At 63.4% G+C, this 111277-nt stretch carries 106 protein-coding genes and 2 pseudogenes; 58 read left to right on the top strand and 50 right to left on the bottom strand.

Annotated features, from left to right (window positions below; all coding sequences use genetic code 11):
- Window positions 1-96: 96 nt before the first annotated feature.
- The 6 genes from recC (at window position 97) to yfiB (ending at window position 11728) form a co-directional block, all read left to right on the top strand.
- Entirely contained in the window at window positions 97-3579 is a 3483-nt protein-coding gene (gene recC, locus AC5PZ0_RS03655; protein WP_493854386.1) for an exodeoxyribonuclease V subunit gamma, read from the top strand.
- Window positions 3576-7253 (top strand): exodeoxyribonuclease V subunit beta, encoded by a 3678-nt coding sequence (gene recB, locus AC5PZ0_RS03660; protein ID WP_493854387.1) that lies wholly within the window; start codon window positions 3576-3578, stop codon window positions 7251-7253. The genes recC and recB overlap by 4 nt, the downstream gene beginning before the upstream one ends.
- On the top strand, window positions 7250-9325 hold the full coding sequence (recD, locus tag AC5PZ0_RS03665) for an exodeoxyribonuclease V subunit alpha (RefSeq protein WP_493854388.1): 2076 nt from the start codon (window positions 7250-7252) through the stop codon (window positions 9323-9325). The genes recB and recD overlap by 4 nt, the downstream gene beginning before the upstream one ends.
- A 78-nt stretch (window positions 9326-9403) precedes the next feature.
- Complete coding sequence (yfiR, locus tag AC5PZ0_RS03670; RefSeq protein WP_027595461.1) at window positions 9404-9970, top strand: regulatory sequestration protein YfiR; 567 nt, start codon at window positions 9404-9406, stop codon at window positions 9968-9970.
- Complete coding sequence (gene dgcN / locus AC5PZ0_RS03675; RefSeq protein ID WP_099430459.1) at window positions 9967-11235, top strand: diguanylate cyclase DgcN/YfiN; 1269 nt, start codon at window positions 9967-9969, stop codon at window positions 11233-11235. Before yfiR ends, dgcN begins: the two co-directional genes overlap by 4 nt.
- Before the next feature lie 4 nt (window positions 11236-11239).
- Window positions 11240-11728 (top strand): outer membrane lipoprotein YfiB, encoded by a 489-nt coding sequence (gene yfiB / locus AC5PZ0_RS03680; RefSeq protein ID WP_027595459.1) that lies wholly within the window; start codon window positions 11240-11242, stop codon window positions 11726-11728.
- Window positions 11729-12157: 429 nt separating this feature from the next.
- Here yfiB and AC5PZ0_RS03685 read toward each other — a convergent pair whose 3' ends face one another.
- Window positions 12158-13108 carry a LysR family transcriptional regulator gene (locus tag AC5PZ0_RS03685; RefSeq protein ID WP_274888373.1) on the bottom strand — a complete coding sequence of 317 codons (951 nt, stop codon included), beginning with the start codon at window positions 13106-13108 and terminating at the stop codon, window positions 12158-12160.
- 132 nt (window positions 13109-13240) lie between these two features.
- Here AC5PZ0_RS03685 and AC5PZ0_RS03690 point away from each other — a divergent pair, with 132 nt between their 5' ends.
- A complete protein-coding gene (locus AC5PZ0_RS03690) occupies window positions 13241-14767 on the top strand; it encodes a CoA-acylating methylmalonate-semialdehyde dehydrogenase (protein WP_493854389.1) in 1527 nt (508 codons plus the stop codon).
- A 10-nt stretch (window positions 14768-14777) separates the two neighbouring features.
- On the top strand, window positions 14778-15665 hold the full coding sequence (gene mmsB, locus AC5PZ0_RS03695; protein ID WP_027595454.1) for a 3-hydroxyisobutyrate dehydrogenase: 888 nt from the start codon (window positions 14778-14780) through the stop codon (window positions 15663-15665).
- A 232-nt stretch (window positions 15666-15897) separates the two neighbouring features.
- On the opposite strand, the gene AC5PZ0_RS03700 is transcribed toward mmsB, so the two are convergent.
- The gene (locus AC5PZ0_RS03700) at window positions 15898-16242 is read right to left on the bottom strand and encodes a cupin domain-containing protein (protein WP_003251579.1); all 345 of its coding nucleotides are present in this window, start codon (window positions 16240-16242) and stop codon (window positions 15898-15900) included.
- 275 nt (window positions 16243-16517) lie between these two features.
- Between AC5PZ0_RS03700 and AC5PZ0_RS03705 the strand changes: the two genes are divergently transcribed.
- Window positions 16518-16745, top strand: coding sequence for a type II toxin-antitoxin system HicA family toxin (locus tag AC5PZ0_RS03705; RefSeq protein ID WP_493854390.1), 228 nt, complete (start codon window positions 16518-16520; stop codon window positions 16743-16745).
- Window positions 16742-17149, top strand: a complete 408-nt coding sequence (locus tag AC5PZ0_RS03710) for a type II toxin-antitoxin system HicB family antitoxin (protein ID WP_493854391.1) — start codon at window positions 16742-16744, stop codon at window positions 17147-17149. Before AC5PZ0_RS03705 ends, AC5PZ0_RS03710 begins: the two co-directional genes overlap by 4 nt.
- Window positions 17150-17183: 34 nt before the next feature.
- On the opposite strand, the gene AC5PZ0_RS03715 is transcribed toward AC5PZ0_RS03710, so the two are convergent.
- From AC5PZ0_RS03715 to AC5PZ0_RS03745, 7 genes are all read right to left on the bottom strand, one after another.
- Window positions 17184-18116, bottom strand: a complete 933-nt coding sequence (locus AC5PZ0_RS03715) for a phosphatidate cytidylyltransferase (protein ID WP_027595453.1) — start codon at window positions 18114-18116, stop codon at window positions 17184-17186.
- A 1-nt stretch (window position 18117) separates the two neighbouring features.
- Complete coding sequence (locus AC5PZ0_RS03720; protein ID WP_027595452.1) at window positions 18118-18741, bottom strand: lysophospholipid acyltransferase family protein; 624 nt, start codon at window positions 18739-18741, stop codon at window positions 18118-18120.
- 10 nt (window positions 18742-18751) lie between these two features.
- Window positions 18752-19183, bottom strand: a complete 432-nt coding sequence (locus tag AC5PZ0_RS03725) for a hypothetical protein (protein ID WP_454242934.1) — start codon at window positions 19181-19183, stop codon at window positions 18752-18754.
- On the bottom strand, window positions 19180-20502 hold the full coding sequence (locus tag AC5PZ0_RS03730) for a phosphatase PAP2/dual specificity phosphatase family protein (protein WP_493854392.1): 1323 nt from the start codon (window positions 20500-20502) through the stop codon (window positions 19180-19182). Before AC5PZ0_RS03730 ends, AC5PZ0_RS03725 begins: the two co-directional genes overlap by 4 nt.
- Window positions 20499-22256, bottom strand: a complete 1758-nt coding sequence (locus AC5PZ0_RS03735; RefSeq protein ID WP_085273923.1) for a bifunctional alpha/beta hydrolase/class I SAM-dependent methyltransferase — start codon at window positions 22254-22256, stop codon at window positions 20499-20501. The genes AC5PZ0_RS03730 and AC5PZ0_RS03735 overlap by 4 nt, the downstream gene beginning before the upstream one ends.
- A 30-nt stretch (window positions 22257-22286) precedes the next feature.
- Window positions 22287-22892 carry a CDP-alcohol phosphatidyltransferase family protein gene (locus AC5PZ0_RS03740; protein ID WP_027595449.1) on the bottom strand — a complete coding sequence of 202 codons (606 nt, stop codon included), beginning with the start codon at window positions 22890-22892 and terminating at the stop codon, window positions 22287-22289.
- A 78-nt stretch (window positions 22893-22970) separates the two neighbouring features.
- Window positions 22971-23882, bottom strand: a complete 912-nt coding sequence (locus AC5PZ0_RS03745; protein ID WP_493854393.1) for a LysR substrate-binding domain-containing protein — start codon at window positions 23880-23882, stop codon at window positions 22971-22973.
- A 77-nt stretch (window positions 23883-23959) separates the two neighbouring features.
- Between AC5PZ0_RS03745 and AC5PZ0_RS03750 the strand changes: the two genes are divergently transcribed.
- On the top strand, window positions 23960-24724 hold the full coding sequence (locus AC5PZ0_RS03750; RefSeq protein ID WP_099430446.1) for a sulfite exporter TauE/SafE family protein: 765 nt from the start codon (window positions 23960-23962) through the stop codon (window positions 24722-24724).
- Here AC5PZ0_RS03750 and AC5PZ0_RS03755 read toward each other — a convergent pair.
- On the bottom strand, window positions 24714-25028 hold the full coding sequence (locus AC5PZ0_RS03755) for a putative quinol monooxygenase (protein WP_493854394.1): 315 nt from the start codon (window positions 25026-25028) through the stop codon (window positions 24714-24716). The two genes, AC5PZ0_RS03750 and AC5PZ0_RS03755, sit on opposite strands and share 11 nt — an antisense overlap.
- 195 nt (window positions 25029-25223) lie before the next feature.
- On the opposite strand from AC5PZ0_RS03755, the gene mdaB reads away from it, so the two are divergent.
- From mdaB to ggt, 3 genes are all read left to right on the top strand, one after another.
- Entirely contained in the window at window positions 25224-25814 is a 591-nt protein-coding gene (gene mdaB / locus AC5PZ0_RS03760) for an NADPH:quinone oxidoreductase MdaB (RefSeq protein WP_099430444.1), read from the top strand.
- A gap of 185 nt (window positions 25815-25999) precedes the next feature.
- The gene (locus tag AC5PZ0_RS03765; protein ID WP_027595444.1) at window positions 26000-26896 is read left to right on the top strand and encodes a LysR family transcriptional regulator; all 897 of its coding nucleotides are present in this window, start codon (window positions 26000-26002) and stop codon (window positions 26894-26896) included.
- 117 nt (window positions 26897-27013) lie between these two features.
- Entirely contained in the window at window positions 27014-28681 is a 1668-nt protein-coding gene (gene ggt, locus AC5PZ0_RS03770; RefSeq protein WP_099430443.1) for a gamma-glutamyltransferase, read from the top strand.
- A gap of 147 nt (window positions 28682-28828) precedes the next feature.
- Here ggt and AC5PZ0_RS03775 read toward each other — a convergent pair whose 3' ends face one another.
- From AC5PZ0_RS03775 to ypfJ, 3 genes and pseudogenes are all read right to left on the bottom strand, one after another.
- Window positions 28829-29866, bottom strand: coding sequence for a methyl-accepting chemotaxis protein (locus tag AC5PZ0_RS03775; RefSeq protein ID WP_454244220.1), 1038 nt, complete (start codon window positions 29864-29866; stop codon window positions 28829-28831).
- 84 nt (window positions 29867-29950) lie between these two features.
- Window positions 29951-30748: pseudogene (locus AC5PZ0_RS03780) on the bottom strand (methyl-accepting chemotaxis protein); the annotation flags it as partial.
- Between the two features lie 182 nt (window positions 30749-30930).
- A complete protein-coding gene (gene ypfJ, locus AC5PZ0_RS03785; protein ID WP_099430441.1) occupies window positions 30931-31821 on the bottom strand; it encodes a KPN_02809 family neutral zinc metallopeptidase in 891 nt (296 codons plus the stop codon).
- 199 nt (window positions 31822-32020) lie between these two features.
- On the opposite strand from ypfJ, the gene pcaH reads away from it, so the two are divergent.
- Both pcaH and pcaG read left to right on the top strand, forming a co-directional pair.
- The gene (gene pcaH, locus AC5PZ0_RS03790) at window positions 32021-32740 is read left to right on the top strand and encodes a protocatechuate 3,4-dioxygenase subunit beta (protein ID WP_027595440.1); all 720 of its coding nucleotides are present in this window, start codon (window positions 32021-32023) and stop codon (window positions 32738-32740) included.
- 10 nt (window positions 32741-32750) lie between these two features.
- Entirely contained in the window at window positions 32751-33356 is a 606-nt protein-coding gene (gene pcaG, locus AC5PZ0_RS03795; RefSeq protein WP_099430440.1) for a protocatechuate 3,4-dioxygenase subunit alpha, read from the top strand.
- A gap of 38 nt (window positions 33357-33394) precedes the next feature.
- Here pcaG and trmA read toward each other — a convergent pair whose 3' ends face one another.
- The 3 genes from trmA to AC5PZ0_RS03810 all read right to left on the bottom strand — a co-directional run bounded on the left by trmA (window position 33395) and on the right by AC5PZ0_RS03810 (window position 37313).
- Window positions 33395-34480: a tRNA (uridine(54)-C5)-methyltransferase TrmA gene (trmA, locus tag AC5PZ0_RS03800; protein ID WP_274888358.1), complete on the bottom strand. Its 1086-nt coding sequence runs from the start codon at window positions 34478-34480 to the stop codon at window positions 33395-33397.
- The gene (locus AC5PZ0_RS03805) at window positions 34477-35772 is read right to left on the bottom strand and encodes an NCS2 family permease (protein WP_265970198.1); all 1296 of its coding nucleotides are present in this window, start codon (window positions 35770-35772) and stop codon (window positions 34477-34479) included. The genes trmA and AC5PZ0_RS03805 overlap by 4 nt, the downstream gene beginning before the upstream one ends.
- Before the next feature lie 320 nt (window positions 35773-36092).
- Window positions 36093-37313 (bottom strand): MFS transporter, encoded by a 1221-nt coding sequence (locus AC5PZ0_RS03810; protein ID WP_027595436.1) that lies wholly within the window; start codon window positions 37311-37313, stop codon window positions 36093-36095.
- A gap of 354 nt (window positions 37314-37667) precedes the next feature.
- Here AC5PZ0_RS03810 and AC5PZ0_RS03815 point away from each other — a divergent pair, with 354 nt between their 5' ends.
- From AC5PZ0_RS03815 to AC5PZ0_RS03825, 3 genes are read left to right on the top strand one after another with little or no spacing between them, the layout of a single operon-like run.
- Complete coding sequence (locus AC5PZ0_RS03815; protein ID WP_027595435.1) at window positions 37668-39104, top strand: cytochrome ubiquinol oxidase subunit I; 1437 nt, start codon at window positions 37668-37670, stop codon at window positions 39102-39104.
- A 3-nt stretch (window positions 39105-39107) separates the two neighbouring features.
- Complete coding sequence (cydB, locus tag AC5PZ0_RS03820) at window positions 39108-40115, top strand: cytochrome d ubiquinol oxidase subunit II (RefSeq protein WP_027595434.1); 1008 nt, start codon at window positions 39108-39110, stop codon at window positions 40113-40115.
- A 9-nt stretch (window positions 40116-40124) separates the two neighbouring features.
- Window positions 40125-40280: a DUF2474 domain-containing protein gene (locus AC5PZ0_RS03825; RefSeq protein ID WP_081717522.1), complete on the top strand. Its 156-nt coding sequence runs from the start codon at window positions 40125-40127 to the stop codon at window positions 40278-40280.
- Between the two features lie 155 nt (window positions 40281-40435).
- Here the strand turns inward: AC5PZ0_RS03825 and AC5PZ0_RS03830 are convergent, their stop codons facing one another.
- Both AC5PZ0_RS03830 and AC5PZ0_RS03835 read right to left on the bottom strand, forming a co-directional pair.
- Complete coding sequence (locus AC5PZ0_RS03830; protein ID WP_454242938.1) at window positions 40436-41560, bottom strand: methyltransferase; 1125 nt, start codon at window positions 41558-41560, stop codon at window positions 40436-40438.
- Window positions 41561-41656: 96 nt separating this feature from the next.
- Window positions 41657-42364, bottom strand: a complete 708-nt coding sequence (locus AC5PZ0_RS03835) for an autoinducer binding domain-containing protein (RefSeq protein WP_493854395.1) — start codon at window positions 42362-42364, stop codon at window positions 41657-41659.
- 213 nt (window positions 42365-42577) lie between these two features.
- On the opposite strand from AC5PZ0_RS03835, the gene AC5PZ0_RS03840 reads away from it, so the two are divergent.
- Window positions 42578-43354: a ferredoxin--NADP reductase gene (locus tag AC5PZ0_RS03840; protein ID WP_027595229.1), complete on the top strand. Its 777-nt coding sequence runs from the start codon at window positions 42578-42580 to the stop codon at window positions 43352-43354.
- Window positions 43355-43386: 32 nt separating this feature from the next.
- Here the strand turns inward: AC5PZ0_RS03840 and mscL are convergent, their stop codons facing one another.
- Window positions 43387-43806, bottom strand: a complete 420-nt coding sequence (mscL, locus tag AC5PZ0_RS03845; RefSeq protein WP_027595230.1) for a large-conductance mechanosensitive channel protein MscL — start codon at window positions 43804-43806, stop codon at window positions 43387-43389.
- Window positions 43807-43982: 176 nt separating this feature from the next.
- Here mscL and radA point away from each other — a divergent pair, with 176 nt between their 5' ends.
- Window positions 43983-45353: a DNA repair protein RadA gene (gene radA / locus AC5PZ0_RS03850; RefSeq protein WP_027595231.1), complete on the top strand. Its 1371-nt coding sequence runs from the start codon at window positions 43983-43985 to the stop codon at window positions 45351-45353.
- A gap of 229 nt (window positions 45354-45582) precedes the next feature.
- On the opposite strand, the gene AC5PZ0_RS03855 is transcribed toward radA, so the two are convergent.
- Both AC5PZ0_RS03855 and AC5PZ0_RS03860 read right to left on the bottom strand, forming a co-directional pair.
- A complete protein-coding gene (locus tag AC5PZ0_RS03855) occupies window positions 45583-47100 on the bottom strand; it encodes a nucleobase:cation symporter-2 family protein (protein ID WP_099430435.1) in 1518 nt (505 codons plus the stop codon).
- Window positions 47101-47365: 265 nt separating this feature from the next.
- Complete coding sequence (locus AC5PZ0_RS03860) at window positions 47366-47728, bottom strand: PilZ domain-containing protein (protein ID WP_493854396.1); 363 nt, start codon at window positions 47726-47728, stop codon at window positions 47366-47368.
- 164 nt (window positions 47729-47892) lie between these two features.
- Between AC5PZ0_RS03860 and AC5PZ0_RS03865 the strand changes: the two genes are divergently transcribed.
- The 3 genes from AC5PZ0_RS03865 (at window position 47893) to yjiA (ending at window position 51230) form a co-directional block, all read left to right on the top strand.
- On the top strand, window positions 47893-49959 hold the full coding sequence (locus AC5PZ0_RS03865) for a carbon starvation CstA family protein (RefSeq protein WP_012274172.1): 2067 nt from the start codon (window positions 47893-47895) through the stop codon (window positions 49957-49959).
- 17 nt (window positions 49960-49976) lie between these two features.
- The gene (locus tag AC5PZ0_RS03870) at window positions 49977-50174 is read left to right on the top strand and encodes a YbdD/YjiX family protein (protein ID WP_027595234.1); all 198 of its coding nucleotides are present in this window, start codon (window positions 49977-49979) and stop codon (window positions 50172-50174) included.
- A gap of 78 nt (window positions 50175-50252) precedes the next feature.
- Window positions 50253-51230 carry a GTPase gene (yjiA, locus tag AC5PZ0_RS03875; RefSeq protein WP_493854397.1) on the top strand — a complete coding sequence of 326 codons (978 nt, stop codon included), beginning with the start codon at window positions 50253-50255 and terminating at the stop codon, window positions 51228-51230.
- Here the strand turns inward: yjiA and AC5PZ0_RS03880 are convergent.
- Window positions 51190-52677, bottom strand: coding sequence for a methylenetetrahydrofolate reductase C-terminal domain-containing protein (locus AC5PZ0_RS03880; protein WP_493854398.1), 1488 nt, complete (start codon window positions 52675-52677; stop codon window positions 51190-51192). The genes yjiA and AC5PZ0_RS03880 overlap by 41 nt on opposite strands.
- Before the next feature lie 520 nt (window positions 52678-53197).
- On the opposite strand from AC5PZ0_RS03880, the pseudogene AC5PZ0_RS03885 reads away from it, so the two are divergent.
- Window positions 53198-54250 (top strand): annotated as a pseudogene (locus AC5PZ0_RS03885) (5-methyltetrahydropteroyltriglutamate--homocysteine S-methyltransferase); the annotation flags it as partial.
- 71 nt (window positions 54251-54321) lie between these two features.
- The gene (locus AC5PZ0_RS03890; protein ID WP_027595237.1) at window positions 54322-55041 is read left to right on the top strand and encodes an SDR family NAD(P)-dependent oxidoreductase; all 720 of its coding nucleotides are present in this window, start codon (window positions 54322-54324) and stop codon (window positions 55039-55041) included.
- Between the two features lie 175 nt (window positions 55042-55216).
- Here AC5PZ0_RS03890 and AC5PZ0_RS03895 read toward each other — a convergent pair whose 3' ends face one another.
- Window positions 55217-56395 (bottom strand): acetyl-CoA C-acetyltransferase, encoded by a 1179-nt coding sequence (locus AC5PZ0_RS03895; RefSeq protein ID WP_493854399.1) that lies wholly within the window; start codon window positions 56393-56395, stop codon window positions 55217-55219.
- A 210-nt stretch (window positions 56396-56605) separates the two neighbouring features.
- Here AC5PZ0_RS03895 and AC5PZ0_RS03900 point away from each other — a divergent pair, with 210 nt between their 5' ends.
- Both AC5PZ0_RS03900 and AC5PZ0_RS03905 read left to right on the top strand, forming a co-directional pair.
- Window positions 56606-56872 (top strand): PepSY domain-containing protein, encoded by a 267-nt coding sequence (locus AC5PZ0_RS03900; RefSeq protein ID WP_099430430.1) that lies wholly within the window; start codon window positions 56606-56608, stop codon window positions 56870-56872.
- Window positions 56869-57408, top strand: a complete 540-nt coding sequence (locus AC5PZ0_RS03905) for a cytochrome b/b6 domain-containing protein (protein WP_493854400.1) — start codon at window positions 56869-56871, stop codon at window positions 57406-57408. The genes AC5PZ0_RS03900 and AC5PZ0_RS03905 overlap by 4 nt, the downstream gene beginning before the upstream one ends.
- A gap of 22 nt (window positions 57409-57430) precedes the next feature.
- Here the strand turns inward: AC5PZ0_RS03905 and AC5PZ0_RS03910 are convergent, their stop codons facing one another.
- Genes AC5PZ0_RS03910 through AC5PZ0_RS03925 form a run of 4 tightly spaced genes read right to left on the bottom strand, consistent with a single transcriptional unit; the run spans window position 57431 to window position 61580 of the window.
- A complete protein-coding gene (locus AC5PZ0_RS03910) occupies window positions 57431-58540 on the bottom strand; it encodes an agmatine deiminase family protein (protein WP_493854401.1) in 1110 nt (369 codons plus the stop codon).
- Window positions 58541-58558: 18 nt separating this feature from the next.
- Window positions 58559-59644 carry an extracellular solute-binding protein gene (locus AC5PZ0_RS03915; protein ID WP_493854402.1) on the bottom strand — a complete coding sequence of 362 codons (1086 nt, stop codon included), beginning with the start codon at window positions 59642-59644 and terminating at the stop codon, window positions 58559-58561.
- A gap of 2 nt (window positions 59645-59646) precedes the next feature.
- Entirely contained in the window at window positions 59647-60543 is an 897-nt protein-coding gene (gene aguB / locus AC5PZ0_RS03920) for an N-carbamoylputrescine amidase (protein WP_493854403.1), read from the bottom strand.
- A complete protein-coding gene (locus tag AC5PZ0_RS03925) occupies window positions 60540-61580 on the bottom strand; it encodes an agmatine deiminase family protein (RefSeq protein ID WP_099430427.1) in 1041 nt (346 codons plus the stop codon). The genes aguB and AC5PZ0_RS03925 overlap by 4 nt, the downstream gene beginning before the upstream one ends.
- Before the next feature lie 135 nt (window positions 61581-61715).
- On the opposite strand from AC5PZ0_RS03925, the gene AC5PZ0_RS03930 reads away from it, so the two are divergent.
- From AC5PZ0_RS03930 to AC5PZ0_RS03940, 3 genes are all read left to right on the top strand, one after another.
- Window positions 61716-62579, top strand: coding sequence for a LysR family transcriptional regulator (locus tag AC5PZ0_RS03930; protein WP_099430426.1), 864 nt, complete (start codon window positions 61716-61718; stop codon window positions 62577-62579).
- 119 nt (window positions 62580-62698) lie between these two features.
- Window positions 62699-63910, top strand: a complete 1212-nt coding sequence (gene fabV, locus AC5PZ0_RS03935) for an enoyl-ACP reductase FabV (RefSeq protein WP_493854404.1) — start codon at window positions 62699-62701, stop codon at window positions 63908-63910.
- Window positions 63911-64090: 180 nt separating this feature from the next.
- Complete coding sequence (locus tag AC5PZ0_RS03940) at window positions 64091-64999, top strand: alpha/beta hydrolase family protein (protein ID WP_493854405.1); 909 nt, start codon at window positions 64091-64093, stop codon at window positions 64997-64999.
- Window positions 65000-65095: 96 nt separating this feature from the next.
- On the opposite strand, the gene AC5PZ0_RS03945 is transcribed toward AC5PZ0_RS03940, so the two are convergent.
- From AC5PZ0_RS03945 to AC5PZ0_RS03960, 4 genes are read right to left on the bottom strand one after another with little or no spacing between them, the layout of a single operon-like run.
- Window positions 65096-65437, bottom strand: a complete 342-nt coding sequence (locus tag AC5PZ0_RS03945; RefSeq protein WP_493854406.1) for a HopJ type III effector protein — start codon at window positions 65435-65437, stop codon at window positions 65096-65098.
- Complete coding sequence (locus AC5PZ0_RS03950) at window positions 65430-65726, bottom strand: DUF1244 domain-containing protein (RefSeq protein WP_493854407.1); 297 nt, start codon at window positions 65724-65726, stop codon at window positions 65430-65432. Before AC5PZ0_RS03950 ends, AC5PZ0_RS03945 begins: the two co-directional genes overlap by 8 nt.
- A 9-nt stretch (window positions 65727-65735) precedes the next feature.
- Complete coding sequence (gene folM / locus AC5PZ0_RS03955) at window positions 65736-66482, bottom strand: dihydromonapterin reductase (protein WP_099430423.1); 747 nt, start codon at window positions 66480-66482, stop codon at window positions 65736-65738.
- A 32-nt stretch (window positions 66483-66514) separates the two neighbouring features.
- A complete protein-coding gene (locus AC5PZ0_RS03960) occupies window positions 66515-67075 on the bottom strand; it encodes a putative antibiotic biosynthesis monooxygenase (protein ID WP_027595251.1) in 561 nt (186 codons plus the stop codon).
- A gap of 218 nt (window positions 67076-67293) precedes the next feature.
- Between AC5PZ0_RS03960 and AC5PZ0_RS03965 the strand changes: the two genes are divergently transcribed.
- Window positions 67294-68244, top strand: coding sequence for a MerR family transcriptional regulator (locus tag AC5PZ0_RS03965; RefSeq protein WP_493854408.1), 951 nt, complete (start codon window positions 67294-67296; stop codon window positions 68242-68244).
- Here the strand turns inward: AC5PZ0_RS03965 and AC5PZ0_RS03970 are convergent.
- Window positions 68229-68846, bottom strand: a complete 618-nt coding sequence (locus tag AC5PZ0_RS03970; protein ID WP_027595253.1) for a hypothetical protein — start codon at window positions 68844-68846, stop codon at window positions 68229-68231. The genes AC5PZ0_RS03965 and AC5PZ0_RS03970 overlap by 16 nt on opposite strands.
- Window positions 68847-68905: 59 nt before the next feature.
- Window positions 68906-69334: a PAS domain S-box protein gene (locus AC5PZ0_RS03975; protein WP_027595254.1), complete on the bottom strand. Its 429-nt coding sequence runs from the start codon at window positions 69332-69334 to the stop codon at window positions 68906-68908.
- A 115-nt stretch (window positions 69335-69449) separates the two neighbouring features.
- On the opposite strand from AC5PZ0_RS03975, the gene AC5PZ0_RS03980 reads away from it, so the two are divergent.
- Window positions 69450-69905 (top strand): flavodoxin, encoded by a 456-nt coding sequence (locus AC5PZ0_RS03980; protein ID WP_099430420.1) that lies wholly within the window; start codon window positions 69450-69452, stop codon window positions 69903-69905.
- Window positions 69906-69941: 36 nt separating this feature from the next.
- On the opposite strand, the gene AC5PZ0_RS03985 is transcribed toward AC5PZ0_RS03980, so the two are convergent.
- Window positions 69942-70829, bottom strand: coding sequence for a LysR family transcriptional regulator (locus tag AC5PZ0_RS03985; protein ID WP_493854409.1), 888 nt, complete (start codon window positions 70827-70829; stop codon window positions 69942-69944).
- Window positions 70830-70927: 98 nt separating this feature from the next.
- On the opposite strand from AC5PZ0_RS03985, the gene AC5PZ0_RS03990 reads away from it, so the two are divergent.
- From AC5PZ0_RS03990 to AC5PZ0_RS04000, 3 genes are all read left to right on the top strand, one after another.
- Window positions 70928-71314: a CidA/LrgA family protein gene (locus AC5PZ0_RS03990; RefSeq protein ID WP_186702479.1), complete on the top strand. Its 387-nt coding sequence runs from the start codon at window positions 70928-70930 to the stop codon at window positions 71312-71314.
- On the top strand, window positions 71304-71990 hold the full coding sequence (locus tag AC5PZ0_RS03995; protein ID WP_027595258.1) for an LrgB family protein: 687 nt from the start codon (window positions 71304-71306) through the stop codon (window positions 71988-71990). The genes AC5PZ0_RS03990 and AC5PZ0_RS03995 overlap by 11 nt, the downstream gene beginning before the upstream one ends.
- A gap of 176 nt (window positions 71991-72166) precedes the next feature.
- The gene (locus AC5PZ0_RS04000; protein ID WP_265970186.1) at window positions 72167-73063 is read left to right on the top strand and encodes an alpha/beta fold hydrolase; all 897 of its coding nucleotides are present in this window, start codon (window positions 72167-72169) and stop codon (window positions 73061-73063) included.
- Window positions 73064-73506: 443 nt separating this feature from the next.
- Here AC5PZ0_RS04000 and AC5PZ0_RS04005 read toward each other — a convergent pair whose 3' ends face one another.
- Window positions 73507-74289, bottom strand: coding sequence for an IclR family transcriptional regulator (locus AC5PZ0_RS04005; protein ID WP_027595260.1), 783 nt, complete (start codon window positions 74287-74289; stop codon window positions 73507-73509).
- Between the two features lie 164 nt (window positions 74290-74453).
- Between AC5PZ0_RS04005 and hmgA the strand changes: the two genes are divergently transcribed.
- From hmgA to maiA, 3 genes are read left to right on the top strand one after another with little or no spacing between them, the layout of a single operon-like run.
- Entirely contained in the window at window positions 74454-75755 is a 1302-nt protein-coding gene (hmgA, locus tag AC5PZ0_RS04010; protein WP_493854410.1) for a homogentisate 1,2-dioxygenase, read from the top strand.
- 3 nt (window positions 75756-75758) lie between these two features.
- A complete protein-coding gene (fahA, locus tag AC5PZ0_RS04015) occupies window positions 75759-77051 on the top strand; it encodes a fumarylacetoacetase (RefSeq protein WP_493854411.1) in 1293 nt (430 codons plus the stop codon).
- Window positions 77052-77063: 12 nt separating this feature from the next.
- A complete protein-coding gene (gene maiA, locus AC5PZ0_RS04020) occupies window positions 77064-77696 on the top strand; it encodes a maleylacetoacetate isomerase (RefSeq protein WP_493854412.1) in 633 nt (210 codons plus the stop codon).
- On the opposite strand, the gene AC5PZ0_RS04025 is transcribed toward maiA, so the two are convergent.
- Window positions 77690-78496: a SirB1 family protein gene (locus AC5PZ0_RS04025; RefSeq protein ID WP_493854413.1), complete on the bottom strand. Its 807-nt coding sequence runs from the start codon at window positions 78494-78496 to the stop codon at window positions 77690-77692. The two genes, maiA and AC5PZ0_RS04025, sit on opposite strands and share 7 nt — an antisense overlap.
- A gap of 124 nt (window positions 78497-78620) precedes the next feature.
- On the opposite strand from AC5PZ0_RS04025, the gene AC5PZ0_RS04030 reads away from it, so the two are divergent.
- A complete protein-coding gene (locus AC5PZ0_RS04030; RefSeq protein WP_027595265.1) occupies window positions 78621-79640 on the top strand; it encodes a Glu/Leu/Phe/Val dehydrogenase family protein in 1020 nt (339 codons plus the stop codon).
- A gap of 104 nt (window positions 79641-79744) precedes the next feature.
- On the opposite strand, the gene AC5PZ0_RS04035 is transcribed toward AC5PZ0_RS04030, so the two are convergent.
- Window positions 79745-80005, bottom strand: a complete 261-nt coding sequence (locus tag AC5PZ0_RS04035) for a YebG family protein (protein WP_027595266.1) — start codon at window positions 80003-80005, stop codon at window positions 79745-79747.
- Between the two features lie 232 nt (window positions 80006-80237).
- Between AC5PZ0_RS04035 and AC5PZ0_RS04040 the strand changes: the two genes are divergently transcribed.
- On the top strand, window positions 80238-80708 hold the full coding sequence (locus tag AC5PZ0_RS04040) for a phosphate-starvation-inducible protein PsiE (protein WP_027595267.1): 471 nt from the start codon (window positions 80238-80240) through the stop codon (window positions 80706-80708).
- Between the two features lie 3 nt (window positions 80709-80711).
- Here AC5PZ0_RS04040 and AC5PZ0_RS04045 read toward each other — a convergent pair whose 3' ends face one another.
- The 5 genes from AC5PZ0_RS04045 to AC5PZ0_RS04065 form a co-directional block, all read right to left on the bottom strand.
- Entirely contained in the window at window positions 80712-81002 is a 291-nt protein-coding gene (locus AC5PZ0_RS04045) for a DUF3509 domain-containing protein (protein WP_027595268.1), read from the bottom strand.
- A 122-nt stretch (window positions 81003-81124) separates the two neighbouring features.
- Window positions 81125-81472: an HPF/RaiA family ribosome-associated protein gene (locus tag AC5PZ0_RS04050; RefSeq protein WP_027595269.1), complete on the bottom strand. Its 348-nt coding sequence runs from the start codon at window positions 81470-81472 to the stop codon at window positions 81125-81127.
- Between the two features lie 180 nt (window positions 81473-81652).
- Window positions 81653-83977, bottom strand: a complete 2325-nt coding sequence (gene fecA / locus AC5PZ0_RS04055; protein WP_493854414.1) for a TonB-dependent Fe(3+) dicitrate receptor FecA — start codon at window positions 83975-83977, stop codon at window positions 81653-81655.
- A gap of 290 nt (window positions 83978-84267) precedes the next feature.
- On the bottom strand, window positions 84268-85194 hold the full coding sequence (locus tag AC5PZ0_RS04060) for a FecR domain-containing protein (protein ID WP_493854415.1): 927 nt from the start codon (window positions 85192-85194) through the stop codon (window positions 84268-84270).
- On the bottom strand, window positions 85191-85685 hold the full coding sequence (locus AC5PZ0_RS04065) for a sigma-70 family RNA polymerase sigma factor (protein ID WP_085273953.1): 495 nt from the start codon (window positions 85683-85685) through the stop codon (window positions 85191-85193). Before AC5PZ0_RS04065 ends, AC5PZ0_RS04060 begins: the two co-directional genes overlap by 4 nt.
- Window positions 85686-85881: 196 nt before the next feature.
- Between AC5PZ0_RS04065 and AC5PZ0_RS04070 the strand changes: the two genes are divergently transcribed.
- The 6 genes from AC5PZ0_RS04070 (at window position 85882) to AC5PZ0_RS04095 (ending at window position 92306) form a co-directional block, all read left to right on the top strand.
- Complete coding sequence (locus tag AC5PZ0_RS04070; RefSeq protein ID WP_027595273.1) at window positions 85882-86187, top strand: DUF3649 domain-containing protein; 306 nt, start codon at window positions 85882-85884, stop codon at window positions 86185-86187.
- Window positions 86184-87767 (top strand): PepSY-associated TM helix domain-containing protein, encoded by a 1584-nt coding sequence (locus tag AC5PZ0_RS04075; protein ID WP_099430409.1) that lies wholly within the window; start codon window positions 86184-86186, stop codon window positions 87765-87767. Before AC5PZ0_RS04070 ends, AC5PZ0_RS04075 begins: the two co-directional genes overlap by 4 nt.
- On the top strand, window positions 87761-88087 hold the full coding sequence (locus tag AC5PZ0_RS04080) for a DUF3325 domain-containing protein (protein ID WP_265968530.1): 327 nt from the start codon (window positions 87761-87763) through the stop codon (window positions 88085-88087). Before AC5PZ0_RS04075 ends, AC5PZ0_RS04080 begins: the two co-directional genes overlap by 7 nt.
- 22 nt (window positions 88088-88109) lie before the next feature.
- Window positions 88110-88667 carry an RNA polymerase sigma factor gene (locus AC5PZ0_RS04085; protein ID WP_085273957.1) on the top strand — a complete coding sequence of 186 codons (558 nt, stop codon included), beginning with the start codon at window positions 88110-88112 and terminating at the stop codon, window positions 88665-88667.
- Window positions 88664-89647: a FecR family protein gene (locus tag AC5PZ0_RS04090; protein ID WP_493854416.1), complete on the top strand. Its 984-nt coding sequence runs from the start codon at window positions 88664-88666 to the stop codon at window positions 89645-89647. Before AC5PZ0_RS04085 ends, AC5PZ0_RS04090 begins: the two co-directional genes overlap by 4 nt.
- A 268-nt stretch (window positions 89648-89915) precedes the next feature.
- Entirely contained in the window at window positions 89916-92306 is a 2391-nt protein-coding gene (locus tag AC5PZ0_RS04095; protein WP_493854417.1) for a TonB-dependent siderophore receptor, read from the top strand.
- On the opposite strand, the gene AC5PZ0_RS04100 is transcribed toward AC5PZ0_RS04095, so the two are convergent.
- The gene (locus tag AC5PZ0_RS04100) at window positions 92303-93178 is read right to left on the bottom strand and encodes a helix-turn-helix domain-containing protein (RefSeq protein ID WP_493854418.1); all 876 of its coding nucleotides are present in this window, start codon (window positions 93176-93178) and stop codon (window positions 92303-92305) included. The two genes, AC5PZ0_RS04095 and AC5PZ0_RS04100, sit on opposite strands and share 4 nt — an antisense overlap.
- 257 nt (window positions 93179-93435) lie before the next feature.
- On the opposite strand from AC5PZ0_RS04100, the gene AC5PZ0_RS04105 reads away from it, so the two are divergent.
- On the top strand, window positions 93436-94341 hold the full coding sequence (locus AC5PZ0_RS04105; RefSeq protein WP_493854419.1) for a DMT family transporter: 906 nt from the start codon (window positions 93436-93438) through the stop codon (window positions 94339-94341).
- A gap of 41 nt (window positions 94342-94382) precedes the next feature.
- Here AC5PZ0_RS04105 and AC5PZ0_RS04110 read toward each other — a convergent pair whose 3' ends face one another.
- The 3 genes from AC5PZ0_RS04110 to AC5PZ0_RS04120 form a co-directional block, all read right to left on the bottom strand.
- Window positions 94383-95087, bottom strand: coding sequence for a hypothetical protein (locus tag AC5PZ0_RS04110; protein ID WP_493854420.1), 705 nt, complete (start codon window positions 95085-95087; stop codon window positions 94383-94385).
- A gap of 222 nt (window positions 95088-95309) precedes the next feature.
- Window positions 95310-96284, bottom strand: coding sequence for a 2-hydroxyacid dehydrogenase (locus AC5PZ0_RS04115; protein ID WP_493854421.1), 975 nt, complete (start codon window positions 96282-96284; stop codon window positions 95310-95312).
- Window positions 96285-96486: 202 nt separating this feature from the next.
- Window positions 96487-97434: a LysR family transcriptional regulator gene (locus tag AC5PZ0_RS04120; RefSeq protein WP_027595283.1), complete on the bottom strand. Its 948-nt coding sequence runs from the start codon at window positions 97432-97434 to the stop codon at window positions 96487-96489.
- A 191-nt stretch (window positions 97435-97625) separates the two neighbouring features.
- On the opposite strand from AC5PZ0_RS04120, the gene AC5PZ0_RS04125 reads away from it, so the two are divergent.
- Genes AC5PZ0_RS04125 through AC5PZ0_RS04140 form a run of 4 tightly spaced genes read left to right on the top strand, consistent with a single transcriptional unit; the run spans window position 97626 to window position 102405 of the window.
- Window positions 97626-99155 carry an efflux transporter outer membrane subunit gene (locus AC5PZ0_RS04125; RefSeq protein ID WP_493854422.1) on the top strand — a complete coding sequence of 510 codons (1530 nt, stop codon included), beginning with the start codon at window positions 97626-97628 and terminating at the stop codon, window positions 99153-99155.
- The gene (locus tag AC5PZ0_RS04130; RefSeq protein WP_027595285.1) at window positions 99152-101329 is read left to right on the top strand and encodes an FUSC family protein; all 2178 of its coding nucleotides are present in this window, start codon (window positions 99152-99154) and stop codon (window positions 101327-101329) included. The genes AC5PZ0_RS04125 and AC5PZ0_RS04130 overlap by 4 nt, the downstream gene beginning before the upstream one ends.
- Window positions 101330-101333: 4 nt before the next feature.
- Window positions 101334-101534: a DUF1656 domain-containing protein gene (locus AC5PZ0_RS04135; RefSeq protein WP_027595286.1), complete on the top strand. Its 201-nt coding sequence runs from the start codon at window positions 101334-101336 to the stop codon at window positions 101532-101534.
- Window positions 101535-101544: 10 nt separating this feature from the next.
- Window positions 101545-102405, top strand: a complete 861-nt coding sequence (locus tag AC5PZ0_RS04140; protein WP_493854423.1) for an efflux RND transporter periplasmic adaptor subunit — start codon at window positions 101545-101547, stop codon at window positions 102403-102405.
- A 9-nt stretch (window positions 102406-102414) separates the two neighbouring features.
- On the opposite strand, the gene AC5PZ0_RS04145 is transcribed toward AC5PZ0_RS04140, so the two are convergent.
- A complete protein-coding gene (locus AC5PZ0_RS04145) occupies window positions 102415-103143 on the bottom strand; it encodes an RHS repeat-associated core domain-containing protein (protein WP_493854424.1) in 729 nt (242 codons plus the stop codon).
- 104 nt (window positions 103144-103247) lie between these two features.
- Window positions 103248-103703: a universal stress protein gene (locus AC5PZ0_RS04150; protein ID WP_493854425.1), complete on the bottom strand. Its 456-nt coding sequence runs from the start codon at window positions 103701-103703 to the stop codon at window positions 103248-103250.
- A gap of 273 nt (window positions 103704-103976) precedes the next feature.
- On the opposite strand from AC5PZ0_RS04150, the gene AC5PZ0_RS04155 reads away from it, so the two are divergent.
- The 4 genes from AC5PZ0_RS04155 (at window position 103977) to AC5PZ0_RS04170 (ending at window position 109075) form a co-directional block, all read left to right on the top strand.
- Window positions 103977-104882: a LysR family transcriptional regulator gene (locus AC5PZ0_RS04155; protein ID WP_099430398.1), complete on the top strand. Its 906-nt coding sequence runs from the start codon at window positions 103977-103979 to the stop codon at window positions 104880-104882.
- A 114-nt stretch (window positions 104883-104996) separates the two neighbouring features.
- Window positions 104997-106538 (top strand): MFS transporter, encoded by a 1542-nt coding sequence (locus AC5PZ0_RS04160; protein ID WP_238209595.1) that lies wholly within the window; start codon window positions 104997-104999, stop codon window positions 106536-106538.
- Window positions 106539-106565: 27 nt separating this feature from the next.
- Window positions 106566-107627 (top strand): HlyD family secretion protein, encoded by a 1062-nt coding sequence (locus AC5PZ0_RS04165; protein WP_099430396.1) that lies wholly within the window; start codon window positions 106566-106568, stop codon window positions 107625-107627.
- Window positions 107624-109075: an efflux transporter outer membrane subunit gene (locus tag AC5PZ0_RS04170; RefSeq protein ID WP_493854426.1), complete on the top strand. Its 1452-nt coding sequence runs from the start codon at window positions 107624-107626 to the stop codon at window positions 109073-109075. Before AC5PZ0_RS04165 ends, AC5PZ0_RS04170 begins: the two co-directional genes overlap by 4 nt.
- Window positions 109076-109206: 131 nt before the next feature.
- On the opposite strand, the gene AC5PZ0_RS04175 is transcribed toward AC5PZ0_RS04170, so the two are convergent.
- Together AC5PZ0_RS04175 and AC5PZ0_RS04180 are read right to left on the bottom strand one after the other, a co-directional pair.
- The gene (locus AC5PZ0_RS04175) at window positions 109207-110031 is read right to left on the bottom strand and encodes an SDR family oxidoreductase (protein WP_099430394.1); all 825 of its coding nucleotides are present in this window, start codon (window positions 110029-110031) and stop codon (window positions 109207-109209) included.
- A gap of 152 nt (window positions 110032-110183) precedes the next feature.
- A complete protein-coding gene (locus tag AC5PZ0_RS04180) occupies window positions 110184-110648 on the bottom strand; it encodes a multidrug transporter (RefSeq protein ID WP_099430393.1) in 465 nt (154 codons plus the stop codon).
- Between the two features lie 177 nt (window positions 110649-110825).
- Between AC5PZ0_RS04180 and AC5PZ0_RS04185 the strand changes: the two genes are divergently transcribed.
- Window positions 110826-110984 carry a hypothetical protein gene (locus tag AC5PZ0_RS04185; RefSeq protein WP_493854427.1) on the top strand — a complete coding sequence of 53 codons (159 nt, stop codon included), beginning with the start codon at window positions 110826-110828 and terminating at the stop codon, window positions 110982-110984.
- On the top strand, window positions 110978-111244 hold the full coding sequence (locus AC5PZ0_RS04190) for a hypothetical protein (protein WP_493854428.1): 267 nt from the start codon (window positions 110978-110980) through the stop codon (window positions 111242-111244). Before AC5PZ0_RS04185 ends, AC5PZ0_RS04190 begins: the two co-directional genes overlap by 7 nt.
- Window positions 111245-111277: the final 33 nt, after the last annotated feature.

Genomic DNA, 111277 nt, shown 5'->3' on the forward strand with positions numbered 1-111277 from the left:
GGGCTGGAAAAGATTTGTCGCCATGCCCGCCATAACCCCGGGCATGCCCCGTGATATGGTTCCGCATCAGAACCCACCGCTTCCAGGGAATGCTCAATGGTCAACACCACCGCCCTCCATCCCGGCTTCATGATCGTACATGGCAACCGCCTCGACGATTTGCGCAGCTTGGTGGTGAGCTGGATGCGCCGTTACCCGTTAGCGCCACTGGAAAATGAAATCGCCCTGGTGCAGAGCAACGGCATCGCCCAGTGGCTAAAACTGGCGCTGGCTGAAGACCCTGAAGAAGGTGACCTAGGCGGCTGTGGTATTGCCGCCGCGATCGATGTGCAACTGCCCGGTAGCTTCATGTGGCAGCTTTACCGACGAGTGCTGGGCCGCGATGAGATCCCCGAAGTTTCCCTGCTCGACAAGGCGCCGTTGACCTGGCGCCTCATGCGCCTGCTTCCAGCGTTGATCGAGCGCCCGCATTTCGAGCCCCTGCGCCGTTTTCTCACCGACGATAGCGACCTGCGCAAGCGTTACCAGCTTGCCGAGCGCCTGGCCGACCTGTTCGACCAGTACCAAGTTTACCGAGCCGACTGGCTCAAGGACTGGGCTGCTGGCGAGCACATCCTCAATACCGCCCGTGGCGAGCGTAAACCCTTGCCCCCTGGCAATCGCTGGCAGGCCGAATTGTGGCGGGCGCTGCTGGATGATGTCGGCGAGCAGGGCATGGCGCAAAGCCGTGCAGGTGTGCATCAACGGTTCATCGAGCGTATCAACAGCCTGGAGCAGGCACCTGTCGGCCTGCCATCGCGCGTGATCGTGTTCGGTATCTCCTCCCTGCCAGCGCAAGCATTGGAGGCTTTGGCGGGGCTTGCCCGGTTCAGCCAGGTACTGCTTTGCGTCCACAACCCGTGTCGCCATCACTGGGCTGATATCGTCGCCGACAAAGACCTGCTGCGGCATCAGTACAAACGCCAACAACGCAAGCAAGGCATGCCGCTTCTGCTGGATGACCAATCGCTACACCAGCATGCTCATCCGCTGCTGGCCGCCTGGGGCAAGCAGGGCCGTGATTACATCAACCTGCTCGACAGCTATGACGACCCCGGCAGCTACCGCGGCGTATTCAGCGAAGGGCGCATCGACCTGTTCAGCGAAGCTTCGCCGACCATGCTGCTCAACCAACTGCAAGATGACATCCTCGAACTGCGTCCACTTGCCGAAACCCGCGAACGCTGGCCGCAAGTCGACCTCGCGCAGGACCGTTCGATGCGCTTCCATGTCGCGCACAGCCCGCAACGCGAGGTGGAAATTCTCCACGACCAGTTACTGGCCCGCTTCAGCGCCGACCCTACGCTGCGCCCGCGCGATGTGATCGTAATGCTCCCGGCAATCGACACTTATGCACCCCATATCCGCGCCGTGTTTGGCCAATTGCAGCGCAACGACCCGCGCTACATCCCGTTCACCCTCACCGACCAAGGCCAGCGCGGTCGAGAGCCCTTGCTGATTGCCCTGGAGCACCTGCTCAAGCTGCCAGACAGCCGCTTTGCGGTCAGTGAAGTGCTCGACCTGCTGGACGTGCCGGCAGTACGGGCCCGTTTCGGTATCCGTGAAAGCGATTTGCCCACGCTTCATCGCTGGATCGAAGGTGCCGGTATCCGCTGGGGCCTGAACGCCGAGCAACGGGCCAGCCTCGGCTTGCCTGAAGGCCTGGAACAGAACAGCTGGCGTTTCGGCCTGCGGCGCATGTTGTTGGGTTATGCCGTAGGTGTGGGTGAGGGGTGTGATGGCATTGAACCCTATGACGAAATCGGTGGCCTCGATGCGGCACTGATCGGCCCCTTGGTAGCCCTGCTGGACGCCCTTGAGGTGGCCTGCCAGGCACTGGCACAGCCGGCGACCGTCACCGAGTGGGGCGAGCGCTTGAATGCCTTGCTGCAGGTGTTTTTCCTGGCTGAGGGTGAGCACGACGAGTTTCTGCTGATGCAGTTGCAGGACCTGCGCGACGCCTGGCTGGAAGTGTGCGAAACCGTCGGCCTGCAAGACGCGCTACCGCTGACGGTGGTCCGCGAAGCGTGGTTGTCGGGGCTTGACCAAGGCAAGCTGTCCCAGCGCTTCTTGGCGGGGTCGGTGAACTTCTGCACCCTCATGCCCATGCGCGCCATCCCGTTCCGCGTGGTCTGCCTGCTGGGCATGAACGATGGTGACTACCCCCGCGCCCAGCAGCCGCTGGACTTCGACCTGATGGCCAGCGACTACCGCCCAGGTGATCGCTCGCGCCGTGAAGATGACCGTTACCTGTTGCTCGAAGCGCTGCTGTCGGCACGGGATCAGCTTTATGTCAGTTGGGTCGGGCGCAGCATCCGCGACAACAGCGAGCGCCCGGCCTCGGTGCTGATCGGCCAGTTGCGTGATCATGTGGCTGCCGGCTGGCGGTTGGCCGGTGCAGAGGACGGGCCAGTCCAAGGGCCGGATGAGCGCTTGCTGCACGCCTTGACCCAGGAGCACCCGCTGCAACCGTTCAGCCCGCGCTACTTCCAGAAGGGCAGTCCGTTGTTCAGCTTCGCCCATGAATGGCAGCTGCTGCATCGGCAAGGGCAGGACGCCACGCAGGTCGAGCCGGCTTTGCCTCCTTATGTCGACGACGAAGCACTGAGCCTGACGCAGCTGAACGATTTTCTTCGCCACCCGGTGCGGCACTTCTTCAGCCAGCGCCTGAAGGTGTTCTTCGAGGCCCTGGAGGCGCCGACCCCGGATGAAGAGCCGTTCGTCCTCGATACGCTGCAACGCTACAGTGCCAGTGAAACCCTATTGAATGCCGCGCTGGCCGACCCGGCGAATGCCGAGCAGGCCTTGCAGGTGCAGGCACGCCGCCTGCAAGCGTGTGGCGTGTTGCCGCTTGCCGGTTTTGGCGCACTGTTGCAGGCCGATCTGATTCAGCCGCTGCCTGACCTGCTGCAACGCCATCGTCAGTTGTTGCAGCGTTGGCCACACCTGGTCGAAGGCGCATTGCCTGTGCATTACGCACAGGGCACGCACCGGCTGGAAGGCTGGCTAGGCCGGGTGTACCAGGCTGATGATCAAAGCCTGCTAAGCATCACCACCGTCCCGAACACCATCAGTGCCGGGCGCAACAACTATAAATGGCACCGGTTGATCGCACCCTGGGTCATGCACCTGGCTGCCTGCGCTGCAGGTTATCCGCTGAACAGTGCGCTGGTGGCCAGTGACCTGACCTTGCTCCTGGCACCTTTACCGCAAGACCAGGCGGCGCAATTGCTCGGCGACCTGTTGGTTGCCCGCCAGGCCGCCATGAATGCGCCGCTGCCTGTGGCGGCCAAAACGGCCTTCGCCTGGCTGGCCCAAGACGATGCCGACAAAGCGCTGGCCGCGGCTGCTCGCGCCTATGAAGGCGACGAGCGCAACAGTTTTGGCGAGCGCAGCGAGAGCATCGCCCTGGCGCGGCAGTTCCGTGACTTCGCCGCGCTCACCGCCGACGAAACCTTTGAAGGTTGGTGCGAATCCCTGTACCGCCCCTTGTTCAACGCACCCTGGCAGGCCCTGGGCAACCCGGAGAGTGGCGCATGACCCAGGACCGTCCCCTGGCACTGAGTTTCCCCTTGCACGGCAGCCAGCTGATTGAAGCAAGTGCGGGTACCGGCAAGACGTTTACCATTTCGGCGCTGTACCTGCGGCTTATCCTCGGGCACGGAGGCGAACAGGCCTTCGGCCGTGAACTGCTGCCCCCGCAGATTCTGGTGGTGACCTTCACCGACGCCGCCACCAAAGAGCTGCGCGAACGTATCCGCGCCCGCTTGGCCGAGGCGGCGCGGTTCTTCCGTGGCGAGCTTGACGCTGCCGACCCACTGCTGCACCAGTTGCGCGACGATTACCCGCAAGAGGCTTGGCCACGTTGTGCCAGCCGCCTGGAAATCGCCGTGCAATGGATGGACGAGGCCGCGGTGTCGACCATCCACGGTTGGTGCCAGCGCATGCTCCGCGAGCACGCGTTCGACAGCGGCAGCCTGTTCACCCAGACACTCGAGACCGATCACAGCGATTTGCTGGGCCAGGTCATGCGCGATTACTGGCGCCGGTTCTGCTATGGCATGCAAGGTGAGGCCCTGGCTTGGGTGCGTGGGCATTGGGGCAGCCCCGACGCGCTGTTGCCGCGGATTCGCCCGCTGTTCGGCCGGGTACGGGCACAGCAGGACGAGCAAGCGCCCGAAGCGTTGATTCAAACCGCGCTTGGGCAACGCACCGAGCAGTTGGTTGCGCTCAAGGCGCCCTGGGCACAATGGGCCGATGAGCTGCGGCAGATCTGCCGCGATGCCGTGGCCGCCAAGCAGGCCGACGGGCGCAAGATGCAGGCACGCTATTTCGAACCTTGGTTCGACAAGCTGTGCGCCTGGGCCGGCGACGAGCAGGCCGTCGAGCTCGATCTTGGCACCGGCTTCACCCGCCTGACGCCAGCGGGCATGGCCGAGGCCTGGAAGTCTGGGGAGCCACCCGATCACCCCGGGCTGCACGCCATGCAAACGCTGCAGCAACAGTTGCAGGCCCTCGCCAGCCCGGATGCGCAGTTGCTTGAACACGCTGCTGGCTGGGTGTCGGCGCGCTTCGAAGTGGAAAAGCGCCGGCGCGCCGAGATGGGCTTCGACGACATGCTGCTGCGGCTGCAACATGCCTTGGCCAGTGAGGCCGGCGAGCGCCTGGCCGGGTTGATTCGTGAGCAGTTCCCGGTAGCGCTGATCGACGAATTTCAGGACACCGACCCGGTCCAGTACGGGATTTTCGAGCGGATCTACCAGATCAGCGAGAACCGCCCTGAAACCGGGCTGTTCATGATTGGCGACCCCAAGCAGGCGATCTACGCCTTCCGCGGTGCCGACATCTATACCTACCTCGCCGCCCGGCGCGCCACCACCGGGCGTCTGCACAGCCTGGACACCAACTACCGTTCGAGCCAGGCCATGGTCGCGGCGGTCAACCAGGTGTTTCTCCAGGCCGAGGCCCGAAGCCAGGGGCGAGGGGCGTTTCTGTTCCGTGAAGCGCAAGACAACCCGTTGCCCTTCATCGAGGTCCGCGCCAAAGGCCGTAGCGAGCACCTGCTGGTGGACGGCCAGCCAAGCGCAGCCCTGCAATGCTGGCACCTGCAGAGCGAAGAGCCGGTATCGAGCAGCCTTTACCGCCAGCACCTGGCTGCCAGCTGCGCCAGCCATATCGTCGCCTTGCTCAACGGTGGGCAGCAGGGTACGGCGGGTTTCCGCAACGGCGAAGGTGAACTGCGCCCCTGCCTGCCTTCGGATATCGCCATTCTCGTGCGCGACGGCCACGAGGCACAGATGATCCGTGCCGAACTGGCCGCGCGTGAGGTGCGCAGCGTGTACCTGTCCGACAAGGACTCGGTGTTCGCCGCCCAAGAGGCGCATGACCTGCTGGCCTGGCTCAAGGCCTGCGCCGAGCCGGATTCGGAGCGCCTGCTCAAGGCCGCGCTGGCCAGCCTTACGCTCGACCTGTCACTGGCGGCGCTGGACAAGCTGAACCAGGACGAACGGGTGTGGGAAGACTGGGTCATGCGTTTTCGGCGCTATCGCGATACCTGGCAGCGCCAAGGCGTGCTGCCGATGCTGCGCCACCTGCTGCACGACTTCCAGTTGCCGCGCACGCTCATCGCCCGCAGTGACGGCGAGCGTGTGCTAACCAACCTGCTGCACCTGGCCGAGCTGCTGCAACAGGCGGCGGGCGAGCTTGATGGCGAGCAAGCGTTGATCCGTCACCTGGCCGAACACCTGGCCAGCTCCGGTCAGGCCGGTGAAGAACAGATCCTGCGGCTGGAGAGCGATGAGCAACTGGTCAAAGTGGTGACCATCCACAAGTCCAAGGGCCTCGAATACCCCTTGGTCTACTTGCCGTTCATCTGCACCAGCAAGCCCGTGGACGGTACCCGCCTGCCCTTGGCCTGGCATGACAGCCAAGGCAACGCGCACCTGACGTTAACCCCTGACCAGGAACAGATCGCCCGCGCCGACGACGAGCGCCTGGCCGAAGACCTGCGTCTGCTCTACGTGGCCCTGACCCGCGCCCAGCATGCGTGCTGGCTTGGCGTCGCCGACCTCAAGCGCGGCAACCAGAAGAGCTCGCTACTGCACCGCTCAGCCCTCGGTTACCTGCTTGGCGGTGGCCTTGCGTTGACCGGGTCCGGGCAATTGGCGGACTGGCTGCAGGCGTTGGCATCAAGCTGCCCGTACATTGAGTGCCCGCCGCTGCCGCTGGCCGACGAGCAGCTGTACCGCACGCCACATGCCGAACGTGAGCTGCTGCCTGCGCGCAAGCCCCGGCGAGCGGCCGCCGAGCACTGGTGGATTGCGTCCTATAGTGCCTTGCGCGTCGGTGACCAGACCCTCGGTGCCGACAGCTCACAGGCCCAGCAACTTCTGGATGACGAAGTCCTCGATGCGCAACTGCTGCGCGAGGTGCCGGCTGAAGGGGGGGATATCCACCGCTTTCCACGCGGGCCAAACCCCGGCACCTTCCTGCATGGCCTGCTGGAATGGGCCGGCCGAGAAGGCTTCGCCGAAGTCAGCGGCAACCCCGAGCTGATCGAGCGCACGGTCGGCCAGCGCTGCAATCGCCGTGACTGGACCGGCTGGATCCCGACGCTGACGCCGTGGTTGCGCCAGTTGCTGAACGAACCGCTGCCTGTCCTGGCCCACGACGTAAGCCTCACCCTGGCGCACCTGCGTCACTACCAGATCGAAATGGAATTCTGGTTCGCCAGCCATCAGGTCGACGCCGAACAGCTCGATCAACTGGTGGCGCGTTATACGCACCCAGGCCAGGCGCGGCCGGCGGCACAGCCGACGCTGCTCAACGGCATGTTCAAGGGCTTCATCGACCTGGCCTTCGAGCTGGACGGGCGCTATTACGTGGCCGATTACAAATCCAACTGGCTGGGCCCGGACATCCAGTCCTACGACAGCCAGGCCATGGAAAAGGCCATCCTCGAGCATCGTTACGACTTGCAGTACGTGCTCTACCTGCTGGCCCTGCACCGCCAACTGCGCGCCCGCCTGCCTGACTACGATTACGACCGCCATGTCGGCGGCGCCCTGTTCATCTTCCTGCGCGGCGCCAACAGCAGCGGTCATGGCGTGTACTTCGTCAAGCCGCCGCGGGCACTGATCGAAGCCCTCGATGCGCTGTTCCGTGGCGAGCATGCACCCGCACAGCAGGACCTGTTTGCCGGAGCCGCACCATGAGCCGAACCCTCACCGACCTGCTGCCCACGCCGCTGCACGCCGAACACCTGCTGGCCCTGGCGCCGCAGCGTGTCAGCGCTGACCTGCTGCAACTGCTGGACCGTTGGGTCGAGCGTGGCTGGCTGCGAGCCCTCGACCGCGCGTTCGTGTCGTTTCTCGAAGAGCGCGCCCCGGGCAGCGACCCCTTGCTGTTGCTGGCCGCTGCCCTGGCGAGCCATCAGCTGGGGCACGGCCATGTCTGCCTGGACTTGCAGCAAACCCTGGCCGAACCGGACTTTGCACTGTCGCTGCCGCCAGAAGGCGACGCCTTGATCGGCCCCTTGCTGCTGCCTTCGCAACTGCTTGCAGACCTGGACCTTCAGGCCTGGCGCCAGCGCATCGCTGCCAGCCCACTGGTGGCCGCCGGCGACACCCCAGGCCAGCAGGCACGGCCGCTGGTGCTCAGTGGCGAGCGCCTGTACCTGCGCCGCTATTGGAACTACGAACGGCGCATCGACCAGAACTTGCGCCAGCGCCTGAGCCAAGATGAAGCCGCACCGGCTGACTTGCCGGCGCGCCTGGCACAGCTATTCGACGCGGGTGCCCTGGCCGGTCAGGTTGATTGGCAAAAGCTGGCGTGCGCCCTGGCGACCCGCGCCGGTTTCAGCATCATCACCGGCGGCCCTGGCACCGGCAAGACCACCACGGTGGTGCGCCTGCTGGCCTTGCTGCAGGCCCCGGCGGTGGAGCAGGGCAGGCCTCTGCGTATTCGCCTGGCCGCGCCGACCGGCAAGGCCGCTGCGCGCTTGACCGAATCCATTGGCCAGCAGGTCGAGCGCCTGCAAGTCAGCGCAGCCGTGCGCGGGCAGATCCCCACCGAGGTCAGCACCGTGCACCGGCTGCTGGGCAGCCGCCCCGGGTCGCGGCATTTCCGTCATCACGCGGGCAACCCGTTGCCATTGGACGTGCTGGTGGTCGACGAAGCCTCGATGATCGACCTGGAGATGATGGCCAACCTCCTCGATGCCCTGCCACCCCGCGCACGGCTGATCCTGCTGGGTGACAAAGACCAGTTGGCCTCGGTCGAGGCGGGGGCGGTATTGGGCGACCTGTGCCGGGATGCCGAAGACGGCTGTTACTCACCCGCGACCCAGGCGTGGCTGGAGCAGATTGGTGGCCAGTCGCTGGAAGGCAGTGGTCTCAAAGCCGGTGATGCGCAGCGCAATCCGCTGGCCCAGCAGGTAGTGATGCTGCGTTTCTCCCGGCGCTTCGGCGAAGGCAGCGGGATTGGGCAGTTGGCGCGGCTGGTCAACCGTCAGGAATCCCATGCGGCGCGCAATCTGCTCGCGATGCCACCGCCGGATGTCAACGGCCTGGCGCTGAAGAACGAACACGATCGGGCCTTCGACCGTCTGCTGCTCGACGGCCTCAACCGCGGCGCAGAAGGGCCTCAAGGCTATCGCAGCTACCTGCGGACCTTGGGGCGCTATCGGCCGGCTCCGGCCACCGCGTTCGATGACCCGCTCTGGGAACAATGGGCAAGCAAGGTGCTGCACAGTTTCGAGGACTTCCAGCTGCTGTGCGCGGTACGCAGGGGCGCATGGGGTGTCGAAGGCCTTAACGAACGGGTGGCGCGGGTGCTGCACAACGCCGGGCTGATCGACGCTCAGCAGCCTTGGTACGAGGGCCGGCCGGTGCTGGTGACCCGCAACGACTATGGCCTGGGCCTGATGAACGGCGACATCGGCATTGCCTTGCGCCTGCCCGACGAGCGGGGCGAGCCCTTGTTGCGGGTCGCCTTCCCGCGTAACGACGGCAACGGTGGGGTACGTTTCGTCTTGCCAAGCCGGCTCAACGAAGTGGAAACCGTGTTCGCCATGACGGTGCACAAGTCCCAGGGCTCGGAGTTCAGCCATACCGCCCTGGTGCTGCCGGACGCCCTTAACCCGGTGCTGACCAAGGAGCTTGTGTACACCGGCATCACCCGCGCCAAGCATTGCTTCAGCCTGATCGAACCACGGCAGGGCATCTTCGAGGAGGCGGTGTCGCGCAAGGTGCGGCGCATTTCCGGCCTGATGCTCGAACAGGTCTGACACTGGCCGCCAGGTACGATTGGCGGCCATGTGCTATCGTTGCGCCAACATCTGAAAGGACTTCGAGAGATTTCCCACATGACCGTGGCCGGAAGGCGAGTGACACGCTGTACGCTTTCGCTGTTGCTGGCGGTCCTGTTACTACTGGCAGGCCCTGCCTGGGCGGAAACCTCAGCAACCGCTGTGCAGGCACAGCAACGTGCCAAGGCTGTCACCCAGGTGGTGTTGGGGATCTTCAGTTACGCCCGCTGGCCCGTCGAGCCTACGCCCCTGCGCCTGTGCCTGATCGGCCCCACCGAATACGCAGACGATTTGATCAAGGGCCATGTGCAAGAGTCCGGGCGGCCGCTGCAGGTGCGTCGGCTGCTGGCTGACGATGCGCAGGTTGCCCAGGCCTGTGATGCCATCTACATCGGTAAACTCGATCAGGGCCAGCGCGACCGCTTGTTCCAGCGTGTCAGCGGCCACCCGGTGCTGAGCATCAGTGAGGCCGACGACCCGTGTACGGTCGGCAGCCTGTTCTGCCTGCGGGTCAGCGATCAGCAGGTGGCCTTTGAAGTGAACCTCGATTCCGTGGCCCGTTCCGGCGTACGCATCCACCCCAGTGTGCTGCAATTGTCGCGGCGCCGAGGTGTGCAGCCATGAAAACGACCAACAGGCGTATTCGCCCGACCCTGCGTTCGGTGCTCGGCCGTGGGCACCTCAGTGTCGCTCTGCTCGCCGTGGGCCTGGTCGGTATTTCGCTGACCGTGCTGGGCGTGCTTGCCCTGCAGGTCTATGCCAACCACAACCTGCACCTTATCGCCCGCTCGATCACCTACACCGTCGAAGCCGCCGTGGTATTCGACGACAGCGTTGCGGCCAGTGAGGCACTGGCACTGATTGCCAGTACCGAAGAGGTGGCCGACGCCAAGGTCTTCGACAATGAAGGCGAGCAACTGGCCCACTGGCAACGCAACGACAGCGGCATGCTCGCGCACCTGGAAACCCAGGTCGCCACCGCGCTGCTGGACGAGCCGGTCAACCTGCCGATCATTCACCAGCAGCAAAAGGTCGGGCATATCGAACTGATTGGCCAAGGCCGCAGCCTGTTGTTGTTCCTGCTCGGTGGGTTGGGCGGGATCCTGTTGTGCATGGTACTCAGCGCCGTCATCGCCCTGTACTTGTCGCAGCGCCTGCTCGGCGACATCGTTCGCCCATTGCGTGCGCTGGCCAGCGTTGCCCATGCTGCCCGCCGTGAACGTCGTTTCGACCGCCGCGTGCCAGAAGCCCCGATTGCCGAGCTTAACGAGCTGAGTAACGACTTCAACGCCTTGCTCGATGAACTGGAGGTGTGGCACAGCCACCTGCAGAGCGAAAACCAGACCCTCGCTCACCAGGCCAGCCACGACAGCCTGACCGGCCTGCCCAACCGCGCCTTTTTCGAAGGCCGCCTTAGCCGCAGCCTGCGCAACGCTGCGCGGCAGCAAGATCATCTGGCGCTGCTGTTCCTCGACAGTGACCACTTCAAGCAGATCAACGACAGCCTCGGCCATGCCGTGGGCGATGAAGTGCTGATCAGCGTGGCCGACCGCATCCGCGCCCAACTGCGTGAGCATGACTTGGTGGCGCGCCTGGGCGGCGACGAGTTCGCGGTGTTGCTGACGCCGCTGCAGTCGCGCTCAGACGCCGAACTCATCGCCGAGAAAATCGTCGCCAGCATGAAACTGCCGGTACAGCTGGACAGTGGCAGCAGCATTGCCACCTCGCTGAGTGTCGGCATCGCCTTTTACCCCGAGGATGGCACTGACCCTGCCAGCCTTCTCGACGCCGCCGATGCGGCAATGTACCAGGCCAAGCGTAAGCACCGTGGCCATTGGCAAGTGGCGCAGACGGAACGGTCCGCCACCGAAATCAAGAACAGGAGTTGAACCCGTGATTCATCGTTTGCGTTTTCCCCTTTGGGCGTTGCTGCTCGCCATGCTGGCACTTACCGGTTGCCAGACCACACCCAAGGGGCTAACTGCTGAGCAAATCGCTGTGCTCAAGCGTGAAGGTTTTGCCCCGACTGATGAAGGTTGGGCGTTTGACCTGTCCGGCAAGGTACTGTTTGGCAGTGACCTGGACAGCCTCAATGGCCAGAGCCAGGCGATCGTCGAGCGAATTGGCAAAGCGTTGCTGGGCGTAGGTCTCCAACGCGTGCGGGTGGATGGCCACGCGGATGCGTCGGGCAGGGCCACCTATAACCAGCAATTGTCCGAGCGCCGCGCACAGAGCGTGGCCAGAACGCTGATCGGCGTCGGCATGCCCGCGCAGAACATCCAGACCCGCGGCCTGGGCAGCACCCAGCCGGTGGCGGACAACCGCAGCAGCGCCGGGCGCACCGAAAATCGACGCGTATCGATCATCGTGGCGTCCTACTGAACAGACCCACCCTGTACGGGGCTGTGGCTGAGGGCGGCGTCATCCCTGAGCAAACCGAATTTCGCGGGTCTCGCCCATCGACAACGGCGCATTCGCCACTGTCGACTGGGTAAAGAGAGAAATGTCGCAAACCATGGGGCCTTGATGTGGGCCCCGGTGGCGATTGTTCCAAGTTGTGTATCGGCTGTAGTTACAACCCCCCCTGTTAGGTTTTGTACGAAAAGTATGGTCATCCGTCGTTGTGGGAGCGGGCTTGCCCCGCGATCTGCCGCAACGCGGCAGCAAAGCTGAATTCGCGGCGTCTTTGCACTATTTGATATCGGGTAGAGGAGCGCTTCGCACTCCATCGCGGGGCAAGCCCGCTCCCACAAGAACTTTCGTAAAGAGCCTAATACTGGTTAGGATGGGGCTCCCTTACTCCTTGTCGATCTACCCCTGAGCAAACTGCATTTCGCGGGTCTCGCCCATCAACAACGGCGCATTCGCCTCGGTCACCTCGCGAATGTAATCCCACAACAGGGTTATCCGCTTCAGCTTCCTCAAGTCCTCCCGGCAATACATCCAGAACTGCCGCGTCACCTCGATCTCCGCCGGTAACACCGTTACCAGCCGCGGGTCCTGCGCCGCCAGAAAACACGGCAAGATTGCCAGCCCACGCCCCTGCAATGCTGCGGTGTACTGGGCAATCACGCTGGTACTGCGCAAATGCGCGTTGGCATTGGGAATCAGGTTGGCCAGGTACAACAGCTCCGAACTGAACGCCAGGTCATCCACATAACTAATGAACGGGTGCTTCGCCAAGTCCCCGACCTGCCGAATCGGCGCGTGGTTATCCAGGTATGTCTGGGTGGCGTACAGCCGCAGCCGGTAGTCGCACAGCTTGCAGCACACATAGGGGCCGTGTTCAGGGCGTTCCAGGGCGATGACGATATCCGCCTCGCGCTTGGACAGGCTGATGAAGTGCGGCAACGGCAAGATGTCCACCGAAATGGCCGGATACGCATCGACGAAGTGGCTGAGTTGCGGCGTGACGAAGAAGCTGCCAAAACCTTCGGTGCAGCCCATGCGCACATGCCCCGACAACGCCACGCCCGACCCCGAAACCTGCTCGCACGCCATGTGCAAAGTGCTTTCGATCGACTCGGCATAACCCAGCAGGCGCTGACCTTCGGCGGTCAGGACGAAGCCGTTGGTCCGGGATTTTTCGAACAACAACGTGCCCAGTGCACCCTCCAGCGAGGTGATGCGCCGTGACACCGTGGTGTAGTCGACGCTCAGGCGCTTGGCGGCGCTACTGGCTTTGCGGGTGCGGGCCACTTCGAGGAAGAACTTCAGGTCGTCCCAGTTGAGCGCGCTCAGGGATGTGAGGTCTTTTTGCATGATGATCCGGTTTTTTTGTGCGTTCTTGTTGGATGTTTGCACATCTATACTCGAAAAAAGCCCCAGGACGCCACCTCGCGTTTGCACGGCGCTGGCGATCTCGACCCGACAATAATTCCAAGGAGAACCCAGATGAACGCACCTCAATCCCCCGACCAGACCAAGGTCGCGCAGGTCAAGCTGCTGATCGATGGTCAATGGGTCGAATCCAAGACCACCGAATGGCGCGACATCGTCAACCCGGCCACCCAAGAGGTGTTGGCGCGGGTGCCGTTCGCCACCGTCGAGGAAGTCGACGCTGCCGTGGCCGCTGCCCATCGCGCCTTCAAGACTTGGCGTGACACCCCCATCGGCGCGCGCATGCGCATCATGCTCAAGCTGCAGGCGCTGATCCGCGAACACACCAAACGTATCGCCCAAACCCTCAGCGCCGAGCAGGGCAAAACCCTCGCCGATGCCGAAGGCGACATCTTCCGCGGCCTGGAAGTGGTCGAGCACGCCGCTTCGATCGGCACCCTGCAGATGGGCGAGTTCGCCGAGAACGTTGCCGGCGGCGTCGACACCTACACCCTGCGCCAGCCAATCGGCGTGTGCGCGGGCATCACCCCGTTCAACTTCCCGGCCATGATCCCGCTGTGGATGTTCCCCATGGCCATCGTCTGCGGCAACACTTTCGTGCTCAAACCTTCCGAGCAGGACCCGCTGTCGACCGTGATGCTGGTGGAGCTGGCGCTGGAAGCCGGCGTGCCGGCCGGTGTGCTCAACGTGGTGCATGGCGGCAAGCAGGTAGTGGATGCGATCTGCACCCATCAAGACATCAAGGCGATCTCGTTCGTCGGCTCTACCGAAGTCGGCACCCACGTCTACAACCTGGGCAGCCAGCACGGCAAGCGCGTGCAGTCGATGATGGGCGCGAAGAACCACGCCGTGGTGCTGCCTGACGCTAACCGCACCCAAACCGTCAACGCCTTGGTCGGCGCGGCCTTTGGCGCCGCCGGCCAGCGCTGCATGGCAACCTCCGTGGCGGTGCTGGTGGGCAAGGCCCGCGAGTGGCTGCCGGACATCAAAGAGGCCGCGAGCAAGCTCAAGGTCAATGCCGGCTCTGAGCCGGGCACCGATGTCGGGCCGGTGGTGTCCAAGCGGGCCAAGGAGCGGGTACTGGGCTTGATCGAAAGCGGCATCAAGGAAGGCGCCAAGCTCGAGCTCGATGGCCGTGGCGTCACGGTGCCGGGCTATGAGCAAGGCAACTTCGTTGGCCCCACCCTGTTCTCTGGGGTGAAAACCCACATGCAGGTCTACACCCAGGAAATCTTCGGCCCGGTGCTGGTGACCTTGGAAGTCGACACCCTCGATGAAGCCATCGCCCTGGTGAACAACAACCCGTTCGGCAACGGCACCGGCCTGTTCACCCAGAGCGGCGCGGCTGCACGCAAGTTCCAGAGCGAGATCGACATCGGCCAGGTCGGCATCAACATCCCGATCCCGGTACCGGTACCGTTCTTCAGCTTCACCGGCTCGCGCGGCTCCAAGCTGGGTGATCTCGGCCCTTACGGCAAGCAAGTGGTGCAGTTCTACACTCAGACCAAGACCGTCACCGCCCGCTGGTTCGATGACGACAGCGTCAATGACGGTGTGAACACCACCATCAGCCTGCGCTAAGGAGTTCGCCATGCGTATCGCATTCATCGGCCTGGGTAACATGGGCGCGCCCATGGCCCGCAACCTGATCAAGGCCGGGCATCAGCTGAACCTGTTTGACCTGAACAAGACCGTGCTGGCCGAGCTCGCCGAACTGGGCGGGCAGGTCAGCCCGTCACCCAAGGAAGCGGCGGCCAACAGTGAGCTGGTGATCACCATGCTGCCGGCCGCAGCCCATGTGCGCAGCGTCTACCTGAACGATGATGGCGTGCTGGCGGGCATACGCCCCGGCACGCCGACCGTGGACTGCAGCACCATCGACCCGCAGACCGCCCGCGAGGTGTCCAAGGCCGCAGCGGCCAAGGGCGTCGACATGGGCGATGCGCCGGTGTCCGGAGGTACGGGCGGCGCGGCGGCCGGCACCCTGACCTTCATGGTCGGTGCCAGTGCCGAGCTGTTTGCCACGCTCAAACCGGTGCTGGAGCAGATGGGCCGCAACATCGTGCACTGTGGTGAGGTCGGCACAGGGCAGATCGCCAAGATCTGCAACAACCTGCTGCTGGGCATCTCGATGATCGGCGTGTCAGAGGCCATGGCCCTGGGTAACGCGCTGGGCATCGACACCAAAGTGCTGGCCGGCATCATCAACAGCTCGACCGGGCGTTGCTGGAGTTCGGACACATACAACCCGTGGCCAGGCATCATCGAGACCGCACCCGCTTCACGCGGTTACACCGGCGGCTTTGGCGCCGAATTGATGCTCAAAGACTTGGGGCTGGCTACCGAAGCTGCACGCCAGGCGCACCAGCCGGTGATTCTAGGTGCCGTGGCACAGCAGCTGTATCAGGCAATGAGCCTGCGCGGGGAGGGGGGTAAAGACTTCTCGGCCATCGTCGAGGGGTACCGCAAGCAGGATTGACGAGCGAGGTGTACTTCATCGCGGGCCAGGCGGCCTTCCCTCTGTAACTGCGCACCAGAGGGAGGGGCACCTGCTCCGCGATTTTTTTTGCCCTGAACGTGCAGGCTTGAATGCCTCTTGGAGCAGCCTTGTGCTGCGAAGAGGCCAGCCAAGGCAACACAATTGCTATGCCTGGTTTGGCCCTTTCGCAGCGCAAGGCTGCTCCTACAAGGGGAATGTGTAGCCTAGGGGATCAGGCGAACACGAAGTACTTGCGCACGGTTTCGACCACTTCCCAGGTGCCTTTCATACCAGGTTCGATCACGAATACATCACCGGCCTTCAGGTGCTTCGGCTCTTCGCCTTCTGGGGTGATGATGCAGTAGCCGTCGAGGAAGTGGCAGAACTCCCACTTGTCATAGTTGACCTCGAACTTGCCCGGGGTGCAGATCCAGGTACCCATGATCTTGCTACCGTCGGCCGACAGGTAGGCGTTCAGGTTGACGGTGTGCGGATCGCCGCCGATGCGCTTCCATTTGGTGGCGTCCACGACCGGCGTCGGGCAGGTTTCGCGCAGGACGGTGATGAAATCGGACATGGCACAACTCCTGGTGACTGGCTGAATGACTCGACACCATAGGGCCATTGGCCGCGCCGCAGTTGCCTGGGCTCGACGTCCAGGTGCCTGACTGCGCTATATGTAAATGGCGCCACGATAATCAAGCGATGGTAAATCCTACACGGCAATAGGTTTGTGCCTACTTGCGCACCGGACCCATCCGCTGGTCGCCTAAGGTGTGCATAGTGTGTACTGCGCTTTGTTCTGGTCTATTCGATGTGTACCATACACATCGACTGCCGAAGGAAGATTGAATGCGCAGTCGTGAAGTAGTTCAGCTTATCGAGGCAGATGGGTGGTACGAAGTAGAGGTGAAGGGCAGCCATCACCAGTTCAGGCACCCAACCAAAAGGGGGAGGGTGACGGTTCCCCACCCTAAGAGCGATCTGCCTAAGGGCACTGTACATAGCATCTTGAAGCAAGCTGGGCTGAAGCAGCCTAATGGCTCCAACAGCTCAAGTACCAGTGGAGACACGCAATGAAATTTCCGGTCGTATTGCACAAAGACGCTGATTCGGACTACGGGGTGACCGTTCCTGATGTTCCTGGCTGCTTTTCAGCAGGCGTCAGTGTCTCTCAGGCGTTGGAGAATGTTCAGGAGGCACTGGCGTTACATTTTGAAGGTCTGGTTGCCGATAACGAAGCGTTACCGCAGGCGCAAGAGATTGATGTTCATGTGGCTAACCCCGATTACCAAGGTGGGGTCTGGGCGGTCGTGGACTTCGATGTGACCCCCTACCTTGGCAAGGCAGTGCGATTCAATGCGACGCTGCCGGAAAATTTGTTGCAACGGATCGATGAGAAGGTAAAGCGCGACCATAGGTATGCATCGCGTTCCGGATTTTTAGCATCGGCAGCGTTGCGAGAGCTGGCAATCGCACACTGATCTAAGGTGGGGGAGACAGTTGCATGGCCATGTTTCAAGCCCACCAATACCGCACAAAGTGGAAAAACACCGGCGCCGCAAAGCACACCGAGTCCATCCGATCGAGCATGCCGCCGTGGCCTTCGATCATGTGCCCCCAGTCTTTCACCCCGCGGTCACGCTTGATCGCCGACATGACCAGCCCGCCGAAGAAGCCCATGGCGTTCACGGTCAGGGCCATCAGTGCCGCCTGCCAGAAGTTGAACGGGGTGATCCAGCACAGCAGGGCGCCGATCAGTGTGGCCAGTGCCACGCCACCGACGAGGCCTTCGAGGGTTTTCGAGGGCGACAGGTTGGGCGCCACCTTGCGTTTGCCGAACAGCTTGCCGCACACGTATTGCAGCACGTCGCTGATTTGCACCACGAGGATCAGCCAGGCGATCAGCAGCAGGTTGCGGCCCTCGAACCCGGGGATGTCGAGGGTCATCAGCGCGGGCACCGAAGACACGCAATACACCGCGATCATCAGCCCCCATTGCACCTTTGACGCGCGCTCGAGAAAGCGCGTGGTGTCGCCGCCGAAACTGGCAAGGATCGGCAGCAGCAAAAACAGATAAACCGGGATGAAAATACTGAACAAGCCATACCAGTCCATGGCGATCAGCACGTACTGCACCGGCAGCGCCACATAGAATGCCGCCACCAACGCCGGGTAGTCGCTGCGCCGGGTCGGGGTGAGGGTCATGAACTCGCGCAGCGCATAAAACGACACGCCGTAGAACAGCACGATCACGCCGTACTTGCCGAACAGGAAGGCGATGCCGATTACCAGCACCATCACCCACCAGGCGTTGATGCGGGCGTTGAGGTTGTCGATCACCGCATGCGGCGCGGGGCCGGCACGCCACTTGAGCAGGCGGCCGATCACGCTGGCGAGCAGCAGCAGGGCGCCGATGCCGGCGAACAGCGAAAGGGTATTGTCGTCCATGTCAGGCATCCTTCGGCGCCAGGTTCAGCAGGGCCTGGCTGGCCCGCTCGAGAAAGGCCTGCTTGTTTTCATCAGCCAGCAGGTGGAGAGGTTCGCCAAAGCTCAGCGTGCACAGCAGCGGCAATGGCAGGGCGCGGCCCTTGGGCATGACCCGGTTGAGGTTGGCGATCCACACCGGCACCAACTCGACGTCGGGGTTGGCCGCAGCCAAATGGTACAGGCCGCTTCTGAATGGCATGAGCGGCTCATCGCCCAGGTTGCGGGTGCCTTCCGGGAAGAAGATCAACGAATCGCCCTGGGCCACGGCCTCAAGAATCGGCTGCAGGGGGCTGCCTTGGCCTTCTGCGCGCTGGCGGTCGATCAAGACGCCGTTGAACACCTTGCGGATGAGAAAGTCGCGAATACCGGGCTTCGCCCAGTAGTCGGCCCCGGCCACCGGGCGGGTGCGCCTGCGCAAAGGTTCTGGCAGCGAGGCCCAGAGCAGCACGAAGTCGCCGTGGCTGCTGTGGTTGGCGAAGTACAGGCGTTGCACCGGCTGCGGTGTGCAGCCGAGCCATAACGCACGGGCGCCAGTGATCAGCCGGGCGGCCGAGGTGATGACGAAGGCGGTCAAGGTCGCAAGCATGGGGCGGTGGTCATCCGGTAAAGGGCAGTGTCAGCAGGGTAGCCAAGGCCAGCAACAGTTGCAGGCCCAGGCACATGGCTTGGCGGCGCAGCAGGGCCAGTGCGGCTTGGCTGCGAGCGGGCCAGTCGCGGCTATCCTTGGCATGCGGTTTCAGGTTGAGGTCGAACAAGGCACGGTCCAGCGCTTGCGTGTCTGCCGGCAGGTCTTGGCTGGCGCCAAGGTGGGCGAACAGTTCGGCGTCCAGGGCCACGCGGATGGCCCAGTACTTGTGCAGCACGCCGAGCGCCAGCAGCAGCGCGCACAGCAGGCTGCCCAGTGGCGGCAGCGAGGCGCCCAACAAGGGTGCCAGGCCAACGCCCAGGGCGAGCAGCGTGATGCCGTCCGACAGGCGCTCCAGCTGGCGGCCTCGGGCCAGCAGGCTGGCGGTCAGTTGTAGGTTCATCGCTGTGCGCCAAGCTGTTGCAGGGCCTGTCGATGGGCCGCGTGCAAGACCACGCCAGCGCGTGCGCTGCGTATCCGCTGTTCAGCGTGGTCGGCATCGGCGCAACGCCCCGTGAGTACCAGCCAGGCCGCCACGGCGCTGGCGCTGCGCGAATATCCCAGGGCGCAACAGACCAGCAGAGGGCCTTGCTGGCGCAACTGCTCGATAGCGTTTGCAGCTTCGTGCAACAGCTTGCTGTCGGGCACGATCAGGTCCAGGGTGGGAAGCGAGCGGTAGTTCTGAGCGGTGAGAGCGGCCCCAGTGCGGCACGGCAGCTCGGCGCAAAGGTCGACGATGGCAACGAACTGCGCGCCCTCACCACGGCCAGGAATCCGCCCCAGGAATACCCCGTCACACACCTCATCCGCCTGCGGATGGCGCCGTGTCCAGACCCTGGAATTGATCCACGCCCCGATCAGATAGGGCAGCAGCAGCCAGGTCGCGGCGCTGGACAAGCGCCCATCTGCGCCCTTCTGAAAACCACCCGCGCCGAACAAACCGTAGTTCAGTGCCACCCACAACAGCGCCACGGCTGGCCATGACAGCCACAACCCGGCACCGCCCACCGCGTACGCCAGCCCCGCACACAGCAAGGCCCCAACGCCATAACACAGCGCCAGCCGCTGGCATTTGCCATCGTGCGCAAGGCGGGCCTGCTGCCATGGCAGGCGACCTTGCCACGGCCATAGCCATAAGCAGACAAACCCTGCCAATGCCCCGGTGGGCACGTCGATGAAGTGATGCTGCCAGGTGGTCAGCACCGACACGCCGATCAACGCCATCCAGCCATGCATCACCCAGCGCCAGGGCTGGCGGTGCACGTGCCGGGCGAACATCGTCCAGATGATCACCAGCAACGCGATGTGCAGCGAAGGCGCCTGGTTGTAAGGCTTGTCGAAGCCCATCAGCACATCGAACAGCCAGCCGAACAGCCCAGCCATTTCTGGCCGTTCGAAGGTGAACCGCAGCGGCCAGAGCAGGAAGCAACTGACGCTGATCACCTGTGCCGTGAGCAGCGCCAGGGCATGCCGGTCCATCTCCTGGCGCGTGCGTGGCAGCAGGAAGGACAACCCGTACAGCAGGTCGATCGACCAGTAGGGGATGATCGTCCAGGGCCACAGCGGCATGCCGTGCTCCCAGCCGAACACCAGGCTGCCGACATCACTGCGGCTGGCGGTGTGGGTGTTCACCAGCCCATAGCTGAGGAAGAAGAACGGCCCCAGCAGCAACAGCCAGAACACGCCCCGCCGAATCAGCCCGGGCTCACGCGTTGGGTTCATTCACGCACCCGTTGCGCCAGGCTGACGCTGAAGATGCCCCATTCGTCGATACGCTGGGCCAGCTTGCGGAAGCCCGCCGCCTCGACCAGTTGGTCCATCTCTGCCTGGCTGCGCCGGCGCATCACCCACGCCTCGCCGCCGCGATGGCTGGTCAGGGCACGCGCGATCATCTCCAGTTGAGGGTGCCAAGGTTGGCCTGTGTAGACCAGGTAACCGCCTGCTTCGACGGCATCGGCAAGGCCGGCCAGGGAATTGCTCACCAACGCGTTGCTGGGGAACAGTTCGTAAAGGCCAGACACCACGGCCAGCGTAGGCCCTGGCTGCAGCGCCGCGAGGCTGGCGCGGTCGAAGGCATCGCCCTGGACGAAGCGAGCAACCTCGGCCAGGCCTTTTTCGGCGATCAATGCGCTGCCTTGTTGCACGTTCAGTTCGCTGTAGTCGCGCAGCAGGATGGAGTCCGGCCGTTGTTCGAGTTCCTCCAAGGCTTCGAGGATGTAACGGCCGTGGCCGGCGGCGATGTCGACGATATGCACCGGCCGCTGTTCGGCGCGCAGGCGGGCAATGGCCTCGCGCAGCAGTTCTTCGACGTGCAGTTTGCGTTGGCGAATGCCGCGCCAGCCGATGGCGTTGAGGTAGTTCTGGTCGACCATGCGGCCCAGCTTGCCTTTGCCCGTCGGTTGGTTGCGGTAGACGTAGTCGAGGGTGCTGCCAGAGTCGAAGCCGGTGTCAAACCCCAGCTTCACGCCCTCGGCCAGCCCTTTGCCCAGGCGCAGGCTGGCACGGGTGGCGCGCCAGTAGAGGTCGCGGGGCGAGTTGCGTGGCAAGGGCGCGGCCAGGCTTTCGGCTTCGGCGCAGCTGGCGCCGACCTTGTCGGCATCGAGCAGCGAAGGCGCGGTAACAGGGCTGTCGAAGCAATGTGCGACGAAGCGCTCGATGCGCTTCAGCGCATGGGCGCGGTCGCGTTCACCGAGGGTGTCATGGAAAAAGCCCGGGAGGATGTGCATTTCTTTACGTGCACTGCCCAGACGCTCGAAAAAGCGCTCCTGCGGTTTGCGCTCGACCACAAGGTCCGCGCCAGAGACCAGCAACTGCGTCGGTACCTGAATAGCCTGGGCGTCAGCCACCACACGGTCGGCGGCTTCGTACAGGCCCAGCAGCATGGTCACCGAAATCGGCCGGCTGATCAGCGGGTCGGCCACGTACGACATGACCCGCTCGGGGTCATGGGTAAGCAGGCGCGGCTTGACGTAACTGTTGACGAAGAAGTTGCCGCGCACGGCCTTGAGCAGCTTCAGGCCGGGCCGCGCGAAGGGCACATACAGCTTGACCTTGAACGCCGGCGAGGCCAGCACCAGGCAGCGTACCTTGGGCGCGTAGTCGTGGGCCCAGGTGGCGATCAGCACGGCGCCGACGCTTTGCGCCAGCACCACCATGTCGTGCTCGGCGATGCCGTGCACGGTCTGCAGATGCTCGATGAAGGTCTGCACGTCGCGCACGCTGGTGGCAAACCCTGGGCTGTCGCCGCGGGCGCCCGGCGACTGGCCGTGGCCGCGGGCATCCCAGGCGAAGAAATCGTAGCCCGGCATGTCCAGTTCGTCGGCCAGGTGGGCCATGCGCCCGCCGTGTTCGTGGCCACGGTGGAACATCACCACGGCGCGGCGCGGCTGGTGTTCATTGCGTGTCGCGGGCCAATGACGGTAGTGCAACTCGACACCATCATGGGTAGAGAAATGCAGCGATTGCGCTTGGCGCATGGCGAGAATCCTTGTCCGGCGGCGATGGGCTCAGCGGGCTTCGACCAGCCCTTGGCGAACCCGGTTGTAGAGGGTATAGAGCGAGAGCGCGAAGATGACCAGCAAGAGGCCGTTGAGCCAGGTGGCGTTGAGCAGGCCGAACGCAACGCCGGTGCCCAGTACGCCAAAAGCGAATGCCCGGTCGCTCTTGCCCATCGGCCCGTCGTAGCGGCGCGAGGCGCCTGCCAGCGGGCCCATGACGCCGGCGTATTCGCTAAACGTCGCACTCAGCACCACCAGCACCACCAAGCTGGGCCAGACGCCAGCCAGCAGGGCGAATGGCAAGTACAGCGCGGCGTCGGCGATCACGTCGCACAGTTCGTTGAGGTAGGCACCGAGCCTGGATTGCTGGCCGAATTCCCGCGCGAGCATGCCGTCCACGGCGTTGAGCGCCATGCGCAGCAACATCCACAGCGGAATCAGGATGAACAACCAGGTGATGTGGCTGAACCCGGCCAGCAGCAGGCCCAGCAGGACCGAGACCAAGGCGGCGGCGACGGTGACCTGGTTGGCGGTGACGCCACGGTCGTAGAGGCGCTTGACGCCGGGCCGGAGCAAGGCCTGGAAGCGGGGTTTGAGCTGGTAGATCGAGGGCACTTGGAACTCCTTTTCGTGGTGCAGCGTGATTGTGGGCAAAGAGCCCCAGTGGCCGCAAGCGGGTTGGTGAGAGATGGCTCACATCTGAACGGGGTGTAAGGGGGTTGTTCCGCCAACCAAGCGCTTGACCAAACCCGCCGCATACCCTGGCAACGCTGCAAAGTCCCGCGCGCACACCATCAATTGGCGGTTGGCCCAGTCCTCGCGAAGCGCCACCCAGTGCAGCGGCAACAGCCCTTGCCAGCGTTGCACCGAAGCCAACGGCACAACGCCGACCCCGGCGCCCCCCGCGACCATGCGCAGCACCCCATCGAAGCCATCGGCTCGTACCCGTACGCGCATCCGCAAGCCTTCACGCAGGGCCTGTTCCTCCAGGTACAAGGCCAATGCGCTGTCTGCTCCCAGCCCGACATGACCATGGGCCAGGCTGTCGATGAAGCTTGGCGCAGGGTGTAACGCCAGCGGATGCGCAAGGGGGGTCACCAACACCAGTGGGTCATCGCGAAAGGGCAGGGTCTGCAAATGCTCGCTGGGCGCCGCAGTCGAAATGATCCCCAGGTCGGCGATGCCTTGGGTAATCGACTGCACGATGCGCAAGCTTGGCAGCTCTTGGACATCGACACTGACCCCGGGGTTCTGTGCCAGATAACTGGCCAGCAATTCGGGCAGGTACTCGGTCAGCGCCGCAGTGTTGCACAACAGCCGCACCTGGCCCTGCAGCCCCTGGGCGTACTGGCCCAGGTCGAATTGCAGGCGCTCCACTTGCTGCGCGATCAGGCGGGCATGCTGCAACAGCGCCTGCCCGGCAGGCGTCGGTTGTACGCCGCGGCGATTGCGCGCTAGCAATTGCGTGCCCAGGGACGCTTCCATCGCGCGGATGCGCGCACTGGCAGCCGGCAGCGACAGATGGCTGCGCCGGGCGCCGGCAGTGATGTTGCCGCATTCCAGGGTGTGCCGGAAAAGCGCGAGGTCGATCAGGTCGAAATGCATGTGCCTCTGTCCTGGCAATAGTCAGGCTGAGTATATGGCAGATTTTCAGCCAGCCTGGCGCACGCCATCATGGCCCTATGAATACCTTGATCGCGTTCTATCAACACATTGGCCCGGCACTGACACTGCTGGTGGTCATCACCTTTCTGCTGGCCGGCACCGTCAAAGGCGTCATCGGCCTCGGCTTGCCGACCATCGCCATGGGCCTGCTGGGCCTGGCTATGCCGCCTGCGCAGGCTGCCGCTTTACTCATCGTGCCGTCGACACTCACCAACCTCTGGCAGCTGGCTGCCGGTGGTCATCTGCGGGTGCTGCTGCGTCGCCTGGGGCCGATGCTGGTGATGATCTTTGTCGGCACCCTGGTTGGCAGCGCATGGCTGGGCATCAACAGTGGCGCGTGGGCCGCGCATGCGCTGGGCGCCGCGTTGCTGGTGTATGCGGTGTATGGGCTGATGGGCCCAGGGTTGCGCGTGGCGCAAGCGCGGGAAGGGTGGCTGGGGCCGCTGTGCGGGTTGGTGACGGGCGTAGTCACGGCCGCTACCGGGGTATTCGTGATGCCGGCAGTGCCGTACCTGCAAAGCCTTGGCCTGAACCGCGACGAGATGATCCAGGCCTTGGGCCTGTCGTTCACGGTCTCGACCCTGGCGCTGGCCTTGGGCCTGGCTGGGCAAGATGCCTTGGGCGGCCAGGCGCTAGGTGCTTCATTGCTGATGCTGGCGCCAGCACTGGTGGGCATGCTGGCGGGGCAGTGGTTGCGTCAGCGCATCAGTGCCGCGCTGTTCAAACGCTGCTTCTTCATTGGCTTGGCCGTGCTCGGCGGCCATCTGCTGATCAACGGTTAGCAGACGAGGTGCTGAGCATGTCGATCAACTGGATATCGAACTCGCGCTCCAGGTAGTCCATGCGCTTTTCGAAGAACGCGACCATGTGCGGCAGGGCCGAGTGCACATCCAGTGCAGCTTTGTCCGCCCACACTTCGTAGAACACGAACAGGCTGGGGTCGGCCTTGTCGCGCAGCATGTGGTACTCGATGCACCCCGGTTCCAGGCGGCTGGGTTCGACATAGGCGCGGAACAGGGTTTCGAAGGCTTCGGCCATTTCCGGGCGGGTCTTGGCTTTGAGGATAAAAGCGTACTGCTCGCTCATGGATCGCTACTCGCTGGTGAATGATGAACCGATTCTAAGGCAATAATTAGCTGGCCATTCGTGATTTGAAGGCAATTGTATTTTGACTCATGGCCGCTGTTTCCCCTGCCGTTGAGTCTCTAATCTGCCGGTCATCCAATTTGACTCGATCCAGGCAGCACGCCCTCGGATCGACATCGCCAAATCGAGGCCAGCATGAAAAACATCCTTCTGCTCAACGGTGGTAAACAGTTCGCTCACTCCGATGGCCGCCTTAACGCGACCCTGCACGAAGCGGCCCTCGCGCACCTGGACCGTGCCGGTTTCGACGTGCGGCAGACCTTCATCGATGGCGGTTACGATGTGCGGGAAGAGGTCGAGAAGTTTCTCTGGGCCGACGTGGTGATCTACCAGATGCCCGGTTGGTGGATGGGCGCACCGTGGACGGTGAAGAAGTACATCGATGACGTCTTCACCGAAGGCCATGGCAGCCTGTACGCCAACGACGGCCGTACCCGTTCGGATGCCTCGCAGAAGTACGGCAGCGGTGGCCTGATCCAGGGCAAGCAGTACATGTTGTCGCTGACCTGGAACGCCCCGCAGCAGGCGTTTGACGACCCCAGCGATTTCTTCGAGGGCAAGGGTGTGGACGCCGTGTATTTCCCGTTCCACAAGGCTAACCAGTTCCTTGGCATGACCGGCTTGCCGACCTTCCTGGCGGTGGATGTGATGAAGCGCCCGGATGTGCCAGCGGCGTTGGCAGCGTATGAAGTGCACCTGGACAAGGTGTTTGGCAAGGCAGTGTAAGTTGCCTGTGAAAGGGGCTGCTGCGCAGCCCAATCGCCGGCAAGCCGGCTCCCACAGTGCGTTCGACGACAACCCAAACCCTGTGGGAGCTGGCTTGCCAGCGATTGGGCCGCGCAGCGGCCCCCCTTGCACAGACCCCACCGACCCGCTATGAATCACGGCACACTCCAGCCAAGGCCAAGCGCGTGAAAACCCGATCCGAAGAACTCCAGGTATTCGTCGCTGTGATCGACTGCGGTTCGATCTCTGCTGCTGCCGAGCAGGTGGGCCAGACCCCGTCAGCCGTCAGCCGCACCTTGTCGCGCCTGGAGGCCAAGCTTGGCACCACCCTGGTCAACCGTACCACCCGGCGCATGGACCTGACCGAAGAAGGCCGCTTCTTTCTTGAGCGCTCGCGGCTGATCCTGGAACAGATGGACGCGATGGAAGAGCGCCTGTCGATGAACCACCAGACCGCCACCGGGCGCCTGCGCATCAACGCCGCCGCGCCGTTCATGCTGCACGCCATCCTGCCCTGGATCGGCGAGTTCCGCCGCCAGTACCCCGGCATCGAGCTGGAACTCAACACCGACGACCTGATCATCGACCTGCTCGAACAGAGCACCGATGTGGCGATCCGTATTGGCGAGCTGGCCGACTCCAGCCTGCACGCCCGCAACCTGGGGTGCAGCCCGGTGCAGGTGCTGGCCAGCCCCGCCTACCTGGAACGCCACGGCACCCCGCAGCGCGTCGAAGACCTGGCCAACCACTGCTTGCTCGGCTTCAGCCAGCCCGAGTCGCTCAACCACTGGCCCTTGCGCCATGCCCAGGGCGACCGCTGGGCGATCCGCCCCGCGCTGATCGCCTCCAGCGGCGAAACCCTGCGCCAGCTGGCGCTGGCCGGGGAGGGCATCGTCAGCCTGTCGCATTTCATGACCCACGAAGACATCCGCAGCGGCCGCCTGCAGGTGCTGCTGGGCGACGCCAACAACGGCTATCGCCAGCCGATCCATGCGGTGTACTACCGCAACACTCAGTTGGCGCTGCGCATCCAGTGCTTCCTCGATTTTATCCAGCGCAAGCTGGCGATGTACGCCTGCTGAGTTGCCTGAACGCGACACATCCTGCCCAAAGGCGGCGAAACTTCCTACGTTGGATTGCACAGTCGACACGCTTCGGCCTTACTGAGTGATCAACAAAAACAACACCAAGGAAGTGTCATGCGTATTGTCCTGTTCCCGACCATGGCCCTCGGAGCCGCGATCCTGACCTGTTCCTCGGCCTATGCAGCCGCCCTGGAAGGTGGCGCGGTGGCTGCGCCCGATCAATATGGTGCACAGGTTGCCGCCGATATCCTGAAAAAAGGCGGCAACGCCGTGGACGCCGCCGTGGCCACGGCATTCACCCTGGCGGTGACCTACCCAGAAGCCGGCAACATCGGCGGCGGTGGCTTCATGACCCTGTTCGTCGACGGCAAGCCCTACTTCCTCGACTACCGCGAAGTGGCGCCCAAGGCTGCCAGCCGCAACATGTACCTGGACGACAAAGGCGAGGTGATCGAGAACCTCAGCCTGGTCGGTGTGCGGGCAGCAGGTGTACCCGGCACGGTGATGGGCCTGTGGGAGGCGCACCAGAAGTTCGGCAAGTTGCCGTGGAGCGAGCTGCTGACGCCGGCCATCGGCTATGCCAAAAACGGTTTCAAGATTGCCGAAAAACAGTACCAGTACCGCAACGATGCCCAAGGCCTGTTCAAGACGGCGACCAACTTCAACGACTACTTCGGCAACATGAAGGTCGGCGAACTGTTCAAACAGCCAGAAATGGCCCAGACCCTCGAGCGCATTGCCGACAAGGGCGTAAGCGAGTTCTACCAGGGCAAGACCGCCGACCTGCTGGTGGCGCAGATGCAGGCTGACAAAGGCCTGATCACCAAGCAAGACCTCAAGGACTACAAGGCGGTCTGGCGTGAGCCGATGGCCTTGAGCTGGCGCGGTAACGTGGTCTACACCGCGCCGCCGCCAAGCTCCGGCGGCGTCGCCCTGGCCCAGTTGCTGGGCATCAAGGAAGACCGCGCGGCAGACTTCAAGGGCGTGGCGCACAACTCGGCGCAGTACATTCACCTGCTTGCCGAGATCGAGAAGCGCGTGTTTGCCGACCGTGCCGACTACCTGGGCGACCCGGCCTTCACCAAGGTGCCGGTCGATCAGTTGATTGCCAAGGATTACCTGGCCAAGCGCGCCACGCAGGTCAACCCCAAGGCCATTTCGGTCACCGATGACGTCAAGCCGGGGCTGGAGCCGCACCAGACCACGCACTTCTCCATCGTCGACAAACAGGGCAACGCGGTCAGCAACACCTACACCCTCAACCTCGACTACGGCAGTGGCGTGGTGGTCAAGGGCGCCGGCTTCCTGCTCAACGACGAGATGGACGACTTCAGCGCCAAGCCGGGGGCGGCCAATGCCTTTGGTGTGGTCGGCGGGGATGCCAACGCCATCGAGCCGGGCAAGCGCATGCTGTCATCCATGAGCCCGAGCCTAATGACCCGCGATGGCAAGGTCGAGCTGGTGATCGGCACGCCAGGTGGCTCGCGCATCTTCACCTCGATCTTCCAGGTGATGAACAACCTGTACGACTACGACATGCCGCTGGAAAAGGCGGTAGCGGCGCAGCGTGTGCACCATCAGTTGCTGCCTAAAGACACTATCTACTTCGACAGCTATGCACCGCTGACCGGCGCGGTGGCGGATGACTTGAAGAAAATGGGGTATGTGCTGGAGGACCAGGGCTGGGAGATGGGCGATATCCAGGCGATCCGGGTGAACGGGGACAAGCTGGAAACGGCGTCCGATCCGCGTGGGCGTGGGGTGGGGATGATCGTCAAGTAACGATCGCACCTGTGTAGGAGCAGCCTTGTGCTGCGAAGAGGCCAGTGGCAGCCCAGTAAATCTGCGGTGCTGCCACTGGCCTCTTCGCAGCACAAGGCTGCTCCTACCTGGGTTTGGCGCACGGAGTGTGCGCCCGCCGTGGTTGAATCAAACGCGGAACTGGCTCACCAGCATCTGCAACTGCCCGCCCAACCGCGCCAGCTCAACGCTGGACGCCGCCGTCTCGTTATTGGCCGCTGCCGTCTGCTCGGACACATCCCGCACGTTCAGAATGCTCCGGCTGATTTCTTCGGCCACCGCGCTCTGCTCTTCCGCCGCCGCCGCAATCTGCTGGTTCATCGACTGAATGCTCGACACCGTGCCGGTGATGCTTTCCAGCGAGGCGCCGGCCTTGCGCGCCAGTTCGACACTGCTGTCGGTCAGGGTCCGGCTACCCTGCATGGCCGTCGCCACTTGCTGGGTGCCGTGCTGCAGGCTGGCAATCAGCTCTTCGATCTCTTCGGTGGACTTCTGCGTGCGCTGGGCCAACCCACGCACCTCGTCAGCGACCACGGCAAAGCCACGGCCCGCCTCGCCGGCACGGGCCGCTTCGATCGCGGCGTTGAGTGCCAGCAGGTTGGTCTGGTCGGCTACCGACTTGATCACGTCCATCACGCTGCCGATCTTCTGGCTTTCTTGTTGCAGCAGGTTCATGGCCTCGGTGGAGCGGTGCATTTCTTCGGCCAGGCGTTCGATTTGGCTGATCGCCTCACCGACCACCTGATCACCCGCGCGGGCTTCGTCATCGGCACCGGTGGCGGCATGCGAGGCCTGCTCGGCGTTGCGCGCGACTTCCTGAACCGTGGCCGCCATTTCGTGCATTGCAGTGGCGACTTGGTCGGTCTCGACTTTCTGGCTGTTGGCCCCTGCGCTGGTTTGCTCAGTGACCGCCGACAGCTCTTCGGCAGCGCTGGCGATCTGGGTGACGCCGTCGCGGATGCCGCTGATCAGCTCGCGCAGGGTGGTGCCCATGCGGGCGATGCCCTGTTGCAATACGCCCAGTTCATCACGGCGGGTGACGCGCAGGTCGTGCGTCAGGTCGCCGCCCGCGATGCGCTCCACCGCTTGCAAGGTTTCCTGCAGCGGGCGGGTGATCTGCCGGGTGATGAGTACCGCGGCCAGTACGCCGACCAGCAACGCCAGCAAGGTCGCGATGGCCTGCAGGCTACGGGCCTGCGCACTCTCGATGTCGCGGCGCTCCAGCTGGATTTTGTACAGCGCGTCGCTGGTCTTGACGATGTCGGCGCCTTGGACAGTCATTTCAGCGCGCGCGCTGGTAATGCTGGCCAGCGCATCACGGAACTGGCGCACGGCGTCTCGGTAGGCCAGCACCGACTGTTCGAACTGCTGCAGACGCGCGTCGGCGGCCGGCAGCCGGCGCTTGAGGTTGTCGGCCTCGGCCAGCGCCGCTTCGAGCTGGCGCAGGGCGGCCTGTTCATTGGTCGCGCTGTTATCGGCCATGTAGCCGCGCACGTCGATGCGTACCTGCAGCAGTTGCTGGCGGGCCTTGCTGATCAGCTGGTACTGGGCCAGGCGCACGCTGTCGGTTTCGGGGCGTGCCATGACTTCCTGGCTAAGGGCGTCCATGGCCTGGTCGGCCTTGGCGCCCGACGCATTCATGGCATCACGCGCGGCCCGGGTGGCGTTGTAGCCCGTGCGCATGGTGGCCAGCGAGACCTTGTACTGGCTGATGGTCTGCCCCAGTTCGTGCAGCAGCTTGACGTTGTCCGGGCTCTTGAACGTGCTGACCAGGCGTTGTTGCTGGTTACTGAAGGCATCGAGCTTGTTCAGCGTGTTGGCCGCCGCCGCATCATCGCCGTTGGCAATCATGTACTGCAGGCGGGCGATGCGCAGGTCAGTCAGGTCCTTGTTGAGCTGGTTGATATCGCTCATCCAGTTGCTGCGGTCGATCAGGCTGCCCAGGCTGGTCCAGCCGGTCAGGGCCAGCAGGCCGGTGAGGATCAGCACCAGGCCGAAGCCCAGGCCGAGTTTGAGGTTGACGCTGATGTTGGCAAACCAGCTGTTCATGCACGCACTCCAGAAGTTGTTTTCGCTCTCTTGATCGTCGATCGCAAGGCGTTGTTGTTCTGGATGCCCGCTGATTCGTGCAGGGGTTATCGGCAATGATCAGGGAAGCTGAAACGCTTTTTCAGCAGATTTGTAACTTGTCGTTAGGGTGAGGCTGGGGCTGCCAGGCAGCCCCGGGCGTGTCAGAGGTTACGGGCACTGAAGGTATCGCAGCTGTTCACTTCGCCCTCGGCAAACCCCGCCTTGAACCAGCGCACACGCTGCGCCGAGGTGCCGTGGGTGAAGGAGTCGGGCACCACGCGGCCCTGGCCTTTTTGCTGCAGGCGGTCATCACCGATGGCATTGGCCGCGTTCAGCGCTTCCTCGACGTCACCCGGCTCCAGCCAGTTCAGGCGTTTTTGCGCTTGGTAGGCCCACACCCCTGCCAGGCAGTCGGCCTGCAGCTCCTGGCGCACCAGCAAGCCGTTGTCGCCTTCCATGCGCTGGCCATTGCGGCGGGCGGCATCGACCTTGGCCGACACGCCGAGCAGGGTCTGCACGTGGTGGCCGATCTCGTGGGCGATGACGTAGGCCTGGGCAAAGTCACCCGCAGCCGCGAAACGGGTTTCCATCTCGCGGAAGAACGACATGTCCAGGTACACCCGCTGGTCGGCCGGGCAATAGAACGGGCCGACGGCCGCCGAAGCGAAGCCGCAGGCCGAGTTGACCTGGCCGCTGAACAGCACCAGTTTGGGGTCGCGGTACTGCTTGCCCGCCTGGGAGAACAGTGCTTTCCAGGTGTCTTCCGTGTCACCCAGCACCGAGGCGACGAAGTCGGCCTGCTGGTCATTGGCTGGCGGCGCCTTGCCGCCTGCGCCACTGGGCGCCTGTTGCTGCTGCTGGGTCATCTGCCCGGTGAGCTGGCCGAGTATCTGCAGCGGGTCTTGCCCGGTCAGCCAGCCAATGCCCACGATCAGCAGGATGGCCCCCAGCCCGAGGCCCTTGCCGCCGCCGAAGCGCATGCCGCCACCACCGCCACCTTCACCTCGGGCATCGACCACGTTGTCGCTGCGTCGGCCTTTTCGCCATTCCATGAATGCTCTCCGGAGCGTGAAACAAGAAGACAAAGATTAGTTCACCAACGGGGAGGGTGTCAGACAAAGGTGTTAACCCATAACCATATGGTTATGTATGTGAGGGCTGATTTCAGTATTCATCCCGTGCGGCTTATCTGAAACTGTAAGTCCGCCTGCCCTGCAAGGCGTCCAGATAATTCCAAGAGAGGAAAACGGCATGCCCGCCCAGGACACCAGCCGCTTCGTGATCCGTGATCGCAACTGGCACCCCAAAGCCCTGACCCCCGACTACAAGACCTCCATTGCCCGCTCGCCGCGCCAGGCATTGGTCAGCATCCCGCAGTCGATCAGCGAAACCACCGGCCCGGACTTCACCCACCTGGGTTTCGGCGCCCACGACCATGACTTGCTGCTGAACTTCAACAACGGTGGCCTGCCGATTGGTGAGCGCATCATCGTTGCCGGCCGCGTGGTCGATCAATACGGCAAGCCTGTGCCCAATACCCTGGTGGAAATGTGGCAGGCCAACGCTGGCGGCCGCTACCGCCACAAGAACGACCGCTACCTGGCACCGCTGGACCCTAACTTCGGTGGCGTCGGCCGTTGCCTGACCGACCGCGACGGCTACTACAGCTTCCGCACCATCAAGCCGGGGCCATACCCATGGCGCAACGGCCCGAACGACTGGCGCCCGGCGCACATCCACTTCGGCATCAGCGGCCCATCGATTGCGACCAAGCTGATTACCCAGCTGTACTTCGAGGGTGACCCGCTGATCCCGATGTGCCCGATCGTCAAGTCGATCGCCAACCCAGAAGCCGTGCAGCAGTTGATCGCCAAGCTCGACATGAGCAACGCCAACCCGATGGACTGCCTGGCATACCGCTTTGATATCGTGCTGCGCGGCCAGCGCAAGACCCACTTCGAAAACTGCTGAGGACCCCGCCATGCCAATCGAACTGCTGCCGGAAACCCCTTCGCAGACTGCCGGCCCCTACGTGCATATCGGCCTGGCCCTGGAAGCGGCCGGCAACCCGACCCGCGACCAGGAAATCTGGAACCGCCTGGCCAAGCCAGAGGCGCCGGGTGAACACATCCTGTTGATCGGCCAGGTCTATGACGGTAACGGGCACCTGGTGCGCGATTCGTTCCTGGAGCTGTGGCAGGCCGATGCCGCCGGCCAGTACCAGGATGCATACAACCTGGAAAACGCCTTCAACAGCTTCGGCCGCACCGCTACCACTTTCGATGCCGGTGAGTGGACCGTGCAAACGGTGAAGCCGGGTGTGGTGAAGAACGCGGCCGGCGTGCCGATGGCGCCGCACATCAACATCAGCCTGTTTGCCCGTGGCATCAACATCCACCTGCACACGCGCTTGTATTTTGATGATGAAGCCGAAGCCAACGCCAAGTGCCCGGTGCTCAACCTGATCGAGCAGCCGCAGCGCCGTGAGACGTTGATTGCCAAGCGTTGCGAAGTGGATGGGAAGACGGCGTACCGTTTCGATATCCGTATTCAGGGGGAAGGGGAGACGGTGTTCTTCGACTTCTGAGTTATTGGGGGCTGCAAAGCAGCCCCAATTTCTACCAATCAACGCCGAACCAGCAAAACCCCACTTTCCATGTGATGGGTATACGGGAACTGGTCAAACAACGCACAACGCTCGATGCGGTGTGTGTCCTGCAACTGCTCAATGTTCGCCGCCAGCGTTTCCGGATTGCACGAGATGTACAAAATCCGCTCGAAGCGCCGGGTCAGCTCGCAGGTATCCGGGTCCATCCCCGCACGCGGCGGGTCGACGAACACGGTACCGAACGCGTAACTTTTCAGGTCGATCCCTTCCAGCCGACGGAACGGGCGCACGTCATTCAGCGCCTGGGTCAGCTCTTCAGCCGACAGCCGCACCAAGCGCACGTTATCCACACCGTTCTCATCAAGGTTGCTCAGCGCAGCATTGACCGAGGTCTTGCTGATCTCGGTGGCCAGCACTTGGCGCGCACGGGTGGCCAGTGGCAGGGTGAAGTTGCCGTTGCCGCAATACAGCTCCAGCAGGTCATCCTCGCGCTCGCCCATGGCGTCGAACGCCCAGCTCAGCATCTTCTGGTTCACCGCGCCGTTAGGCTGGGTGAACGCGCCTTCCGGCTGGCGATAGCTGAACACACGGCCCGCCACGTCCAGTTTCTCTACCGCGTAATCACGGCCAATCACCAGGCGCTTGCCCTTGGAGCGGCCGATCAGGCTTACCCCCAGTTCTTCGGCCAACTGCCGCGCCGCCACTTCCCAGGCCTCGTCCAGCGGGCGGTGGTAGCACATCGTGACCATCGCATCGCCGGCCAGGGTGGTGAGGAACTCCACCTGGAACAGGCGATTGCTCAGTGCCTCGCTGGCCTGCCAGGCCGCCTTCAGGCGCGGCATCAAGTCATTGATGCGCTTGCTGGCGATGGGGAAGTCGTCGATCAGGATCGCCTTGTGCTTCTCGCCCGGGGCGAACATCGCGTAGTGGCGCTGGCCGTCCTCGCGCCACAGGCGGAACTCGGCGCGCAGGCGATAGTGCTCGCGCGGCGAATCGAAAACAGCCGGTTCCGGCGCGCCGAACGGCGCCAGCAGCGCGCGCAGCCGGGCAACCTTGGCGTCCAGCTGGGTGGCGTAGGAGGAGGGGTCGAAAGCAGCACTCATGCGTTGAACCAGCCCAGCTTGATGACGAACAGGATGGAAAGGATTACCAGGGCCGGGTTCAGGTCGCGGTGGCGACCCGAGATCAGCTTGACGGCGGTCCAGGAAATGAAGCCGAAGGCGATGCCGTTAGCGATCGAGTAGGTCAGCGGCATGGCCAGGGCGGTCACCACCACAGGTGCGGCTTCGGTGACGTCGTCCCAGTTTATTTCCGCCAGGCCCGAGGCCATCAGCACGGCGACAAACAGCAGCGCTGGCGCCGTGGCGAAGGCCGGTACGCTACCGGCCAGCGGTGCGAAGAACAGCGCCAGCAGGAACAGCACCGCAACCACGACGGCAGTCAGGCCGGTGCGCCCGCCCGCGCTCACGCCGGCAGCCGATTCGATGTAGCTGGTGGTGGTCGAGGTGCCCAGCAGCGAGCCGGCCATGGCGGCGGTGCTGTCGGCGATCAGGGCGCGGCCCATCTTCGGCATGTGGCCGTCCTTGCCCATCAGGCCGGCGCGTTTGGCCACGCCGATCAGGGTGCCGGAGTTGTCGAACAGGTCGACGAACAGGAAGGCGAAGATGACGCTGACCAGGCCCACATCCAAGGCACCGGCGATGTCCAGCTGGAGGAAGGTCGGTGCCAGCGATGGCGGCATGGACACGACGCCGGCGAACGGCGTCACGCCCATCGCGATCGCGGCGATGGTCACGGCCAGAATGCCGATCAGCACCGCGCCGCGAACCTTCAGCGATTCGAGGCCGACGATCAGGAAGAAGCCCAGGGTGGCGAGGATCGGCGCCGGCTGCTTGAGGTCGCCCAGGCCTACCAGGGTGGCCGGGTTATCGACGACGATGCCTGCGTTATGCAGGGCGATCAGCGCCAGGAACAAGCCGATACCGGCGGCAATGGCCGAGCGCAGCGGCAGTGGGATGCTGTTCACGATCCATTCGCGAATGCGGAAGATCGACAGCAGGAAGAACATCACCGCCGACAGGAACACCGCGCCCAGCGCGACCTGCCAGGTGTGGCCCATGTGCAGGACCACGGTGTAGGTGAAGAAGGCGTTCAGGCCCATGCCCGGCGCCAGGGCGATCGGGTAGTTGGCGATCAGGCCCATGGTCGTCGAGCCGATGGCCGCGGCCAGGCAGGTGGCGACGAAGATCGCACCTTTGTCCATGCCGGTCTCGCCGAGGATGCTCGGGTTGACGAACAGGATGTAGGCCATGGCCAGGAAGGTGGTGACGCCCGCAAGAATCTCGGTGCGCACATTGGTGTTGTGTGCTTTTAGTTGAAACAGCCTTTCCAGCATGCCCGCTCCCCAAGGCGCCCCCGGCGCCGTGATTTGTATCGACCCCATCAGCAAAGCACAGACCGTACCGGTTGCCGTGGTTTTATCTGGGGCGGAAAAAAGCCGCGCATCATACCAGCATGCATGGCGGGGGCCTATGGCCATTGGGGAATGGGATTTTGCAAACCCACGCCACCCTCAACGCCTGTGCTGAAAACCGTGTAGGAGCAGCCTTGTGCTGCGAAGAGGCCGGTCTGACAGACGATTTTTTATGGCAGTAAGGGCCTCTTCGCAGCACAAGGCTGCTCCTACAAGGCTCCGCGCAGGGCCTGGGCCGGTGATCAGCCGCTGTGCAACCGATCGCGTTTGGCCAACGTTGGGAACAGTTTTATCCACACCCCGGTCACCACCAGCGTGCCCACGCCACCGAGCACCACCGCCGGCACTGTGCCAAACCAGTGCGCCGTGACCCCCGATTCGAACTCGCCGAGCTGGTTCGAGGCACCGATGAACAAGCCGTTGACGGCGCTCACCCGCCCGCGCATTTCATCTGGCGTTTCCAGCTGCACGAAAGAACTGCGAATGACCATGCTGATCATATCCGCAGCACCTAGCACCACCAGCACCGCCAGCGAGAACCAGAACGACGTCGACAGGCCAAACGCGATGGTCGCCACGCCAAATACGCCCACCGCTGTGAACATGGTGCGCCCGACCTTGCGCTCGAACGGGAAGCGCGCCAGCCACAGCGACATCAGCAACGCGCCCACCGCCGGTGCCGAGCGCAGCAGGCCCAGGCCCCAGGGGCCGGTGAGCAGGATGTCCTTGGCGAACACCGGCAACAGCGCGGTCGCGCCGCCCAGCAGCACGGCGAACAGGTCGAGCGAAATGGCCCCGAGAATGTCTGGCCGGCTGCGGATAAAGCGAATACCGGCCAATAGCGACTCCAGGCTGGCACGGCCGCGTTGGGCCACTTGCTGGCGCGCGTCCAGGCTCAAGGTCAGCACGCAAGCGATGGCGTACAGCCCTACGGTCGGCCCATACACCCAGATGCTGCCAAAGGCATACAGCAAGCCGCCCACCGCCGGGGCGACGATGGTGGCGGCCTGGGTCGCCGAGGCCGAGGCTGCCACTGCCCGGGGGAACAACCCCGGCGGCACTACGTTGGGCAGCAGGGCCTGGGTCGCCGGCATCTCGAACGAACGTGTCGCGCCCAGCAGGAAGGCCAGGGCGAAAATCAGCTCGCGGCTGACGTTGTCGGTGGCGCTGCCCACCGCCAGCGCCAGGGCAATCAACCCCTGCAGGCTCTGGCACAGGGCGGCGACCTTGCGCCGGTCATAGCGGTCGGCAACATGCCCGGTGTGCAGCATGAACAGCACGCGCGGGGCGAATTCGACCAGGCCGACCAGGCCCAGGTCGAGCACATTGCCGGTGAGCTGGTAGAGGTGCCAACCGATGGCCACGGTGAGCATCTGGAAGCCGCTGGCGGTAAACACACGGGCCAGCCAGAAGGCGATGAAGGGGCGATGATGACGCAACAACTGCGGTGCGGAATCGGACATCGGAAACCTGTGGCCTCGGCGCAGTAGAGGGGGCGGCAGATTATCATCTGTTTGTAACAAGCAGTTACTGTTTGCCGTAATCGGCACTTTTTCACGGTTTATGTAAGAGGGTGGGGCAACGGGTCACGCGGCAATCAACCACACGGCCCGCCTGGCCATTCAGGACTATGCTTCCAGTCAGTCGTTGACCTGGATCAATCGTTGTAAATGCAACGATCAGCCGACGATGTGGCCTTTGGGCCGGAATCCCTGCGATTGCACAGAACAATTCCAACTCGCCGCACTCGATACCGTGGGGGCAGTAGGCGCCAGGGCCACGAGCCCGAACGCCGGATTATCTGAAGAGGAAGCACTATGTTCGGTTTAGAGGCCCTAGATCTCGCCCGAATCCAGTTTGCATTTACCGTGTCCTTTCACATCCTGTTCCCGGCCATCACCATTGGCTTGGCGAGCTATCTGGCGGTCCTCGAAGGCCTTTGGCTGCGGACCCACAACCAGGTCTACCGTGACCTCTACCACTTCTGGTCGAAAATCTTCGCCGTCAACTTCGGCATGGGCGTGGTTTCTGGCCTGGTCATGGCCTATCAGTTCGGCACCAACTGGAGCCGCTTCTCCGATTTCGCCGGCGCCGTCACTGGCCCCTTGCTCACCTATGAGGTGCTGACGGCGTTCTTCCTCGAGGCAGGCTTCCTGGGCGTCATGCTGTTTGGCTGGAACCGTGTCGGCCGCGGCCTGCACTTCTTCGCCACAGTCATGGTGGCGCTCGGCACGCTGGTCTCGACCTTCTGGATCCTGGCCTCCAACAGCTGGATGCAGACCCCGCAAGGCCACGAGATCATCGATGGCCGCGTGGTACCGGTGGACTGGCTGGCGGTGATCTTCAACCCCTCGTTCCCCTACCGGTTGATGCACATGGCCACGGCCGCGTTCGTCGCCACTGCCTTCTTCGTCGGCGCCTCGGCGGCCTGGCACCTGCTGCGCGGGCGTGACAACCCGGCCGTGCGCAAGATGCTGTCGATGGCCATGTGGATGGCGCTGATCGTTGCGCCGATCCAAGCGGTGATCGGTGACTTCCACGGGCTCAACACGCTCAAGCACCAGCCGGTCAAAATTGCCGCCATCGAGGGCCATTGGGAGAACGTGCCGGGCGAACCGACCCCGTTGATCCTGTTCGGCATCCCTGACATGAAAGCCGAGACCACGCGCTTCAAGGTCGAGATCCCAGCCCTCGGCAGCCTGATCCTGACCCACAGCCTGGACAAGCAAGTGCCCGCGATGAAGGAATTCCCGGCAGCGGACCGGCCCAACTCGACCATCGTGTTCTGGTCGTTCCGGGTCATGGTCGGGCTTGGCTTCCTGATGATCTTCGTGGGCCTGTGGAGCCTGTGGCTGCGCAAGCGCGGCACGCTCTACAGCTCCAGGCCGTTCCTGTACCTGACCCTGTGGATGGGGCCTTCCGGCCTGATCGCCATCCTGGCCGGCTGGTTCACTACCGAAATCGGCCGCCAGCCGTGGGTGGTGTATGGCCTGATGCGCACCTCCGAAGGGGTCTCCAACCACAGTTACGTTCAGCTCGGCTTTACCCTGGTGGCGTTCGTGGTGGTGTACTTCGCCCTGTTCGGCACCGGCCTCGGCTACATGATGCGCCTGGTGCGCAAAGGGCCGAAGACGGGCGAGGGTGATGAACCCAACCCAGGTGGCCCAGGCCAGAAACGCACGCCGGCGCGGCCGCTGTCCGCCGCCGATGATGGCCATGAGGCCAACACCGTCAGCCTGAGCAAGGGGAACTGAGCCATGGGTATCGACCTTCCGCTGATCTGGGCCGTGATCATCATCTTCGGCGTCATGATGTACGTGGTGATGGATGGTTTCGACCTGGGCATCGGCATGCTCTTCCCCTTCGTCAAGGGCGAGCGTGACCGTGATGTGATGATGAACACCGTCGCCCCCGTGTGGGACGGCAACGAGACCTGGCTGGTGCTGGGCGGCGCCGGGCTGTTCGGGGCCTTCCCGATGGCCTATTCGGTGGTGCTCGAAGCCTTGTACCTGCCGCTGATCCTCATGCTGATCGGCTTGATCTTCCGCGGCGTGGCCTTCGAGTTCCGTTTCAAGGCCAAGGATGACAAGCGGCACATCTGGGACAAGGCGTTCATTTGGGGTTCGTTGATCGCGACCTTCTTCCAGGGCGTTGCGCTGGGCGCGTTCATCGAGGGCTTCAAGGTGGTTGACCGCCACTATGCCGGTGGCACCCTCGACTGGCTGACCCCGTTCAGTGTGTTCAGCGGGTTGGGCCTGATCGTCGCCTACACCCTGCTGGGCTGCACGTGGCTGATCATGAAGACCGAAGGGCCGCTGCAATTGCAGATGCATGACCTGGCCAAGCCGCTGGCGCTGGTGCTGCTGGTGGTGATCGGTATCGTCAGCCTGTGGACGCCGATCGCCTACCCGCAAATCGCCGACCGCTGGTTCAGCATGCCTAACCTGATCTGGTTCATGCCGGTGCCGATCCTGGTGCTGGTGACCTTCTACGGGTTGCTCAAGGCGGTCGCGCGCAATGCCAACTACACGCCGTTCCTGCTGACTTTGGTGCTGATCTTCCTTGGCTACAGCGGCCTTGGCATCAGTGTGTGGCCAAACATCATCCCGCCGTCGATCTCGATCTGGGATGCCGCGGCGCCGCCGCAGAGCCAAGGGTTCATGCTGGTGGGTACGTTGTTCATCCTGCCGTTCATCCTGGGGTACACCTTCTGGAGCTACTACGTGTTCCGCGGCAAGGTGACCCATGAAGACGGCTATCACTAGGAGGCGCGCATGATGACCGGCAAGCATGGCTTGGAAGAGAAGAAGCCACTGTGGCAGCGCCTGGGTTGGCTGGTGCTGATCTGGGCAATGAGTGTGGCGGCCCTGGGTGTGGCGGCCTATGTGATGCGCCTGTTCATGGGGGCAGCAGGCCTCACCACCCATTGATCAAAAGGGTTTAGCCCTTCCTTGTAGGAGCAGCCTTGTGCTGCGAAGAGGCCAGTGGCAGCACGTAGATTTTCGCTGCTGTCACCGGCCTCTTCGCAGCACAAGGCTGCTCCTACCTGGGTTGCGAATGCCTGAATTTAGGCAGTCGCAGATTGTTACTTGCGGGCCTTGAGGATCACGAACTTCGGCGTCGCCGCCACTTGTTCAACCCCGCGGAACAGCCGCGCCAGCTTGCTGTGGTAACCCAGGTGGCGGTTACCGACGATGTACAGCGCACCCCCCACCACCAATGCCTCGCGGGCCTGCTGGAACATGCGCCAGGCCAGGAAGTCGCCGACCACTTGTTGCTGGTGGAACGGCGGGTTGCACAGCACCACGTCCAGCGATTGTTTTTCCACCCCGGCCAAGCCATCGGCCGCCAGCATCACTGCCGGGCGCTCGCCCAGCGCTGCCTGCCAGTTTTCGCGGGCCGATTGCACCGCCATGTACGACTCGTCGACCAGCGTGTAATGGGCCTCAGGGTTATCCAGGGCACTGGCGATCGCCAACACGCCGTTGCCACAGCCCAGGTCCGCAACACGGGCGGCGCCCAGGTTGCGCGGCAGGTGCGGGAGAAACGCACGGGTGCCGATATCCAGGCCATCGCGGCAGAACACATTGGCGTGGTTGACCAGTTCCAGCGCCGGCGATTCGAGCTGATAGCGGCTAGGGTAGGGCGAGCGCGCAGTCGGGCGCTCGGCAACGGTGGCCGTCAGCAGGCGGGCTTTTTTTTGCGCCAGTGAGGCCTGTACCGGGCCGATGTACTTCTCCATCAGGTCACCCGCCGCGCGTGGCAGGTGCTTGATCATCGCCCCGGCGATCACCTGCGCGCCGGGCGCCAGGTGGCCCTGCAGGCGGATGAGTTGTTCTTCGAGCAAGGCCAGGGTCTTGGGCACACGCACCAGTACGCGGTCGAACGGGCCCTGCCACCGCTCACTGGCCGGCACGAACGGCACGCTGTCGAACGGCTTGCCGTTGCGGGCGAGGTTTTTTTCCAGGGCCAGGTGCGCCAGGTGCGAGTCGCCGCTGCTGACCACCGCAAGTTGCCCGGCGAGGCTGGCGGCTAGGGCGCCGAAGCTGTCATTGAGCACCAGTACCCGGCAGTTCGCGTCAGGCGCCTGCTCATGCAGTTGCGCGAGCAGGTACTCGTCGGCGGCATCGAAGGCCTGCAGCGGGTCGTTGGCCTGGTCCGGCTGGCGGATCAGGTCGAGTTCGGCGTAGGGGGTGGTCAACAAGGGCATGGCGTCTGGCTCGGGTACGAATCTGCCCGTTGCGGATCGCCACGGGCTTTGCCGCGCAATTCTACAGGGCTTTGCCGATGGTCGCAGAAATGGCTGTCAGATCCACCCACGCAGGGCGGCAATGGCGATGGCGCCGGCCTTGTTGGCGGCGTTGGTCTTGGTGATCACGCTGCGGATGTGGAAATTCACCGTGCTTTGCGACAGCGACAGGATGCAGGCGACGTCGGCGGCAGTCTTGCCGGCGGCTGACCATTTCAGCACTTCCAGTTCCCGCTCGCTCATTTTCGGCTGGGGTGGGCAGAGGGCGTTCAGGTGGTGCTCGCACAGCACGGCGTGCAGGGTGTGGCACAGCCACTGCACGCTGCCGCTTTTTTCGTACAGTTCGTTGATCGTTATATTATCTGCGGGCCTGGCGACGCTGACCTGGCTCTCGTTGTGTTGCAAGTCATGCAGCGACTGTGTCCAGCCATGACGCAAGCCGTGCTCGCAGGCCGCCTGGCGAAAATGCGGCGCTTCACGGTACAGCTCGTCGCTCCAGAGCACCGGCGTGGTCTGGCAATGGCTTAGGCGTGCGGCTGGGTCCTGCTTGTAGAACTCATCGCGTTGATAGCACTCGATCCACTCGGCGGGATAGTTGCTGTAGAGGTACACCCGGGGCGTCTGGGTGGCGATCTGGATGCGGATGTTCAGCCCGAGGTGTTGCATGCCGAGGTCCTGCACCAGGTGCACAGCGATATCGAACAGCTTCCGTGGGGATCGCTCGCTGACAAAATGGTGAAGATGCTCAGGCTTCCAGTGATGCATCCGTAACACTCCGAAGGGGCAACAGGATCCAATCCGTTTGCATACCCGCATCATTGTAGGAAAAGACCTAGTGTAGCGTTGGGATTTTTTGTTATAGCGATCAGGATTATCTGCGTCATCGGCAGCATCGGCGTGGTGAGGCCTTACAAACCGGTGGTTTTTATCCAGGCCGCTTTGCGCGACACTGTGCGCACGTCAACCTTGGAGCCCGATATGACCGCCAGCGCCGAAAAGTTCACCCGCCAGACACTGCTCGATGTTCAGCCATTGACGCCGAACCTCTTCAGCCTGCGGGTCACGCGCGATTCGGGTTTTCGCTTCCGTGCGGGCCAGTTCGCTCGCCTTGGCGTGACCAAGGCCGATGGCAGTGTAGTCTGGCGCGCCTATTCCATGGTCAGCGCACCCCATGACGAGTACCTCGACTTCTTCTCGATCGTGGTGCCCGGGGGGGAGTTCACCAGCGAACTGAGCCGGTTGGGCGAAGGTGACAGCTTGCTGATCGACCGGCAGGCCTTTGGTTTTCTGACCCTCGATCGCTTCATCGGCGGCCGCGACCTGTGGCTGCTGGCCACCGGCACCGGCATCGCACCGTTCATGTCCATCCTGCAGGACTTCGAGGCCTGGGAGCGGTTTGACAGCATCAAACTGGTGTACTCGGTACGCGAGGCGAAGGAGCTGGCCTACGTGGACGACATCGCCGGGTTGGAGCAACGTGATTACCTGGCCGAGTTTGCCGGTAAGTTGCAGTTCATTCCGGTGGTCACGCGTGAGCAGCACCCCGGTGCGTTGAATGCACGTATTACCACGCTGATCGAGAATGGCGAGCTGGAGAAGGCGGCGGGGCTGGAACTGTCGCCTGAGCATTCGCGCATCATGCTCTGCGGCAACCCGGAGATGATCGATGAAACCCGAAAGGTGCTCAAGGCGCGTGACCTGCAGTTGAGCCTGAGCAAGCGGCCTGGGCAGGTGGCGGTGGAAAACTACTGGTAACGCACGGGGCCGCAATGCGGCCCCAGTACGTTTCAGGGCAAGCGGTTCTGGTTCTGCGTCTTGAGCAGGTCACGAATCTCGGTCAGCAGCGTTTCTTCAGCGCTTGGCACGGGCGGCGCGCTCGGTGCCACGGCTTCTTCGCGCTTCAGGCGGTTGATCGCCTTCACACCCATGAAGATGGCAAACGCAACGATCACGAAGTCGATCACGGTCTGGATGAACTTGCCGTAGGCCAGCACCACCGCCGGAATGTCACCTTCTGCAGCCTTCAAGGTAATCGCCAGGTCACTGAAGTCCACGCCTCCGATCAACAACCCCAGTGGCGGCATGACAACGTCACCCACGAAGGACGAGACGATCTTGCCGAAGGCCGCGCCGATGATGATACCGACCGCCATGTCGACGACATTGCCTTTGACCGCGAAGGCCTTGAACTCACTGATCATGCCCATGTTCGATTCCTTTGTAACAAATGGTGAGGTAAACGCAGTGTAAGCCACTTAAACGCTTCATGCGTTAGGTACAGCCCTAATGACTGTGGTTAGAACGAATAGTTTTGTCGCATCTCGAAGCGTTCGAGACACGTCTCGCTCGGCTATCATGGCGGTTTTTCCAGGAGAATCCGCCCATGGCCAAGGCCAAGCGCTTGTATGGCTGCACCGAGTGCGGCGCGACCTTTCCCAAATGGGCCGGCCAGTGCGGTGAATGCGGGGCCTGGAACACCCTGGTCGAAACCATGATCGAAAGCGGCGGCGCGGCTGCGCCCAGCAGCGGCCGTGCCGGCTGGACCGGGCAGCAGGCGCAGATCAAGACACTGGCCGAAGTCAGTGTGGAAGAAATCCCGCGTTTTACCACCAGCAGCACCGAACTGGACCGCGTACTGGGCGGCGGCTTGGTCGACGGCTCGGTGGTGCTGATCGGGGGTGACCCAGGCATCGGCAAGTCGACCATCCTGCTGCAGACGTTGTGCAACATCGCGGTGCAGATGCCCGCGCTGTACGTCACCGGCGAAGAGTCGCAACAGCAGGTGGCCATGCGCTCGCGCCGCCTGGGCCTGCCCCAGGACCAGCTCAAGGTGATGACCGAAACCTGCATCGAGACCATCATCGCCACGGCCCGTGTGGAAAAACCCCGGGTCATGGTCATCGACTCGATCCAGACCATTTTCACCGAACAACTGCAATCGGCGCCCGGCGGCGTGGCCCAGGTGCGCGAGAGCACGGCATTGCTGGTGCGCTACGCCAAGCAGAGCGGCACGGCGATTTTCCTGGTCGGCCACGTCACCAAGGAAGGCTCGCTGGCCGGGCCGCGCGTGCTCGAGCACATGGTCGATACGGTGCTGTATTTCGAAGGTGAGTCCGATGGCCGCCTGCGGCTTCTGCGGGCGGTTAAGAACCGTTTTGGCGCGGTCAACGAACTGGGCGTGTTCGGCATGACCGACCGCGGCCTCAAGGAGGTCTCGAACCCGTCGGCGATCTTCCTCAACCGCACCCAGGAAGAAGTGCCGGGCAGTGTGGTGATGGCCACCTGGGAGGGCACGCGGCCGATGCTGGTTGAGGTGCAGGCGCTGGTCGATGACAGCCACCTGGCCAACCCGCGCCGGGTGACCCTGGGCCTGGATCAGAACCGGTTGGCCATGTTGCTGGCGGTGCTGCACCGCCACGGCGGCATTCCCACCCACGACCAGGACGTGTTCCTTAACGTGGTGGGCGGGGTGAAGGTACTCGAAACCGCGTCTGACCTGGCGTTGCTGGCTGCGGTGATGTCCAGCTTGCGCAACCGGCCGTTGGCCCATGGGCTGCTGGTGTTTGGCGAAATTGGCCTGTCGGGTGAGGTGCGGCCGGTGCCCAGCGGCCAGGAGCGGTTGAAAGAGGCGGCCAAGCACGGCTTCAAGCGGGCCATCGTGCCCAAGGGCAATGCGCCGAAGGAGCCGCCTGCGGGGTTGCAGGTGATTGCCGTGACCCGGCTGGAGCAGGCCTTGGACGCCCTGTTCGAGTAATCCTGCACCGGCCTCTTCGCGGGGCAAGCCCGCTCCCACAAGGTGGACTGCAAACCTGTAATTCCCTGGACTGCCCCCAAGAAGTTGGACACCAATACAACCCTTGGGGGATCTATGGGCAAGTACACCCTGTGGGAGCGGGCTTGCCCCGCGAAGAGGCCGGTGCAGCAAACAAAAAGGGGAGCCGACGATGCGCATCGGCTCCCCCGCGTAACCGCTCAATCAGCGGTCAATGCTCGGCAACCGCACTGCGCCTGGGCGCCTCGTTGCCATGCTCGTCCAGCTCCATCATCGGCACTTCATTACCCTCCGCATCGAACAGCTTGCCATCCTTGAAGTAGTCGCCATCGCGCAGTGCGGAGATGTCCGAATACTGGATGGTGCGCTCGTAGGCCGCAGCGAACACCGACTGCTGGTCCGAATTACCGGCTGTGAAGTGGTTGAAGATCAGGTTCAGCAGGATGGCCATGATCGCCGCCGAGCTGATGCCGGAGTGGAAGATGGTCTCGAACCAGTTCGGGAAGTGGTGGTAGAAGGTCGGTGCGGCAATCGGGATCATGCCGAAGCCCAGCGACGCGGCGACGATGATCAGGTTGACGTTGTTCTTGTAGCTGACCTTGGACAGGGTCCGGATGCCGCTGGCCGCCACGGTGCCGAACAGCACGATGCCCGCGCCACCCAGTACCGGGGTGGGTACCGCGGCAATCACCCGGCCCATGATCGGCAGCAGGCCGAGCACCACCAGAATCACGCCACCGGTGGCCACCACATAACGGCTCTTGACCCCGGTCACGGCCACCAGGCCGACGTTCTGGGCGAAGGCACTCTGGGTGAACGAGCCGAAGATCGGCGCCAGGATGCTCGACGCCATGTCGGCACGCAGGCCATTGCCCAGGCGCTTGGAGTCGACCTTGGTTTCAATGATGTCGCCCACCGCAAGGATGTCGGCCGAGGTTTCCACCAGGGTCACCATGATCACGATGCACATCGACAGGATCGCGGCGATGTGGAATTCCGGCATGCCGAAATGGAACGGCGTGGGGAAGGCGAACATCGGGCCTTGGGTGACCTTGCTGAAATCGGTCATGCCCAGCGCCCAGGCGATCAGGGTACCCACCACCATGGCCAGCAGAATCGACAGACGAGAGATGGTCGCGCTGCCCAGCTTGCTCAGCAGCAGGACGATGGCGAAGGTCAGCGCCGCCAGGCCGATGTTGGCCATGCTGCCGAACTCCGGCGAGGCGCTGTTGCCGCCCATCACCCAGCGTGCGGCCACTGGCATCAGGGTCAGGCCGATGGTGGTGATGACGATGCCGGTCACCAGCGGCGGGAAGAACTTGGTAATGCGCGAAAACACGGGGGTAATCAGGAAGCCGATGAACGAGGCCGCCATGACCGCGCCCAGCACACCTGGCAGGCCACCGCCGCCCTCGCTGCTGAGAATCGCGCCCATGGTTGCCACGCCAGCGAACGACACGCCCTGCACCAGCGGCAGCTGACAACCGAAGAACGGCAGGCCCAGCGTCTGCAGCAAGGTGGCCAGGCCACCGGCAAACAACGAGGCGGCGATCAGCATGCCGATCTCGGCACCGTTCAGGCCTGCGGCCTGCCCCAGAATCAGGGGTACCGCGACAATCCCTCCATACATGGTCAACACATGCTGCAGACCATAGGCCAAGTTGGCCCCAAGGCCGAGGTTTTCATCCTCGGGGCGCTTGGCGGGAGACGTGCTAGGGGACGTAGTCATGGAGCAGGCTCTCTGCGTTTATTGTTGTGCCGCTACTGTAGACACTTCCTACAAATGATTGCCACAACAATTGTATACAATATTTTGATCGGAGCGCGAACAAGCAGGCTCGCAAGGTGTGCTAGAGCCCAATGCAGAACGCGTACCAAGTCGACAGAGGCTGTACTAGAGGGGTGTGTACAAAGCACTGCTACCCAGGCTTAAAGCTGTCTGGGTAGACAGGAAACACGGGGTGGGGAGGATGTTAGCTAGCTAAAAGATCCCATTATTCGATGAGTTCACGCAGCTCACGCATCATTTCGGTGCTGTCGGCCACGTTCAATTCCACAAGACGGTGCAAATGGCTCATTGAATCGATGTCGATGTAGAGGCAAACGAAGCCCAGACGGGTGGGTTCTTCGTGGCGCAGTTCCACTTGCATCTCTACCCGGGTGGAAGGGTCGAGGTGGATAATTGCCTCGAAGTCCTGCGTCAAGTCCGCTTCCCAGTTCGCCGGCCGTTCCACCAGCAGGCCTTTGAGTGAAACGTCCAGCAACTTCGTCGGCCAGCGCTGCAGGCCTTGGCGCAATTCGGTCGTTGCATCGAACTCGATGCGTTGAAAACGGCGGCGTTCGTCGTGATCGCTCATGGGGGACTCTCCGGGTGACAACCTGACTATAGTGAGTATGGTAGGTACATCAGGTACCGCAATCTGGCCGCAGAGGCTCTAGACCAAAGCAAGTGTGGCAATGCGCGATGACTCGCCCTAGACTCGATAGGCGGTCTTTCCAATCCACCAGCTGGAAGCAAACCATGAACAACAATAATAGCCTGCTACGCCATATTCCGTGGCTGGCGCTGGCAGTCATAGGGGCCTGCGCGCTGGGTGTGGTTGCCCTGCGTCGCGGTGAGGCGATCAACGCCTTGTGGATCGTGGTCGCGGCAGTGGCCATCTACTTGGTCGCCTATCGCTACTACAGCCTGTTCATCGCCACCAAGGTGATGCAACTCGACCCTCGCCGCGCTACGCCGGCGGTGCTCAACAACGATGGCCTGGACTACGTCCCGACCAACAAACACATCCTGTTCGGCCACCACTTCGCCGCCATCGCTGGCGCCGGCCCGCTGGTCGGCCCGGTACTCGCCGCGCAGATGGGCTACCTGCCCGGCACACTCTGGCTGATCGCCGGTGTGGTGCTGGCCGGTGCGGTGCAGGACTTCATGGTCCTGTTCATGTCCACCCGCCGCAATGGCCGCTCGCTGGGCGACATGGTGCGCGAGGAAATGGGCCGCATCCCCGGCACCATCGCCTTGTTCGGCTGCTTCCTGATCATGATCATCATCCTCGCGGTGCTGGCGCTGATCGTGGTCAAGGCCCTGGCCGAGAGCCCATGGGGCATGTTCACGGTGATGGCGACCATCCCGATCGCGATGTTCATGGGCATCTACATGCGCTACATCCGCCCGGGCCGCATTGGCGAGATCTCGGTGGTCGGCGTGGTGCTGCTGCTGGCATCGATCTGGCTCGGCGGCGTGATCGCTGCAGACCCGGTCTGGGGCCCGGCGTTCACCTTCACCGGCGTGCAGATCACCTGGATGCTGGTGGGTTATGGCTTCGTCGCTGCCGTACTGCCGGTTTGGCTGGTACTGGCACCGCGTGACTACCTGTCGACCTTCCTCAAGATCGGCACCATCGTGGGCCTGGCCATCGGTATCCTGATCATCGCGCCTGAGCTGAAAATGCCGGCCCTGACCCAGTTCACCGACGGTACCGGCCCGGTCTGGAAGGGCACCCTGTTCCCGTTCCTGTTCATCACCATTGCGTGTGGTGCGGTATCGGGCTTCCATGCGCTGATCTCTTCGGGCACCACGCCCAAGCTGCTGGACAACGAAACCAACGCCCGTTACATCGGCTACGGCGGCATGCTGATGGAATCGTTCGTTGCCATCATGGCCATGGTTGCCGCCTCGGTGATCGAGCCGGGCGTGTACTTCGCCATGAACAGCCCGGCCGCCGTGGTCGGTGCCGACGTGGCGTCGGTGGCGCAGACGGTCAGCAGTTGGGGCTTCCTGATCACCCCTGAGCAGCTCGAAGCGGTCGCCCGCGACATCGGTGAGCACACCATCCTGGCCCGTGCCGGTGGTGCGCCAACCTTGGCGGTGGGTATCGCACAGATCCTTCACCAGGTGCTGCCGGGTGAAAACACCATGGCCTTCTGGTACCACTTCGCGATCCTGTTCGAAGCGTTGTTCATCCTGACCGCCGTGGACGCCGGTACCCGTGCCGGCCGCTTCATGCTGCAAGACCTGCTGGGCAGCTTCGTGCCAGCCCTTAAGCGCACCGAATCGTGGGGCGCCAACCTGCTCGCCACCGCCGGTTGCGTGGCACTCTGGGGCTACTTGCTGTACCAAGGCGTGATCGACCCGCTGGGTGGCATCAACACCTTGTGGCCGCTGTTCGGTATCTCCAACCAGATGCTGGCCGGTATCGCCTTGATGCTGGGTACCGTGGTGCTGATCAAGATGAAGCGCCAGCGCTACATCTGGGTGACCCTGCTGCCGGCTGTGTGGCTGCTGATTTGCACCACCGCTGCGGGCCTGATCAAGCTGTTCGACCCGAACCCGGCCGTGGGCTTCCTGGCCCTGGCCAAGAAGTACAGCACCGCCCTGGACGCTGGCCAGGTACTGGCCCCGGCCAAGGACATCGGCCAGATGCAGCACGTGATCTTCAACGCCTACACCAACGCGGGCCTGACGATTCTGTTCCTGCTGGTGGTCTTCAGCATCCTGTTCTTCGCCATCAAGGTCGGCTACGCCGCCCTCGGCCGCAAGGAACGCACCGACAAGGAAACCCCGTTCCAGGCGCTGCCTGACGCGTAAACGAGAGGACTGCAGCTATGTTCAACGACCTGGGTCGACTGGGTAAGTACTTGGGGCAGGCAGCCCGCCTGATGGTCGGCATGCCCGACTACGACAACTATGTCGAACACATGCAGAACAAGCACCCGGACAAACCGGTGATGAGCTACGAGGCGTTCTTCCGCGAACGCCAGGAAGCGCGCTACGGTGGCAAGTCCGGGCCCAAGTGCTGTTGAGCCTGCAACACCTGTGAACCTGTGGGAGCCCGGGCAACCGGGCTCCCACAGTCATTTTCAGCTTCAGGAGTACATCGCGTGCAAACGCCTATCCCCGTCACTGTACTGACCGGCTTTCTGGGTGCCGGCAAGACCACCTTGCTCAAGCACATGCTCAAGGCCGAGCACGGCCTGAAGATCGCCGTGATCGAAAACGAGTTCAGCGAGGCCGGCATCGACAGCCAACTGCTGGGTGACGAGCCGGTGCAAGTCATGACCCTGGCCAACGGCTGCGTGTGTTGCAGCATTCATGGCGACCTGACCCGTGCCTTGTACCTGCTGCTGGAACGCCTGGACGCTGGCGAGATCGCCTTCGACCGCCTGGTGATCGAGTGCACCGGCCTTGCCGACCCGGCACCGGTGGCGCAGACCTTTTTCATCGACGAGGACCTGCGTGACCGCTACATCCTCGACGGCATCATCACCTTGGTCGATGCCGCCCATGCCGAGCTGCACCTGACCCAGGCCATCGCCCAGGCCCAGGTCGGTTTTGCCGACCGGCTGTTGCTGAGCAAGACTGACCTGGTCGAGCCGGCGGCGGTGGAGGCCCTGCGTGAGCGGCTGTCGCGCATCAACGGCCGTGCCGCTGTGCGTGTGGTCGAGCACGGGCGCATCGATTTGGCCGAGCTGCTCGATGTGCGCGGTTTCAACCTCAATACCGACTTGGGCGCCAGCCTTAAACCCACCCTGCGCCCGGTGCTCAAACCGGCCACCCCGGACCGCATCTCCACCCTGGTGCTGCGTACCGACACGCCGCTGGACATCGACCGGCTCAGCGACTTCATGAACGAACTGCTGGAAACCCATGGTAAGCAGTTGCTGCGTTACAAGGGCGTGCTGAACATTGCCGGCGAAGACCGTCGCCTGGTGTTTCAGGGCGTGCTGAAACTGTACGGCTTCGACTGGGATGCCGAGTGGGCAGCAGGCGAGGCACGCGAAAGCGTGATGGTGTTCATTGCCGACGAACTGCCCGAGGCTACGATTCGGGCTGGGCTCGAGGCTTTGAGCAAGCCTTGAGCCGCTGAGGTGCCTGAGCCGCGAACCAGGCCGGCCATGAACTGCGGTGGCGGGTGTGCACCTCGATGCACGGGATCAGGCGCTCAGTCAGCACGGCAGTCTGCCGCACGGCCTTGGCGGTGCGGTATTTGACACTGTGGATGCACTCGCGGTCGCCGAATTCGCAGCGGTTCAGCGAGGTACCGCCGCAGGGGCCGTTGGCCAGGCCTTTGGGGCAGGTTTCCGGGCAGATGTAGAGGGTGTCTTCGAGGCGGCAGCGGCCGCAGGTGTCGCAGCCCAGCAATGGGCGTTTCACCGCACGTTCCACCCCGTGCAGCACGCGGGCGCCCGAGGCCGAGGCCCACAGCGGTTGGCGAACGGCCCAGCCGAATGCCTTGCTCAGCCAGTTGTTGCGGCTGAACAGCAGGGCATGGAAGGCGTGCAGCAGGTGGTAGCGCGCTTTTTCTGTGCTCGACGCGCTGACTTTCGACTCGCCCTGGCGCCAGCTCGCTGCTGGGGGATGGAAGACCACGGCGGGCAGGCCGTGCACCTGCCAGCTGGCAGCCCAGGCGGGCGCCCATTGCTCCAGCGAATGGAGCTGCGCTTGCCAATATTCGAGGCGCTGTTCCAGGGCCAGCAACTGCTTGAGTTCGTGAATGCTCGACAGGTGCACACCGGCATAACCCATCAACTTCACACCGATGACCTGCAGGGCCAGGCGGTCGACGCTGCGCGCCTGTGCGTACGCCTTGGACACGGCGGCCTCGGCTTCGAGCATGTCGCGCATGGACGGGCTGACCGTCACCCCTGCCACGTGATCGAGCATGGCGGCGCGCCCGTGGGTAAGGCTCATCAGGCACGCCAGCAAAGGTTTCGGGTTGGGCTGACGGTTCATCCACGCCTGGGCTTCCTGATGCTTGCTGGCATCGAAGCCCAGTTGCAGGGTCAGGAAATCGGCCCCTGCGGCGAGTTTTTTCTCGGCTTTGAAGTACTGCGCCCCCCCTTCTTCCTCGCAGTACTTGAACGGGTTGAGGGCGGCACCCAGCAGCCAGTGCGGGCAGGCTTGGCGCGCGATCTGCAGGGCGGCCACCGATTCCAGGTAGCGCACCGGGCGCTGCCCAGGTTGGTGGCCGGGCAGGCGGTCGCCGGTGAGCAGCAGCAACTGGTCCAGCCCATCGGCGTCCATGCGTTGCAGTTGCGCGAGCAAGTGGTGGCGTTCGCGGTCCTTGCCCGAGAAGTGCGGCAAGGCCGGCACCGGCGAGCTGAAGCTGGCCAGGGCGTCGAGGGGCGACATGTCCAGCGGGCTGCCGACGCGATCACCGATGGCCACCGTCATCGGCCAGCCACACAGGTGCCCGCGGGCCATGATCGCTTGCATGGCGGCGAAGCGTTCCGCCGACGGCTTGGGGACGAACTCCATGACGCAGACGAAGGTTTTTTCGTGCAGCGCCGTTTTCAGAAGGCTCATGGATCGGGCACCGAATTGGGGCAGGGTGGCATTGTGCGGCAAATGGCCGAGAGGGTCATGTCCACATGCGTAGGGCGCTGCTCTGAACAAGACATCCCCGTGCTCTGCACCGGTGTTTTCGCGGGCTTCTGTATAGGAGCAGCCTTGCGCTGCGAAGAGGCCCGTATGCCGGGTAGAGATGTATTAGCCGTAAGGGCCTCTTCGCAGCACAAGGCTGCTCCTACAGGCCCGATGTTCAATGCGAAGTTCGTGATCCTCCAGGCGCGCACGTAAAACTCAGTGACTGCCAAATCCAGTCATGCGCACTTCTGTGTAGGAGCAGCCTTGCGCTGCGAAGAGGCCCGTATGCCGGGTAGAGATGTATTAGCCGTAAGGGCCTCTTCGCAGCACAAGGCTGCTCCTACAGACCTCACATAAACATGAGGAAATCTTGATTTCATCTTAAATTAAATGAGTTTGTCTCAAGGCTCGGTTGCCCCGAAAATTCCCGCATTCACTTTTGCGTTCAGAGGGGCAAGACATGGCACTGGCACACAACCTGGGTTTGGCGCGCATCGGCCACGATCGCGAACTGAAAAACGCCCAGGAAGCCTTCTGCACCGGTGAGCTCGATGAAGCCGGGCTGCGCGCGGTAGGCCGTGATCTGCGTGTCACCCACTGGCAGGAACAGAAAGACGCAGGTATCGACCTGCTGCCCGTGGGCGACTTCGCCTGGTGCGACCAGGTGCTCACCCACTCGCTGACCTTCGGCGTTGTGCCCGAGCGTTTGCGCAGCCACGACGGTGCCAAGCCAACCCTGCAAACCCTGTTCGCCATGGCACGTGGCCAGGAAATGACCCAGTGGTTCGACACCCACGCTCACTACCTGGCACCTGAGTTCAGCGCCGATCAGCAGTTCGCCCTGAACTGGGAGCAGCTGTTCGAAGAGGTTGCAGAAGCCAAGGCCCTGGGCCACGCGGTCAAGCCCGTGGTGATCGGCCCGCTGACCTACCTGTGGCTGGGCACCACCCAAGGCGCCGACTTCGACAAGCTGGAACTGGTCGATCGGCTGCTGCCGCTGTACGACGAAATCTTCAATCGCCTGGCCGCGCAGGGTGTCGAGTGGGTACAGATCGACGAGCCGATCCTGGTGCTCGACCTGCCGCAGGACTGGAAAAACGCCTACGAGCGCGTCTACAACATCCTGCAGCGCGCACCGCTGAAGAAACTGATCACCACCTACTTCGGTGGCCTGGAAGAAAACCTCGGCCTGGCGGCCAACCTGCCAGTCGATGGCCTGCACATCGACCTGGTGCGTGCCCCAGACCAATACCCCACCATCCTCGACCGCCTGCCCGCCTACAAGGTCCTGTCGCTGGGCTTGGTCAACGGCTATGACGACACGGCCGGCGACCTGGAAAAAGCCGTTACCGTCCTGCAGCACGCCGCCGAACGCCTGGGTGACCGCCTGTGGGTCGCGCCGTCTTGCTCGCTGCTGCACAGCTCGGTGGGCCTGGCCGTGCAGAAGTGCCAGCAAGTGGCCGTGCTGGCCAACGCCGTCAAAGCGCCAGAGGCTTTTGACGTGGCGGCTGCCTAACACCTCCTTGCCGTGTGATGAGGTGCTTATAATGCCGGCTCGAAACGTACTCGACAGGGAGTGATGCGATGAGAGTTCTGGTAGTCGGCGCCAGCAAGGGGCTGGGCAAGGCCTTCATGGAAGGGCTGGGCAAGCCGGGCGATACGCTGATAGGTGTGTCCCGCTCGCGCCCCGAAGGGGTGGTGGTCGGCAAGGGGGTCGAGGTACAGTGGATTGCGGCCGACCTCGGTCAGCCGGCTGCCGCCGTCGAGGCCGTCGCCCAGGCGCTGGCCGAGGGTGGCGTGGATACCCTCATCTACAACCTCGGGCTGTGGGAGGCCGAGGCGTTTTCAGAACACTACAGCTTCCTGGACGATCACGACCCAGAGCTGCAACGCATGGTCGACTGCAACATCACGGCCACTGTCCTGCTGATCAAGCGCTTGCTGCCGATGCTGCTGGAAAGCGAGAAACCACGGATCATCCTTACCGGTTCCACTTCAGGTCTGCCGCAGAGCGGGCGCCCTGAAGTGACGTTTGCTGCGTCCAAGTTCGCCCTGCGCGGGATTGCCGAGGCTTTGCGTGAGGGGTATCGCGAACAGCGCCTGGGTGTGACGTGCCTGAACTTGGGTTACCTGAACACCGAGGATGGCCTGAATGTGCCAGTTGCCGACGCTGCGGCGCGGGGGGAGGGCGGGTTGATTCCGCTGCACGATGTGGTGCTGATGGTGCGGACGATGTTAGAGCTGTCGGCGGCAAGTTATGTGCGCGAGTTGACCTTGCCGGCCATTGCCGATGAGCGGTTCTGAGTAAGCAGGCCCGGCCTCTTCGCGGGGCAAGCCCGCTCCCACAGGAAAAGCACAAACCTTGAGAGCTGTGGTTAACCTTTGGGAGCCACAGGAAAAGCACAAACCTTGAGAGCTGTGGTTAACCTGTGCGGGCTTGCCCCGCGAAGGGGCCGGGCCTGCCGGCATCAATGACTGATCAGCGCTCGATCGCCAACGCCACCCCCTGGCCACCACCAATGCACAACGTGGCCAGCCCTTTCTTCGCATCACGCTTGATCATCTCGTGCAGCAAGGTCACCAGCACCCGGCACCCCGATGCCCCAATCGGGTGGCCAAGCGCAATCGCCCCACCATTCACGTTCACCCGTGCCGCATCCCATTCCAGCGCCTTGCCCACCGCCAGCGCCTGCGCGGCAAAGGCCTCGTTGGCTTCGATCAGGTCCAGGTCCGCCAGCTGCCAGCCGGCTTTGTCCAGGCAGCGCTGGGTGGCCGAAACCGGGCCAATGCCCATGATCGCCGGGTCTACGCCAGCACTGGCATAGGCCGCGATCTTGGCCAGCACCGGCAGGCCCAGGGCCTTGGCCTTGGTGGCGCTCATCAGCAGCACGGCGGCGGCGCCGTCATTGAGGCTGGAAGCATTGCCAGCCGTGACGCTGCCGTCCTTTTTGAAGGCTGCGCGCAACTTGCCCAGCGATTCGGCGGTGGTGTCCGGGCGAGGCTGTTCGTCACGATCGAAGACCTTGGGCTCACCCTTTTTCTGCGGCATCACGATGGGGGTGATCTCGTCCTTGAAACGGCCCGCCTCGATCGCGGCCACGGCCTTGCGCTGGGACTCGGCGGCGAAGGCATCTTGCTGCTCACGGCTGAGGCCGTACTTATCCACAAGGTTCTCGGCGGTAATGCCCATGTGGTAGTCGTTGAAGGCATCCCACAGGCCGTCGGTAATCATGCTGTCGATCAGCTGGCCGTGGCCCATGCGCTGGCCCGTGCGCGCCGAAGGCATGACGTAGGGGGCCAGGCTCATGTTTTCCTGGCCGCCGGCAATCACCACCTCGGCGTCGCCGCAGCGGATGGCCTGGGCCGCCAGGTGCAGGGCCTTGAGGCCCGACCCGCAGACCTTGTTGAGCGTCAGCGCGGGCACGCTGAAGGGCAGGCCGGCCTTGATCGCGGCCTGGCGGGCCGGGTTCTGGCCAGCGCCGGCGGTAAGCACCTGGCCGAGGATGACCTCGTCGACCTGGGCTGGGTCCAGTTGTGTCTGTTCCAGCAGGCGCTTGATTACGGCGGCGCCGAGGTCGACGGCGGGCACTGTTGCCAAGGCGCCCTGGAAGCTGCCGATGGCGGTACGGGTGGCGGCGACGATGACCACGTCGTTCATGTTGTTGTTCTCCGTGCAAGGGTGAGCGCCGCGAGGGCAGGATGCCGTCAGCATCGGCGGGTTTGGTTGATTTGTTAAGTTTGTTTTTCTTTTGGATTGATCTGGAAAACAAATGAATGACGCGGACACGCTTGCACTTATGCAAGCCGCTGGCCCCGGGTCTAAGCTGGATGTCGTGCTGTTTCACTCCACGTAACGGAGCTCATGTCCATGCGCATCCTGATCGCTCTCACCCTCCTGATCGGCAGCAGCACAGCATTCGCCGCCACCCAATGCACCACAGCAGATAAAAGCACGTGGCAAGACCCGGAAAAATTCCAGGCCCAGCTCAAGGAACAGGGCTACAAGATCAATAAGTTCAAGGTCACCAAAGGCAACTGCTACGAAATCTACGGTTTCGACAAGGATGGCCGTAAGGTCGAGATCTACCATGACCCGGTCAGCGGCAAGGCAGTCAAGACCGAGTACGAAGATTGAAGGCTGATGCCACGGTGCAGCTGTGGGACCCCCTCCTGCGGCTGTGCCACCTGTCGTTGGCCACGGTGTTTTTCGCGGATTATTTTTTCAATGAAGAGGGCGACGACTGGCACCAGTGGCTGGGCTACTACGGGCTGGCGTGCGTGGTGTTACGCCTGGTCTGGGGCTTTGTCGGCCCGCAAAGCGCACGCTGGGCCGACTTTTGGCCGACCCCGGCGCGCCTGGCCGCCCACACCCGGGCGCTGGTACGCGGGCAGCCTTACCATCGCCTGGGGCATTCGCCGATTGGCGCCCTGGTGATGCTGTTGATGCTGACCGGGATCGCGGGCCTGGGCCTGACCGGGTGGGCGTCGCAGGAGGTCGACGCCCTGTGGGGCGCCGACTGGCCGATGAGCCTGCACAGCTTCCTGGCCGACGCGGTGCTGGCATTAGTCTGCGTGCACGTGCTGGCGGCGATCGTCGAAAGCCTGCGCCTGCGCGAGAACCTGCCCTTGTCGATGCTGACCGGCAGGCGTCGATTGCCGGACGACCAGTGAGTGCTTGGCGCTGCGCGAGCACTTACACCGCCGGGCACTGGTGGGTCACGCAATGGATGCCGCCACCCCCTGCCGCGATGGCATCGATGTCCAACTGCACAATGTCGCGGTCCGGGTAGAGCGACGCCAGCAGCGCCCGCGCTTTCTCGTCGGCCTGGGCATCACCGAACTGCGGCACAATGACCGCGCCGTTGATGACGAAGTAGTTGATATAGCCTGCCGCAAAGTCCGGGTTGCCCTTGCTGAACCTGTTGCGCCGGCCGCGCATCGGCGGTGAGACCACGTGGACTTGCAGTCGGCGGCCCTCGGCATCAGTGGCCTGTTTGAGAATCTCCAGGTGCTTGCGGGTCACGGCATGGTCGTAAGACTCAGGGTCGTTGTCGAGGTTGGCGATCACCACGCCTGGCCGTACGAAGCGCGCATAAAAATCCACATGGCCGTCGGTGATGTCCTCACCGGCGATACCCGGCAACCAGATGATCGTGCTCAACCCCAGGCGCGCCCTGAGCTCGGCTTCCACCTCGGCTTTGCTCCAGCCGGGGTTACGGTTAGCGTTTACCCAGCTGCTTTCGGTCATGATCCCGGTGCCATGGCCATCGACCTCGATGGCGCCACCTTCACCCACCAGTTCACTGCGCTGGTAGTGGGCCTTGGCTAGCGTGGCGACGCGTTTGGCCAGCAGGGCATCGTTGCGGTGGCGCTGCTTGTTGCCCCAGCCGTTGAAGTTGAAATCGACCGCGGCCAAAGCACCGTCATCGTCGACAACGAAGTTGGCGCCGATGTCGCGCATCCAGATGTCATCCAGCTCGCAGGTCACGAATTGGGTGTAGGGGCTGGCGCAGTGTTGCTTGGCCAGCGCCAGTTCGCTGGGGCGGCAAAACACTGTCAGCGGCTGGTAGCGTGTAATGGCCTGGGCGATGCGGCCCAGAGCGGCCTGGACGTCGGAGGTGAAGTCTTCCCAGATCGCCGGCTGGGCGCCGAAGGCGATAAAGGCGCGTTGCTGCGGCTCGCCCTCATCAGGCATGAACCAGCGCTCCGGCGCCTCGGCGCGGGCCAGGCCCAGCGGCAGGCCGAGGCTGGCCCCCAGCCCTGCGGCCAGCGACAGTTGCAGGAAGGTTCTACGGTTTGGCATGGCACCACGTGGCATGGTTCAGTCCTGTGCAGTCTTGAAGCGTGTCCACACCCGCATGCGCGCACGCATGTCGGCTTGGGGAATGTCCCGGCCGGGTATCAGCCGGGCATAGGTGGCTTCGTCGAGGTAGATGTCGGGGTTGTCGCGCATGCGTGGCTCGACGGCCTGGCGCGCCTTGGCACTGGCCGTGGGGTAGCCGGTGAAGTTGCTGATGGCCGCCATGTTCGCCGGGCGCATGACGAAGTTGATGAAACGATAGGCGTATTCCGGGTGTTTGGCATCGGCGGGGATGGCCATGGTGTCCATCCACACCGTGGTGCCTTGGCGCGGCACGCGGTATTGGAAGTCGATCGCCTTGCCCGCAGCCTCGGCCGTGCGCTGGGCCTGGATCACATCGCCGCTGTAGCCCAGTGACAGGCACAGGTTTTCGTTGACCAGCTCGGTCACCGGTTGCGACTGGAACTTGCGCACATAGGGGCGGATGGCCTTGAGCAGCTCGCTGGCGGCGGCCAGGTCTTCGCGTTTGGCGCTGCGCGGCTCCCGGCCCAGGTAGTTGAGGACCACGGCAAGCACTTCGTCTTGCGAGTCGATGATCGAGATGCCGCAGTCGGCGAACTTGGCCGCCAGCTCCGGTTTCAGCAACAGGTCGAGGTCGTCCAGCGGCGCGTTCGGCAGGCGTTGGCGGACCTTGTCGGCATTCACCGTCAGGCCGATGGTGCCCCAGGTGTAGGGCACTGTCGCCTGGCTGGCCTTGGGGTAGCGGGCATGCAGCGTGCGCAGGCCGGGCTCGATGTCATCCAGGGCCTCGAGGCGGCTGGGGTCGAGCGGCTGCAGGCTGCCGGCGCGCATCAGCCGCTCGGCCACGGTGTCGCCGGGGAACACCAGGTCATAACCGCTGCGCCCGGACATCAGCTTGGCTTCGAGCACCTCGCTGCCGTCCATGACGTCGTAGATCACCTGGATGCCCGTTTCGGCGGTGAATTGCTTGAGGGTGTCCTCGGCAAAATAATCGGCCCAGTTGTACAGGCGCAGGGTCGGTTGTTCAGCCTGGGCGTGGCTGGCGCAGAGCGCCAGGGCAAGTGCAGCCAGCGGTAGCAGCTTCATGTTCAGGCCCTCGTAACAGGGGGGTGGTGGCCGTCCAGGGTCAGCAACGGCGCGTACATGTCCGGGCGGCGGTCGCGGTAGATGCCCCAGGTCAGGCGGTCTTCGCGCATGCGCCCAAGGTCCAGGTCGTGCAGCCAGATACCGCTGCTGTCGCGGTCGGCTTCGGCGAGCAATGCGCCCTTGTGGTCGCAGATAAACGATGAGCCATAAAACTGCATCGCCAGGGTGTCATCGCTGCCGGCCACTTCGCGGCCCACGCGGTTGGCCGCGACCACCGGCAGCAGGTTGGCGGCGGCATGCCCGCGCATGGCGATTTGCCAATGATCGCGCGAGTCCAGCTCGGCGGCGCCGGGCTCGGAGCCGATGGCGGTGGGGAACAGCAGCACTTCGGCGCCCAGCAGGGCCAGGCAGCGGGCCGTTTCGGGGAACCACTGGTCCCAGCAGATACCGATGCCCAGCCGGCCGAACGCGGTATCCCAGACCTTGAAACCGGTATCGCCAGGGCTGAAGTACTCTTTCTCCTGATAGCCGATGGCATTGGGAATATGCGTCTTGCGGTAAACCCCGAGCAGGCGGCCGTCGGCATCGGTCACGGTCAGCGCGTTGAAAAAGGCATTGCCGGCCCGTTCGTACCAACTCAATGGCAACACCACGCCCAGCTCTCTGGCCAGCGCGGCGAAGCGCTGCAGGATCGGGCTGTCGGGGTAGGGCTGGGCCAATGCCAGGTGCCGGTGGTCCTGCTCGATGCAGAAGTACGGGGTGGCGAACAGCTCTTGCAGCAGAATCACCTGGGCGCCTTTGGCAGCGGCCTGGCGCACCAGCTGTTCGGCGCGGTCGAGGTTGGCGGGCAGGTCCCAGGTGCATGGCATCTGGGTGGTGGCGATGCGCAGCAGGCTCATGGTCGCACCTCGGGTTGCTGCTGGGTGATGCAGTGGATGCCGCCGCCGCCGTGGGCGATGTGGTCGATGCGTACCGGTACGATCTCGCGGCCGGGGAAGGCAACGGCCAGTTGCGCGGCAGCCTCCTGGTCGGCAGGGATGCCGTAGGCCGGCATGATGATTGCGCCGTTGGCAATGTAGAAATTGGTGTAGGACGCGCAGAACACTTCAGCGTCCTGGTCGACCGCAGCGCTGGCTTCGTAAAGGTCGAGCAGCTCGAAAGGCCGGCCTTGCGCGTCGGTGGCAAGCGCCAGGGCGCGGCGGTTTTCCCGCGCCACTTCGGCATACACCGAACTTTGCTCATGGGTGGCGTCGACCAGCAGCACGCCGGGGCGAGCGAAGGCGCACACGCCATCGACATGGCCGTCGGTCATGTCACCGGTGACGTACTGCGGGTCGCCAGGCAGCCAGATGGTTTTGCGAATGCCCAGGTAGCGGGCAAAGCAGGCTTCGAATTCGGCCTTGCTGATGCCGGGGTTGCGGTTGGGGTTGAGCAGCACCGATTCGGTGGTGATCAGGGTGCCTTCGCCGTCCACATGAATGGCACCGCCCTCATTGCACAGCGCAGTGCTGAAGCCATCGAGCCCCAGGTGATCGAGCATGCGCCGGCCCAGGCTGCGGTCGCGGCCGTGTTGCGACTTGCCGCCCCAGGCGTTGAAGCGCCAGCTCAGGCCGGCCAGGCCGTGCTGCGGATGGCAGATGAAGCTTGGGCCGCTGTCACGGCACCAGCTGTCGTCGACGGTCAGCTCGATCAGCTCGATGTTGGCGCCGCACAGGGCACGGGCGCTTTCAACGGCAGACGGGTCGACCACCATTTTTACCGGTTCGAAGCGGGCGATGGCGGCGGCCACACGGGCGTAATCCTGCTGCACATCGGCCAGGCGTACGTGCCAGCCGCTTTCCCACAGCGCTTGGTTGTGCGGCCAGATCATCCAGGTGGCTGCGTGGCGGGCCCATTCGGCGGGCATGCGCCAGCCGCTGTCGAGGGACAGGTCCATAGAGAACTCCGATCTATTAAGGATTTTTATCAACGAAGCCCGCCGTCGCGGGTGTTGGTTGCCATGCTATGGCTAGGAACGTTCAGCGACAAACGATAGATTTAGCGCACATCTGATTAGCAAGGCTTATCGATCATGCTCAAACACTGGCCACCCCTCAATGCCCTCAGAGGCTTCGAGGCCGCTGCGCGGCTTGGCAGCTTCCACAAGGCTGCCGAGGCCCTCAACCTCACTCAGTCGGCGATCAGCCAGCAAATCCGCAGCCTGGAAACCTACCTGGAACAACCCTTGTTCCATCGCAGCGGGCGCAGCGTGAGCCTGACCGATGCCGGCCACGATCTGCTCAGTACCACCCAGTCGCTGCTGCAGCACCTGGCCGTGGGCATCCGTCGCCTTGAGCAGTACCGCAAGCCCAATCAGCTGGTGGTCAACACCAGCCCGGCCTTTGCCCGGCACTGGCTGCTGCCGCGGCTGGCCGACTTCCATCAGCGCTGCCCGGAGGTCGACCTGTGGCTGTTCACCAGTTTCGAGGTGCCGGACATGGCGACCGAGACCATCGACCTTGCCATCCGCGACGACCTGAGCGCCCAGGCCGAATGCAGTTTCAGCGTGTTGCACCAGGACACGTTGTACCCGGCCTGCCACCCTTCTCTGGTGTCTTCGACGGCACGCACTACCTTGCACGGTGAGCGGGAAATGGACTGGAGCCATTGGCAACTGGAGGGCGGTGAAGACGTGGGGCAGCAGGGCAAGGGGCTTAACTTCTCCGACCCGGGGTTGCTGTTGGATGCCGCCTGTGAAGGGCTGGGTATCGCGCTGGTCAGCCAGCTGCTGGCCCGGCGGGCGGTGGCGCAGGGGCGCTTGCAAGCGCTATCGCCACAGCAGGTGCGGGGGCCAGCGTGGGCCTGCCTGGTGCACCGCGACAGCCAGGATGATCCATTGGCGCAGCGGTTTTTGCAGTGGTTGCAAGGCCAGTTGACGGAGCAAGCGCCGTTTTGAATCCCCTCAAACACCCCGTAAGATGTGTCCGATAACCTGCGGGGGTAGTCTCACCCTCTGATCAATCGGAATCGCCCGTGGCGGCGCTTCCCTGGCATAAACCTGACGAGGTACAGACATTGGCCATCATTCATCCTAAGGTCCGCGGTTTCATCTGCACCACGACCCACCCGAAGGGCTGCGAGCTCAACGTCCGTGACCAGATCGAAGCCACCCGCAAGCTGGGCGTGCGCGAGGATGGCCCGAAGAAGGTCCTGGTGATCGGTGCTTCCAGCGGCTACGGCCTGGCAGCGCGCATTACCGCAGCGTTCGGCTTCAAGGCCGACACCCTGGGCGTGTTCTTCGAAAAACCAGGTACCGAGACCAAGGCCGGTACCGCTGGCTGGTACAACTCTGCCGCGTTCGACAAGTTCGCCAAGGCCGAGGGCCTGTACAGCAAGTCGATCAACGGTGACGCCTTCTCCGATGAGGCCCGTGCCAAGGTCATCGAGCTGATCAAGAACGAAATGGGCGGCAAAGTCGACCTGGTCATCTACTCCCTGGCGTCCCCGGTGCGCAAGCTGCCGCAGACCGGTGAAGTGATCCGTTCGGCGCTCAAGCCAATTGGCCAGCCGTACAAGTCGACCGCCATCGACACCAACAAGGACACTATCATCGAGGCCAGCATCGAGCCGGCTACCGAGCAGGAAATCGCTGACACCGTCACCGTCATGGGTGGCCAGGACTGGCAGCTGTGGATCGATGCCCTGGCCGGTGCCGACGTGCTGGCCAAAGGCGCCCGCACCGTGGCCTTCAGCTACATCGGCAGCGACATCACCTGGCCGATCTACTGGCACGGCGCGCTGGGCCAGGCCAAGCAGGACCTGGACGACACCGCACTGCGCCTGGACCAGAAACTGGCCGGCGAAGTCAAAGGCGGCGCCAACGTGGCCGTGCTGAAGTCGGTGGTCACCCAAGCCAGCTCGGCCATTCCGGTGATGCCGCTGTACCTGTCGATGGTCTTCAAGATCATGCAGGAGAAAGGCGTCCACGAAGGTACCCAGGACCAACTGGACCGCATGTACCGTGATCGCCTGTACCGCGCCGATGGCGCTCCGGCTGAGGTCGACGAGAAAGGCCGCCTGCGCCTGGACGACTGGGAACTGCGTGACGACGTACAGACCGCCTGCAAGGCGCTGTGGCCGCAAGTCACCACCGAGAACCTGTTCGAGCTGACCGACTACGCCGGTTACAAGAAGCAGTTCCTCAACCTGTTCGGCTTCGAGCGCGCTGACGTCAACTACGACGAAGACGTGGCTACCGACGTACAGTTCGACTGCATCGAGCTGTAAGCAAGGCTGAAAAAAGTCGGGGGCTGTACCGGCCTCTTCGCGGGGCAAGCCCGCTCCCACAGGATATCCACTGAGCCAAAGAGCCGTGGAGACCTGTGGGAGCGGGCTTGCCCCGCGAAGAGGCCGGCACAGCCCCCGATTTTTTTGCTAGCGTTGGCGCACAACAACAGGATGTGCGCCATGAGCAGCCTCACCCAACCCGCCACCGCCTTTCGCCACACCGCAGCCGACGGCTACAGCCTCGGCGGCTTCTGCTGGCGCCACGCCCAGGCCAATCCCCAGCGCCCGCTGGTGATCATCAACGCCGCCACTTCGGTGCGTTGCCGCTACTACGCGCGTTTTGCCGACTACCTGTTCGCCCAGGGCTGCGATGTGCTCACCTACGATTACCGCGGCATCGGCGAATCTCGGCCGCCAACACTGCGTGGTTTTCAGGCGTCCTGGAGCGACTGGGGGCAGTTGGACTTCGAAGCCATGCTGACGCACGCCGAACAGGCATTCCCCGGCCAGCCCATCGATGTGGTGGGGCACAGCTTTGGCGGTTGCGCAGTGGGGCTGGCGCCGTCTGCTGGCCGGGTCAGGCGGGTGGTGATGGTGGGCGCGCAGTTCGCCTACTGGCGCGATTATGCGGCGGATCAGCGCTGGCGCCTGTTCGGCAAATGGCATGTGGTGATGCCCTTGCTGACCCACGCCTTCGGCTACTTCCCCGGCAAGCGCCTGGGCTGGATGGAAGACACACCGGCGGGCGTGGTGCACGACTGGACAACCCGTACGCCACGCTACGAGCACCGGCCAAGCGGGCGCAGCTTGGAGAAGGTGCCGTTTGCGCACGTCCGGGCGGCGACGCTGGCGATCAGCCTCACCGATGACCCATTCGGCACCGTGGCGGCGACAGAGCGGTTGCTAGGGTATTTGCAGGGGGCCGAGCGCCAGCACCTGCGCATTGCGCCTGTGGATATCTCGGTCGAGAAGATAGGCCATTTCGCGTTTTTCCATGACCGCTTCCGCGAGCGCTTGTGGCCGATTGCGCTGGCGTGGCTGCAGTGCGGTGAGTTGCTGCCGAACAGGCCGGGGCAGATCATCAGCTGATTGGCCCTCACAGGGCCTGCGCAATACCTGATGCCTGTGCTGCCCCTGTAGGAGCTGGCTTGCCTGCGAAAGGGCCGCACAGCGGCCCCAGCAATCTCAAGCCTTGCGCGAAAGCGGCTGCGCGGTAAATTTCACACCCGCCAAACCATGCTCGATCAGCGCCCGGATATTGCCGTGGTCACTGCCCTCTGGCGTGGCCACGACATCGCGATAATGCTCACCAAAGGCCAGCAGGGCCTCTTTATCGCTCAAACCTTCCAGCAGGGCCAGGCCCAGGGTCTTGCACGAGCCTTCGTTCTGCCCAGCGGCGTTTTCCACACCGCCGTTGTTGAAGGCCTGCGGCTGGTAGCTGTAGTGGGCGGCGATAAAGGCCAAGGTGTCGGCAAAGACGTGTTCGCCGCTGGCCAGGCTGGCGCGCAGGGTGTTCAGATCAGTCACGAGGTTTTCCTTTTTCGAACGCCGCTTGTTGTTCGGCGCTGGCTTCTTTCTGGTGTTGGGCTTTCCACTCGGCGTAGGGCATGCCGTACACCGTTTCGCGGGCGTCATCCAGGCTCAGGTCGACCTGACGCTCGTCGGCCGCGGCCTTGTACCACTTGGACAGGCAGTTACGGCAGAAACCGGACAGGTTCATCAGGTCGATGTTCTGCACGTCGGTGCGTTTCTGCAGGTGTTCGACCAGGCGCCGGAACGCGGCGGCTTCGAGTTCGAGCTGTTGTTGCGGGGTCATGGGCTTCTCTCAGGTCATGCGATTCTTCAGGTGGCGGCCACCGTTGATGACCACCTGGCTACCGGTACTGTACTGGCTTTCGAGCAGGTATTTGACCGTCTCGATCAGCGGGCCGGCGCCGGGTTCGAATTCCAGCAGGGCCTTTTTCAAGGTCTGCTGGCGGTAGGCTTCATCGCCCCCTTCCTTGAGGATCAGCAGCCCAGGCAGGATACCGTTGACGTGCACCTTGGGCGCATATTTTTCGGCGAACGACAGCACCATGTTCTGCAGCGCGGCTTTGGTGGCGGCGTAGCCGATGTGGCTCTTGCTGCCCCGCGAAGAGGTTTCGTCGCAGATGTGGATGATGTCGGCCTTGCCCACGCTGCCGGCCTTGCCGAGCATCTCGCCCAGGGCCAGGTTGAGATGGTAGGGCGCTTCGACGTGCAGGCGGAACATGGTGTCGAGGTTGGCCAGGCCATCGTCGAGCCACAGCGATGCGTTGTGAATGATCGCGCGCAAGCCGTCATAGTTGCCTTGCAGGTAGTCGATAAGCGCCTGGCGGTCGGCGGCCAGGCACAGGTCAGCCTGGAACTGCACGATATTGGGGTGTGCGGACTGCGGCTGGAGGCTGCGGCTGGCACTGATCACGGTATGGCCGGCTTGGGCCAGGTCGAGGGCAAGGGCCAGCCCGACGCGCTGGCTGGCTCCGGTAACGAGAATTGGGCTGTTCATGTTCGGGGCGGTCAACTTGTCTGTCCTTTCGTTGCCGCCCAGCATACCCGAACTGTTTCCCTCTTGTAGACCAGCCCTCAGCGGCTGCGCAGCGCTGCAGGGGTGGGCGCGGCAGGGTTCAGCCAGCCGGCCAGCAAGCGGGTGGAGAGGGGGATGAACAGGTAGACCATCACTGGCGTCAGGGCCAGGGTACTGAGCATCACGCGGGGTACCAGGTCGAGGCCTGCCAGCCAATGGCCGAACAACAGGTTGAACAGCAACGACACGGGGAAGAAGGCCAGCCAAATGGCGACGGCCTGCTTCCAGCGCGGCGGTTTTTGCACCGTATGGGTGCCAAACCAGTCATCGATACCACTGACACGCGCCTCTTTGGGGCGCTCGAACAGCCCGTTGCCGCGTTGCAGCCAGGCCTTGCGCGAAGCGGAATGCTCCCAGGCGTGCAGGGTAGGTTCGTCGCTGAAGCGGAAGATGATCTGGAATTCATCGCTGTCACGGGGTGGTGCCAGGATGCCGGAGCCGAGGTAGCCGGGGAAGTCGGTGGCCAGTTGCTCGCCTTCATGGAGCCAGGTAAGCAGGTCCTGGTAGCGGCCGTGGGCGGCGCGGCGCGACACCATCAAGGTGACGGGTGGGGTAGACATCGTGTATCTCCTGGCGACGGGGCTGGCGGGTAGCTGGCCCCTTGGCTGCGTCGCCCGGGGTGGTGGGCGACGCCAGCGTGCATGCAAGAATCGGGCGCGAATTATCGCGATATTGCAGTGTTCGGCAAGTGTTGGCTGGCAAACGGTTGTTAACCGGCGGCCTATGCTGTCGTAGTAACATGCAGGTTCCACTTCGGCACACAGGGTACTCAGTGCAGATGAACAAACAGGGACGTACGTCGGAATTCGATGCGGGCCTGGAACATCAGGAGCTGTTCCCGATTCGGGAGGTCTCCCGACTGACAGGCGTGAACCCGGTCACCTTGCGCGCCTGGGAGCGTCGCTACGGCCTCATTCAGCCAACCCGCACCGACAGTGGTCATCGTCTGTACTCCCAGGCTGATATCGACGATATCCGCAGCATCCTGGGCTGGCTGGAGCGCGGCGTGGCGGTGAGCAAGGTGGGCAGCATCCTGGTGCGGTGCCAGGCGCAGGTGCAGCGAAGCAGCGACTTGATGGACGTGCGCCTGGCCTGGCAGCAGCAGATTCTGGAGGCGGTGCAGCGCTTCGACAGCGCGAGCCTTCACCGTTTGTTCGATCAGGTGTTCGCTGGCCATACCCTGGATCAAGTGTTCGGCGACATCTTCATGCCGGTGTGGCACGACCTGGCAGCAGGCCAGGGTGGTTACGGTCCGCGGGCGTTTGGGCAGGCCAGCGCCTGGCTGTTTCTGGATCAGTTCTTGCGCGGGCGAGTGTTCGTGCGTCTTCAACTGGCGCGCATGGCCCGCAGCCGCACGGTGTTGCTGGCGCCATTGCCGGGGCCGTGTCACGAACTGGAGCTGCTGGTAACCGCCTTGTTGCTGGGCAGTGACGAGGTGGGGGTGAGTTTGTTGGCGCCTGGGCAACCCCTGCAGGAGCTGACGTTGATCTGCGAGCGACTCAAGCCTGATGCCTTGGTGTTGTTCTCCAATCAGGCGCCGACCGTGGAATTGAGCAAACGCCTCGAGCGCTTGGTGGTTGGCCTTGAATGCCCGTTATTGCTTGCCGGTGAAGTGGCCGAGCTGGCCCAGGACAGCCTGGCAGGCAGCCCGGTGGCCTGCCTGGGGGCAGAGAGCAGCGTGATGCGTCAGCGTTTGCGGCAGTTTCTGGCCGGTCAGCTCGACACCTGACTGTGCAGCTCTGGGTGCGCCTGACGATGGGCTTGCAGGATATAGCCGCGCAGGCGCTCGATTTCTTCGACCGGGCTGCGGCTTAAATCGTAGGCCGCAAGGTCAGGGCCAATGCGTCGGCGCAGCACCCCGTGCAGCTCGATGGGGGCAATGCCGGCCGGTGCGAAATGCAACTCGAAACGTGCAGGTGCTTGCGCCAGGTCGCGGATCTCGACCAGCGCGCCCTTGAACGAAATTTCGCGAACCCACAGGCCGCTCGGTTGATCGTGTGTATCCAGTAACGCGCTTGGCTGGTCCATGGACAAGCGCCATGGGCGCAGCATAGGGCCGTCTTCGTAGATTTCCGGTGAGCCCAGCTGCAGGTGCAGGGCATGGAACTCGTCTTCCACCAGTTGCAGCGGAAAGCTGATCTGCTGGTTGTTGAACTGCGCCTGCAAGGTGACCTGCTCGTTGGCCACCAAACGGGTGAGCAAGGTCTGGATCCGACGGTCGCCATTGACCAGCAGGCTGGACATCGAGTCAGCCAGGTTCAGCTGTGGCGAATGCTGCATGTTCTGTATGAAATCCAGCTCGTCCTGGGTCAGGAGCGCATCTGCTTGCATGATCGAACTCGGAGGTGGCGATTTCTTCAACGGGATTGACCGTGCGTAGCGCGTTTGGTTCAGGAGCGTAGGTCGTTTTTCGGACGTGCGCACATTTCGGCCAGTTCGCGTTCCAGCTCGACCTGGCGGCTGACGTCCTTCTGGATACCGATGAAGTAGGTGCGTTGGTCGGCGTCACTCTTAACCGGTGTGATCGACAACTCGTTCCAGAACGCGCTGCCGTCTTTGCGGTAGTTGCGCAGCACCTCTCGGCATGGCCGGCCTTCGGCCAAGGCTTTGCGAATGCGCGCACGGCCGAGCTGGTCGCGGTCGCTGCCCTGCAGGAAGCGGCAATCCTGATAAAGAATGTCGTCACGGGTGTAGCCGGTCAGGCGTTCGAAGGCAGCGTTCACGTAGATCAGGATGGTGTCTTCGCCTTCCTGTTCAGCGACCACGATCCCGTCGTTGGACGCATCGACCATGGATTGCAGCAGTTGCGCGTTGATCATGTTCGGGCCATTGGGCGAAGAGGCAGGGGGGCTGGTACTTAGGTAGAGGCGGCCTTTTGCCAGCGTTGAATGCTAGTATCCTACGTTTTCACTCTGTTTCGGAATCCTCTTCCCGATGAAAGTCGCCATTATTTCCGGGTCGGTGTACGGCACCGCCGAAGAAGTCGCCCGTCATGCCGAATCGTTGCTCAAGGCCGCAGGTTTTGAGGCCTGGCATGCTGTACGTGCCACCCTGCAGGACCTTGAAGGTTTTGCCCCGCAGGCTTTTCTGGCGGTGACTTCGACCACCGGCATGGGCGAGCTGCCGGACAACCTCATGCCGCTGTACAGCACCCTTCGCGACACCTTGCCCGCCGCCTGGCGTGGCCTGCCGGGTGCGGTGATTGCGTTGGGCGACGCCAGTTATGGCGATACCTATTGCGGTGGCGGCGAGCAGATGCGTGAGTTGTTCGCTGAGTTGGGGGTACGTGAAGTGCAGCCGATGCTGCGCCTGGATGCCAGCGAAACGGTGACCCCGGAAGCCGATGCCGAACCGTGGTTGGCAGAATTTGCCCAGGCGCTGAAGGCCTGACGCCTGTAGGAGCGGCGCAAGGCCGCTCCTACCGCTTCAGCGCTGCACCTCACGCTCACGCAACAACGCCAGCCACGCCTGCGCCGCCCGTGACAGGTACGCCCCCCGCCGCCAGATGAATGCGATATCCCAACGCAGGTCCTCCGGCGACTGCAGCGCCAAGCGCACCACCCCAGGGCGCTCCAGCGCCTTTGCCACAACACGGGGCAGCAACACCACGCCTTGGCCGGCTGCCACCAACGCCACCAGGAAGTCCGCCTGGCCACTGCGCCCACCTTCTTTCGGGGTAAAGCCCTGCTGTTGGCAGGCCTTGAGCAGCCGGTCATTAAGCACGAAGCTGCGCTGATACAGCAGAAAAGGCGTATCGGCCAGTTGCCGCAAATGCACGCCAGCCTCCCCAGCCAGCGCATGCCCGGCCGGCAGCAGGGCATCGAGTGGCTCGTTGCAAAATGGCTGGAACGCGAAGGCTTCGTCACTGGGCGTCAGGCTGCCACCGAGCTCCAGCTCGCCGTTGCGCACCGCCTGCTCGACGCTGCGGCTGCCGCCTTCGAGCAATTGAATCGAGATGTTGGGGTAGCGTCGCCGGTATTCAGCGAACAGGCCGGCGAACAAGGCGTCACTGCCTAGTATCGGCAAGCCCAGCCGCAATTCGCCGCGTGCCATCTGGCCGAGGTCATCCAGTTCGCTGAGCAATGCCTGGCGCTGGCGCAACAACGCTTCGCCGCGCTCTAGCACGATGCGCCCGGCGGCGGTCAGGTGCAGCTGTGAGGCCTGCCGCTCAAGCAGCGGCTGGCCTACATCTTGCTCCAGCTGAGCCACTTGCTTGCTCACCGCCGACTGGCTGATGTGCAGGGTTTGCGCCGCTTGGGTGAAGCCCCCGCGGTGCACCACTTCGATGAAGCTGCGCAGTTGTTTGAATTCCATGGTCGCAATTCCGTTTTGGAATGCTGATCAGTCTAACAATTCGCTTCTGGCCTAGGCAGGCAAATCTTAAAATGAGGGCCTGTCGAGGAAGCACCCCCATGAAACCCGCGTTAGTGAAAAAAGCCCTGCGCCTGCTCGTCGAGCTGGCGATCCTGTTTGCCCTGTTCCTGCTCGGTGGCCAGCTGGCTGTGTGGCTCGGCTGGCCCATCCCCGGTGGCGTGATGGGGCTGGCGCTGCTTCTGCTGCTGTTCGCCAGCGGTGTGGTCAAGCCGGCCACGTTGCAGCTGGGCGCCGGCTGGCTGATGGCGGAAATGCTGCTGTTCTTCATTCCTGCGCTGATGAGCCTGCTTGATTACGGCACCCTGGTGCGCGAGGAAGGCTGGCGCATCCTGCTGGTGATTGCCGTGAGCACGCTGATGGTCATGGTGGTGACTGCGCTCACCGTCGAACTGGTGTGCCGCTGGAGGCTGCGCCATGAGCCTTGAACCTATGCCGCTGTTCTGGCTGGCGCTGACCCTGCTGGCCTACCTGGGCAGCCGCTGGCTGTACCGGCGCAGCGGGCGCTACCTGCTGTCGCCGCTGATCCTGGTCCCTGCGCTGCTGCTGGCGGTGGCCGTGCCGTTGCACACCGCTTATGCCGAGTACGCGCGCAACACCCATTGGCTGATGGGCGTGCTGGGCCCGGTGACCGTGGCATTCGCGGTGCCCATCTGGCAGCAGCGGGCTATGTTGGCGCGCCACTGGCCGGCATTGCTGATGGGTATGCTGGCCGGCAGCACCGCTTCGATCGCCAGCTCCTGGGGGCTGGCTCACCTGTTGGCGCTGGACAATGCGATCAGCCTGTCGCTGGTGCCGCGCTCGATCACCACGCCGTTCGCCATGCCGCTGGCCCACGACCTCGGCGGCGTGCCGGAACTGACCGCGGTATTCGTGATGTTCACCGGGGTACTGGGCGCGATGTTCGGCGGGGTGCTGCTGCGTTGGTTGCCCTTGCGCACACCTTTGGCGCGGGGTGCGTTGTTCGGGGTCGGGGCGCATGGTGCTGGGGTTAGCAGGGCCCAGGAAGTGGGCCGCGAAGAAGGCTCCGTGGCCGGCTTGGTCATGGTCCTGACCGGGCTGCTGAACCTGTTCGCCGCACCGCTGCTGGCCATGCTCCTCTGACCGTTCGTGCCACTGACTCGCAAGGTCATCAAGCTGGCTGGCAACGCAAGTTTCAGCCCATGGGCGGCTGGCTAGACTCTGCCTCGACATAGAGAGCACATGTAAGTGCCGAGGTGACATGCAATGAGCGCAGCCTTGCCCTATTCCGTCAACACAACTCCACCGGGACCGATCTGATGCCTTTGGCCGAGATTCCATTGTGCGTCTGGCGTACCCGGGGACAGAGTTTTACCTTCCGGGGCCAGAGCATCCGCTACTGGACCGCAGGGCAAGGAGAGCCCCTGCTTCTGTTACATGGCTTCCCCACTGCCAGTTGGGACTGGCACTACCTGTGGGCGCCGCTGGCCCAGCGTTTTCGGCTGATCGCCTGCGACATGCTGGGCTTTGGCGACTCCGCCAAACCGGTCAATCACGCATACAGCCTGATGGAACAGGCCGACCTGCAGCAAGCGTTGCTCGCCCACCTCAAGGTCAACCAGCCTGTGCACCTGATGGCCCATGACTATGGCGGCAGCGTGGCCCAAGAGCTGCTGGCGCGGCACCACGAACAGCGCGCGAACATCGCCAGCTGCGTGTTTCTCAACAGTGGGCTGTTCCCCGAGAGCTGCCGCATGCTGCTGATCCAGAAGCTGCTGCTCAGCCGCCTGGGCTGGTTGGTAGGGCGCTCGTTCGGGCGTGACGACCTGGTGCGCAACGTGACCCAGGTTTATGGCCCCTGCACCCACCCCAGTGAAAGCGCACTGGACGATTGCTGGAGCCTGATCGCCGCCAACCGCGGCACGCGCATTTTGCACAAGCTGGCCGGCTACTGGCCGGAGCGCACCCTGCACCGCGAGCGGTGGGTGGGGGCGTTGCAACGTGAAGGGGTGCCCTTGCGCTTCATCAACGGTGTGGTCGACCCGGTTTCCGGTGCGCGCATGGTCGAGCGTTACCGGCAACTGGTGCCGGAGCCCGATACCGTGCAACTGCAGGGCATTGGCCATTACCCGCATACTGAAGCACCGGTGCAGGTGTTGCGGCATTACCTGGCCTTTCGTGAGCAGCCGCTGAGTTTTTTGCAGTGCCTGGCATGAGTTTTCAGCGCCTGTGAGATCGAGCGCCGCCTGCGCGGCGCTTCGCAGCACAAGGCTGCTCCTACAGGAGATGGGCGGCGCCCAAACCCCAGGAATAATTGGCCCGAAACAGATGTAGGAGCAGCCTTGTGCTGCGAATCGCCGCGCGGGCGGCGCTCGATCTCATCGGCGCTAAAAATCTAACGCCATACCCCCGGCGGCCCTAACGCTCTCACCTAACAAACACCAGGCAAAAAAAAAGCCGCTGCAATCGCAGCGGCCAATCGAGACGTTAGATCAAGGAGCTTCAAAATCTACGTCGGTGAACCTCGCAGGCCTGAAGGGCGGGGGGGGTAGTGCCCTTCATGCCGGCCAGTGAGTTAAGAATAAGCGCTTGATCCTGTAGGAAAAATAGCCGCTTACGACATTCACCTTTACGTTTCGGGCAACAGTGCCCATTCCGCTCACCCTTCAGCCGCGTACCCCATCCGCCAGCTTGTATCGCGCGCTGCAGCCAGCAACCGCTGCGCCGCAGGCCCGTGCTCGTCGGCATGGAAAATCGACGTCGGGCCGACCACAGTCATCACCGCAGCGATCTGCCCCAGGGCGTTGAATACCGGTGCTGACAGCGCATCCACACCCGGCATCAACAGGCCATGCACATGGTGCAGGCCACGTTCACGGATGCCCTCCAGCACGGCCGCATAATCGCTGGCGCTGTGCTGCAGCGCTGCCAGCTCCCGGTCGCGCAGCTCGTCAGTTTCGCGCGCCGGCAGGTAGGCGGCGAACACCAGGCCGGTGGACGAACTGAGCAGCGGCAGCACCGACCCGATCTGGGTCACCACCGTAACCGCACGCACCGCAGGCTCGATGCTGACCACGGTCGCGCCCTGATTGCCCCAAACGGCAATGAAGCAGCTCTCGTTCAACTCATCGCGCAGCTGCGACAACGGCAGCGCCGCAATCTTCAGCACATCGATGCTGCCCAATGCCGCCAACCCCACGCGCAACGCCTCACGCCCCAGGCCATAGTGGTTGGTGGCCGCATCCTGTTCGGCAAAGCCGCTGGCAATGAGCGCCTGCAGGTAGCGGTGCACCTTGCTGGCCGGCATCTGCACATGCTCCGCCAGGCGTGACAGGGACGTGGAAGGAGAGAGTTCGGCGAGTGCCTTGAGGATATCGGTGCCGACTTCCGCCGAGCGGACCTTCTGCTTGCCGTTATCGGTGGGTGAGCTGGCTTTGGCCATGGGCATAGGTATCCGGATTCGTCGAGTCGCGCCTTTATAGCTTGACGCCTTGTCCGTAGCAAATTACGTTATTCGTAATCTGATTACGATAAAAACAATGCAGACGTGCTGCCACCCCAGCAGCCAGCTGCCAGCAACGGCTCTGCCAGAGCCCGGAGGCATCGATGAACCGCGACACGTCCCCCGACCTTCACTACCTGAGCGGCTTCGGCAACGAGTTCGCCAGCGAAGCACTGCCAGGTGCATTGCCGGTCGGGCAGAATTCGCCGCAGAAAGCCCCCTACGGCTTGTATGCCGAACTGCTTTCGGGCACGGCGTTCACCATGACCCGCAGTGAGTTGCGCCGCACCTGGCTGTACCGCATCCGCCCGTCTGCACTGCACCCACGCTTCGAGCGCCTGGCACGTCAGCCGCTGAGTGGGCCGCTGGGCGCCGTCACCCCAAACCGCCTGCGCTGGAACCCGCAGCCCATCCCTGCCGAGCCCACCGATTTCATCGAAGGCTGGGTGCCGATGGTGGCCAACGCGCCCGCAGATAAACCGGCGGGCGTGAGCATCTACATCTACAGTGCCAACCGCTCCATGGAGCGGGTGTTCTTCAATGCCGACGGTGAACTGCTGCTGGTGCCGGAACAGGGCCGCCTGCGCATCGCTACCGAGCTTGGGGTCATGGACGTCGAGCCGCTGGAAATCGCAGTGATCCCACGGGGCATGAAGTTTCGCGTCGAGCTGCTCGATGGCCAGGCGCGTGGCTACCTGGCCGAAAACCACGGCGCGCCGCTGCGCATTCCGGACCTCGGGCCCATCGGCAGCAACGGCCTGGCCAACCCGCGTGACTTCCTCACGCCGGTGGCGCATTACGAAGAAGCCGAGGGCCCGGTGCAACTGGTGCAGAAGTTCCTCGGCGAACACTGGGCCTGCGAGTTGCAGCATTCGCCGCTGGACGTGGTCGCCTGGCATGGCAGCAACGTGCCCTTCAAATACGACCTGCGCCGCTTCAACACCATCGGCACGGTCAGCTTCGACCACCCAGACCCGTCCATCTTCACCGTGCTGACGTCGCCCACCAGCGTGCATGGCCTGGCCAACATGGACTTCGTGATCTTCCCGCCGCGCTGGATGGTGGCCGAGAACACCTTCCGTCCGCCATGGTTCCACCGCAACCTGATGAACGAGTTCATGGGCCTGATCCAGGGTGCCTACGATGCCAAGGCCGAGGGTTTCCTGCCGGGCGGCGCTTCGCTGCACGGGGTGATGAGCGCCCATGGCCCCGACGCCGAGACGTGCGACAAGGCCATCGCCGCCGACCTCGCGCCGCACAAGATCGACAACACCATGGCCTTCATGTTCGAGACCAGCCAAGTGCTGCGCCCGAGCCGCCATGCGCTCGAATGCCCGCAATTGCAGGCCGACTACGATAGTTGCTGGGCCACCTTGCCGAGCACCTTCAACCCGAACCGGAGATAACCCATGAACCAGACCGCCATTACCCGTAGCTGGGTCGAGCATGCCAACGGGCACAGCGATTTCCCGCTGCAAAACCTGCCGTTGGGCATCTTCAGCCGGCCGGGTGAAGCGCTGCGCTGCGGCGTGGCCATCGGCGATGCCATCCTTGACCTGGAAGCGGTGCTCGCTGCGGGCTTGTTCGACGGCGAGGCCAAGGCAGCGGTGGAGGCTACCCGCGGTGGTGCACTGAACGCCTTCTTCGCCCTCGGCCGTGGCGCCCGTGTCGCCCTGCGTGAGCGCCTGCTGGCGCTGCTCGGCGAACACAGCGAACACCAGTCGGCGCTGAAAACCGCGCTTTACCCAGCCAGTGATTGCCAACTGCATGTGCCGGCGAAGATCGGGGACTACACCGACTTCTACGTCGGCATCGAACACGCCAAGAACGTCGGCAAGCTGTTCCGCCCGGACAACCCGCTGCTGCCCAACTACAAGCATGTGCCGATCGGTTACCACGGTCGCGCTTCGACCATTCGCCCCTCCGGTACCGATGTGCGCCGACCCCAAGGCCAAACCCTGCCGGCCGGGCACACCGAGCCAAGCTTCGGGCCCTGCGCGCGCCTGGACTACGAGCTGGAGCTGGGTATCTGGATTGGCCAGGGCAACGACATGGGCGAGTCGATCCCGGTGGGTGATGCCGCCGAGCACGTCGCCGGCTTCTGCCTGCTCAACGACTGGTCGGCGCGTGATATCCAGGCCTGGGAATACCAGCCACTGGGGCCGTTTTTGTCCAAGAGTTTCATTACCAGCATTTCGCTCTGGGTGGTGACCGCCGAGGCCCTGGAGCCGTTCCGCACTGCGCAGCCGGCGCGCCCGCAAGGCGATCCGCAGCCGCTGTCCTACCTGATGGATGCACGTGACCAGGCCAAGGGTGCGTTCGATATCGAACTGGAAGTGCTGCTGCTGACCGAGCGCATGCGCGAGCAAGGCATTGCGGCTCACCGGCTGACCCTGAGCAACACCCGCAGCATGTACTGGACCGTGGCGCAGATGGTTGCCCACCACAGCGTCAACGGTTGCCAGCTGCAACCGGGCGACCTGTTCGGTTCGGGCACACTGTCGGGGGCAACGCCAGGCTCTTTTGGCAGCCTGCTAGAGATCACCGAGGGCGGCAAGCAGCCGGTGGAACTGGCCAGCGGTGAGGTGCGCAAGTTCCTCGAAGACGGCGACGAAATCATCCTGCGTGCCCGTTGCACGCGTGATGGTGTGGCCAGCATCGGCTTCGGCGAATGCCGCGGCAAAGTCATCGCAGCCAACTGAGGGGGCAGGGGTATGGAGCTGTACACCTACTACCGTTCCACCTCGTCCTACCGGGTGCGCATCGCGCTGGCGCTGAAGGGGCTGGGTTACCAGTCCTTGCCGGTCAACCTGCTCAAGGGCGAGCAGCGCGGTGCGGACTATGTCGCCGTGAACCCGCAGGGCCGTGTACCGGCCCTGCGCACCGACAGCGGTGCGCTGTTGGTGCAGTCACCGGCGATCATCGAGTACCTGGAAGAGGTTTATCCACACCCTGCGCTGCTGCCGGACACGGCCGAGGCGCGAGCCAAGGTGCGCGGTGTGGCGGCGATCATTGGCTGCGATGTTCACCCGTTGCACAACGTCAGCGTACTTAACCTGCTGCGCCAGGCAGGGCAGGACGAGCCTCAGGTCAACCAGTGGATCGCGCACTGGATCGGCCAAGGGCTGTCGGCGGTCGAGCAACTGATCGGCGACCACGGCTTCTGCTTTGGCGACACGCCGGGCTTGGCGGATGTCTACTTGCTGCCGCAGGTGTACGCTGCCGAGCGGTTCAACATCGACCTGGGCGGTTATCCGCGCATTCGTCGGGTCGCCGCCCTGGCAGCCCAGCACCCGGCGTTCATCCAGGCGCATCCTTCGCAGCAGCCGGATACCCCGGCTCAGTGAATCGAACGGTTCACCGTCGGGAGTTTGCCGATCCGCTCGGAAAGCTTCAGGCGCTGGACCGGGTCTTCTGTGAGTAGCAGGGCATGCTCCAGGTCGAAACGTTCGGCCTGCGGGCAATCCAGAAACTGGTAGAGCGATGCGCGGGTGGTGTAGTCGCTGACCTGCACCGGGCCCAGCTGCATCACCCGTTCGGCGTCGATCAACGCAGCCAGGTGGTTGTCGTTGCTGATGTGCAATTGGCGCAGGTTGCGTGACAGGCGTTGCAGCATTTGCCGAGGGCTGGCCGTGCGCATGTGCTCTGCACTCAGCGGCACGTGTGGGCCGAACTGGCGGGCGAGCAGGTCGCGGCAATCGCTGGGGTACAAGCGCCTGCCGCCGCAAGGGTCGAGCAGGTGGTCGGCACCGGGCACGCTCAGCAGGAAGTGGCCGGGAAATGCAACGCCTTCCAGCGGGATCGACAGCCGCCCAGCCAGTTCCAGGGCCAGGATGGCCAGGGTCAATGGCTGGCCACGGCGGCGCTGCAGCACTTTGTCCATCATCGCCGCGTGTGGCCGCAACGGGTGATATTCGTCTTGTTGAAAGCCCAGTGCATTGAGTTGGCGCAGCAGCGGCTGGGCCAGTTCGCACAGGGGCAGCATCGGCAGGTTGGCGCTGATCTCGCGGTGCAGGTCGTGCAGCAGGGCAAGGCTGCTCGCGGGCTCGACACTTCGGTCGTGCTCGGCGGCCATCCACAATGCGGCTTCCAGCAGGGCGACAGGCTCGCGTTCCAGGCAGGCCAGGCAGGCTTGACGTGGCTTCATGGGGCTTCTCCACACACGTTTAACTATTAGCTGTGGCGCGCGGTTTCGTCCAGTGGTCTGACCGAGGCTTCCCGCACTTGGGCCTGCCTATACTGATAGGAGCACCTCGCTGGGGAGCCCGTCGATGTTCGCGCTAATGCAAAGCACCCGTACCCAATCGCTGCACCTGTTCATCGACCCGCCAACGGGGTTGAAGGCGGTGGTGGCGATCCACAGCGAGCAGCTGGGCCCCGCCATGGGCGGTTGTCGCTACCTGCCATACGCCGATGACGAGAGCGCCATGGTCGACGCGATCCGCTTGGCCCAGGGCATGAGCTACAAGGCCGCGCTGGCCGGTTTGGCCTTGGGCGGCGGCAAGGCAGTGATCATGCGCAACCCCCATGTGGAAAACCGCGCTGCGCTGTTCGAGGCATTCGGCCGTTTCGTCGATACCTTGCAGGGGCGCTTCATCACGGCTGTGGACAGCGGTACCTCGACGGTGGATATGGACTGCATCGCGCAGAGCACGCCGCATGTGACCAGCACAACAGCCTCGGGGGACCCTTCGCCCCATGCCGCCATGGGCGTGTTCGCCGGCATCCGCGCCACGTCGAAAGCACGGCTGGGCAGTAACAACCTGGAAGGCTTGCGGGTGGCCGTACAAGGGCTGGGCAACGTTGGCTATGCCTTGGCCGAGCAACTGCACGCGGCGGGTGCGGAGCTGTTGGTGAGCGACCTGGACCCCGGGCGGGTGCGGTTGGCGGTCGAGCAGTTCAATGCCCACCCGGTGACCAACGATGCCTTGATCAGCACCCCCTGCGACATCTTCGCCCCGTGTGGCGTAGGGCCTGTGCTGAACGGGCAGAGCGTGATGCAGCTGCGCTGTGCGGCGGTGGCGGGGGCGGCGAACAACCAGCTGACCACCCTGCAGGTTGCCGACCAGTTGGAATCGCGCGGGATACTGTATGCGCCCGACTATGTGATCAATGCCGGTGGGCTGATCTACGTAGCGTTGACCCATCGGGGCGAAGACCTGGGGACCATCACCGCGCACCTGGCGCGCATTCCTACGCGGCTCACCGAAGTGTTTGGCCATGCCCAGGCAGAGAAGCGCTCGCCGGCGCGGGTGGCGCAGATGCTGGCAGAGCGGCTGCTCTACGGCTAAGCCTGACGCTTCCCCTGTAGGAGCAGCCTTGTGCTGCGAAAGGGCCGGTATGGCTAGCATTCATTGTTCGACTTCAAGGGCCTCTTCGCAGCCCAAGGCTGCTCTTACTGGGCTTGGCCTTCGAGCAACTCTGCCAACGCATCTGGCTGGCTCTTGAACGCCCGGGCGAACACGTCGCGGTTCTTGGCCATGTAGATACCGGCTTCCTCGACCTGTTGCTCGGTCAGCGATGGCACCGCCTTGTGCAGCACTTCTGCCAGGCGCTCGGCCAGTTCGAGCATCTTGTCGTGACGATCTGCTTCGGCCTTATCCATGAACAAGCGCTCCGGGTCGCGGCTGCTGCGGTACACCACTTCGACGGCCATTCATCACCTCTATGCCTTTTTGCTGGTTGGGTTGCGTTTTACTGTATCTTTATACAGTAATGGCATTGGGCATCGTTGCGCAACCAGAATCTTCCCGCAAAAGCGTAGCCCACAGGTGCCTTGCGGCAATCGGTCGCCTTCCAAGGCGAGGGCCTGGCCCTTTAACTGCATGGCACAAGCGTCACACAGGTGACGCATCATCCTTCATGGCGTATCGGGGAATGGGACAATCGTGAACATCAAATGGGCTGAAAAGCTGCGCAAGGGCCTGCACGGCTCGGCCGACTCGCTGGGCAACCTGTGCGTCGAGGCATTCCATTATCTGGCGCTGTTCGGCATTGGCGCCATCACCGCCTACGCGGCGGTGATGACCTTCCTGGACATGCTCGGCAAGGGCGGGGTCAGTGTCGATGACATCCTGCTGCTGTTCATCTACCTGGAGCTGGGGGCCATGGTTGGGATCTACTTCAAGACCAACCACATGCCCATCCGCTTTTTGCTGTACGTGGCGATCACCGCATTGACCCGCCTGCTGATCGGCGATGTCTCGCACCACAAGGCGCCGGACGAGGGGCTGTTGTACCTATGCGGTGGCATCCTGTTGCTGGCGTTCTCGATCCTGGTGGTGCGCTACGCGTCGTACCGCTACCCCTCGACCAAGGTGCTGGATGCCAATGGCAAGGAAGTGGACGAGGGCAAGTAGCCCTCAGTTGGCCACGAAGTGACGCGGTGCATGCTGCGCATCGCGGGTGAGTGCTGCGAGCACTTGCATCGGGTTCTGGCTCAGTTCGATGGCCAGGCCCAGGCGGATGCTGTCGATGACCCGCTGCAAGCGCACCGGGTCGTTACGCTGAGCCTGGCTGATCAGGCGCTTGGCGACCACGCCAGCGTCGTCGGCAAGGGTGAGCATGATGCTGCCATCCAGGTCGACGATGCTCAGGTTGACCCGGTACTCGGGGGCGAAGGCGGCGCTGATCTGTGCGAAGGGGTTGTTCATGGTCATGCGTTCTGCAGCGATTGAGTGCAGGGGTTGACCGGCATGAGCGCGCGTTGGTTCAGCGCCGTTGATCGACAGAAACGAAAACGCCCGGCACTAGGCCGGGCGTTTTGTTACCACCCTCAGGCGTCGGGGTCACTTAGCTCCAGCACGCCGCGCTTGCTGCGCAACTTGCCGTAGAAGTGTTCAAGCGCGTGGTTGAGCTTGGTGGCGGCGCCATCGACCGCCTGGTCCAGCGAGGTGGCGGTGTGGGTCACGGAAATCGGTTGGTGGCCTTTCGGGCGAGCCTCCATTTGGCAACGTTTGTCATGCGGTCCGGGTTTGGCGCCGTTCTCGTCGCGCAGGTGCACCTCGATGCGGGTGAGGTCGTCCTCGTAACGTTCCAGTGAGCTTTCCAGCGTACTGCGGACCCACTCGTCGAGCCGGGCGTTACCTTCGATATGGTTGCTGCTGTTGACCTGGATTTGCATGATTCAATCCTTATTCAGCTTGCTCGCATGGAGGCGTGCCTAGGCCCTTGAGACCCTTGGAATTTCTGCGCCTCTTGACTCTAAGGTCAGGCAACGGCGGAATGATTTCAAGCCCTTTTTGAAAATAAATTTCTTGTTGCAACTGCAAGGCGAGGGCCGCGCAGCGACCCCCGGGTTTCGTCAGAAGGCTACCGAGGTCTGCACGTAGAGGGTCCGTGGTTCACCCACATACTTACCCTTGTTGTTGTCGTCGAACGAACGCGTGTAGTACTCGCGGTTGAACAGGTTCTTCACGCCTACCGCCACCTTCAGGTTCGACATCTGCGGGCCAAAGTCATACCCGGCGCGGGTGCTGACCAGCATGTAGCCGGGGATACGCCCGGTGCTGCCATCGGCACTTTCCTGGCCGGTATTGGCGTTGTCGGCATACTGGCTGCTCTGGAAGCTGCTATCCAGGTCCAACTGCCACGGGCCTTCGGTGTAGCCGACGCCCAAGGTGCCCTTGTGCCGTGAAGAGAACGGCACCTTATTACCCTTGTTCGGGCCGTCTTCGCGAATGGTGGCATCGACGAACGCGTAGCTGGCATGCACGTCGAAGCCGGCCAGTGCCGGGCTCAGGCCGTCGAGGGCATAGCGGATGCTGGTCTCGATGCCTTGGTGACGGGTCTCACCGCGTGCAATCACCGAATCGTTGGTCTGGTTGCTTTCATACTGGTTGTCGAAGTTGATCAGAAACGCGCCGATCTCCGCCTGCACGTCGCCATTGTCATAGCGGGTGCCGACTTCCCAGGTGCGTGCTTTTTCGGGTTTTACTTCACCGCTGCTGACGCGGTTGGGCATCTGGCTGTACTGCACGCTGCCGAACGAACCCTCGGTGTTGGCATACAGGTTCCAGCTGTCGGTGAGGTGGTACATCACGTTCAACGCCGGCAACGCGGTGTTGTAGCTGCCCTGGTAACGCTGGCCATTGAGCGTGTTGCTCTGTTCGGAGTCGATCATCTCGTAGCGTACGCCCGGGGTGATGGTCCAGCGGCCGATGTCGATACGGTCGTCCAGGTAGATGGCGTGGGCTTCGGTGCTGCCGCGGGTATCGCGGTCGTTGCGGCTGGCAGTGGTCGGCAGGTCGCCGTTGACCGGTTCGCGGAAGCGCAATTCGTGGCCGGCTTCGTTGACATAGCGGTAGCCGATGCCCAGTTCGTGCCAGCTGTCACCCAGCGCAACGCCTTGGGAGAACCGGGTTTCGATACCGCGCACCCAGTATTCGCGCGGCGACAGCGAAACGAAGCTGCCCTGGTCGAGGTAGCCACTGCGCAGGGTTTTGGTGAAGAAGCTGTTGACGCTGAACTGGCGGTCGTCTTGCTTGTAGTCGTAGCCGACGTTGACCAGCGTGCGACGGCCCCAGAACTTGTCCTTCAGGCGCGTCGACTGGTAAGGGTCGGCATCGAAATCGGCGGTGCTCAGGCCGCCGGGCATGTCGGCTTCGCCTTCGTAGTATTGGGCCATGGCGTGCAGGCTGTTGGCCTCATCCAGTTGCAGCTTGCCCTTGAGGATCAGGTCATCGATCTGCGTGTCGCTGTGCTCGCGCCAGTCGCCGCCACGGGTGCCAGAGTAGAGCAGGGCGCCGCCCAGGCCGTTGGCATTGGTGCCGCCGACCAGCAGGTTGGCGCTGTTCTTGAAACCGTCGTGGCTCGAGGACGGGCTGATCTGGTTTTGCATGGCGGCCTTGAAGGTGGCCTCCTCAGGGATTGCACGGGTCACGAAGTTGACGATGCCGCCGACGTTCTGCGGGCCATAGCGCACTGCGCCGCCGCCGCGCACCACGTCCACGGCATCCATGTTGCCCATGCTGATCGGCGCCAGTGACAACTGAGGCTGGCCGTACGGCGCGAACGGCACCGGGATGCCGTCCATCAGCACGGTGGAGCGCGACGCCAGGCGTGGGTTGAGGCCACGGATACCAAAGTTCAGCGCCAGGTCATGGCTGCCGGTGCCGTTGTTGTCTGGCGCATTCACCCCAGGGATGCGGTTGAGCACTTCGCGCGCGGTGGTGGCGCCGCTGCGTTCGAAGGCTTCACGGCGCACGACGTCGCGGGCGCCGGGGTGTTCGAAGACGTTGTCTTGCTGGGCTTCGGCCAACCAGTCGCCGACCACCGTTGAAGCCCCCAGCTCGACGGCGGCGCTGGTGCTGGCGGCACTCAGCGGCTGCAGGCTGAAGGCGTTGTCGGTTTCTTGCCGGGCTTGCAGGCCACTGCCGCGCAGCAGCGCGTCGAGGCCCTGGCGCACATCGTACTGGCCGTCCAGGCCTGGGGTGTTCATGCCTTGGGTCAGTTGCGATCCGAACGAGATCAATGCGCCGCTCTCGCGACCGAACTGGTTGAGGGCGTCTTCAAGGGAGCCGGCGGCGATGTGGTAGGTCCGCGCTTCGGCGTGGGCCGCGGGGCTGGCGAGGCCGAGGGTGGTGGCGAGCAGCAGGGCGTGGACGAGGGGGCTGGGGCGCAACGGCATGGGTGAGGTCCTGAGAGAAGGGGTTTGCCTTGTCTGTCACGCGAACCTTGGGAAATGGCTCAGGTGAATGCAAAAAATCTGCGGCTGCTGTGCAGCCTATGGCCGGCAAGCCAGCGCCCGTAGGTAACTGCGCAGGCTCAGACCTTGTGACGACCCTGTGGGAGCGGGCTTGTCCCGCGAATGGGGATACGCGGTGCATGGCACCGGCTTCGCCGGTGTTCGCGGGGCAAGCCCGCTCCCACGGCTGTAGTTATTGCCAGGGTGGCGCTGTAGGTGGGGGCCCGGCAACCTCACGTCAGGCTATCGACCGTCACCCAGTACCGGGTAAACCGTCGCACCCGCACCGGCAATGCCACCTCCAGCATCTGCAGAATTCGCTCACTGTCATCCAGCGGGTAAGACCCGGAAATCCGCAGGTCGGCGACCCGGTCGCTGCACCCCAGTTGCCCCTGCCGGTAGCGGCCGAGCTCGGCCAGGAAATCCCCCAGGCGCATCTGCGACGCTACCAGCATGCCGTCGACCCAGGCCCCGGCATTGCGGTCCAGCGCTGTGACCGCCCGCCAGCCGTTGCCCCCCAATCGGGCCTGTTGCCCTGCCAGCAAGGCCTCACCCGACACAGTGGCGACGCCACTGAACACCGACACCAGGCTGAACCCGTCGTACTGGCGCACGTTGAAACGGCCGCTGTCCAACTGCAGCGCAGCTTCGCCGGTGCGCAGCAGCAAGGGCCGGGCATCCTTGACCACCTCCAGCGCCAGTTCGCCTTCGAGCAGGCGCACCACCCGCTGGTGCCCATCAAAGCGCACATCGGCGGCGCTACGGGTATTGAGTTGCAGCAGGCTGCCGTCTTCCAGGTTCAGCCGCCGACGCTGGCCGACCGGGCTGCGGTAGTCGGCCATTAGCCCTGGCAACGGGTTGTGCTGCTGCAGCCCCAACCCTGTGGCACTGGCCACACCGAGCAACAACAGGGCCTTGAGCGCACGCCTTCGAGCGGCCGATGGCGGCGCTTGCAGCGTCGCATGCACCACGGGCGAAGCCACCCCACGTAGCCGCTGATTGACCTGCTGAATATGCGCCCAGGCGCGCTGGTGTTCGTGGTCGGCTTGTAGCCAGTGCTCCAGCGCCAACTGCTGAGCCCGATCAAAATCATCACCCTGGGACTCGATCAACCAATGCACGGCCTGCTCGGCTACCTGCGGAGAAAACTGGGTATTCACAGGGCGAAGTAACAGCGCATGGCCGCCTTGTTCAGGTAGCGTTTGACCGTGGCCAGTGACACGTTCAGCTCACGCGCGATTTCGCCTTGGCCCAGGCCGTCGACCTGCGCCAGCAGGAAGGCACGCTTGACCAGCGCTGGCAGGCCATCCAGCAGGCGGTCGAGCTCCAGCAGCGTCTCGAAGATGATCGCTTTCTGTTCTTCGCTCGGTGCCACGTCTTCCGGCACCTGAGCCAAGGCCTGGAGGTAGGCGCGTTCCAGTTCCTGGCGCCGAAAGTGATTGCACAGCACCCGCTTGGCGACCGTGGCCAGGAACGCCCGGGGTTCGATCAATTGCGGTGTCTCGCGTGCTTGAAGCAGGCGTACGTAAGTGTCCTGCGCCAGGTCGGCGGCACTCTGCGGGCAGCCAAGGCGGCGGCGCAACCAGCCGGTCAGCCAGTTGTGATGGGCGTGATAGAGGCCTTCGACCGTGGAGGAAAGGGCGCTGGACACCGTGGATACTCCGGCGCCAAGATGCGCGATTGGAAGTAATAATTGTTCGCATTGTAGTGGGCGACCCTGTGCTCGGCAATCCTCCAGGGGCGGATCGCCGGCCCGTCAGCGATGGGCGGCTAAGCAGCGGCAATATTTTGCTTATGCGAATTGAAATCATTATTATTGCAGCCCCGAAAATGCCCGGACCTCCGCCATGAAGCGCAACGCCGCCGGTCTCCCGCTCAGCTACCGCCTGGCCGTGGCCTCACGCTGCCTGGCTGCAACGCTGGGCGGTTATCTGCTGGCATCCATGGCCAGTGTCAGCATCGCCCTGCTGGCGCCCTTGCCACGGGTCGACGCGACCCTCACAGGCTTGCTGTTGTCGTTCGTCTTCTACGTGCTGGCGTTCATCTGGTGCTTCGCTTGCCGTAGCGCCTGGCGTGCCTGGTGGGGCGTGCTGTTGCCAAGCGTGCTGCTGGGCGTGGTCAGCGGTTTTGCCTACTGGATGAAAAACCCATGAAAGAAGGCTTTCGCCAGGCCATGGCCTGGTTGCACACCTGGACCGGCCTGATCTTCGGCTGGTTGCTGTTCGCCATCTTCCTCACTGGCACGCTTTCGTACTTCAAGGACGAGATCAACCACTGGACCCAGCCCGAGGTGCGCAGCCATGCGCTCGACCCGGTAAACAGCCTGGGCTTGGCCCAGCGCTACCTGGAGGCCAACGCCGCGCACGCCAGCAACTGGATGATCCGCTTGCCCAACGCGCGCGAGGCGGCGCTGAACGTGGGCTGGCGCGACCCCGAGGCGGGGCGCCGCGGTTTTGTCAGCAAAAGCCTCGATGCGCAGACTGGCCAGCCAGTCGAGGCGCGCGATAGCCGTGGCGGCGAATTCTTCTACCGCTTCCACTTCCAGCTGGAGATGCCGTACCCGTTCGGCCGTTGGCTGTCGACGTTCTGTGCCTTCATCATGCTGCTGGGCTTGGTTACCGGGATCATCACCCACAAGAAGATCTTCAAAGAGTTTTTCACCTTCCGCCCTGGCAAAGGCCAGCGCTCCTGGCTGGACGGGCACAACGCAATCGGCGTGCTGGTGCTGCCGTTCCACCTGATGATCAGCTACAGCAGCCTGGTGCTGTTCATGTACATGGTGATGCCTGCCGGCATTCTGGCCAGCTATGGCGGCAATACCGGCGAGTACTTCAACGAGCTGTTCGGCCGCGACGATGCGCCCAAGGCTGCCAACGTCGCGACGCCCCTGGTGCCGTTGCCGACGCTGTACGCCAAAGTCGAGGAATTGGCGCCGGGTGCACGCATCGGTTTCATCCAGCTGCAAAACCCCGGTGACCGCAATGCCCGGGTCACCTTCACCCAGTCCTCGGCTGATAACGTCGCCTACCGGCGCAGCACCCACTGGACCTTCGATGGCGCCAGCGGCGCGCTGCTGACCCAAGGTGCACCGGAGAGCGGTGCGATGATGACGGCCTTCAGTTTTGCCGGCCTGCACATGGGCAATTTCGCCGGGCCCTGGCTGCGTTGGTTGTACTTTGTCTTCGGCGTGGCCGGCACAGCAGTCATCGGCACAGGGTTGGTGATGTGGCTGGGCAAGCGTCAGCTCAAGCATGCCAAGAGCGCGCACATGCCCGGCGAATTGCGCTTGGTCGAGGTGCTCAACATTGCCAGCATGAGTGGCCTGCTGCTAGCGGTGGCTGGGTTCTTCTGGGCCAATCGGCTGATCCCTGTGGCTGTCGAGGGCCGCGCCGATTGGGAGGTCAACACGTTCTTCCTGGTCTGGGCACTGTCGCTGGTGCATGCCGTGCTGCGTTCCGGGCGCCGCGCCTGGGGCGAGCAACTGGCGCTGGGGGCGCTGGCCTTCGCCTTGCTGCCGCTGCTCAATGGCCTGACCACAGGCCAGGGCCTCGATCAGTCATTGCGGTCTGGCGACTGGGCCATGGCCGGGTTCGACCTCACGGCGCTGGCCACCGGCGTGTTCCTGGCCTGGACGGCCAGCAAGATGCTGCGCCCGGCAAAGCCTGTTACCAAGCGCGCCTCACGCGCGGCCCAAAAACCGACGGTCGAGGGCGGCGAGGTGAGCGGATGCTAGGTAGTGCGCTGATCGGCTTCGCGGGCTTCGTGGCCCTGTGCCTGGCCATGGAAAAACACTTCAAGGAGCTGCTTGGGCGCAAACCACAGGCGCAACAGTTGCGTGTGCTGCGCGTCGGTGGCTGGCTGCTGCTGGTGCTGTCGCTGGTACTCAGCGTGCACATGCGGGGCTGGGCGCATGGCCTGGTGGAATGGATAGCGGTGTTGATGGCGGGGGTGACCCTGTGGGTGTTCGCCCTGCCGTACCAGCCCCGCCTGTTGCTGGGCCTGGCCGCCGTCAGCGTGGTGCTCGGCCCGCTGTTGGCCGTGCTTGCTGTGTGACGCCTTGAGCGAGCCGGGTGACATGATCGAGCCAGACGCTGACAACACCGGCGGGCGTGCGCGCTTTGTTCAGGTGTTTCTGGCGCAGCGTGCGCGCATGGAGGCATTGGTCAGCCGCCGGGTCGGTTGCCGGGCCACGGCATCGGACCTGGTCCAGGAGTTGTTCCTGCGCTTCTGGCGCCGCCCCGAGGTCAAGGTGGAAGCACTGGACACCTACCTTTTGCGCTGCGCCGGCAACCTTGCCATCGACCACTTGCGCAGCGAAGGCAGCCGCGAGCGTGTGGCCGAAGCCACGCAAGCCGTGGATGAGCAGTCCAGTGCTGCAGAACCTGAGCAAGCCCTGGAGGTCGATCACGACCTGCAACGCATCGAGGCTGCGTTGCGTGCCTTGCCCGATCGCACGCGGCAGATCTTCCTGCTCAATCGTATCCACGGCTGCACGTACAGCGAGATCGCCACGGCCATGCAACTGTCCCAGAGCGCCGTTGAAAAGCATATGATGCGCGCCCTCGAAGCGTGCAAGGCGAGTGTCGCCGAGCCCGTTTCCACCCTACGCAGGCCAGGGAGCGCCCGTCGATGAGCCGTCCGAATCCGATCACTGCCGCGCAGTCACAGGCCGCGCTGCAGTGGCTGAGCCGCATCAACGAACAGCCTGAGCAAGCCCAAGGTGCGGCGTTCAAGCGTTGGTTGCTGGCCGACCCGGGGCATCGAGAGGCGTATGCACAGGCTCAGGCGCTGTGGCAGATGAGCGCGGCGCCAGCGGCGCGGTTGGCCGATGAAGAGCGTGAGGGCCTGCAAAAGTACCTGGATGCCATGGCCAAGGCGCCTGCCCGAGGTCGTTGGCGCCAACGCGTCGCCGCCTTGGCGGTTGCAGCCTGCCTGGTGCTGGCGGTTGGCACCGTGGGGGGTTGGCACCCTGGCTACTGGCTGCAGGACCTGCAGGCCGACTACAGCAGCGCCGGCAACGTCCGCCAGGTGACCCTGGCCGATCAATCGCAGGTGACACTAGATGCAGGCAGCGCAATCACGGTCGACTTCGCCCAGGGCGAGCGCCGTGTGCGGCTGCTGCGCGGGGCGGCGTTCTTCCAGGTCACCCACACCGGCGAGCCGTTTCTGGTCGCTGCCGCAGGCGGTGAGGTGCGGGTGCTGGGCACCCAGTTCGAGGTGCGTGAGCAGGGGGATGGCGCGCAGGTGACGGTGCGCAGTGGGCGGGTCGCGGTGACGCCGGGGCAAGGCGCGGTCGCCCGTGAACTGACGGCCAATCAGCAGCTGGCTTACGTTGACGGCCATGCGGGCAGCACCGTGAGCGTAGACAGCGAGAGCCGCCTGGCTTGGCGCCAGGGCTGGCTGAATTACTACCAAGTGCCGCTGGCGCAGGTGGTCGAAGACCTCGGGCGGTACTACCCGGGGCGCATCCTGCTGCTCGAGGGTGAGTTGGGGCAGCGCAAGGTCAGTGGCAGTTTCCCGGTGCAAGCGCCTTTGGCAGCGCTCGACTCACTGGGCAACGTGATGGGCTTTTCCCGGCAGACCGTATTGGGGCGGTTGACGATTATCCGCTAGGCACCTGTACCAGAACCTGTGGGAGCAACCGTCTTGTGGTGCTTATTCCGGCCTCATCGCTGGCAAGCCAGCTCCCACAGGTAACTGCGCAGGCTCAGACCTTTTGAGGAACCTGTGGGAGCGGCGGTGCGGCGGTCCGACTTGCCCGCGAAGAGGCCGGCCCAGGAAAAAAATTCAATTAACGGATGAGGTAACAGGACGTGGCATCCGTGTAATGAGTGGAAGTGCGATTCATTCGCAATCAACACCCACTTACAGGTCAGCGTCCATGAAGTTTACCCCGCGTTGCGTCCCCCTCTGGCTCGGCCTTTCGGTGTGCCCGGTCATCGCCATCGCACCGCTGGCCGGGGCGGCCGAGCAGGTACAGGCGTACACGTTTGCCCAGCCGAGCCAACCTTTGGCCCAGGCGCTCAATGCCTTCAGCCGAGCCACCGGCCAGAGCGTGGTGTACACCCTCGAGCTTCCTGGCCTGCAGGCACCTGCCCTCAACGGGACCTTCAGCGCAGAGCAGGCGCTGCAGCAATTGCTGGGCACTTCCGGCCTGGCCTGGCGCCGCGTCGATGCCCGCACCTTCACCCTCGAAGCCGTGAGCAGCGACGGTGCACTCAACCTGCAGGCCACCACCGTGACCTCGCAGATGGACGCCTACAGCTATCAGCCCCCGGCCACGGCCTCGATCATGCGTGGCCAGGGCCCGACCCAGGACATCCCCCAGGCCATCAACGTGGTCCCGGCCCAGGTCATTCGCGACCAGGCCCCGCGCAACCTCGATGATGCCTTGACCAACGTCAGCGGCATTACCCAGGGCAACAACTTTGGCGGCACCTCCGACACCGTGATGAAGCGCGGCTTTGGCGACAACCGCGACGGTTCGATCATGCGTGACGGCATGCCCATCGTGCAGGGCCGCAGCCTTAATGCCAGCACCGAGCGGGTAGAAGTGCTCAAGGGCCCGGCCTCGCTGCTGTATGGCATCCAGGACCCAGGCGGGGTCATCAACGTGGTCAGCAAGCGCCCGCAACTGCAGCAGTACAACGCCCTGACGGTGCGTGGCTCGACCTACGGCAGCGGCAAAAATGGCAGCGGTGGTGGTTTCGACAGCACCGGCGCACTCGGCGACAGCAACTTCGCCTACCGCCTGATCGTCGACCACGAAGATGAGGACTACTGGCGCAACTTCGGTGTGCACCGCGAATCGCTGGTAGCGCCGTCGCTGGCCTGGCTGGGCGAGGACACCCAGGTGGTGGTGGCGTACGAGCACCGTGAGTTTCTTTACCCGTTCGACCGCGGCACGGCCTTTGGCAGCAACGGCCACCCCTTGGACATTCCGGCCACGCGTCGCCTGGATGAGCCATTCAACGACATGGAAGGGCGCTCTGACCTGTATCGCCTGGAGGTCGACCACCAATTGGCCGACGACTGGAAGCTGCACTTCGGCTACAGCTTCAACCGCGAGACCTACGACGCCAGCCAGGTCCGCGTGACGGGCGTCAACGAAGCCAAGGGCACGCTGACGCGCAGCATCGACGGCACGCACAACGCTATGAGCCGCGACCAGTTCGCCACCCTGAGCCTTGCGGGCAACGTCGAGTTGGGCGGCCTGCAGCATGACCTGTTGTTCGGCCTCGATCACGAAGACCGCAAGGTGTTTCGTGGCGACCTGATCCGCCAGACGGCGCAGTCTACCTTCAGCTATGAAAACCCGGTCTACGGCCAGGAAGTGGAGGGCAGCAACGTGCGCGCCAGCGACAGCGACCAGACCGACAAACTGCGCACCGACGCGCTGTTCGTGCAGGACGCCCTGCACCTGGATGAGCACTGGATCCTGGTGGCCGGTGCGCGCTTCCAGCAGTTCGACCAATACGCCGGCCGCGGTCGCCCGTTCAAAGCCAACACCGACACTAGCGGCCAGGCCTGGGTGCCGCATGCCGGCATCGTCTACAAGGTCGATGACCAGCTGTCGTTCTATGGCAGCTACAGCGAGTCGTTCAAGCCCAACTCCAGCATTGCGCCGTTGACCGGCGGGGTGGTGCTGGATGCGTCGGTAGCGCCCGAAGAGGGCAAATCGTGGGAGCTAGGGGCCAAGCTCGACATGCCAGGCAGCCTGACCGGCACCTTGGCGCTGTTCGACATCACCAAGCGCAATGTGCTGGTCGCCAACTTCGACACGGGTACCGGCGAGACGGTCTACAGCAATGCTGGCGAGGTCAATTCACGCGGTGTTGAGCTTGACCTGACTGGGCAGCTCAGCGAGCGCTGGAGCTTGATCGGCAGTTATGCTTTTACCGATGCCAAGGTCACCAAAGACCCGGACCTTGAAGGCAACCGCCTGCAGAACGTGGCCAAGCACAGTGGCTCGCTTTCGGCGGTGTATGACTTTGGCCGCGTGTTCGGTGGCGACCGGCTGCGCTTTGGTGCTGGGGCCCGTTATGTGGGCGAGCGTTCGGGCAACTCGACCAACACTTTCGACCTGCCCAGCTATACCGTTGCTGATGCATTTGCCACGTACGAGACCCAGCTCGACGAACACAACGTGCGCCTGCAGTTGAACGTGAAGAACCTGTTCGACAAGGTTTACTACAGCTCGGCAGTGAACCAGTACTTTGTCGCAGTTGGCGATGCGCGGCAGGTGAGCCTGTCCAGCACCTTCGAGTTCTAAGGGCTGAAGGCTGTGCGATAGTCGCCAGGCGTCGCTCCGAATGCCTGGCGGAAGCGGTTGCTGAAATGGCTGGCACTGGCAAACCCGCACAGCAACGCCACCTCTCCCAGCGGCAGGTGACCCAAGCGCAGCAACTGGCAAGCACGGTGCAGCCGTCGTGCCAGCAGGTACTGGTGTGGCGGCAAGCCGAAACTGGTGCGGAACATGCGCGCGAAGTGGTACTCGGAAAGGTTGCAGCGCAGGGCCAGTTCACCGAGGGTGATGGGCTGGTCCAGATGCGCCTCGATGTACTCCACCAACTGCCGACGCAGGTTCGGCGCCAAGCCGCCTTTCAGGCGCAGACCCTGACGTAGCCCAACCTGGCTGAGCACTGCGTGGTCGACGATTTCATGCGCCAGGCTGCTGGCCAGCAGGCGCTCGTCGGGCTCGTCCCAGGCCAGGTTGATCAACTGGCGAAAGCGCGCCGACTGTTGCGGGTCATCGAGGAACGTCGCCTCCTGCAGCTGCAATTCCCGCGGCTCACGGTCCAGCAGGCGCACGCAACCGAGGGCGAACTGCGCCTCGCTGACGTACAGGTGCGCCAGGCGGATCGCGCCGTTGACCACCCAGTTCGACTCATGGCCGGCCGGCATGATGCACAGCTTGTTCGGCGCGCCCTTGTCGGCTGGGCGCTGGCGACGGAAGGTGCCGGTGCCATCGGCGATGTAGCACGACAGCGTGTGATGGCTGGGCGCCTGGTAATCGCGGGCATCGTCGCGGTTGCGCCACAGCGCCGCAGCCAAGCCGTCGCCCAGGTGCGCGCTCAGCTCCAGGCGGGCGTGGGGCGAGGCGTGCATGGCGTTGAAGACGTGCAGCTGGGAGAGTGGGGTCATGGGCGATTCCTCTGGGGCCATCGTACTGCGCTTGCGTTGCGCTGACAGCTACCTGGGTTGGAAAAGCGCAAGTTTGTGCAAGCGCAGGGCAGTGGCCAGGGGGAACACTGGGGGCCCTGGCGAGGGCTGCGCCCTCGTTCGCAGGCAAGCCAGCTCCTACAGGTACGGCGCCGTTTTCCTGTAGGAGCTGGCTTGCCTGCGATGGGCCGCAAGGCGGCCCCAGGTTGTATGGTCGAACGCCTGAGGAGGCCCCACCTGTGAACCTGTCCCTGTACCTGCTCACCGTCCTGATCTGGGGCACCACCTGGATCGCCCTGAAACTGCAACTGGGCGTGGTCGCCATCCCGGTGTCCATCGTCTACCGCTTCGCTTTGGCCGGCCTGATCCTGTTCGCCATCCTGTTGCTCACCCGCCGCCTGCAACCCATGAACCGCCGCGGCCACCTCATCTGCCTGGCCCAAGGCCTGTGCCTGTTCTGCGTCAACTTCATGTGCTTCCTCACCGCCAGCCAGTGGATCGCCAGCGGCCTGATCGCCGTGGTGTTCTCCACCGCGACCCTGTGGAACGCACTCAACGCCCGGGTGTTCTTTGGCCAGAAGATCGCTGCCAACGTGCTGGGTGGCGGAGCACTGGGGCTGCTGGGCCTGGGCCTGCTGTTCTGGCCCGAACTGTCCCACCATGCCGCCAGCCGCGAAACCCTGTACGGCCTCGGCCTGGCTTTGCTCGGCACGCTGTGCTTCTCGGCCGGCAACATGCTGTCGAGCATGCAGCAGAAAGCAGGGCTCAAGCCCATGACCACCAATGCCTGGGGCATGGTCTATGGCGCGGCGATGCTGACGGTTTATTGCCTGTTCAGCGGCATCCCCTTCGCCATGGAATGGAACACCAGGTACATCGGCTCGCTGATGTACCTGGTCATCCCGGGCTCGGTGATTGGTTTCACCGCCTACCTGACCCTGGTTGGGCGCATGGGGCCGGAGCGGGCAGCCTACTGTACGGTGCTGTTCCCGCTGGTGGCCTTAAACGTGTCGGCGTTTGTCGAAGGCTATCAATGGACGGCGCCGGCGCTGTTTGGGGTGATGCTGGTAATGGGGGGGAATGTACTGGTATTTCGCAAACTCAAAGCCACACGCATTTCTACAGTCCCCTTACTCAGGCCGTGATGCTGAAGTATCGGTGGGTGAAATACCACCCGGTACGCATTTCACGATGCGCTGAATGTGACAGTGACGGCCATTGTATCGCTGGAATCGTTACCTGCGCGTGAGAGGGCCGTATACATAACCGTATACTCGCCATAAATGGGTTTGCCATCAATGAAGAATGTATCTTTAGGTATTTTACCTGTGATGGGGTCACCCTCTTTCGCGCGTGGAGGTGTCGGCAACGTCACGCTAGTCTTCTTGGGTCCGATTATAGTAACAATGCAGTGGTCTCCAACTCTGTTATAGGTGAAAGGTGGGGCTGTAAAATCTAAGCTGTCATGGTTGTCGAAGTAGGTGAGGTTGAATGCTGTGGTATCCATTACCAAGGGGGGCGCTTGGATGGGTTTTTTTAAATCGACGGTGAAAGAGGTTGTGACATCCCATTCATTATCGTCTCTTTTTGATTTTAATATGTAACGAAGGGATTGTTTCTGGCTCTTTTTGAATCGATTCGAAGGAAGTTGGAAGTTTAGTTCCTCTGGAAGCGGTGTATGGAAGTCTCGTGTAAGGATTGGCAGTTCCGGGGACTCGCTGCTGTGCGTAATGTAAAAAACGGAGGGTACAGGCCATTCGCTTGTTTCGGGGATGGTTATATTTAAAAACTCTGCCATCTTGGCGGTCTTGATGAGGTTTTCTTCAGGTCCCGGGATATCTACAACGTCATCAAATTGGATGTCTTGAAGAATCGGGTCGGTCTTTTTCATTTTGGTAGTCCTCAGAATAGCAATGAAGGTAGTGTTCTTCTGCATTGTTAATCTGAGGTGTAGCGGATGTCACCTAGCAAAAATGATAGGTGCGTAGCGTTGGCAATGGGCCAATAAGCGAGTTGTTTCAGATTGCTCGCTTATCGCAAGGGGTGTGTGCAGAGGGAGTGCGCCATTCGCCAGCAGCTTTGCGAATGGCGCGATAAAGTCAGTTGAAAACGCTCAATGCTTCCACACCTGCGGGTTCACCAAATCCTGCGGCCGCTCGCCCAACAGCGCCGCACGCAGGTTGTCCATCGCCCGTTTGGCCATGGCCTCGCGGGTTTCTGCGGTGGCCGAGCCGATGTGCGGCAGGGTCAGGGCGTTGGGCAGTTTGAACAGTGGAGAATCGCTCAGCGGTTCCTTCTCGTACACATCCAGGCCGGCACCGCGAATCGTGCCGTTCTGCAGGGCTTCGATCAGCGCCGCTTCATCGACCACCGGGCCGCGGGCGATGTTGATGAGGAAGGCGCTTGGCTTCATCAGCTTCAGCTCCCGTGCACCGATCAGCTTGCGGGTGGCGTCCGACAACGGCACCACGATGCAGACGAAATCGGCTTCGGCCAGCAGTTGCTCCAGGCTGCGGAACTGCGCCCCCAGCTCTTGCTCCAATGCGGTCTTGCGGCTGTTGCCGGTATAGATGACTGGCATGTTGAACCCGAACCGGCCGCGGCGGGCAACGGCGGCGCCGATGTTGCCCATGCCGACGATGCCCAAGGTCTTGCCGTGCACATCGCTGCCGAAGTGCGCCGGGCCGACGGTGGCTTGCCACTGGCCGGCCTTGGTCCAGGCATCCAGCTCGGCCGTGCGCCGGGCGCAGCCCATGATCAGCGAGAAGCCCAGGTCTGCGGTGCTTTCTGTGAGTACGTCGGGGGTGTTGGTCAGGGCGATGCCGCGTTCATTGAAGTAGTCGACGTCATAGTTGTCGTAGCCGACCGAGACGCTGGAGACCACTTCAAGCTTGGCCGCGCCTTCGAGTTGGGCACGGCCAAGCTTGCGGCCGACGCCGATCAGGCCGTGGGCCTCGGGCAGGGCTTCGTTGAACTGGGCGTTGATGTCGCCGAGCTTGGGGTTCGGCAGGATCACGTTGAAGTCTTGTTGCAGGCGCTCGGCCATGGCCGGGGTGATGCGGCTGAAGGCCAGGACGGTCTTTTTCATCGGCAACTCTCTGCAAGGCTAGGGTGGACTGCCAGGCAGTTGACCGCGTTGCGGTCATTCGCAGCACAAGGCTGCTTCTACAAAGGTCGCTGTAGGAGCAGCCTTGTGCTGCGAATGGAGGGCATCGCCCTCCCATGGTCCTGGCGCTGGAAGCAATGGTTAGCAACCTACCATTGCTCCTCCCCTCAATGCAGCATGTTTCTCAGTTGGCGATCTGCACCTGATGGGTTTTCAGGTCTGCCTCATGCGCTGCCAGAATTTCCGGCAGCGAGTTGCGCAGGTACTCGACCCAGGTCTTGATCTTGGCATCCAGGTACTGGCGCGACGGGTAGATGGCGTACAGGTTCAGCTCTTGCAGCCGATACTCGGGCAGCACCCGCACCAGGCTGCCGTCGCGCAGCCCGTCGATGGCCGAATAGATCGGCAGCACGCCCACGCCCATGCCACTGCGGATCGCGGTTTTCATGGCGTCGGCGGTGTTCACCTGGAACGGCGAGCTGGTGATGTTGACCATTTCCTGGCCTTCCGGGCCGTCGAACAGCCACTTCTCCAGCGGGATCACCGGGCTGACCATGCGCAGGCAGGCGTGCTTGAGCAGGTCGGCAGGCTTGTGTGCGATGCCGTTGCGCACGATGTAGTCGGGCGAGGCGCAGACGATGCTGTAGGTGATCCCCAAGCGCTGCGACACGAAGCCCGAGTCCGGCAGCTCGGTGGCCAGCACGATGGACACGTCGTAGCCCTCGTCGAGCAGGTCCGGCACGCGGTTGGCCATGGTCAGGTCGAAGGTCACGTCCGGGTGCGATTCGCGGTAGCGGGCAATGGCATCCACCACGAAGTGTTGGCCCACCCCGGTCATGGAGTGAACCTTCAATTGCCCGGCCGGGCGGGCATGGGCGTCGCTGGCCTCGGCCTCGGCTTCTTCAACGTAGGTAAGAATCTGTTCGCAGCGCATCAGGTAGCGCTTGCCGGCCTCGGTCAGCGCGATGCGGCGGGTAGTACGGTTGAGCAGCCGAGTTTGCAGATGGGCTTCCAGATTGGAGACCGCCCGCGACACGTTCGCGGTGGTCGTATCCAGTTGCGCCGCGGCAGCCGTGAAGCTGCCAAGCTGGGCTACGCAACTGAAAGCACGCATATTTTGCAGGGTGTCCATGGGTCACTCTCAAGGTAGAGGACAAAATTGTGTCACGAAGTAACGACGAAGTTATTAAAAGATGCCTTCGACCAAAGGCTGATTATCGCGCGTTTGGTAACAAAGATTCGCAGGAATATGCGCTTATCGCCAGTCCTGCCGCCCCCTAGAATTGCCCGGCCCCTCCACCTCTTCCTCGGGAAATCGCAGCTGTGCCGCGTCGCATCATCAGAACGCTTCAAGTGTTCAGTGCCTGTGCCCTTACCCTCACCTTGAGCGGCTGTATCGGAACCTGGGGCATTGCCCCGCAAAGCAAGACATTACACGCCAATACCCTGACCACCGACGCGGCGATACGCGAAGCGGCCACCGACGCGCACTGGCCCGACCAGCAGTGGTGGCAGGCCTATCGCGACCCGCAGCTGAACCGCTGGGTCGCATTGACCGTCGAGGGTAGCCCGAACCTGGCCATGGCCCTGGCGCGGGTGCGCGAGGCCAAGGCCATGGCCGGTGTGGTCGAGTCGGCAGAAAAGCTGCAAGCCAATGGCCAGGCCACACTCAAGCGCCACAACTGGCCCGAGGATCAGTTCTACGGGCCTGGTGCGCTGTCGGGCGCCAATACCTGGGACAACAACGCCGCCATCGGTTTCAGCTATGCCCTCGACCTCTGGGGCCGCGAGCGCAATGCCAGCGAGCAGGCTGTGGACCAAGCGCACATGAGTGTGGCCGAGGCCCGCCAGGCGCAGCTCGAGCTGCAGAACAACGTGGTGCGTGCCTATATCCAGCTAAGCCTGCACTTCGCCCAGCGCGATATCGTCAAGGCTGAACTGGAGCAGCAGGAGCAGATCCTGGCCCTGGCCAAGCGTCGGCTGGACGCAGGCATCGGCACCCATTTCGAAGTCAGCCAGGCCGAAGCGCCGCTGCCCGAAACCCATCGTCAGCTCGACAGCCTTGACGAAGAAATCGCCCTGACCCGCAACCAGCTTGCTGCGCTGGCCGGCAAGGGGCCAGGGGAGGGCGCGCAGATCCTGCGCCCGACCCTGACCCTCGGCGCCCCGCTCACGCTGCCGTCGGCGCTGCCCGCCGAGCTGGTCGGCCAGCGCCCGGACGTGGTCGCCAGCCGTTGGCAGGTGGCCGCGCAAGCCCGTGGCATCGACGTCGCGCATGCCGGCTTCTTCCCCAATGTCGACCTGGTCGGCAGCCTCGGTTTCATGGCCACGGGCGGCGGCCCGCTGGAGTTTCTCACCGGGCGCAAGTTCAACTACAACGTCGGCCCGGCAATCAGCCTGCCGGTCTTCGACGGCGGCCGCCTGCGCTCGCAACTGGGCGTCGCTTCAGCGGGCTATGACATGGCCGTCGCGCGCTACAACCAGGCCGTGGTCGGTGCGTTGAAGAACATCTCTGACCAGTTGATCCGCCGCGAGTCGATGAAAGAGCAATCGCACTTTGCCGCCGAATCGGTCGCCGCCGCGCAGAAGACCTACGACATCGCCATGGTCGCCTTCCAGCGTGGCCTGACCGACTACCTCAACGTGCTCAACGCGCAGACCTTGCTGTTCCGTCAGCAGCAGGTACAGCAGCAGGTGCAGGCCGCCCGCCTGATCGCCCATGCCGAGCTGGTCACCGCCCTCGGCGGTGGCCTGCAAGCGGGCAAGGACGTGCCGGAGCAAGAGCGCCAGGCCGCACCGAAAACCCCGGCCACCCTGGCCATTTTCGACAAGCAGCCGGATAACGCCAAATGAGCACCTCAAGCCTGCCCGTGCGCTGGCTGCAGAGCCTGGAGTGGCGCCGGGGCTTCTTTGCCTGGGCGCGCACCGATGGCGTGACCTGGGTCTATATCTTCAAGGTGCTGGCCGCCGCCTTCATCACCCTGTGGCTGGCCATGCGCCTGGAACTGCCGCAGCCGCGCACGGCAATGATCACCGTGTTCATCGTCATGCAGCCGCAAAGCGGCCACGTGTTCGCCAAGAGTTTCTACCGGGTGCTCGGCACCCTGGCAGGCTCGGCGATGATGGTCGCACTGATCGCCATTTTCCCGCAGAACACCGAGCTGTTCCTGCCCAGCCTGGCCCTGTGGGTCGGCTTGTGTTCGGCAGGCGCGATGCGCTACCGCACCTTCCGCGCCTATGGCTTCGTGCTGGCCGGTTACACCGCGGCGATGATCGGCTTGCCGGTGCTGGAGCACCCCGACCAAGCCTTTATGGCGGCCGTGTGGCGGGTGCTGGAAATCGCCTTGGGGATTTTGGTTTCAACGTTCGTCAGCGCCGCGATCCTGCCGCAGTCGGCCAGCGCCGCCATGCGTAACGCCCTCTATCAGCGCTTTGGTGTGTTCGCCGGCGTGGTGGTCGAAGCCCTGCGCGGTGATAGCCAGCGCGACCGTTTTGAAAGCAGCAACGTGCGCTTCATCGCTGAGGCTGTGGGCCTGGAAAGCCTGCGTAACGTCACCGCCTTCGAAGACCCGCACATGCGCAGGCGCAGTGGCCGGTTGGTGCGCATGAACAGCGAGTTCATGGCCATCACCACGCGCTTCAATGCCCTGCACCGGCTGCTCGAACGCCTGCGCGCCCGTGGCCCGCTGCAGATCGTCAGCGCCATCGAGCCGGGCCTGGACACCTTGGTCGAACTGCTTCAGCCCTACGTGGGCCGCGCCTTGACCGATTCGGACGCGCTGCGCCTGACGCTTGAGCTGGCCGCCTACAAGGAGGGCCTGCAAGCCCAGGTGCGTGGCTTGCGCGCCGAGTACCAGCAAACCAACCCCAGCGAGTCCGACCTGCTCGACTTCCACACCGCCTTCGAGCTGCTGTATCGCTTTGTCGACGAGATGTTCAGCTATGCCGAGACCCATGCCTCGCTGGCCGTGCACAAGCACGAGCGCGAGCAGTGGGACGAGCCCTATGTGGCGCAGACCAGCTGGCTGGTGTCGTTGGCTGCTGGCGTGCGCGCCTCGGCGGTGCTGTTGCTGCTGGGCAGTTACTGGTTGCTCAGCGACTGGCCCAGCGGCGCCATGATGACGCTGATCGCCACGGTCACCGTGGGCCTGTCGGCGGCCTCGCCCAACCCTAAGCGCATGTCATTCCAGATGGCCTGTGGCACGGCGATCGGGGCCTTCGTCGGGTTCTTCGAAACCTTCTTCGTGTTCCCCTGGATCGACGGATTCCCGCTGCTGTGCATGGTCCTGGCACCGGTCTTCGTGCTGGGGGCGTTCCTGTCTTCGCGGCCGGCTTACGCCGGTTACGGCATCGGTTTGCTGGTGTTTTTCGCCATCGGTTCGGTGCCCAACAACCTGACCGTCTACGACCCTTACACCTTCATCAACGACTACATCGGCATGGTCATCGGTATGTTCGTCTGCGCCGCGGCCGGGGCGATCATCCTACCGCCCAACAGCCGCTGGCTGTGGAGCCGGCTGGAGCAGGAACTGCGTGAACAGGTGCTGTTCGCCATCAGTGGCCGCTTGCGCGGCCTGGGTTCAGCCTTCGAGAGCCGCACCCGCGACCTGCTGCACCAAGCCTATGGCCTGGCTGCCGGCAAGCCGAAGGTGCAGAGCGAGCTGATGGGCTGGATGTTCACCGTGCTGGAAATCGGCCACGCCATCATCGAGCTGCGCAAGGAACAGGCCCGCGCCCCAATCCACCCGGCCTACGCCGAGTCGCAGCCATGGCGCCAGGCCATCCGCGTCATGGGCCGCGCCCTGGCGCGTTTGTTCCTGCAGCCCAGCGCCAGCAACCACGAGCGCGCACTGGTGGCGGTGGACCATGCCATCAGCCGCGTGCAGGCCACCGACGAACCCTTCGCCCGGCACTTCGACACCTCGGTGCTGCGCCGCGCGCAAAGCTACTTGCACTTCATCCGTTCTTCCCTGCTGGACCCACAGTCGCCGCTGGCACCGGCGAAAGGACTGCACCATGCCCCGTGAAATCATGCCCCGTGAAATCGCCTTCCATGGCGTGTACATGCCCACCATGACCTTGATGTTCCTGTTCGCCCTGGGCCTGGCCTGGGGCCTGGACCGCTTCATCGCCAGCCATGACGGCTACCGCTTTTTCTGGCACCCGGCGCTGCTGCGCCTGAGCCTGTTCGTCTGCCTTTTCGGCGCCCTCGCGCTGTCTGTCTACTGGTGAGAAACCTTCGATGAAAAAGTTCTTCAGCCTGATCGCCACCCTGCTGGTGCTGGTGGCCGCCGTGGCGATCGGCCGCCAGTTGTGGCTGCACTACATGACCACGCCCTGGACCCGCGACGGGCGCGTGCGTGCCGACATCATCAACGTCGCTGCCGACGTGCCCGGCTACGTGGTGGGGGTACCGGTCAAGGACAACCAGCGGGTGAAGAAGGGCGACCTGTTGATCCAGATCGACCCTGATCACTACCAAATGGCCGTCGACCAGGCCAAGGCGCTGGTTGCCTCGCGCAAGGCCACCTGGGAAATGCGCAAGGTCAACGCCAAGCGCCGCGCCGACATGGACAACCTGGTGATCTCCAAGGAAAACCGCGACGACGCCAGCAACATCGCCAACTCGGCCCAGGCGGATTATCAACAGGCCCTGGCCGAACTGGCGGCCGCCGAGCTGAACCTCAAGCGCACGCATATCGTGGCCACGGTGGACGGTTACGTGACCAACCTGAACATCCACAAGGGCGACTATGCCCGCACCGGTGAGCCGGTGATGGCGGTAGTCGACGAGAACTCGTTCTGGGTTTATGGCTTCTTCGAAGAGACCAAGCTGCCGCACGTGAAAGTGGGGGACCAGGCTGAGCTGCAGATGATGAGCGGCGAGCGCATCAAAGGCCACGTAGAGAGCATTGCCCGCGGTATTTATGACCGCGACAACCCCCAGAGCCGCGAGCTGATCGCCGATGTGAACCCGACCTTCAACTGGGTGCGGTTGGCGCAGCGCGTGCCGGTGCGGATCCACATCGATGAAGTGCCGGAAGGGTTTTTGCTGGCGGCGGGGACGACGTGTACGGTGGTGGTGAAGCCGAGTGAAGGGTGATTATTGCAGTTACCCTCCTCTTATGCGGCCCTGCAACTCAACGTTCGATACGTTGTCTTGATGTCGGGTCGTTATAATGCCTAATCTATCCATGCTGGTAACAATCTTGTAGTGGGGGAACTGGATAGCCCTGATCAAACGTACGTTGCTGTTGGGTTGTTGCACCTCGAAGTTCAGAGAAGCATAGATAGGTTCTTCAGTGCGGTTACGTACACGTACGCTGTTGCTGGGGTGGTGTAAGTTAGATTGAATAGATATATATAGATTTTCTGGATCGCTTATGTCAGATGTGGGCGTTACGCGGTCTGATTGTGGTGATTGGGGGGCTGATCGTGGGGCCATTATGCCGTAGGCCGGATTGGCGCTTGAAACGACTCGGCGTTTTTTCTGGCCTCTAATCGCGTTAAGTATCTTCGTCCAAAAGCCGATGTGTCCGGTCGGATCGCTATTGTTTACTGGGTCACCACCACAATAAACATAGGCATTTGGACCACTTTCACCGAATGGGCTCCAACTGTCCGGGCTATTGAAACGCATTAGCTTCGAATTGAATGCTCTATACCCGTTACCCAATAAATAATAGCCCGCTATTGAATCTGCGAGCTCTCCGTTGAAACCGAGTAAGCTGACCAGATGCTTGTGAGGGCTCCTTAGACCATAGGCGGAATAGGTAAAGTGCTGGCGGTGTGGAGGTTCGGATCCCTGCGCTGTTTCCTGGTAATGGTTTGCCACGAGCATTCACCTTGGTTGGTTGGGTGGCTGATGCTTGTATGCTGATTCAATAGGCCAATGCTGACTACTGGCTGTTTTGTCAGGTACTGAGTAGCTGTAGCACCGGCACATCAATGTTGGTTTGCCATGCCCACCATTACTGGAACCTCAACACGATCAATCACCTTCGCGCTGATCGACGGATCCAGCAACCGCCCCAATCGTGACAGGTGGCGATGACCCATGATGATCAGTTCGCAACGCAGATCTTGCGCCTTGCTGACGATGGCCTCGACCGGCTGCCCGGCCACCATGCAGCCCTGGCTGGTGAAGCCGGCGTCCTGCAACTCGCGCACGGCCTTGGCTACGGCGTGGTCGGCATGCTGCTGCTCCTCGCAGGCGGCGGGGTATTCCTCCAGTTCTTCGGTGGTGTAGGGCGCGGGTTGCTCGTGCACGGCGAAGGTGCTGTCGATGGCCAGCAGCACATGCAGCTCGTGTTCATCGGGGCGGCAGTAGCGGCGGGCGAGGGTGAGCAGGGCGAAGGATGCGGGGGAGGCGTCGATGGCGATGAGGACCGGGGTGGGCATGGGAATCCTTGTCGAAGCTAAATGATGTGCTGGCTGTACCGGCCTCTTCGCGGGGCAAGCCCGCTCCCACAGGTTGGCCGCACAAACCTCGGGCATTGCGGGGTACCTGTGGGAGCGGGCTTGCCCCGCGAAGAGGCCGGTACAGCCACTGCATCACTTATGGCCCATCCAAAGCCCAGAATAAATGCCCCACCACGCACGACCTTATTGCGTCAGACGCAATCCTCCAACCTGCTACCATCGTCGTTCCCACAATCGCCACGGAAAACGGCCATGCAACTCCCGGACATGAACCTGCTCGTCGCCCTCGACGCCTTGCTTGACGAAGGCAGTGTGGTGGGCGCCGCGCAGCGCATGAACCTGAGCCCGGCCGCCATGAGCCGGACCCTGGGGCGCATTCGCGATGCCTTGGGCGACCCGATCCTGGTGCGCGCCGGCCGTGGCTTGGTGCCGACACCCCGTGCGCTGGCGCTGCGCGAGCAGGTGCATGGGCTGGTGGAGCAGGCCGGGCAGGTGTTCCGCAGCCGTGACGATGTCGACCTGGTCAACCTGGACCGGGCCTTCAACATCCGCACCAACGACCTGTTCATCGCCCTGTACGGCGCCCAGCTGTTGCGCATGATGCTGGCCCAGGCACCGCGTACGGTGCTGCGTTTCGTGCCCGAGGGCAGTGGCGACGATGATGCGGTGCTGCGCAACGGGCATATCGACCTGATCATCAGCTCGGCCGTAGAGCTGGGCCCGGAAATCAAGGTGCAGAGCCTGTTCAACACCTACTTCGTAGGCTTGGCGCGCGAGGGCCACCCAATCTTCGATGCCGAGATTACCCCTGAGCGGTTCGCCGCCTACCCGCAGATCAGCGTGTCGCGCCGTGGCCGGGCCAATGGGCCGATCGATGTGGCATTGGCCAACCACAAGGTCGAACGGCGGGTGGCGCTGATCACCACGAGCTTCCACTCGGCGATGTTTTCGCTGCCGGATTCGGACCTGATCCTGCCGATACCGGCCAACATCCTCAACAGTGTGCAGCGCTTGAAACTGCCCCTGCGCTCGTTCGAGATCCCGGTGCCGTTGGAGAAGGTCAACGTCAAGCAGGCCTGGCACCCGCGGTTCGACAATGACCCGGCACACCGCTGGCTGCGCCAGACGTTGAAGGCATGTGGCAGCTTCGACCCGTAACAGAGGCCGATTGCGTTTGGCGCAATATAAACCTGCCAACAAGTCAGTTTTCGTAAGCATTCGACCTTCTTAGACTTGCTCCAGCCCTGAAATTGTTGCTGGAGATGTATTCCCATGAGTTCCCTGACCGCGCCTTCTGCTGCGCTGGCTGCCGCCCCCGCGCCGGCCGCCCCCGTGCAGACGGCATTCGGCCTGCAGGTGGTGGTGGGGTTGTTTGGGGTGTTGCTGGCCGTACTCTGTGCCGGCCTCAACGAGGCGGTGACCAAGATCTCGCTGGCCGATATCCGCGGCGCCATGGGCATCGGTGCCGACGAAGGCGCCTGGCTGCTGGCTGCGTACAGCGCGGCTTCGGTGTCGGCGATGGCCTTCGCACCCTGGCTTGCCACGACCTTTTCCCTGCGCCGCTTCACGTTGTCTGCCATTGGCGTGTTCGCCGTGCTGGGCCTGCTGCAACCGTTCGCCCCCAACCTGCACAGCCTGATGCTGCTGCGGGTGCTGCAAGGCTTTGCCTCGGGCGCCTTGCCGCCGATGCTGATGAGTGTCGCGCTACGTTTTCTGCCACCGGGCATCAAGGTCTATGGCCTGGCCTGCTATGCCCTGACCGCCACCTTCGGGCCGAACCTCGGCACACCGCTGGCGGGCCTGTGGACCGAGTACGTCGGCTGGCAGTGGGCCTTCTGGCAGATCATCCTGCCGTCGCTGCTGGCGATGTTCTGTGTCGGCTGGGGCCTGCCCCAGGACCCGTTGCGCCTGGAGCGCTTCAAACAGTTCGACTGGCGTGGCGTGCTGCTGGGCCTGCCGGCCATCAGTTGCATCGTCCTCGGCCTGTCGCTGGGTGACCGCTGGGGCTGGTTCGACTCGCCGCTGATCTGCTGGCTGCTGGGCGGCGGCCTGCTGTTGCTGGTGCTGTTCCTGTACAACGAGTGGTCCGAACCGCTGCCGTTCTTCCAGTTGCGCATGCTCTCGCGGCGCAACCTGAGCTTCGCCCTGGTGACCTTGGCCGGTGTGCTGATCGTGCTCTCCGGGGTGAGCAGCATTCCGTCGGCGTACTTGGCGCAGATCCAGGGCTACCGGCCGGCGCAGACCAGCCCGCTGATGATGCTGGTGGCCATGCCGCAACTCATCGCCCTGCCGCTGACCGCAGCGCTGTGCAACATCCGCGCGGTGGACTGCCGCTGGGTACTGGCGATGGGGCTCGCCATGCTGGCGCTGTCGTGCGTGGGCAGCAGCCTGTTGACCTCCGAGTGGATACGCGGCGATTTCTACCCGTTTTATCTGTTGCAGGTGTTTGGCCAGCCGATGGCCGTGCTGCCGCTGCTGATGCTCTCCACCAACGGCATGACCCCGCAGGAGGGCCCGTTCGCCTCGGCCTGGTTCAACACGGTCAAGGGGCTGTCGGCGGTGATTGCCGGCGGCTTGCTGGATGTCTTGGGCACTGTGCGCCGGCATTTCCATTCCAACCACTTGGTCGACAGCCTGGGCAATGCGCCGCTGATCGATGACAGCGCCGCCGGCCTTGCCCGGCGCATTCATGAACAGGCCCAGGTACTGACCTCGGCCGACCAGTACCTGGTGATGGCGTGCATCGCCGTCGCGTTGATCTGCCTGATTCCCTTTGTGCCTACCCGGATCTTCCCGCCGCGTGCGGTGGCTTGAGCCCGTGACTGAATTCGAGACTTAGAAATGACCAACAACCGCAAAACACTTTTCATCGGCTCGGTGCTCGCCGTGGCCGTGCTGGCCGGCATCGTCGGGCCTTGGATGCTGGGCAGCGATCACCGCCAGCGCACCAACGACGCCTATGTGATCGCCGATTACACCGTGGTCGCGCCCAAGGTCGCAGGCTTTATCAAAGAGGTGCTGGTCGAGGACAACCAGCAAGTCACGGCAGGCCAGTTGCTCGCGACCCTCGATGCCCGCGACTACCAGGCCGCGCTCGACGCAGCCCAGGCGCAATTGCTGGTGGCCAAGGCGCAGAGCGCCGATGCCCGCGCCACGCTGGAGCGCCAGGCCGCCTTGATTGCCCAGGCCGAAGCCGCCGTGAAAGCCGCCCAGGCCGAAGCGGCGTTTGCCGATCATGAAGTCAACCGCTACAGCCGCCTGGCCGAGCAAGGTGCCGGCACCGTGCAGAACGCCCAGCAGGCGCGCAGCGGGGTCGACCAGGCCCGTGCGCGCCTGGCCAATACTCAGGCGGCGTTGGTGGCTGCACGCAAGCAAGTGGACATCCTCAGCGCCCAGGTGGCCAGCGCCGATGGCCAGCTCAAACGGGCCGAAGCGGGGCTGGAGAAAGCCCAGCTCGACCTGTCCTACACGCGCATCATCGCACCGGTGGACGGCATGGTCGGCGAGCGCGCCTTGCGTGTCGGCGCCTATGTCAATCCGGGGGCTCGGCTGTTGTCGGTAGTGCCTTTGCAGCAGGCCTACGTGGTTGGCAACTTCCAGGAAACCCAGCTGACCCATGTGCAGCCCGGCCAACCGGTCAGCATCAGTGTCGATACCTTCTCGGGCGAACAACTGCATGGCCATGTCGAGAGCATCGCACCGGCCACCGGTGTGACGTTCGCGGCGGTCAAGCCGGACAATGCCACCGGTAACTTCACCAAGGTGGTGCAGCGCATCCCCGTGAAGATCGTGTTCGATGACGGCCAGCCGCTGCTTGCACGGCTGCGCGTGGGCATGTCGGTGGAAGCCACCATCGATACCCGCGGCGACAAACTCGAAGGCAAAGAGGTGAGCGCGCGATGAAACCGGCCTTTCGCTTGAGCCCGGTGTTGCTGGCGTTGCTGATGGCCGGCTGTACCCTCGGGCCAGATTTCAAACGCCCGGACAGCCAGGCCCCGCAACAGTGGGCAGGCTTGCAAGGCGAGGCCGCAGCCAGCCAGCCGCAGGCCGAACCGCTGGAGCTGCGCTGGTGGGAGAACTTTCACGATGCCCGGCTCAGCGCGCTGATCCAGCGGGTCGCCGAACGCAACCTGGACTTGCAGATGGCCAGTGCGCGGCTGCTGCAAAGCCGTGCCTTGCGCAGTACGGTAGCAGCGGATGAAGCGCCTTCGGTCGATGTGAACGCAGGCTACAGCCGCGCTCGCAACAGCGCCGAAGGGCTGAGTGACCCCTCGGGCCACGCGGGCAAATCGGCATTCAACCTGTGGCAGGGTGACCTGGTCGCGGGGTGGGAGCTGGACCTCTGGGGCCGAGTACGCCGGCAAGTGGAGGCTGCCGATGCGACGGTCGAAGTGGCCGAGAATGACCGCCGTGGCGTGTTGCTGGCGCTGTTGTCGGAAACCGCCGGCAACTACATTCAGCTGCGTGCGGTGCAGCACACCCTGGACGTCACCCGTGACAACCTGAAGGTGGCGCAGCACAGCCTGAAGTTGTCCGAGAATCGCCAGGCCGAAGGGGTCGCCACCCGCCTCGACGTGGCCCAGGCCAGTGCCCAGGTCGCCTCCATCGAAGCACGCCTGCCCAGCCTTGAGGCCAAGCGCGACGACTTGATCAACGCCCTCAGCCTGCTCGCGGCCGAGCCGCCCCGCAGCCTTCAGGCACAGTTGCTCGAAGGGGGTGAACTGCCCGCGCCCCAGCAGCAGTTCGCCATCGGCCTGCCGTCGGAGTTGGCCGAGCGCCGGCCGGACATTCGCCAGGCCGAGGCGCGCCTGCATGCGGCCACCGCCAGTATCGGCGTGGCCAAGGCCGACTTCTACCCGAGCATTCGGCTGTCGGGCAGCCTGGGCTTCCAGGCCATGCAGCTGTCTGACTTCGGCGGCTGGGACTCGCGCCGCTTCGCCTTTGGCCCGCAACTGTCACTGCCGATTTTTGAAGGTGGGCGGCTCAAAGGCACGCTGGAACTGCGTGAGGCGCAGCAGCAGGAAGCCGCGCTCAACTACCGCAAGGTGGTGCTCGGTGCCTGGCATGAAATCGACGATGTGCTGCGCCTGTATAACGCCAGCCAATTGCGTCGCGACCATTTGGCCGAGGCGGTGCGGCAGAACCGTATCGCCTTGGAGACTGCCCAGCGCCAGTATGTGGAAGGGGCGGTGGACTTTCTCAATGTGCTGACCGTGCAAGGTGCGTTGCTGGCCAGCGAAGAGCAGTGGATCGACAGCTCGGCGGCGGTTTCCCAGGCGCTGGTGGGGCTGTACAAGGCGCTGGGTGGGGGTTGGCAGGCGTTTGATACACAGCCTGCGAACAAGGTTTGATAGGTGTTGTGGCAGTACCGGCCTCTTCGCGGGTAAACCCGCTCCCACAGGTACCGCACAGACTTTGAGCACTGTGCAGTACCTGTAGGAGCGGGTTTACCCGCGAAGAGGCCAGTACTGCCAAGCATCAATCAAAGCGGCCGCAGCAACCCAAACCGCTTGCGCAACACCCAGTCCAGCAACCGCCGCGGCAACAGCCTGGCAATCAGCGGCAACGCCGTGCTGCCATTACCCAGCCTGACCACCGCAGGCACCGCCGTTTTGCGCGTAGCCGCCAACACCCCTTGGGCAAACACCGCCGCTGGCGTCGGCCGGTCCTGCGATGCCCGCGCCCGTGCCTGTACATATTCACGCAGTGGCCACCACGGAGAATCCGCGGCCAACACCTGATCGGCCTGGCGCTGGGCATTGCTGGCGAACTGCGAAGCGATCGCCCCCGGCTGCACTTCCATCAGCCGAATGCCAAACGGCGCCAGCTCCAGGCGTAGTGCATCGCTCAGGGCGTTGACGGCAGCCTTCGAGGCGCAGTAGGCCCCAGCGAACGGCGTGACCAGCACCCCAGAAACGCTGCCGATATTCACCACCAGCCCACGCGCGCGGCGCAGCAGCGGGAACAACGCGCGGGTCACGCCGACCACGGCGAAAACGTTGGTTTCGAATTGCTGGCGCATGGCGTCCACACCCCCGTCGAGCAATGGGCCCATGGCACCGTAGCCAGCGTTGTTGATCAGCATGTCGAGGCGGCCGTGGCTTGCTTCCAGCTCATCGGCCAGTTGGATCAGGGCTTGGCCATCATTGACGTCCAGTTGCCGGGCGGTGAAACCGGCGGCGGCTAAATGCGCGACGTCTTCAGGTTTGCGGGCGGTGGCCCAGACTTCATGGCCGGCATCGCGGAAGGCGTCGGCCAGGGCGCGGCCGATGCCGCTGGAACAACCGGTGATCAGGACGGTGGGCATGGGAGATGGCCTTGAGTCGGGTAAGGTTGTGTTGCCTGTAGTGGCCTCTTCGCGGGCAAGCCCGCTCCCACAGGTACTGCACAGCGCTCAAAATCTGTGCGGTAACCTGTGGGAGCGGGCTTGCCCGCGAAAGGGCCCGACCAGGCGACAGATCAATTGGCAAATGTACCCTGCAGATGCTCAGCCCGAAACTCCAGCGTCTGCGGCCGATAGCCAGAACGCAGTGGCGGCAAGGGCAGGCAATCCTTCCACTCGGCACCCGGCTGCAGCTCACCTGGCCCCCGGTAACGCGGCGCGCTGTAAGTGTTTTCGGCCAGGTTGACGGTATCGCCCGGCGCATACGCCCCCACCCGCCAACGCAGTTCGGTCAGCGGGGCCTTGTTGCCGTTCTTCATGTGAACCTGCAGCGCACGGTCGGCGGGGCATTGGTCCGGGGCATAGCTCAGGCGCAAGTCCAGGCGCGCCAGTTGTGTGGCTTCGCGGTTGTCTTGCCAGGCCACGAACAGGGCGACCAGGCCGATGCCACACACGGCGGCCAGGGATATCGGCAACGCCTTCGCTGGGTAACGCAGCAGCAGTACCAGCCAGGTGAGGATGAGAACGGCGCCGATAAGCATGAGTCGGTGACCTCAGGTACGCAATTCAGACCATCGTAGCGGTAAACCGACCTCGCTTGAAGGACGGCCTTGAAGGCCAACTACCTCGTAGTCCTGCGAGTACCGGCATGGCGAGTAGCAAATTAGTCTGTCGTCGACGCGTTCACTCAATGAATCGAAAACGACAAGGTACTCACGATGAACACAGTAATTGATCTGCTAGCTGAAGAAGCTGAACTGCATGACGGTGTCGAGGGGCACGCTTGCGCAGTGGTGTCTATCAAAGACAATGACGGCTTCGTTGCCGACACCCGTATGCCAACGAAAACAATGACCGCCCGATTTTCGTTTTGGTAACCCAAACCAAAGACCTGAACGGCGGGCTGAGCGCGCTGGGTGTGGCCATTCGGCTGTTTTACGATCAAGCGGGGAAACCGTCGGTCCAGAGCGTTTTTGCAGTCGTGGATTCGGGCACGTACTTGGCTCATCGCATCAATCAACGGGACGTACTGTGGGATCAAGACAGTCGGCAACTGACGATCGATTTCGACGTTGATTTCCGATTTGGGGGTGAATCGTTCAACATGGCCAATGGGCGCATCGAACTTAAGGTGTAATTTCACCATGCGCAAAAAAACCGCTCCCTTTTA

This window comes from Pseudomonas sp. 5.2, from assembly GCF_059025405.1.

Coding starts and splice junctions, on each gene's coding strand:
- recC (WP_493854386.1), top strand. CDS start 97: ATGGTCAACACCACCGCCCTCCATCCCGGCTTCATGATCGTACATGGC.
- recB (WP_493854387.1), top strand. CDS start 3,576: ATGACCCAGGACCGTCCCCTGGCACTGAGTTTCCCCTTGCACGGCAGC.
- recD (WP_493854388.1), top strand. CDS start 7,250: ATGAGCCGAACCCTCACCGACCTGCTGCCCACGCCGCTGCACGCCGAA.
- yfiR (WP_027595461.1), top strand. CDS start 9,404: ATGACCGTGGCCGGAAGGCGAGTGACACGCTGTACGCTTTCGCTGTTG.
- dgcN (WP_099430459.1), top strand. CDS start 9,967: ATGAAAACGACCAACAGGCGTATTCGCCCGACCCTGCGTTCGGTGCTC.
- AC5PZ0_RS03685 (WP_274888373.1), bottom strand. CDS start 13,108: ATGCAAAAAGACCTCACATCCCTGAGCGCGCTCAACTGGGACGACCTG.
- AC5PZ0_RS03690 (WP_493854389.1), top strand. CDS start 13,241: ATGAACGCACCTCAATCCCCCGACCAGACCAAGGTCGCGCAGGTCAAG.
- mmsB (WP_027595454.1), top strand. CDS start 14,778: ATGCGTATCGCATTCATCGGCCTGGGTAACATGGGCGCGCCCATGGCC.
- AC5PZ0_RS03700 (WP_003251579.1), bottom strand. CDS start 16,242: ATGTCCGATTTCATCACCGTCCTGCGCGAAACCTGCCCGACGCCGGTC.
- AC5PZ0_RS03705 (WP_493854390.1), top strand. CDS start 16,518: ATGCGCAGTCGTGAAGTAGTTCAGCTTATCGAGGCAGATGGGTGGTAC.
- AC5PZ0_RS03710 (WP_493854391.1), top strand. CDS start 16,742: ATGAAATTTCCGGTCGTATTGCACAAAGACGCTGATTCGGACTACGGG.
- AC5PZ0_RS03715 (WP_027595453.1), bottom strand. CDS start 18,116: ATGGACGACAATACCCTTTCGCTGTTCGCCGGCATCGGCGCCCTGCTG.
- AC5PZ0_RS03720 (WP_027595452.1), bottom strand. CDS start 18,741: ATGCTTGCGACCTTGACCGCCTTCGTCATCACCTCGGCCGCCCGGCTG.
- AC5PZ0_RS03725 (WP_454242934.1), bottom strand. CDS start 19,183: ATGAACCTACAACTGACCGCCAGCCTGCTGGCCCGAGGCCGCCAGCTG.
- AC5PZ0_RS03730 (WP_493854392.1), bottom strand. CDS start 20,502: ATGAACCCAACGCGTGAGCCCGGGCTGATTCGGCGGGGCGTGTTCTGG.
- AC5PZ0_RS03735 (WP_085273923.1), bottom strand. CDS start 22,256: ATGCGCCAAGCGCAATCGCTGCATTTCTCTACCCATGATGGTGTCGAG.
- AC5PZ0_RS03745 (WP_493854393.1), bottom strand. CDS start 23,882: ATGCATTTCGACCTGATCGACCTCGCGCTTTTCCGGCACACCCTGGAA.
- AC5PZ0_RS03750 (WP_099430446.1), top strand. CDS start 23,960: ATGAATACCTTGATCGCGTTCTATCAACACATTGGCCCGGCACTGACA.
- AC5PZ0_RS03755 (WP_493854394.1), bottom strand. CDS start 25,028: ATGAGCGAGCAGTACGCTTTTATCCTCAAAGCCAAGACCCGCCCGGAA.
- mdaB (WP_099430444.1), top strand. CDS start 25,224: ATGAAAAACATCCTTCTGCTCAACGGTGGTAAACAGTTCGCTCACTCC.
- ggt (WP_099430443.1), top strand. CDS start 27,014: ATGCGTATTGTCCTGTTCCCGACCATGGCCCTCGGAGCCGCGATCCTG.
- ypfJ (WP_099430441.1), bottom strand. CDS start 31,821: ATGGAATGGCGAAAAGGCCGACGCAGCGACAACGTGGTCGATGCCCGA.
- pcaH (WP_027595440.1), top strand. CDS start 32,021: ATGCCCGCCCAGGACACCAGCCGCTTCGTGATCCGTGATCGCAACTGG.
- pcaG (WP_099430440.1), top strand. CDS start 32,751: ATGCCAATCGAACTGCTGCCGGAAACCCCTTCGCAGACTGCCGGCCCC.
- trmA (WP_274888358.1), bottom strand. CDS start 34,480: ATGAGTGCTGCTTTCGACCCCTCCTCCTACGCCACCCAGCTGGACGCC.
- AC5PZ0_RS03805 (WP_265970198.1), bottom strand. CDS start 35,772: ATGCTGGAAAGGCTGTTTCAACTAAAAGCACACAACACCAATGTGCGC.
- AC5PZ0_RS03810 (WP_027595436.1), bottom strand. CDS start 37,313: ATGTCCGATTCCGCACCGCAGTTGTTGCGTCATCATCGCCCCTTCATC.
- AC5PZ0_RS03815 (WP_027595435.1), top strand. CDS start 37,668: ATGTTCGGTTTAGAGGCCCTAGATCTCGCCCGAATCCAGTTTGCATTT.
- cydB (WP_027595434.1), top strand. CDS start 39,108: ATGGGTATCGACCTTCCGCTGATCTGGGCCGTGATCATCATCTTCGGC.
- AC5PZ0_RS03825 (WP_081717522.1), top strand. CDS start 40,125: ATGATGACCGGCAAGCATGGCTTGGAAGAGAAGAAGCCACTGTGGCAG.
- AC5PZ0_RS03830 (WP_454242938.1), bottom strand. CDS start 41,560: ATGCCCTTGTTGACCACCCCCTACGCCGAACTCGACCTGATCCGCCAG.
- AC5PZ0_RS03835 (WP_493854395.1), bottom strand. CDS start 42,364: ATGCATCACTGGAAGCCTGAGCATCTTCACCATTTTGTCAGCGAGCGA.
- AC5PZ0_RS03840 (WP_027595229.1), top strand. CDS start 42,578: ATGACCGCCAGCGCCGAAAAGTTCACCCGCCAGACACTGCTCGATGTT.
- mscL (WP_027595230.1), bottom strand. CDS start 43,806: ATGGGCATGATCAGTGAGTTCAAGGCCTTCGCGGTCAAAGGCAATGTC.
- radA (WP_027595231.1), top strand. CDS start 43,983: ATGGCCAAGGCCAAGCGCTTGTATGGCTGCACCGAGTGCGGCGCGACC.
- AC5PZ0_RS03855 (WP_099430435.1), bottom strand. CDS start 47,100: ATGACTACGTCCCCTAGCACGTCTCCCGCCAAGCGCCCCGAGGATGAA.
- AC5PZ0_RS03860 (WP_493854396.1), bottom strand. CDS start 47,728: ATGAGCGATCACGACGAACGCCGCCGTTTTCAACGCATCGAGTTCGAT.
- AC5PZ0_RS03865 (WP_012274172.1), top strand. CDS start 47,893: ATGAACAACAATAATAGCCTGCTACGCCATATTCCGTGGCTGGCGCTG.
- AC5PZ0_RS03870 (WP_027595234.1), top strand. CDS start 49,977: ATGTTCAACGACCTGGGTCGACTGGGTAAGTACTTGGGGCAGGCAGCC.
- AC5PZ0_RS03880 (WP_493854398.1), bottom strand. CDS start 52,677: ATGAGCCTTCTGAAAACGGCGCTGCACGAAAAAACCTTCGTCTGCGTC.
- AC5PZ0_RS03890 (WP_027595237.1), top strand. CDS start 54,322: ATGAGAGTTCTGGTAGTCGGCGCCAGCAAGGGGCTGGGCAAGGCCTTC.
- AC5PZ0_RS03895 (WP_493854399.1), bottom strand. CDS start 56,395: ATGAACGACGTGGTCATCGTCGCCGCCACCCGTACCGCCATCGGCAGC.
- AC5PZ0_RS03900 (WP_099430430.1), top strand. CDS start 56,606: ATGCGCATCCTGATCGCTCTCACCCTCCTGATCGGCAGCAGCACAGCA.
- AC5PZ0_RS03910 (WP_493854401.1), bottom strand. CDS start 58,540: ATGCCAAACCGTAGAACCTTCCTGCAACTGTCGCTGGCCGCAGGGCTG.
- AC5PZ0_RS03915 (WP_493854402.1), bottom strand. CDS start 59,644: ATGAAGCTGCTACCGCTGGCTGCACTTGCCCTGGCGCTCTGCGCCAGC.
- aguB (WP_493854403.1), bottom strand. CDS start 60,543: ATGAGCCTGCTGCGCATCGCCACCACCCAGATGCCATGCACCTGGGAC.
- AC5PZ0_RS03925 (WP_099430427.1), bottom strand. CDS start 61,580: ATGGACCTGTCCCTCGACAGCGGCTGGCGCATGCCCGCCGAATGGGCC.
- AC5PZ0_RS03930 (WP_099430426.1), top strand. CDS start 61,716: ATGCTCAAACACTGGCCACCCCTCAATGCCCTCAGAGGCTTCGAGGCC.
- AC5PZ0_RS03940 (WP_493854405.1), top strand. CDS start 64,091: ATGAGCAGCCTCACCCAACCCGCCACCGCCTTTCGCCACACCGCAGCC.
- AC5PZ0_RS03950 (WP_493854407.1), bottom strand. CDS start 65,726: ATGACCCCGCAACAACAGCTCGAACTCGAAGCCGCCGCGTTCCGGCGC.
- folM (WP_099430423.1), bottom strand. CDS start 66,482: ATGCTGGGCGGCAACGAAAGGACAGACAAGTTGACCGCCCCGAACATG.
- AC5PZ0_RS03960 (WP_027595251.1), bottom strand. CDS start 67,075: ATGTCTACCCCACCCGTCACCTTGATGGTGTCGCGCCGCGCCGCCCAC.
- AC5PZ0_RS03965 (WP_493854408.1), top strand. CDS start 67,294: ATGAACAAACAGGGACGTACGTCGGAATTCGATGCGGGCCTGGAACAT.
- AC5PZ0_RS03970 (WP_027595253.1), bottom strand. CDS start 68,846: ATGCAAGCAGATGCGCTCCTGACCCAGGACGAGCTGGATTTCATACAG.
- AC5PZ0_RS03975 (WP_027595254.1), bottom strand. CDS start 69,334: ATGATCAACGCGCAACTGCTGCAATCCATGGTCGATGCGTCCAACGAC.
- AC5PZ0_RS03980 (WP_099430420.1), top strand. CDS start 69,450: ATGAAAGTCGCCATTATTTCCGGGTCGGTGTACGGCACCGCCGAAGAA.
- AC5PZ0_RS03985 (WP_493854409.1), bottom strand. CDS start 70,829: ATGGAATTCAAACAACTGCGCAGCTTCATCGAAGTGGTGCACCGCGGG.
- AC5PZ0_RS03990 (WP_186702479.1), top strand. CDS start 70,928: ATGAAACCCGCGTTAGTGAAAAAAGCCCTGCGCCTGCTCGTCGAGCTG.
- AC5PZ0_RS03995 (WP_027595258.1), top strand. CDS start 71,304: ATGAGCCTTGAACCTATGCCGCTGTTCTGGCTGGCGCTGACCCTGCTG.
- AC5PZ0_RS04000 (WP_265970186.1), top strand. CDS start 72,167: ATGCCTTTGGCCGAGATTCCATTGTGCGTCTGGCGTACCCGGGGACAG.
- AC5PZ0_RS04005 (WP_027595260.1), bottom strand. CDS start 74,289: ATGGCCAAAGCCAGCTCACCCACCGATAACGGCAAGCAGAAGGTCCGC.
- hmgA (WP_493854410.1), top strand. CDS start 74,454: ATGAACCGCGACACGTCCCCCGACCTTCACTACCTGAGCGGCTTCGGC.
- fahA (WP_493854411.1), top strand. CDS start 75,759: ATGAACCAGACCGCCATTACCCGTAGCTGGGTCGAGCATGCCAACGGG.
- maiA (WP_493854412.1), top strand. CDS start 77,064: ATGGAGCTGTACACCTACTACCGTTCCACCTCGTCCTACCGGGTGCGC.
- AC5PZ0_RS04025 (WP_493854413.1), bottom strand. CDS start 78,496: ATGAAGCCACGTCAAGCCTGCCTGGCCTGCCTGGAACGCGAGCCTGTC.
- AC5PZ0_RS04030 (WP_027595265.1), top strand. CDS start 78,621: ATGTTCGCGCTAATGCAAAGCACCCGTACCCAATCGCTGCACCTGTTC.
- AC5PZ0_RS04035 (WP_027595266.1), bottom strand. CDS start 80,005: ATGGCCGTCGAAGTGGTGTACCGCAGCAGCCGCGACCCGGAGCGCTTG.
- AC5PZ0_RS04045 (WP_027595268.1), bottom strand. CDS start 81,002: ATGAACAACCCCTTCGCACAGATCAGCGCCGCCTTCGCCCCCGAGTAC.
- AC5PZ0_RS04050 (WP_027595269.1), bottom strand. CDS start 81,472: ATGCAAATCCAGGTCAACAGCAGCAACCATATCGAAGGTAACGCCCGG.
- fecA (WP_493854414.1), bottom strand. CDS start 83,977: ATGCCGTTGCGCCCCAGCCCCCTCGTCCACGCCCTGCTGCTCGCCACC.
- AC5PZ0_RS04070 (WP_027595273.1), top strand. CDS start 85,882: ATGAAGCGCAACGCCGCCGGTCTCCCGCTCAGCTACCGCCTGGCCGTG.
- AC5PZ0_RS04075 (WP_099430409.1), top strand. CDS start 86,184: ATGAAAGAAGGCTTTCGCCAGGCCATGGCCTGGTTGCACACCTGGACC.
- AC5PZ0_RS04080 (WP_265968530.1), top strand. CDS start 87,761: ATGCTAGGTAGTGCGCTGATCGGCTTCGCGGGCTTCGTGGCCCTGTGC.
- AC5PZ0_RS04085 (WP_085273957.1), top strand. CDS start 88,110: ATGATCGAGCCAGACGCTGACAACACCGGCGGGCGTGCGCGCTTTGTT.
- AC5PZ0_RS04090 (WP_493854416.1), top strand. CDS start 88,664: ATGAGCCGTCCGAATCCGATCACTGCCGCGCAGTCACAGGCCGCGCTG.
- AC5PZ0_RS04095 (WP_493854417.1), top strand. CDS start 89,916: ATGAAGTTTACCCCGCGTTGCGTCCCCCTCTGGCTCGGCCTTTCGGTG.
- AC5PZ0_RS04100 (WP_493854418.1), bottom strand. CDS start 93,178: ATGACCCCACTCTCCCAGCTGCACGTCTTCAACGCCATGCACGCCTCG.
- AC5PZ0_RS04110 (WP_493854420.1), bottom strand. CDS start 95,087: ATGAAAAAGACCGACCCGATTCTTCAAGACATCCAATTTGATGACGTT.
- AC5PZ0_RS04115 (WP_493854421.1), bottom strand. CDS start 96,284: ATGAAAAAGACCGTCCTGGCCTTCAGCCGCATCACCCCGGCCATGGCC.
- AC5PZ0_RS04120 (WP_027595283.1), bottom strand. CDS start 97,434: ATGGACACCCTGCAAAATATGCGTGCTTTCAGTTGCGTAGCCCAGCTT.
- AC5PZ0_RS04130 (WP_027595285.1), top strand. CDS start 99,152: ATGAGCACCTCAAGCCTGCCCGTGCGCTGGCTGCAGAGCCTGGAGTGG.
- AC5PZ0_RS04135 (WP_027595286.1), top strand. CDS start 101,334: ATGCCCCGTGAAATCGCCTTCCATGGCGTGTACATGCCCACCATGACC.
- AC5PZ0_RS04140 (WP_493854423.1), top strand. CDS start 101,545: ATGAAAAAGTTCTTCAGCCTGATCGCCACCCTGCTGGTGCTGGTGGCC.
- AC5PZ0_RS04145 (WP_493854424.1), bottom strand. CDS start 103,143: ATGCTCGTGGCAAACCATTACCAGGAAACAGCGCAGGGATCCGAACCT.
- AC5PZ0_RS04150 (WP_493854425.1), bottom strand. CDS start 103,703: ATGCCCACCCCGGTCCTCATCGCCATCGACGCCTCCCCCGCATCCTTC.
- AC5PZ0_RS04155 (WP_099430398.1), top strand. CDS start 103,977: ATGCAACTCCCGGACATGAACCTGCTCGTCGCCCTCGACGCCTTGCTT.
- AC5PZ0_RS04160 (WP_238209595.1), top strand. CDS start 104,997: ATGAGTTCCCTGACCGCGCCTTCTGCTGCGCTGGCTGCCGCCCCCGCG.
- AC5PZ0_RS04165 (WP_099430396.1), top strand. CDS start 106,566: ATGACCAACAACCGCAAAACACTTTTCATCGGCTCGGTGCTCGCCGTG.
- AC5PZ0_RS04170 (WP_493854426.1), top strand. CDS start 107,624: ATGAAACCGGCCTTTCGCTTGAGCCCGGTGTTGCTGGCGTTGCTGATG.
- AC5PZ0_RS04175 (WP_099430394.1), bottom strand. CDS start 110,031: ATGCCCACCGTCCTGATCACCGGTTGTTCCAGCGGCATCGGCCGCGCC.
- AC5PZ0_RS04180 (WP_099430393.1), bottom strand. CDS start 110,648: ATGCTTATCGGCGCCGTTCTCATCCTCACCTGGCTGGTACTGCTGCTG.
- AC5PZ0_RS04185 (WP_493854427.1), top strand. CDS start 110,826: ATGAACACAGTAATTGATCTGCTAGCTGAAGAAGCTGAACTGCATGAC.